The organism is Stenotrophomonas sp. Br8 (assembly GCF_014763005.1).
Lineage (GTDB): Bacteria > Pseudomonadota > Gammaproteobacteria > Xanthomonadales > Xanthomonadaceae > Stenotrophomonas > Stenotrophomonas lactitubi.
Map to the genome: position 1 here is coordinate 112,935 of NZ_JACGTN010000003.1, position 113,366 is coordinate 226,300.

103 protein-coding genes and 1 tRNA gene (2 of these 104 cut by a window edge) are annotated in these 113,366 nt (G+C 66.3%); 59 read left to right on the top strand and 45 right to left on the bottom strand.

The window, feature by feature from the left end; all coding sequences use genetic code 11:
- The 5 genes from H3005_RS01860 to H3005_RS01880 form a co-directional block, all read right to left on the bottom strand.
- On the bottom strand, window positions 1–895 hold the beginning of the coding sequence (locus H3005_RS01860; protein WP_191077493.1) for a TonB-dependent siderophore receptor. Its footprint begins 1,304 nt before the window's first position; only the first 895 of its 2,199 coding nucleotides appear in the window; the start codon lies at window positions 893–895; the stop codon falls past the left edge of the window.
- A 353-nt stretch (window positions 896–1,248) separates the two neighbouring features.
- Window positions 1,249–2,940 carry a malate dehydrogenase (quinone) gene (mqo, locus tag H3005_RS01865; protein ID WP_180163913.1) on the bottom strand — a complete coding sequence of 564 codons (1,692 nt, stop codon included), beginning with the start codon at window positions 2,938–2,940 and terminating at the stop codon, window positions 1,249–1,251.
- Window positions 2,941–3,146: 206 nt separating this feature from the next.
- Window positions 3,147–3,593, bottom strand: coding sequence for a GNAT family N-acetyltransferase (locus tag H3005_RS01870; protein WP_191077494.1), 447 nt, complete (start codon window positions 3,591–3,593; stop codon window positions 3,147–3,149).
- A gap of 78 nt (window positions 3,594–3,671) precedes the next feature.
- Window positions 3,672–4,256 (bottom strand): hypothetical protein, encoded by a 585-nt coding sequence (locus H3005_RS01875; protein WP_099819359.1) that lies wholly within the window; start codon window positions 4,254–4,256, stop codon window positions 3,672–3,674.
- 103 nt (window positions 4,257–4,359) lie between these two features.
- Window positions 4,360–5,265, bottom strand: a complete 906-nt coding sequence (locus H3005_RS01880; RefSeq protein WP_100551831.1) for a LysR family transcriptional regulator ArgP — start codon at window positions 5,263–5,265, stop codon at window positions 4,360–4,362.
- A 140-nt stretch (window positions 5,266–5,405) separates the two neighbouring features.
- Here H3005_RS01880 and H3005_RS01885 point away from each other — a divergent pair, with 140 nt between their 5' ends.
- From H3005_RS01885 to H3005_RS01895, 3 genes are all read left to right on the top strand, one after another.
- The gene (locus H3005_RS01885; RefSeq protein ID WP_025873889.1) at window positions 5,406–6,041 is read left to right on the top strand and encodes a LysE family transporter; all 636 of its coding nucleotides are present in this window, start codon (window positions 5,406–5,408) and stop codon (window positions 6,039–6,041) included.
- Between the two features lie 169 nt (window positions 6,042–6,210).
- Window positions 6,211–8,196: a S9 family peptidase gene (locus H3005_RS01890; RefSeq protein ID WP_191077495.1), complete on the top strand. Its 1,986-nt coding sequence runs from the start codon at window positions 6,211–6,213 to the stop codon at window positions 8,194–8,196.
- Window positions 8,197–8,262: 66 nt separating this feature from the next.
- Complete coding sequence (locus H3005_RS01895) at window positions 8,263–10,248, top strand: prolyl oligopeptidase family serine peptidase (protein WP_191077496.1); 1,986 nt, start codon at window positions 8,263–8,265, stop codon at window positions 10,246–10,248.
- Between the two features lie 55 nt (window positions 10,249–10,303).
- Here the strand turns inward: H3005_RS01895 and H3005_RS01900 are convergent, their stop codons facing one another.
- Both H3005_RS01900 and H3005_RS01905 read right to left on the bottom strand, forming a co-directional pair.
- Window positions 10,304–12,058: an oligopeptide:H+ symporter gene (locus H3005_RS01900; protein ID WP_100551834.1), complete on the bottom strand. Its 1,755-nt coding sequence runs from the start codon at window positions 12,056–12,058 to the stop codon at window positions 10,304–10,306.
- 72 nt (window positions 12,059–12,130) lie between these two features.
- The gene (locus tag H3005_RS01905) at window positions 12,131–13,279 is read right to left on the bottom strand and encodes a heparan-alpha-glucosaminide N-acetyltransferase domain-containing protein (protein WP_100551835.1); all 1,149 of its coding nucleotides are present in this window, start codon (window positions 13,277–13,279) and stop codon (window positions 12,131–12,133) included.
- A 200-nt stretch (window positions 13,280–13,479) separates the two neighbouring features.
- On the opposite strand from H3005_RS01905, the gene H3005_RS01910 reads away from it, so the two are divergent.
- The 3 genes from H3005_RS01910 (at window position 13,480) to H3005_RS01920 (ending at window position 19,143) form a co-directional block, all read left to right on the top strand.
- Window positions 13,480–15,444, top strand: coding sequence for an oligopeptide transporter, OPT family (locus H3005_RS01910; RefSeq protein WP_089239520.1), 1,965 nt, complete (start codon window positions 13,480–13,482; stop codon window positions 15,442–15,444).
- Window positions 15,445–15,678: 234 nt separating this feature from the next.
- A complete protein-coding gene (locus H3005_RS01915; RefSeq protein WP_100551836.1) occupies window positions 15,679–17,757 on the top strand; it encodes a S9 family peptidase in 2,079 nt (692 codons plus the stop codon).
- Between the two features lie 141 nt (window positions 17,758–17,898).
- Window positions 17,899–19,143 carry a DUF819 family protein gene (locus H3005_RS01920; protein WP_100551837.1) on the top strand — a complete coding sequence of 415 codons (1,245 nt, stop codon included), beginning with the start codon at window positions 17,899–17,901 and terminating at the stop codon, window positions 19,141–19,143.
- Window positions 19,144–19,255: 112 nt separating this feature from the next.
- On the opposite strand, the gene H3005_RS01925 is transcribed toward H3005_RS01920, so the two are convergent.
- The 5 genes from H3005_RS01925 to H3005_RS01945 are packed head-to-tail and all read right to left on the bottom strand — an operon-like array spanning window position 19,256 to window position 22,293.
- Window positions 19,256–19,735 carry a hypothetical protein gene (locus tag H3005_RS01925; RefSeq protein ID WP_100551838.1) on the bottom strand — a complete coding sequence of 160 codons (480 nt, stop codon included), beginning with the start codon at window positions 19,733–19,735 and terminating at the stop codon, window positions 19,256–19,258.
- A gap of 46 nt (window positions 19,736–19,781) precedes the next feature.
- A complete protein-coding gene (minE, locus tag H3005_RS01930) occupies window positions 19,782–20,042 on the bottom strand; it encodes a cell division topological specificity factor MinE (protein WP_005408532.1) in 261 nt (86 codons plus the stop codon).
- Window positions 20,043–20,044: 2 nt separating this feature from the next.
- Window positions 20,045–20,854, bottom strand: coding sequence for a septum site-determining protein MinD (minD, locus tag H3005_RS01935; RefSeq protein ID WP_089239526.1), 810 nt, complete (start codon window positions 20,852–20,854; stop codon window positions 20,045–20,047).
- A gap of 36 nt (window positions 20,855–20,890) precedes the next feature.
- Window positions 20,891–21,694 carry a septum site-determining protein MinC gene (gene minC, locus H3005_RS01940; protein WP_100551839.1) on the bottom strand — a complete coding sequence of 268 codons (804 nt, stop codon included), beginning with the start codon at window positions 21,692–21,694 and terminating at the stop codon, window positions 20,891–20,893.
- Window positions 21,695–21,696: 2 nt separating this feature from the next.
- On the bottom strand, window positions 21,697–22,293 hold the full coding sequence (locus tag H3005_RS01945) for a GNAT family N-acetyltransferase (protein WP_100551840.1): 597 nt from the start codon (window positions 22,291–22,293) through the stop codon (window positions 21,697–21,699).
- A 150-nt stretch (window positions 22,294–22,443) separates the two neighbouring features.
- On the opposite strand from H3005_RS01945, the gene H3005_RS01950 reads away from it, so the two are divergent.
- The 4 genes from H3005_RS01950 (at window position 22,444) to H3005_RS01965 (ending at window position 26,086) form a co-directional block, all read left to right on the top strand.
- Window positions 22,444–23,649 (top strand): sensor histidine kinase, encoded by a 1,206-nt coding sequence (locus tag H3005_RS01950; RefSeq protein ID WP_025873874.1) that lies wholly within the window; start codon window positions 22,444–22,446, stop codon window positions 23,647–23,649.
- Entirely contained in the window at window positions 23,649–24,290 is a 642-nt protein-coding gene (locus H3005_RS01955; RefSeq protein WP_025873873.1) for a response regulator transcription factor, read from the top strand. Before H3005_RS01950 ends, H3005_RS01955 begins: the two co-directional genes overlap by 1 nt.
- Window positions 24,291–24,535: 245 nt before the next feature.
- Window positions 24,536–25,609, top strand: a complete 1,074-nt coding sequence (locus H3005_RS01960; RefSeq protein ID WP_100551841.1) for an SRPBCC family protein — start codon at window positions 24,536–24,538, stop codon at window positions 25,607–25,609.
- A gap of 105 nt (window positions 25,610–25,714) precedes the next feature.
- On the top strand, window positions 25,715–26,086 hold the full coding sequence (locus H3005_RS01965) for a DUF423 domain-containing protein (protein WP_100551842.1): 372 nt from the start codon (window positions 25,715–25,717) through the stop codon (window positions 26,084–26,086).
- 257 nt (window positions 26,087–26,343) lie between these two features.
- Here H3005_RS01965 and H3005_RS01970 read toward each other — a convergent pair whose 3' ends face one another.
- From H3005_RS01970 to H3005_RS01995, 6 genes are read right to left on the bottom strand one after another with little or no spacing between them, the layout of a single operon-like run.
- Window positions 26,344–27,153 carry a M15 family metallopeptidase gene (locus tag H3005_RS01970; protein WP_191077497.1) on the bottom strand — a complete coding sequence of 270 codons (810 nt, stop codon included), beginning with the start codon at window positions 27,151–27,153 and terminating at the stop codon, window positions 26,344–26,346.
- A gap of 9 nt (window positions 27,154–27,162) precedes the next feature.
- Window positions 27,163–27,756 carry a PH domain-containing protein gene (locus H3005_RS01975; RefSeq protein ID WP_191077498.1) on the bottom strand — a complete coding sequence of 198 codons (594 nt, stop codon included), beginning with the start codon at window positions 27,754–27,756 and terminating at the stop codon, window positions 27,163–27,165.
- On the bottom strand, window positions 27,753–29,042 hold the full coding sequence (locus tag H3005_RS01980; protein ID WP_100551843.1) for an alpha/beta fold hydrolase: 1,290 nt from the start codon (window positions 29,040–29,042) through the stop codon (window positions 27,753–27,755). The genes H3005_RS01975 and H3005_RS01980 overlap by 4 nt, the downstream gene beginning before the upstream one ends.
- A gap of 2 nt (window positions 29,043–29,044) precedes the next feature.
- Entirely contained in the window at window positions 29,045–29,224 is a 180-nt protein-coding gene (locus tag H3005_RS01985; RefSeq protein WP_089239544.1) for a DUF4177 domain-containing protein, read from the bottom strand.
- Complete coding sequence (locus H3005_RS01990; RefSeq protein WP_005412615.1) at window positions 29,221–29,400, bottom strand: hypothetical protein; 180 nt, start codon at window positions 29,398–29,400, stop codon at window positions 29,221–29,223. Before H3005_RS01990 ends, H3005_RS01985 begins: the two co-directional genes overlap by 4 nt.
- Window positions 29,401–29,445: 45 nt before the next feature.
- On the bottom strand, window positions 29,446–30,327 hold the full coding sequence (locus H3005_RS01995) for an SPFH domain-containing protein (RefSeq protein WP_100551844.1): 882 nt from the start codon (window positions 30,325–30,327) through the stop codon (window positions 29,446–29,448).
- Between the two features lie 145 nt (window positions 30,328–30,472).
- On the opposite strand from H3005_RS01995, the gene purT reads away from it, so the two are divergent.
- Window positions 30,473–31,660 (top strand): formate-dependent phosphoribosylglycinamide formyltransferase, encoded by a 1,188-nt coding sequence (gene purT, locus H3005_RS02000; RefSeq protein WP_191077499.1) that lies wholly within the window; start codon window positions 30,473–30,475, stop codon window positions 31,658–31,660.
- 114 nt (window positions 31,661–31,774) lie between these two features.
- Here the strand turns inward: purT and H3005_RS02005 are convergent, their stop codons facing one another.
- Together H3005_RS02005 and H3005_RS02010 are read right to left on the bottom strand one after the other, a co-directional pair.
- The gene (locus H3005_RS02005; protein ID WP_100551846.1) at window positions 31,775–32,983 is read right to left on the bottom strand and encodes an endonuclease/exonuclease/phosphatase family protein; all 1,209 of its coding nucleotides are present in this window, start codon (window positions 32,981–32,983) and stop codon (window positions 31,775–31,777) included.
- Between the two features lie 38 nt (window positions 32,984–33,021).
- Window positions 33,022–33,777, bottom strand: a complete 756-nt coding sequence (locus H3005_RS02010) for an arginyltransferase (protein ID WP_049467687.1) — start codon at window positions 33,775–33,777, stop codon at window positions 33,022–33,024.
- Window positions 33,778–33,933: 156 nt separating this feature from the next.
- Here H3005_RS02010 and H3005_RS02015 point away from each other — a divergent pair, with 156 nt between their 5' ends.
- On the top strand, window positions 33,934–34,497 hold the full coding sequence (locus H3005_RS02015) for an EF-hand domain-containing protein (RefSeq protein ID WP_100551847.1): 564 nt from the start codon (window positions 33,934–33,936) through the stop codon (window positions 34,495–34,497).
- Between the two features lie 51 nt (window positions 34,498–34,548).
- Here H3005_RS02015 and H3005_RS02020 read toward each other — a convergent pair whose 3' ends face one another.
- The 4 genes from H3005_RS02020 to H3005_RS02035 form a co-directional block, all read right to left on the bottom strand.
- Window positions 34,549–35,766, bottom strand: coding sequence for an RNA polymerase sigma factor (locus tag H3005_RS02020; protein ID WP_100551848.1), 1,218 nt, complete (start codon window positions 35,764–35,766; stop codon window positions 34,549–34,551).
- Between the two features lie 153 nt (window positions 35,767–35,919).
- Complete coding sequence (locus H3005_RS02025; protein WP_100551849.1) at window positions 35,920–36,444, bottom strand: pathogenicity-like protein; 525 nt, start codon at window positions 36,442–36,444, stop codon at window positions 35,920–35,922.
- 4 nt (window positions 36,445–36,448) lie between these two features.
- Complete coding sequence (gene tesB / locus H3005_RS02030; protein ID WP_089239560.1) at window positions 36,449–37,357, bottom strand: acyl-CoA thioesterase II; 909 nt, start codon at window positions 37,355–37,357, stop codon at window positions 36,449–36,451.
- A gap of 144 nt (window positions 37,358–37,501) precedes the next feature.
- Complete coding sequence (locus H3005_RS02035; RefSeq protein ID WP_100551850.1) at window positions 37,502–38,278, bottom strand: enoyl-CoA hydratase/isomerase family protein; 777 nt, start codon at window positions 38,276–38,278, stop codon at window positions 37,502–37,504.
- 35 nt (window positions 38,279–38,313) lie between these two features.
- Here H3005_RS02035 and H3005_RS02040 point away from each other — a divergent pair, with 35 nt between their 5' ends.
- The gene (locus tag H3005_RS02040; protein ID WP_100551851.1) at window positions 38,314–38,760 is read left to right on the top strand and encodes a copper chaperone PCu(A)C; all 447 of its coding nucleotides are present in this window, start codon (window positions 38,314–38,316) and stop codon (window positions 38,758–38,760) included.
- 107 nt (window positions 38,761–38,867) lie between these two features.
- Here H3005_RS02040 and H3005_RS02045 read toward each other — a convergent pair whose 3' ends face one another.
- Together H3005_RS02045 and gstA are read right to left on the bottom strand one after the other, a co-directional pair.
- Window positions 38,868–39,593: an enolase gene (locus H3005_RS02045; RefSeq protein ID WP_100551852.1), complete on the bottom strand. Its 726-nt coding sequence runs from the start codon at window positions 39,591–39,593 to the stop codon at window positions 38,868–38,870.
- Between the two features lie 141 nt (window positions 39,594–39,734).
- A complete protein-coding gene (gstA, locus tag H3005_RS02050) occupies window positions 39,735–40,337 on the bottom strand; it encodes a glutathione transferase GstA (protein WP_100551853.1) in 603 nt (200 codons plus the stop codon).
- Between the two features lie 126 nt (window positions 40,338–40,463).
- Here gstA and H3005_RS02055 point away from each other — a divergent pair, with 126 nt between their 5' ends.
- Window positions 40,464–40,820 (top strand): helix-turn-helix domain-containing protein, encoded by a 357-nt coding sequence (locus H3005_RS02055; protein WP_100551854.1) that lies wholly within the window; start codon window positions 40,464–40,466, stop codon window positions 40,818–40,820.
- A 69-nt stretch (window positions 40,821–40,889) separates the two neighbouring features.
- Here the strand turns inward: H3005_RS02055 and H3005_RS02060 are convergent, their stop codons facing one another.
- On the bottom strand, window positions 40,890–41,297 hold the full coding sequence (locus tag H3005_RS02060; RefSeq protein WP_100551855.1) for a thioesterase family protein: 408 nt from the start codon (window positions 41,295–41,297) through the stop codon (window positions 40,890–40,892).
- The gene (uvrA, locus tag H3005_RS02065; protein ID WP_100551856.1) at window positions 41,297–44,293 is read right to left on the bottom strand and encodes an excinuclease ABC subunit UvrA; all 2,997 of its coding nucleotides are present in this window, start codon (window positions 44,291–44,293) and stop codon (window positions 41,297–41,299) included. The genes H3005_RS02060 and uvrA overlap by 1 nt, the downstream gene beginning before the upstream one ends.
- A gap of 342 nt (window positions 44,294–44,635) precedes the next feature.
- Here uvrA and rplU point away from each other — a divergent pair, with 342 nt between their 5' ends.
- Genes rplU through obgE form a run of 4 tightly spaced genes read left to right on the top strand, consistent with a single transcriptional unit; the run spans window position 44,636 to window position 46,461 of the window.
- Window positions 44,636–44,953 carry a 50S ribosomal protein L21 gene (rplU, locus tag H3005_RS02070; protein ID WP_004148331.1) on the top strand — a complete coding sequence of 106 codons (318 nt, stop codon included), beginning with the start codon at window positions 44,636–44,638 and terminating at the stop codon, window positions 44,951–44,953.
- Window positions 44,954–44,964: 11 nt separating this feature from the next.
- A complete protein-coding gene (gene rpmA / locus H3005_RS02075) occupies window positions 44,965–45,228 on the top strand; it encodes a 50S ribosomal protein L27 (RefSeq protein WP_089239574.1) in 264 nt (87 codons plus the stop codon).
- A gap of 43 nt (window positions 45,229–45,271) precedes the next feature.
- Entirely contained in the window at window positions 45,272–45,409 is a 138-nt protein-coding gene (locus tag H3005_RS02080; protein WP_157804331.1) for a hypothetical protein, read from the top strand.
- A complete protein-coding gene (gene obgE / locus H3005_RS02085) occupies window positions 45,406–46,461 on the top strand; it encodes a GTPase ObgE (protein ID WP_025873852.1) in 1,056 nt (351 codons plus the stop codon). Before H3005_RS02080 ends, obgE begins: the two co-directional genes overlap by 4 nt.
- A gap of 215 nt (window positions 46,462–46,676) precedes the next feature.
- Here obgE and rpsT read toward each other — a convergent pair whose 3' ends face one another.
- Entirely contained in the window at window positions 46,677–46,946 is a 270-nt protein-coding gene (gene rpsT, locus H3005_RS02090) for a 30S ribosomal protein S20 (RefSeq protein WP_025873851.1), read from the bottom strand.
- 116 nt (window positions 46,947–47,062) lie between these two features.
- On the opposite strand from rpsT, the gene murJ reads away from it, so the two are divergent.
- The 7 genes from murJ (at window position 47,063) to H3005_RS02125 (ending at window position 56,826) form a co-directional block, all read left to right on the top strand.
- Window positions 47,063–48,667 carry a murein biosynthesis integral membrane protein MurJ gene (gene murJ, locus H3005_RS02095; RefSeq protein ID WP_100551857.1) on the top strand — a complete coding sequence of 535 codons (1,605 nt, stop codon included), beginning with the start codon at window positions 47,063–47,065 and terminating at the stop codon, window positions 48,665–48,667.
- Between the two features lie 75 nt (window positions 48,668–48,742).
- Window positions 48,743–49,690, top strand: coding sequence for a bifunctional riboflavin kinase/FAD synthetase (locus H3005_RS02100; protein WP_089239580.1), 948 nt, complete (start codon window positions 48,743–48,745; stop codon window positions 49,688–49,690).
- Entirely contained in the window at window positions 49,687–52,518 is a 2,832-nt protein-coding gene (gene ileS / locus H3005_RS02105; protein ID WP_100551859.1) for an isoleucine--tRNA ligase, read from the top strand. Before H3005_RS02100 ends, ileS begins: the two co-directional genes overlap by 4 nt.
- Window positions 52,518–53,042, top strand: coding sequence for a signal peptidase II (gene lspA / locus H3005_RS02110; RefSeq protein ID WP_100551860.1), 525 nt, complete (start codon window positions 52,518–52,520; stop codon window positions 53,040–53,042). The genes ileS and lspA overlap by 1 nt, the downstream gene beginning before the upstream one ends.
- A gap of 27 nt (window positions 53,043–53,069) precedes the next feature.
- A complete protein-coding gene (gene ispH / locus H3005_RS02115) occupies window positions 53,070–54,020 on the top strand; it encodes a 4-hydroxy-3-methylbut-2-enyl diphosphate reductase (protein WP_089239586.1) in 951 nt (316 codons plus the stop codon).
- Window positions 54,021–54,280: 260 nt separating this feature from the next.
- On the top strand, window positions 54,281–56,164 hold the full coding sequence (locus tag H3005_RS02120; protein WP_100551861.1) for a M61 family metallopeptidase: 1,884 nt from the start codon (window positions 54,281–54,283) through the stop codon (window positions 56,162–56,164).
- A complete protein-coding gene (locus H3005_RS02125; protein WP_100551862.1) occupies window positions 56,161–56,826 on the top strand; it encodes a lysoplasmalogenase in 666 nt (221 codons plus the stop codon). Before H3005_RS02120 ends, H3005_RS02125 begins: the two co-directional genes overlap by 4 nt.
- A gap of 80 nt (window positions 56,827–56,906) precedes the next feature.
- On the opposite strand, the gene H3005_RS02130 is transcribed toward H3005_RS02125, so the two are convergent.
- From H3005_RS02130 to H3005_RS02150, 5 genes are read right to left on the bottom strand one after another with little or no spacing between them, the layout of a single operon-like run.
- Window positions 56,907–57,611 carry a hypothetical protein gene (locus tag H3005_RS02130; RefSeq protein ID WP_191077500.1) on the bottom strand — a complete coding sequence of 235 codons (705 nt, stop codon included), beginning with the start codon at window positions 57,609–57,611 and terminating at the stop codon, window positions 56,907–56,909.
- Window positions 57,608–58,576 carry a hypothetical protein gene (locus H3005_RS02135; RefSeq protein ID WP_100551864.1) on the bottom strand — a complete coding sequence of 323 codons (969 nt, stop codon included), beginning with the start codon at window positions 58,574–58,576 and terminating at the stop codon, window positions 57,608–57,610. Before H3005_RS02135 ends, H3005_RS02130 begins: the two co-directional genes overlap by 4 nt.
- A 45-nt stretch (window positions 58,577–58,621) precedes the next feature.
- Entirely contained in the window at window positions 58,622–61,390 is a 2,769-nt protein-coding gene (locus H3005_RS02140) for a TonB-dependent receptor (RefSeq protein ID WP_100554066.1), read from the bottom strand.
- A 41-nt stretch (window positions 61,391–61,431) separates the two neighbouring features.
- Window positions 61,432–62,400 carry a FecR domain-containing protein gene (locus H3005_RS02145; RefSeq protein WP_100551865.1) on the bottom strand — a complete coding sequence of 323 codons (969 nt, stop codon included), beginning with the start codon at window positions 62,398–62,400 and terminating at the stop codon, window positions 61,432–61,434.
- Window positions 62,397–62,921, bottom strand: coding sequence for a sigma-70 family RNA polymerase sigma factor (locus H3005_RS02150; RefSeq protein WP_099821119.1), 525 nt, complete (start codon window positions 62,919–62,921; stop codon window positions 62,397–62,399). Before H3005_RS02150 ends, H3005_RS02145 begins: the two co-directional genes overlap by 4 nt.
- Window positions 62,922–63,164: 243 nt before the next feature.
- On the opposite strand from H3005_RS02150, the gene H3005_RS02155 reads away from it, so the two are divergent.
- From H3005_RS02155 to H3005_RS02190, 8 genes are all read left to right on the top strand, one after another.
- Window positions 63,165–66,041, top strand: coding sequence for an autotransporter domain-containing protein (locus tag H3005_RS02155; protein ID WP_100551866.1), 2,877 nt, complete (start codon window positions 63,165–63,167; stop codon window positions 66,039–66,041).
- A 97-nt stretch (window positions 66,042–66,138) separates the two neighbouring features.
- On the top strand, window positions 66,139–67,143 hold the full coding sequence (locus tag H3005_RS02160) for a 2-hydroxyacid dehydrogenase (protein ID WP_100554067.1): 1,005 nt from the start codon (window positions 66,139–66,141) through the stop codon (window positions 67,141–67,143).
- Window positions 67,144–67,227: 84 nt separating this feature from the next.
- Window positions 67,228–67,303: transfer RNA gene (locus H3005_RS02165), tRNA-Thr, on the top strand.
- 444 nt (window positions 67,304–67,747) lie between these two features.
- Window positions 67,748–68,005, top strand: coding sequence for a hypothetical protein (locus H3005_RS02170; RefSeq protein ID WP_100551867.1), 258 nt, complete (start codon window positions 67,748–67,750; stop codon window positions 68,003–68,005).
- 210 nt (window positions 68,006–68,215) lie between these two features.
- The gene (locus H3005_RS02175) at window positions 68,216–68,896 is read left to right on the top strand and encodes a VWA domain-containing protein (RefSeq protein ID WP_100551868.1); all 681 of its coding nucleotides are present in this window, start codon (window positions 68,216–68,218) and stop codon (window positions 68,894–68,896) included.
- Between the two features lie 2 nt (window positions 68,897–68,898).
- Window positions 68,899–69,654, top strand: a complete 756-nt coding sequence (locus H3005_RS02180) for a PP2C family serine/threonine-protein phosphatase (protein WP_133120039.1) — start codon at window positions 68,899–68,901, stop codon at window positions 69,652–69,654.
- Window positions 69,655–69,658: 4 nt separating this feature from the next.
- Window positions 69,659–71,044 (top strand): DNA-binding protein, encoded by a 1,386-nt coding sequence (locus H3005_RS02185; protein WP_100551869.1) that lies wholly within the window; start codon window positions 69,659–69,661, stop codon window positions 71,042–71,044.
- Window positions 71,041–73,056 (top strand): energy transducer TonB, encoded by a 2,016-nt coding sequence (locus H3005_RS02190; protein ID WP_100551870.1) that lies wholly within the window; start codon window positions 71,041–71,043, stop codon window positions 73,054–73,056. Before H3005_RS02185 ends, H3005_RS02190 begins: the two co-directional genes overlap by 4 nt.
- A gap of 35 nt (window positions 73,057–73,091) precedes the next feature.
- On the opposite strand, the gene H3005_RS02195 is transcribed toward H3005_RS02190, so the two are convergent.
- On the bottom strand, window positions 73,092–73,520 hold the full coding sequence (locus H3005_RS02195; RefSeq protein WP_100551871.1) for a VOC family protein: 429 nt from the start codon (window positions 73,518–73,520) through the stop codon (window positions 73,092–73,094).
- A gap of 338 nt (window positions 73,521–73,858) precedes the next feature.
- On the opposite strand from H3005_RS02195, the gene cyoA reads away from it, so the two are divergent.
- The 4 genes from cyoA to cyoD are packed head-to-tail and all read left to right on the top strand — an operon-like array spanning window position 73,859 to window position 77,875.
- Window positions 73,859–74,899 (top strand): ubiquinol oxidase subunit II, encoded by a 1,041-nt coding sequence (gene cyoA / locus H3005_RS02200; protein ID WP_100551872.1) that lies wholly within the window; start codon window positions 73,859–73,861, stop codon window positions 74,897–74,899.
- A gap of 2 nt (window positions 74,900–74,901) precedes the next feature.
- Window positions 74,902–76,899, top strand: coding sequence for a cytochrome o ubiquinol oxidase subunit I (cyoB, locus tag H3005_RS02205; RefSeq protein ID WP_089239620.1), 1,998 nt, complete (start codon window positions 74,902–74,904; stop codon window positions 76,897–76,899).
- A complete protein-coding gene (cyoC, locus tag H3005_RS02210; RefSeq protein ID WP_099821051.1) occupies window positions 76,896–77,534 on the top strand; it encodes a cytochrome o ubiquinol oxidase subunit III in 639 nt (212 codons plus the stop codon). The genes cyoB and cyoC overlap by 4 nt, the downstream gene beginning before the upstream one ends.
- Window positions 77,534–77,875 carry a cytochrome o ubiquinol oxidase subunit IV gene (gene cyoD, locus H3005_RS02215; RefSeq protein WP_025873831.1) on the top strand — a complete coding sequence of 114 codons (342 nt, stop codon included), beginning with the start codon at window positions 77,534–77,536 and terminating at the stop codon, window positions 77,873–77,875. The genes cyoC and cyoD overlap by 1 nt, the downstream gene beginning before the upstream one ends.
- A 127-nt stretch (window positions 77,876–78,002) precedes the next feature.
- Here cyoD and H3005_RS02220 read toward each other — a convergent pair whose 3' ends face one another.
- The gene (locus tag H3005_RS02220) at window positions 78,003–80,060 is read right to left on the bottom strand and encodes a bifunctional diguanylate cyclase/phosphodiesterase (protein ID WP_180163997.1); all 2,058 of its coding nucleotides are present in this window, start codon (window positions 80,058–80,060) and stop codon (window positions 78,003–78,005) included.
- Window positions 80,061–80,208: 148 nt separating this feature from the next.
- Here H3005_RS02220 and radA point away from each other — a divergent pair, with 148 nt between their 5' ends.
- The 4 genes from radA to H3005_RS02240 all read left to right on the top strand — a co-directional run bounded on the left by radA (window position 80,209) and on the right by H3005_RS02240 (window position 86,576).
- Window positions 80,209–81,585: a DNA repair protein RadA gene (gene radA, locus H3005_RS02225; RefSeq protein ID WP_100551874.1), complete on the top strand. Its 1,377-nt coding sequence runs from the start codon at window positions 80,209–80,211 to the stop codon at window positions 81,583–81,585.
- A gap of 176 nt (window positions 81,586–81,761) precedes the next feature.
- Window positions 81,762–83,618 (top strand): ATP-binding protein, encoded by a 1,857-nt coding sequence (locus H3005_RS02230; protein WP_191077501.1) that lies wholly within the window; start codon window positions 81,762–81,764, stop codon window positions 83,616–83,618.
- A gap of 48 nt (window positions 83,619–83,666) precedes the next feature.
- Window positions 83,667–85,973, top strand: a complete 2,307-nt coding sequence (locus tag H3005_RS02235; RefSeq protein ID WP_100551876.1) for a tetratricopeptide repeat protein — start codon at window positions 83,667–83,669, stop codon at window positions 85,971–85,973.
- A gap of 138 nt (window positions 85,974–86,111) precedes the next feature.
- Window positions 86,112–86,576, top strand: coding sequence for a hypothetical protein (locus tag H3005_RS02240; RefSeq protein WP_100551877.1), 465 nt, complete (start codon window positions 86,112–86,114; stop codon window positions 86,574–86,576).
- Between the two features lie 69 nt (window positions 86,577–86,645).
- On the opposite strand, the gene ccsA is transcribed toward H3005_RS02240, so the two are convergent.
- Window positions 86,646–87,440, bottom strand: a complete 795-nt coding sequence (gene ccsA / locus H3005_RS02245; RefSeq protein WP_089239634.1) for a cytochrome c biogenesis protein CcsA — start codon at window positions 87,438–87,440, stop codon at window positions 86,646–86,648.
- A gap of 122 nt (window positions 87,441–87,562) precedes the next feature.
- On the opposite strand from ccsA, the gene ffh reads away from it, so the two are divergent.
- The 11 genes from ffh to H3005_RS02300 all read left to right on the top strand — a co-directional run bounded on the left by ffh (window position 87,563) and on the right by H3005_RS02300 (window position 95,067).
- The gene (ffh, locus tag H3005_RS02250) at window positions 87,563–88,939 is read left to right on the top strand and encodes a signal recognition particle protein (RefSeq protein WP_100551878.1); all 1,377 of its coding nucleotides are present in this window, start codon (window positions 87,563–87,565) and stop codon (window positions 88,937–88,939) included.
- A 55-nt stretch (window positions 88,940–88,994) separates the two neighbouring features.
- Window positions 88,995–89,429 (top strand): hypothetical protein, encoded by a 435-nt coding sequence (locus H3005_RS02255; protein ID WP_099821059.1) that lies wholly within the window; start codon window positions 88,995–88,997, stop codon window positions 89,427–89,429.
- 88 nt (window positions 89,430–89,517) lie between these two features.
- Window positions 89,518–90,594: a nitronate monooxygenase gene (locus H3005_RS02260; protein ID WP_100551879.1), complete on the top strand. Its 1,077-nt coding sequence runs from the start codon at window positions 89,518–89,520 to the stop codon at window positions 90,592–90,594.
- Window positions 90,591–91,373, top strand: a complete 783-nt coding sequence (locus H3005_RS02265) for an aminotransferase class IV family protein (RefSeq protein WP_100551880.1) — start codon at window positions 90,591–90,593, stop codon at window positions 91,371–91,373. The genes H3005_RS02260 and H3005_RS02265 overlap by 4 nt, the downstream gene beginning before the upstream one ends.
- A gap of 145 nt (window positions 91,374–91,518) precedes the next feature.
- Window positions 91,519–91,779: a 30S ribosomal protein S16 gene (rpsP, locus tag H3005_RS02270; RefSeq protein ID WP_025873821.1), complete on the top strand. Its 261-nt coding sequence runs from the start codon at window positions 91,519–91,521 to the stop codon at window positions 91,777–91,779.
- A gap of 45 nt (window positions 91,780–91,824) precedes the next feature.
- A complete protein-coding gene (gene rimM / locus H3005_RS02275) occupies window positions 91,825–92,337 on the top strand; it encodes a ribosome maturation factor RimM (RefSeq protein ID WP_025873820.1) in 513 nt (170 codons plus the stop codon).
- Window positions 92,338–92,345: 8 nt separating this feature from the next.
- A complete protein-coding gene (gene trmD / locus H3005_RS02280) occupies window positions 92,346–93,104 on the top strand; it encodes a tRNA (guanosine(37)-N1)-methyltransferase TrmD (RefSeq protein ID WP_100551881.1) in 759 nt (252 codons plus the stop codon).
- A gap of 152 nt (window positions 93,105–93,256) precedes the next feature.
- The gene (gene rplS, locus H3005_RS02285) at window positions 93,257–93,658 is read left to right on the top strand and encodes a 50S ribosomal protein L19 (RefSeq protein WP_099821063.1); all 402 of its coding nucleotides are present in this window, start codon (window positions 93,257–93,259) and stop codon (window positions 93,656–93,658) included.
- An 81-nt stretch (window positions 93,659–93,739) separates the two neighbouring features.
- Window positions 93,740–94,114: a DUF6404 family protein gene (locus tag H3005_RS02290; protein ID WP_100551882.1), complete on the top strand. Its 375-nt coding sequence runs from the start codon at window positions 93,740–93,742 to the stop codon at window positions 94,112–94,114.
- Window positions 94,115–94,190: 76 nt separating this feature from the next.
- Entirely contained in the window at window positions 94,191–94,625 is a 435-nt protein-coding gene (locus H3005_RS02295; protein ID WP_100551883.1) for a DUF1801 domain-containing protein, read from the top strand.
- A gap of 34 nt (window positions 94,626–94,659) precedes the next feature.
- Window positions 94,660–95,067 (top strand): DUF1801 domain-containing protein, encoded by a 408-nt coding sequence (locus tag H3005_RS02300; protein WP_100551884.1) that lies wholly within the window; start codon window positions 94,660–94,662, stop codon window positions 95,065–95,067.
- Window positions 95,068–95,127: 60 nt separating this feature from the next.
- Here the strand turns inward: H3005_RS02300 and H3005_RS02305 are convergent, their stop codons facing one another.
- Window positions 95,128–96,585, bottom strand: coding sequence for an MATE family efflux transporter (locus H3005_RS02305; protein ID WP_100551885.1), 1,458 nt, complete (start codon window positions 96,583–96,585; stop codon window positions 95,128–95,130).
- Between the two features lie 62 nt (window positions 96,586–96,647).
- Between H3005_RS02305 and H3005_RS02310 the strand changes: the two genes are divergently transcribed.
- The 3 genes from H3005_RS02310 (at window position 96,648) to H3005_RS02320 (ending at window position 98,622) form a co-directional block, all read left to right on the top strand.
- Window positions 96,648–96,887 carry a hypothetical protein gene (locus H3005_RS02310; protein ID WP_100464017.1) on the top strand — a complete coding sequence of 80 codons (240 nt, stop codon included), beginning with the start codon at window positions 96,648–96,650 and terminating at the stop codon, window positions 96,885–96,887.
- Window positions 96,888–96,896: 9 nt separating this feature from the next.
- Complete coding sequence (locus H3005_RS02315; protein ID WP_089239660.1) at window positions 96,897–97,304, top strand: RNA-binding S4 domain-containing protein; 408 nt, start codon at window positions 96,897–96,899, stop codon at window positions 97,302–97,304.
- Window positions 97,305–97,428: 124 nt separating this feature from the next.
- Entirely contained in the window at window positions 97,429–98,622 is a 1,194-nt protein-coding gene (locus H3005_RS02320) for a cellulase family glycosylhydrolase (protein WP_223880010.1), read from the top strand.
- Window positions 98,623–98,815: 193 nt separating this feature from the next.
- Here the strand turns inward: H3005_RS02320 and katG are convergent, their stop codons facing one another.
- The 3 genes from katG to mutS all read right to left on the bottom strand — a co-directional run bounded on the left by katG (window position 98,816) and on the right by mutS (window position 104,539).
- The gene (gene katG, locus H3005_RS02325; protein ID WP_191077502.1) at window positions 98,816–101,056 is read right to left on the bottom strand and encodes a catalase/peroxidase HPI; all 2,241 of its coding nucleotides are present in this window, start codon (window positions 101,054–101,056) and stop codon (window positions 98,816–98,818) included.
- A 144-nt stretch (window positions 101,057–101,200) separates the two neighbouring features.
- Window positions 101,201–101,818, bottom strand: coding sequence for a DUF937 domain-containing protein (locus H3005_RS02330; protein WP_089239664.1), 618 nt, complete (start codon window positions 101,816–101,818; stop codon window positions 101,201–101,203).
- Between the two features lie 129 nt (window positions 101,819–101,947).
- Window positions 101,948–104,539, bottom strand: coding sequence for a DNA mismatch repair protein MutS (mutS, locus tag H3005_RS02335; protein WP_191077503.1), 2,592 nt, complete (start codon window positions 104,537–104,539; stop codon window positions 101,948–101,950).
- Window positions 104,540–104,862: 323 nt separating this feature from the next.
- On the opposite strand from mutS, the gene H3005_RS02340 reads away from it, so the two are divergent.
- On the top strand, window positions 104,863–105,492 hold the full coding sequence (locus H3005_RS02340; protein ID WP_100551945.1) for a hypothetical protein: 630 nt from the start codon (window positions 104,863–104,865) through the stop codon (window positions 105,490–105,492).
- A 27-nt stretch (window positions 105,493–105,519) separates the two neighbouring features.
- On the opposite strand, the gene H3005_RS02345 is transcribed toward H3005_RS02340, so the two are convergent.
- Window positions 105,520–105,912 (bottom strand): barstar family protein, encoded by a 393-nt coding sequence (locus H3005_RS02345; RefSeq protein ID WP_100551946.1) that lies wholly within the window; start codon window positions 105,910–105,912, stop codon window positions 105,520–105,522.
- A gap of 213 nt (window positions 105,913–106,125) precedes the next feature.
- Here H3005_RS02345 and H3005_RS02350 point away from each other — a divergent pair, with 213 nt between their 5' ends.
- The 3 genes from H3005_RS02350 (at window position 106,126) to H3005_RS02360 (ending at window position 110,378) form a co-directional block, all read left to right on the top strand.
- Window positions 106,126–108,348 (top strand): methyl-accepting chemotaxis protein, encoded by a 2,223-nt coding sequence (locus tag H3005_RS02350; protein WP_100551947.1) that lies wholly within the window; start codon window positions 106,126–106,128, stop codon window positions 108,346–108,348.
- 154 nt (window positions 108,349–108,502) lie between these two features.
- The gene (locus H3005_RS02355; RefSeq protein ID WP_025873797.1) at window positions 108,503–108,871 is read left to right on the top strand and encodes a glycine zipper 2TM domain-containing protein; all 369 of its coding nucleotides are present in this window, start codon (window positions 108,503–108,505) and stop codon (window positions 108,869–108,871) included.
- A gap of 190 nt (window positions 108,872–109,061) precedes the next feature.
- A complete protein-coding gene (locus tag H3005_RS02360; RefSeq protein WP_191077504.1) occupies window positions 109,062–110,378 on the top strand; it encodes a hypothetical protein in 1,317 nt (438 codons plus the stop codon).
- A gap of 45 nt (window positions 110,379–110,423) precedes the next feature.
- Here the strand turns inward: H3005_RS02360 and H3005_RS02365 are convergent, their stop codons facing one another.
- The 3 genes in view from H3005_RS02365 to H3005_RS02375 are tightly spaced (each overlapping or abutting the next) and all read right to left on the bottom strand, a layout consistent with a single transcriptional unit that may run on beyond the window.
- Window positions 110,424–111,551 (bottom strand): ABC transporter permease, encoded by a 1,128-nt coding sequence (locus tag H3005_RS02365; RefSeq protein ID WP_191077505.1) that lies wholly within the window; start codon window positions 111,549–111,551, stop codon window positions 110,424–110,426.
- Window positions 111,548–112,735, bottom strand: a complete 1,188-nt coding sequence (locus H3005_RS02370) for an ABC transporter permease (protein WP_100551949.1) — start codon at window positions 112,733–112,735, stop codon at window positions 111,548–111,550. Before H3005_RS02370 ends, H3005_RS02365 begins: the two co-directional genes overlap by 4 nt.
- On the bottom strand, window positions 112,720–113,366 hold the 3' portion of the coding sequence (locus H3005_RS02375; protein ID WP_100551950.1) for an efflux RND transporter periplasmic adaptor subunit. It continues 367 nt past the right edge of the window; 647 of the gene's 1,014 nt are visible here — the last part of the coding sequence; its start codon lies beyond the right edge, outside the window; it ends in the stop codon at window positions 112,720–112,722. The genes H3005_RS02370 and H3005_RS02375 overlap by 16 nt, the downstream gene beginning before the upstream one ends.

A 113,366-nucleotide genomic window follows, 5' to 3' on the forward strand; every position in this document is an offset into this window, starting at 1 on the left:
CGAATACCGTGCTGGTCTCGCGCTGCCAGTAGCTCCACTTCGGTGCCAGGTTGGTCGAGCGCGGCAGATGCGCGAAGTTACCCTTGCTGTCGAAGAACGGCACAGTGCCCCAGGTCGAACCCACCGGGTTGTTGTCCTGGGTCTGGTAGCCGACGGTAACCGTGGTGCTGTCGGTCACATCGCCTTCCAGCACGGCCATGCCGGCCATCTTGTTCTCTTTGTAGCGGTCGTAATAGAAATCGCGGTCGGTGTAGGCGGCGACCACGCGGCTGCGGAAGCGGCCGTCGGCGGTCAGCGGCGCGGTCACGTCCGCCTCCATGCGGCGGTAGTCCCAGCTGCCGGCACTGACCGAGAACGAGGCGTCGAACTCCTTGCCCGGGCGCTTGCGCAGCAGGTTCACCGTGGCCGACGGCACGCCGGCGCCGCTGAGCAGACCATTGGCGCCGCGGATCACTTCCACCCGGTCGTAGAAGGCGGTGTCGTATTCCTGGTTGGTCGAGCCGCTGTAGGTGGGGATGCCGTCCACCTGGAAATCGGTGATGGCAAAGCCGCGCGCGTAGTACAGCGGGCGCTGGGTGTCATAGAAGGACACGCTGACGCCGGTGACATTGCGCAGCACGTCGTTGAGGCTGAACAACGATTCGTCCTGCAGGCGCTGCAGGCCGATCACCGTGGACGACTGCGGCGTTTCCTGCAGGGTGATCGGCAGGCGGGTGGTGCTGGACGGCGGCGCGGACTGCTCGGCGCGCACGCTTACCCGGTCCAGGGTCTTGGCGTCGGAGGCGTCGGCAGCGACCTCGGCGAACGCCGACGGTGCAACCACGGCGAGGGAGGACAGCAGGGCAGCCGGCAGCAGCGCACGGCGGGGCAGGCGGGTACGGAGAGTCAGGGACATGGCGGGCTCGAAGCGTGAAGGCGGGGAAGGGGCGGCAACAGTCGTCCAGCACCCGGGCGGCGGCTTCGGGCACATCAGGTCCATCTGGGAGCGGCGCGGTCACTGCGCAGGACGCAAATGTAAATAATTCTTAACAACATTACAATTCGCGTCATTGAGCAGGGGTTTGTCGGCGCCTGGCAGGGGCTGGAGCGGGGTCGGATCCCGTTGCCCAGGCAACGGGCCCTGACCCTGCCCTCGGCGCTCGAGCGCGGGTCAGAGCCATCCCGCACGGGAGGGATCCGACCCGCCGCCGCATAAACGCAGACGGCCACCCGAGGGTGGCCGTCCGTTTGCATCCGTAAACCGCAGGCTTACAGCGCCTGCAGTTCCTCGTTGGCGTTGCGCTTTTCCTTGGCCGGGGCCGGCGCGGCCGTCGGTGCCAGGGCTGGCGTCGCGCCTGCTTCCACCGGAACGTCCAGGTAGGGCAGGTGCAGGGTCTGGCTGGTCAGCGTGCGGATCTCGTTGGTCAGCGCGGCACTGTCGTTGAGCTTGCGGCCGTACGACGGCACGATCTCGCGCAGGCGGGCTTCCCAACCGGCCTTCATCTGTTCCGGGAAGGCCTTGGCCATCAGGTCGAGCATGATCGGCGGCGAGGTCGATGCACCCGGCGAAGCGCCCAGCAGCGCAGCGAGGGTGTGGTCCTTGTCGGTCACGATCTCGGTACCGAACTGCAGCACCGCGCCCTTCAGCGGATCACGCTTGATGATCTGCACGCGCTGGCCAGCGGTGACCAGCTTCCAGTCGCCCGGCTTGGCGTTGGGGAAGTACTTGACCAGTTCGGCCTGGCGATCGGCGTCGTTGAGGCGCGCCTGGCCCATCAGGTACTGCACCAGGTCCAGGTTGTCCTTGCCCACTTCCAGCATCGGGCCGACGTTGTTGTGGTTGACCGACGAATACAGGTCCCACCACGAGCCGTGCTTGAGGAACTTGGTGCTGTACAGCGCGAACGGCCCGAACAGGACCACCGGCTTGCCATCCAGCTTGCGCGCATCCAGGTGCGGCACCGACATCGGCGGCGAACCGGTTTCGGCCATGCCGTAGGCCTTCACGCCATGGCGCGAGGTCACGTCCTGGCCCTGGAAGGCGAGGAACTGGCCGCCCACCGGGAAGCCGGCGTAGTCCTTTGATTCCGGGATGCCCGACATCTGCAGCAGCTTCAGCGCGGCGCCACCGGCACCGATGAACACGAAGCGGGCGTGGGTGGTGGACTCGGTGCCGGCCTTGAGATCCTTCACCGTCACGTTCCAGCTCTTGTCCGCGTTCTGCCGCAGGGCGCTGACTTCATGGTTGAGGTGCAGGCCGAAGTTCGGGCTGTGCTGCAGGCCGGCGGTCAGCTGGCGGGTGATGACGCCGAAGTTGACGTCGGTGCCCAGCGGCATCCAGGTCGCGGCGACCTTCTGCTTCGGGTCGCGGCCTTCCATCAGCAGCGGTGCCCACTGCTTGATCTGCGCCGGGTCCTCGGAGTACTGCATGCCGTAGAACAGCGGGTTCTTCACCAGCGCCTGCTGGCGCTTGTGCAGGTAGGCGATGTTGTCATCACCCCAGACGAAGCTCATGTGCGGAGTGGGGTTGATGAAGTCGCTGGGCTGGCTCAGCCGGCCTTCCTTCACCTGGTGCGACCAGAACTGGCGCGAGACCTCGAACGATTCGGCGATGCCGACCGCACGCTTGGTCTCGATGCTGCCATCGGGCAGTTCCGGGGTGTAGTTCAGTTCGGCGAATGCCGAGTGGCCGGTGCCGGCGTTGTTCCAGCCGTCCGAGCTTTCACCGGCGACGCTGTCGAGGCGCTCGTAGACCTGGATGTTCCAGTCCGGCTGCAGTTCCTGCAGGTAGGTGGCCAGAGTGATGCTCATGATGCCGGCGCCGACCAGCACGACGTCGACGGGCTTGTCGTTGCTCGCGGCGGGCACCGAGCGCTGGGTCAGCGGCCAGTACAGGAACAGTGCGGCGACCAGCAACAGCAGCACGAGCAGGGCGAGCAGGGCCTTGCCAAATTTCTTCATGGGGGCGGAATCGTTGGCGGGGGGAAGGGGTCAGGATGCGCAAGAAGCAGGGAAAGAGCGTGAAGAAACAACGCCTTGCAGCATTCCAGGGGCAATTTTAACCGCTTCTGGTCCGATTTTGATGCAACGCAGCATCCGGCCTGCGCGTTCGACCCCATCCCCGGTAGCGCCGGGCCATGCCCGGCGGCTGTTCCCGGCACCGCGCGTCAAGACAGCTCAAGTATCTCGTCACCGGCCTCGTCGACCTCGCCGGTCGCCTTCCAGCCCAGATGCCGATAGAAGCCATACGAGCGCGAACGCGGGTCCGCCGAGCAGGCCAGGAACAGGCGGGTGTGGCCTGAATCGCGGGTCAGGCTGACCACCTCCTGCAGCAGCTGCCGGCCGACGCCGCGGTTCTCGAATTCCGGCAGCAGGGCCAGCACCAGCACCTCGCCGCTTTCGCGGTCGGCAAAGCAGTAGCCGGCCATCCGCTCGCCCTCCCAGGCGACGCGGCCGATGGAATCGCCATCGGCGATGCCTGCGGCCCAGCTCTCTTCGGTGATGCCCAGTTCGGCCAGCTGCGCGGCGCTGAAGGCGTTTTCGCGGGTGCGCCCACGAAGGTCGATGCAGGCAGCGGCATCATCGGGGAGGGCATCGCGGTAGTGGATCGTCATCTGGGAAACCTGTGGTCGAACGGACCCACATGATTGTGGACGACCCGCATGGAGATTGGATGGAGACGGCGGCGGTCTTCAATCACTGCCGATGGTGAAGTATTCCGCCGCGAAGTAGGCCAGTTGATAGGCCAGTGTCGCTGCGGCCAGCACCAGTTGCATGCGCGCGCTGCGCAGATGCCATCCCAGCGCCGCAACGATGAGCATCAGCGCCGTGTGCAACGGGTAGGCATCCCCCAGCAGCCGCCATCGGCTTCCCCCCTTGATCGCGGTGTCCACAAGGTCCAGTAGCGTCAATATCGCGATCACCCCGAAGATCCAGCGCCGCCGCTGCATCAGGTAGTGGCCGTAACTGCCGTAGTCGCGCAGATCGTCGGGAAACAGCAGCGCGCACAGCAGGAACCAGGTCGCGCTGTAGGTGATCACGAACAGATAGGTTTCAAATGTCCAGCGATGCACTTCAACGAGGCGGAATTCCCACCACCAGAAGGTGACCAGCGACACCAGCGTCCACATCACCCAGCACAGGTGCAGCGCCGAACAGCCACGCCGCTGCGGGTGTTCGATGATCTGCGCCAACCCCTTCAGCAGGGTGGTGATGGACAGGCCGAGGATGATCCCCATCACCACGCGGATATGCAGGAATACCGGTTCGGTTTCCATCAGCCAGCCCCCTCGTCGGTTGCGCCGATGCTTGCACAAAAAGGGGACGTAGGGATCAAGTCGTTTGTGGCAAGAAGGACTTGATCCCCTCGCTGCCCTCTTTTCAGCGCCTGCGCTGCACCAGCGCCGAGGCGGCGTCCAGCACCGCCCGGGTCAGCAGGGCCATGGTCTGCACGTCGCCCTTCCAGTGCTGCCAGTACAGCGGCACGTCTTCCCACGCGCGCTGCCGCACATACACCAGGCGCCCGGCATCCAGATGGCGCTTGACCAGCGGCAGGGGGTTCATCGTCCAGCCGAGCCCGCCCAGATTGGCCTGGACGAAGGCACGGGTGGAGGGAATCCACCAGGTCGGCGCAGTGCTGGGCAGGTCGGCGCCGGCCATGCGCCGGGCGAATCGCGACTGCATGTCGTCCTTGCGGTTGAACACCAGCACCGGTGCCTGCGCCAGTGCCTGCGCGGTGACGCCCTTGGCGAAATGGCGCTCGCGGAATTCCGGCGTACAGGTCGCGGCGTAGCGGATGCTGCCCAGCGCGTGGATCTGGCAGCCCTGCACCGGCTCGTCCAGGGTGGTCACCGCACCCAGCACGGTGCCCTGGCGCAGCAGCTCGACGGTGTGGTCCTGGTCTTCCACCCGCAGGTCCAGGGTAGTGCCGGTGCCCTGCGCGAACTGCTGCGCGGCCTGCGGGAACCAGGTCTCCAGACTGTCGTGGTTCACCGCCACCGGGATGCTCGCCTGCGGCAGGTCTTCGTCGGCCAGGCCCATTCGGTGCAGGGCATCGTGCTCCAGCAGGGCGGTCTGCTCGGCCAGCTGCACCAGCAGCTGGCCTTCGGCGGTGGCAGTCGCCGGCGTGCCACGTTTGACCAGCAGCCGGCCGATGCGGTCTTCCAGTGCCTTGACCCGCTGCGAGATGGCCGAGGGGGTGACGTTGAGCGACTGCGCGGCACGGTCGAAGCTGCCTTCGCGGATCACTGCAGCCAGGGCCCGCAGCTGGGCATGGTCGATGCGCATGGCGATTAAGCTCCGCTAATGTTGGTTTAGTAAGTTTAGCTCGTCTTTTCTATGTTGCGGCGCGACAATGGCGCCCGTTCCGGTGCTGTCCGCCTTCGCGAGGCACCGCTCCCCCCAAGCAAGACAAGGTAGTGAATCCCATGTTCTCGGTCATCTCCGCCAGCACCGGCCTTGGTGCCTGGTTCAGTGGTGCGGCTACCGGCATCGGCCTGTTTGCCGTGGTCGGCGCCCAGAGCGCCTTCATCCTGCGTCAGGGCATCCTGCGCAAGCACATCGTGCCGGTGGTGGCCACCTGTGCGGCCATCGATGCGATCTTCATCTTCGCCAGCGTGGCCGGCCTGCGCACGCTCACCACAGCGTTGCCGTGGCTGACCACCGCCGTCCTCTGGACCGGCGTGGCCTTCCTGGCCTGGTATGCGATGAAGTCGGCACGCCGTGCGATCGCCGGCGGCGGCGGCATGGGCGAAGCCGATAGCGATGACGGCAGCCGCCGTGCGGTGCTGATGGCGGCGGTCGGCTTCTCGCTGATCAACCCGCACTTCTGGCTGGACATGATGGTGATCGGCTCGATCGCCGAGAACTTCGGCAATGCACGCATGGCCTTCGCGGCCGGCGTGGTCACCGCCAGTTGCCTGTGGCTGACCGCGCAGGGCCTGGGCGCGCGCCTGCTGGCACCGCTGTTCACCAAGCCCAGCACCTGGCGCGTGCTGGACGGCACCATCGCGGTGATCCTCAGCATCCTGGCCCTCACTCTGGCGGTGCGCGGGGTCCATTGACCCGGCGCACGCCCCCCGAACCCACGTCCTGACTCTCTCTCCAAGGTAAAGGTAGTGGTAACGACGGCACCGGCAACGGTGCCGTCGTTTTTTCTGTCCACTGGCGGATGCGTCGACGGGTTGCCTAGAATCGGCCTGCGGACAAGGGGTCCGTCTCCAAGGGGGAAGGATGCGCAGGACTGTGCTTGCCGTGCTGCTGTGCACGGTCGTGGGAGGGGCGACGGCGGGGGCCGGCGAGGTCGATCTGGACCGCTATCTCCGGCAGGAAGCGTTTACCGACATCAGGATTTCGCCCGGGGGCGAGTACGTGGCTGCCACGGTCCCGATCGAGGCGGGCACTGCGCTGGCGATCTACAGGATCGCCGACATGAAGATGGTCGGCACCTTCCGGCCGCCCCGCAACAACCATGCCCACACCTTTGATTGGGTCAGCAATGACCGTCTGCTGGTGGGAATGGCGCAGAAGTTCGGCGTGCTTGATCGCCCCGCGCTCACCGGCGAACTGTTCGGTATCAACGCCGATGGCAAGGGCGGTGAACTGCTGGTCGGCTACCGCACGGCTGAAACCGGCCTGGGCACCAACATCAAGGTCAAGCCGGCCGGCATGGTGGCAGCGTTCCTCACCGACGAATTGAAGGATGACGACCGCAACGTACTGGTTGCGGTAACACCGTTCACGGCCAACGCCTTCACCCAGTTGGAGCGGATGGACGTGAACACCGGTCGCCGCAATGCCGTGGCGCGGGCGCCGATCGCACAGGCGGAATTCACTACCGATGCCCAGGGTGAGGTGCGCTTTGCCTACGGTTCCGGCACCGACGAGACGAACAAGAAGCTCTATTACCGCGCAGGTGCCAGCAGCGAGTGGGTGCTGCTGAACGATGAGGCGCTCAGCCGACGCATCGAGGCGGCTATCGGCTTCTCTGCTGATGGCCGCCTGGCCTATCTGCAGACCGAGCAGGCCGAGGGACCCGATGCAATCGTCAGTTGGGACCCGCAGAGCAACGAGCGTCGGGTGGTACTGCGCGATGAGGTGGTCGATCCGCATCGGATCATCTTCCGGCCGGGAACCCGCGTGCCGGTGGGAGCCGAGTTCCTTGGCGACGTGCCACGGACGCGCTTCTTCGACGAAGCCTCGGCCGAAGCGCGCCTGTACCGCAGTCTCGAGGCAGGGCTGGGCGGCCCCGTGTACATCACCTCCAGTACCCGCGATGGCCGCACGGTGCTGGTGGAATCGCACTCCGCGCGCAACCCGGGCGACTTCTATCTGTACGACACCATCGACAAGAAGGCGCGCCACCTCATCAGCCGCAGTGACTGGATCGATCCGGCGCAGAGCGCCGTCGTCCAACCGGTCAGCCTGAAGGCGCGTGACGGGTTGGCGCTGCATGGCTTCCTCACCCTGCCGGCAGGCCAGCCGGCCACCGGCCTGCCCATGGTGGTGATGCCACATGGTGGGCCGATCGGGATCTTCGACGACGGAACGTACGACGTGGATGCGCAGATGCTGGCTGCTGCCGGCTATGCCGTGCTCCAGGTCAACTACCGTGGTTCGGCCAACTATGGGCGTGCGCACGCCCAGGCCGCGAAGCTGCAGTGGGGACGGGCGATGCAGGACGATGTCACCGATGCCACGCGCTGGGCCATCGCTGAAGGCATCGCCGACAAGAGCCGCATCTGCATCTACGGCGGCAGCTATGGCGCCTATGCGGCGATGATGGGACCGGTGCGCGAGCCCGGCCTGTATCGCTGCGCTGCCGGCTATGTCGGTGTCTATGACCTGCCGTTGATGTACGCCCGCGGTGACATCCAGGATGATGCATCCGGATTGACCTATCTGCGCGAATGGGTCGGCCGCCCGAAGGAGCTGGTGGAGCAATCACCGGTCAACCTCGCCGCACAGATCCGCGTGCCGGTGCTGCTGGCGGCAGGAAGGGAAGATCAACGCGCACCGGTGGTGCATACCCAACGCATGGAGGCGGCGCTGAAGCAGGCCGGCACGCCGGTGGAAGCGCTGTACTACAAGGCCGAGGGGCACGGTTTCTACAGTCCGGCCAACCGGCGTGACTACTACACCCGGTTGCTTGCCTTCCTGTCGCGCAGCCTGGGCGGCGAAGCCGCCAGCGCGACCGCAGGTGCTGACAAGGCGCCGTGAGGCAGACCAGCCGCGTCCTGCGGACCCGATGCCGGGCAGGGGATGCCCGGCTTCAAGGAGAACGTCATGAAGCATGCAAGGGTGCTGGCCGCATTGATGGCCATCTGCGGCGCGGGTGGGGTGGATGCCGCGGAGGTTTCGCTGGACGGCTATGTACGTCGTGCGGAGTTCAATGACATCCAGCTCTCGCCCACCGGCGAGTACCTGGCCATGACCTTGCCGCTGGACGGCGCAACTGCCGTGGCGGTGCTGCGTACCGACACGATGGAGCTGGTCGGCAATTTCCGGCCGCCACGCAACAATCATGCAGCCGAGGTCGACTGGGTGAGTGATACCCGCCTGCTGATCGGTCTGGCCGAAAAATGGGGTCCGCTGGACCAACCGCGGCCGACGGGCGAACTGTATGCCATCGACGCCAATGGCAAACGCGGTGATCTTCTGGTCGGTTACCGTGCGCGCCCGGACGAGCCCGGCTTCGTGACCGGGCGGGTGGCCGAGCAGGTGGCTGCATTCCTGGCCGATCCGCTGCCTGCCGACGAACGCAATGTATTGATCTCGCTGTGGCCATTCGCCAACGACACCAATACGCGCCTGGAAAGGATGGACGTCATCACCGGGCGCCGCATCCCCGTTTCGCGTTCACCGGTGCAGCGCGCGACGTTCACCACCGACAATCAAGGTGAACTGCGCTTCGCCCACGGTGCCGCTGCCGACAATGTCAACAAGCTCTACTACCGCGAAGGGCGCGATCGTTGGGCGCTGGTCAACGACGAAGGCAACAGTCACCGCATCGAACGCCCGATCGGCTTTTCCGCCGACAACCGCCTGGCCTACCTGGTGGTGGAGCAGGCCCGCGGCCCGGACGCGGTGGTCAGCTGGGACCCGGTCAGCGGAGAGCGGCGCACGCTGCTGCAGGACGATACCGTTGACCCTACCCGCGTGGTCTACCAGCCCGGCACACGCGTGCCGGTGGGCATCCAGTTCGTCGGCGCTGTTACGCGTACGGCCTTCTTCGATGAGCAGTCGCCGACCGCCAGCATCCAGCGCAAGCTTGAAAAGGCGTTTCCAGGGCAGGCGGTGAGCCTGCTCTCCGGCACCCGCGACAACGCTCGCCTGCTGGTGAAGGTGAGCTCGGCGACCAATCCCGGCGATTATTTCCTGTACACCACCGCCACCCGCAACGCCGCTTTTCTCACCAGCCGCCATCGCTGGTTCGATCGCGAGAGCGGTGCCAGCGTGCGCCCGGTTACCCTGGCTGCGCGGGATAGCCTGCCGCTGCACGGCTTCCTAACCCTGCCCAAGGACAGTGATGGGCACAATTTGCCGATGGTGGTGGTCCCGCACGGTGGCCCGATCGGTGTGTTCGATGACGGTGGTTTCGAGCGCGAGAATCAGTTGCTGGCCGACGCCGGTTACGCGGTGCTGCAGGTCAACTTCCGTGGCTCGGGCAATTACGGCCGGGCGCATACACAGGCCGCTGCCCAGCAATGGGGCCGCGCGATGCAGGACGATGTGACCGACGCCACGCGTTGGGCGATCACCCAAGGCATCGCCGACGGCGGACGCATCTGCATCTACGGCGCCAGCTACGGTGCGTACTCGGCGATGATGGGTGTCGTGCGCGAGCCCGGGCTGTACCGGTGCGCGGCAGGCTATGTCGGCGTGTACGACCTGCCGTTGATGTTCAAGCGTGGCGATATCCAGGATCGTGCTTCGGGCGTGACCTACCTGCAGCAGTGGCTGGGCGACCCGGCGACACTGGATGCCGTGTCGCCGGTCAACCTGGCGGCACGCATCAAGGTGCCGGTGCTGCTGGCCGCTGGTCGTGAAGACCTTCGCGCGCCCGTGCAGCACACCGAGCGCATGGAGGCCGCGTTGAAGCAGGCCGGCGTACCGGTGGAAGCGGTGTACTACCCACGCGAGGGGCATGGGCTGTACAGCGAAGCCAACCAGCGCGATTACTACACCCGGTTGCTTGCCTTCCTGTCGCGCAGCCTGGGCGGTGGTACGGCAGCAGCCGCGACGGCTCCGAGCAAAGCCAAGGCACCCTGAAACAGATGCGGCGGCAACCGCGATGGTTGCCGTCGCAGCGACCCGCCAATGGGCGTTACTTCACCCCGTGCATCATCCGCTTCAACAGCGGCGCGGCGATGAAGGCCAGCAACGCGCAGCCCAGACCGATCCACATAAGCAGCCAGAACAGGTGCGCATAGGCGCCGGCGGCAGCGGCCATGTCCAGTGTTTCGCCTTCGGGCACGTCAATCGCCGCCAGTTTGCCGAACAGGGCAGCCAGTGTTTCCGAGAAGGCCGTGGCGAGGAACCAGGTGCCCATCATCAGGCTCATCACCCGCGGTACGGCCAGCTGGGTCACCGCCGACAGGCCGACCGGCGACAGGCACATCTCGCCGCTGGCCAGCAGGAAGTAGGCCAGTACCAGCCACCACACGCTGGCCATCTCGCCGGTGGCGCCGACGTGCTGCGCGGCCAGCGCCAGCGGCACGAACGACAGCGCGCCGATCACCAGGCCCCAGGCTGATTTCACCGGCTTGCCCGGTTCCCAGCCGCGGCGGTCCATCCACGTCCACAGCGCAGCGAAGGCTGGCGCCAGCAACACCAGGAACAGGCCGCCCAGATAGGTCAGCGAACCGGCGGTCTGCGGAATCACCAGGCAGTCACGCACCAGCAGCACCAGCATCAGCGCAACGATGCCGATGAAGAACGTACGCGGCGCGGCCGAACCAGGACGGCGTTCGGACAAGCGCGCGCTGACCACGAAGCCCAGCGGCGCCAGCAGCAGCGACACGATCGACCACGGCAGCGGCGAGCCTTCGCGGATCACCAGCGCCGGCACGATGTCCTTGGTCAGCAGGCGATCAGTAAAGGTCACCCACGAGCCGTACGACTGCTCGTACATCGTGAAGAACACCAGCGCCATGAAGATCAGCACCATCAGCGCGATCATCTGCTGGCGCTGCACCGGCGTGCACTTCGTGCCGGTGAACCACGCGAACCAGACCAGCACGCCGCCCAGCACCACCAGCATCAGCATCAGCGCCAGGCTGATTTCACCGCCAAGCGCGAAGGCACCGTTGCCGGCCGCCCACATCAGCCAGGCCACCGGCAGCACGCCGATCACCGCGCACAGGTAGATCAGCCATTCGCGCGGCAGGCCCAGCACCTTCTGCTTCAACGTGGCCGGCTGCGGCGGTTCGGCGTGGCCCTGCAGGTACTTCTGGCCCCACAGGAACATCGCCAGGCCGGCGATCATGCCGATGCCGGCCGCACCGAAACCATACTTCCAGCCGTAGACCTCGCCGAGGAAACCGCACACCAGCGAGGAGAACAGGGCGCCCAGGTTGATGCCGGCGTAGAACAGCGAGAAGCCCGAATCGCGGCGCGGATCGTCCTGTGGGTAGAGCTTGCCGACGATGGTGGAGATGTTCGGCTTGAGGAAGCCGACGCCCATGATGATCAGCGCCAGCGACAGGTAGGTCACGGCCAGTGCCGAGGTGTCGCGCACCACTTCACCATTGACCCGGTACGCCGCGTGGCCCTCGAAGGCCATGCCGAGGTGGCCGAGCACCAGCAGGATGCCGCCGAACAGCACCGCCCGGCGCATGCCCAGCCAGCGGTCGGCCAGCATGCCGCCGAACACCGGGATGCAGTACACCAGGCCGCCGTAGGCACCGAGCAGGTCCAACCCGGCCTTGTCGCCGAACAGGTGGTATTTGGTGAGATACAGCAGCAGCAGCGCCTTCATGCCGTAGAAGGAGAAGCGCTCCCACATTTCGGTGAAGAAGCAGACGTAGACGCCCTTGGGGTGACCCAGGAAGTCGTCGGAAGCGATAGCAGTGGAATTCATCGCGGAATTATAGGCCCGCGCCCGCTTTCAGTAGATCCACGCCATGCGTGGATGGCCGCCCCGGTACATGGCCTACAGATACCGCAACCAGGCCAGGTCGCGTCGCCGTGCCTTGAACCGCGCGAACGCCCGCGTTGGTGGATACAGCACCACCGCCAGCGCGCAGGCCACCAGCAGCAGGCCGGCCACCGAGTCCAGTGCATACAGGCAACCGTGGGTCGGGCCCCAGGCCTTCAGCGCGGCCAGGTACAGCAGCTTCAGCACGTACAGGTGCAGCAGGTAGAAGAACATCGGCGCTGCACCGATATCGGCCAGCGGCCGCAGCGCACGCGCCAGCGGCGGCCACTCATACAGCCGCAACAGCAGCAGGCCCGCGCCAAGGGTCAGCAGCAGGAACTGCAGCGAGGGCGGGTACTTGGTGATGTTGAACACGCTCATCCACGTGCGCAGCGTGGTCTGCTGGTACTGCCAGGGCGCGTCGCCATAGTCGTTGGCGAAGCGCAGCAGGGCGAAGGCGGCCAGCGCGCCCAGCCCGGCCCACAGCAATCGCTGTCGGCGCTGTTCCGGGTCGCTGCTGGCAGCGAACCACGGCGCCATCAGGTAGCCCAGCGCGATCACCCCGATCCACGGCAGCACCGGGTAGGAGGTACGCAGGCTCAACGGCCCCGCCTCGATCCAGTCACGCTGGTGCAGCACCTTCCACAGCACCGCCAGGGCGCCGTCGCCCTGCACGCGTACGCCATCCAGCAGGTTGTGGCCAACCACCAGCGCCACCGCCAGCATCGCCAGCACCGGCCGCGGCAGCCACAGCAGGCCAGCCAGCGCGATCATGCTCAGGCCGATCGCCCAGATCACCTGCAGGTACACCGTGTCCGGCGGGAACTGGAAGGTCCAGGCGAAGTTGACCAGGGTCAGTTCCAGCACCACGAGGAACAGGCCGCGCTTGAGCAGGAAGGCGGCGATGGCGCGGCGCGGGTCGGCCTGGCGTTGACCATACAGCCACGCCGACAGGCCGGTCAGCAGCACGAACACCGGTGCGCACAGGTGCGCCAGCAGGCGGCAGGCGAACAGGGCAGGGGACACGGTCGCCGCGTCCATCGGGTCGCTCACCTGGTACTGCAGGAAGAACGTCTCGCGGACGTGGTCGAGCAGCATCAGCAGCATCACGGTGCCGCGCAGCTGGTCGATGGAGGCCAGCCGGGGGGAGGCAGAGGAGGGCATGCGGTGGGGGCGTATGGGGCGGCGGAAAGTTATAACATAGCGTTTGCGGCATGCCCACTCGGGCTTTGCCGCATCGGTTCGCTGGCCGTGCCGCTGCGGGTCTGTGTCTGTTCCGTGCTCGGCCCCCATCCTTTGGCACGCTGGACTTGCTGGCCCCTGAACGCTAGCGTGCAAGGGATTTTTTGCCAGCAGGGGCTTTCATGAACCATGACGCTGCGCCCAAGCAGCTCACTTTCCGCGCGGTGGTCCTTGCCATCGTGCTGGCGGTGGTGCTGTCGGCCGCAAACGCCTATCTCGGTCTGTTCGCAGGCCTGACCATCGCCACCGCGATTCCCGCCGCGGTCATTTCCATGGGCGTGCTGCGCCTGCTGGGTGGCGGTTCCATCCTTGAGAACAACATCGTGCAGACCGGCGCTTCGGCCGGTTCGTCGATCGCCGCCGGTGTGATCTTCACCATCCCCGCGCTGGTGATCATGGGCTACTGGCCGGACTTCAAGTACTGGTGGGTGCTGGGCATCGCCGGTCTCGGTGGCCTGCTGGGCGTGCTGTTCTCGGTGCCGCTGCGGCGTTCGATGATCGTCGAAGACCCGCTTCCGTTCCCGGAAGGCAAGGCGGCGGCCGAAGTGCTCAAGGCCGGTGAAAACCCCGGCCCGGGCCTGAAGATCCTCGGCCTGTCGGCAGTGATCGGTGCCTTCGTGAAGCTGGCCGCGGAAAGCGGCATGCGCCTGATCCCCGATGCCTGGGCCACCTCGGCCTATGTCGGCAGTTCCAAGATCACCGCGTTCATCGGTACCAACCTGTCGCCGGCGCTGCTGGGCGTGGGCTACATCGTCGGCCTCAACGTCGGCATCGTGGTGGTGTCCGGCTCGATCCTGACCTGGCACATCGCCATTCCGATCTACCAGGCGTTCTTCATGAACACCGATCCGGCGCTGGCCGCCTCGATCGCCACCGCCTCGTCCACCGAAGCGGCGTTCGCCATCTGGGGCGCGAAGATGCGTTACCTGGGCGTCGGCGCGATGCTGATCGGTGGCATCTGGACCCTGATCTCGCTGCGCAAGTCGCTGCTCAACGGCGTCAAGAGCGGCTTTGCGGCCGCGCGCAAGAGCGGTGGCCCGGTACTGGCGCACACCGAGCGCGACCTGCCGATGAAGTGGATGCTGGTGGCCCTGGTGGTGTTCACCCTGCCGCTGCTGGCGCTGTACCAGGCCATCGTCGGCCAGTGGCACGTATCGATCCCGATGACCCTCATCATGATCGTCGCCGGCTTCCTGTTCGTTTCGGTATCGGCCTACCTGGCCGGTCTGATCGGCTCGTCCAACAATCCGGTCTCGGGCATCACCATCTCCACCATCCTGTTCGCTTCGGCGGTGCTGGTGCTGCTGCTGGGCAAGGATGGCCTGCAGCCGGTCGGTGCCTTCGGTGCGCCGCTGGGCGCGGTGGCCGCGATCATGATCGGCGCGGTGGTGTGCTGTGCCGCCGCCGTGGGTGGCGACAACCTGCAGGACCTCAAGGCCGGCTACATCGTCGGTGCCACCCCGTGGAAGCAGCAGCTGATGCTGGGCATCGGCGCGTTCTCGTGCGCGCTGATCATGGCCCCGGTGCTGAACCTGCTGGCCACCGCCTACGGCATCGGCGTCAAGTCGGAGCTGCATCCGAATGCGCTGGCCGCACCGCAGGCGAACCTGATGGCGTCGGTGGCCAAGGGCCTGTTCGGCGGCGAGCTGCCGTGGACCTTCATCGGCATCGGTGCCGTGGTCGGTGCCGCCATCATCGCGTTCGACAGCTGGCTGAAGTCGCGCAACTCGCGTTTCCGCGTGCCGGTGCTGGCCGCGGCGATCGGCATCTACCTGCCGCTGGAACTGATGGTGCCGATCTTCCTCGGTGGCCTGATCTCCTACCTGGTCGAGCGCTTCCACAAGGTGCGCGCCGATGACGAAGAGGGCCGCGACCGCGTGCACAAGCCGGGCGTGCTGTTCGCTGCCGGCCTGATCACCGGTGAGGCGCTGATGGGTATCGCCATCGCCGTGCCGATCGTGGTCAGCAGCCGCGCCGACGTGCTCGCCGTGCCGTTCCACCTGCCGGCCGCGCAGTGGATCGGCCTTGCCGTGCTGTTCCTGGTCGGCTGGCTGATCTACCGCACCGGCAAGCGCGCCGTGGCATGACGCCCACGGGGTCGGATCCCTTCCCGCAGGGAAGGGCTCTGACCCCATGCTGGCAGCGTTTGGGGTCAGAGCCGATTCCTGCGGAATCGGATCCGACCCCGACCTCCGACAAACCGCGCTTCGGCGCGGTTTGCTTTTTCTGGCGGCAGCTCAGCCCGGGCCATGACCGATGGCCTTGGCAGGCCCGGCCGCGCAGGCCTACCATCGGTTTTTTGCCGTCCTGCGGAGACCCCGATGAAACTGCGTCATGCCCTGCTGCCACTGAGCCTGCTGGCTGCCCTGCCCAGCGTCGCCGCTGCCCGTGGCCTGGAAATCCGCGACATGGTGGCCATGGACCGCGTCTCCGCGCCGGTACTGACCGCTGACGGCGGCACCGTGGTGTTCGCCAAGCGCAGCACCGATGCCAACCTCAAGGCCAGCACCGCCCTGTTCGCGCGTAACCTGCGCACCCGCGATGCGGCACCGCCGAAGCAGATCACCCCGGCCGGCTGGAACGTCAACTCGGCCTCGTTGTCGGCCAATGGCCAGACCGTGTACTTCCTGAGCGCCAAGAACGGCAGCCAGCAGCTGTACTCGCTGCCGATCACTGGCGGTGCTCCGCACCAGCTGACCGATTTCCCGGTGGACGTGGACAGCTACCACGTGTCGCCGCAGGACGACCGCGTGCTGTTCAGCGCCGGCGTGTTCCAGGCCTGTGCCTCGGACCTGGCCTGCACCGAAAAGAAGCTGAAGGACGTGGCCGGCGCCAAGGCCAGCGGCAAGGTCTTCGATTCGCTGTTCGTGCGCCACTGGGATACCTGGAACGACGGCCGTCGCAACACCTTGTTCGTCGCCCCGCTGCCGGCGGCCAAGGCCGGTGCGGTCAAGGGCGCTTCGGCGCTGAGCGCGACCATCGATGGTGACGCTCCGTCCAAGCCGTTCGGTGGCAATGATGATTTCGCGTGGTCGCCGGATGGCAGCAGCGTGGTCGCCAGCATCCGCGTGGCCGGCAAGCAGGAGTCGTGGTCGACCAACTTCGACCTGTACCGCTTCGATGCCGCCGGCAAGCAGGCGCCGGTCAACCTGACCGCCTCCAACCCGGCCTGGGATGCCGGCCCGGTGTTCAGCGCCGACGGCAAGACCCTGTTCTACCGCGCGATGAAGCGCCCGGGCTTCGAGGCCGATCGCTTCGGCCTGATGGCGATGGACCTGGCCAGCGGCAAGACCCGCGAGATCGCTCCGCAGTGGGACCGTTCGGCTGGTGGCATCGCCCTGTCCGCCGACGGCACCAGCATCTACACCACTGCCGATGACCTCGGCGAACACCCGCTGTTCCAGATCGATGTGGCCAGCGGCAAGGCCACCAAGCTGATCGGCGACGGCAGCGTCACCGCTGTCGACGTGGCCGGCAACAGCGTGGCGATCACCCGCAACAGCCTGAAGAGCAACGACCAGGTGCTGGTCGGCCTGCTGCCGGCCGCTGGCGAGCCGATCGGTGCGCTGCGCGCGCTGACCCCCGCCGCTGGCGAGGTGCTGAAGGACGTGTCGTTCGGCGACTACGAGCAGTTCGAGTTCAAGGGCTGGAACAACGACACCGTCCATGGCTATGTGGTCAAGCCGCACAACTACCAGGAAGGCAAGTCCTACCCGGTCGCGTTCCTGATCCATGGCGGCCCGCAGGGCAGCTTCGGCAATGGCTGGAGCTACCGCTGGAACCCGCAGACCTATGCGGGCCAGGGCTACGCGGTGGTGATGATCGACTTCCATGGCTCCACCGGTTACGGCCAGGCCTTCACCGATGCGATCAGCCAGCACTGGGGTGACCGTCCGCTGGAAGACCTGCAGAAGGGCTGGAGCGCGGCGCTGAAGAAGTACGATTTCCTCAACGGTGACAAGGCCTGTGCACTGGGCGCCAGCTACGGCGGCTTCATGGTCAACTGGATCGCCGGCAACTGGAACAGCCCGTTCAAGTGCCTGGTCAACCATGACGGCGTGTTCGACCAGCGCATGATGGGTTACGCCACCGAAGAACTGTGGTTCACCGAATGGGAGCAGGGCGGTACCCCGTACCAGAAGGCGGCGAACTACGAGAAGTTCAATCCGGTCAACCACGTGGCTGACTGGAAGAAGCCGATCCTGGTGATCCACGGCCAGCAGGACTTCCGCATTCCGGTCGAGCAGGGCCTGGCCGCGTTCACCGCTGCCCAGCGCCAGGGCATCGAGTCGAAGTTCCTGTACTTCCCGGATGAAAACCACTGGGTGCTGAAGCCGAACAACAGCATCCTGTGGCATGACACCGTCAACGCCTGGCTGAAGCAGCACATCGGCGAATAAGCGATACCGGTGCCGCCCTTCGGGGCGGCGCTTTTGTTTCGCCATCTGCTTCACCGGTGGGTGCCGACCGTTGGTCGGCACACCTTCCTGAGCTTCCGCCAACAGCAGCCGAGCGCGGCTCGGCTCTACAAGAGCGCCTGCATGCCTTCGACTGCCCTGATCCAGAACGACATCGTCGTCTTCGGTTTGATCGCCGCCACTCTTGGCGCCGTGTTCTGGACCGCTTCGCGCGAGCAGGGCCTGTGGAAGCGCTTCTATACCTTCGTGCCGGCGCTGCTGCTGTGTTACCTGCTGCCGGGCATCTACAACACATTCGGCCTGATCGACGGGCAGAACACCAAACTGTACAACCCGGTCGCGCGTGACATCCTGCTGCCGGCGGCGCTGATCCTGTTGACCCTGGCGGTGGACATCAAGGGCATCCTGCGGCTGGGGCCGAAACTGGTGCTGATGTACCTGGGTGCCTCGGCCAGCATCATGCTGGGTGCGGTGGTGGCGTTCCTGGTGATGCGTGCGATCCATCCCGATACCGTCGCCGGCGATACCTGGGCCGGCATGGCCGCACTGGCCGGCAGCTGGATCGGCGGTGGTGCCAACATGCTGGCCATGCGCGAAGTGTTCGACGTCAACGCGACCACCTTCGGCCAGTTCGCGGTGGTCGATGTGGGGGTTGGCTACGTGTGGATGGCGGCGCTGATCTTCCTCGCCGGGCGCGCGGCGAAGATCGATGCACGCAGTGGAGCCGACACGTCGGCAATTGATGAGCTGAAAGAGCGCATCACCCGCTTCCAGGCCGAACACGAGCGCATCCCCAGCCTGACCGACCTGATGCTGATCGTGGCCGTGGCCTTCGGTGGCGTCGGTCTTGCCCACGCCATCGGCGCGCCGCTGGCGGCGTGGTTCAAGGTCAATGTCAGCTGGGCATCGCAGTTCAGCCTGGATGCGCCGTTCGTGTGGGTGGTGGTGCTGTCGACCACGCTCGGCCTGGGGCTGAGCTTTACCCGGGCTCGCAACCTGGAGGGTGCGGGCGCCTCACGACTGGGCTCGCTGCTGCTGTATTTCCTGATCGCCTGCATCGGCATGCAGATGGATCTGCTGGCGCTGCTGGATCGCCCGTGGCTGTTCCTGCTCGGCATCATCTGGATCAGCGTGCACATCGCGCTGCTGTGGTGCCTGGGCAGGCTGCTGAAGGTGCCGTTCTTCTACTTCGCCATCGGCTCGCAGTCGAACATCGGCGGCCCGGCCTCAGCGCCGGTGGTGGCCGCTGCGTTCCATCCGGCGCTGGCACCGGTGGGCGTGCTGCTGGGCACGATGGGGTATGCCACCGGCACCTATCTGGCGTATGTGGTCGGCATCACCCTGCGCGCGCTGGCAGGGCAGGGTTGATCCTGTAGAGCCGAGCCCATGCTCGGCTGCTTGTGCATTTGTGCAGGCAACGGCGAAGAGCAGCCGAGCATGGGCTCGGCTCTACAGTAGATCCACGCCATGCGTGGATGCTTTACGCCTGCAGCAACCCGCGTTCGATCAGCCACGCTCTGGCGTCTTCGGCATCCTGCTCGAACCACGCCTTCGTCGACCCCAAGCGATACGTGTAGCCCCACGCATCCATGTCGGCCATCAGCCGCTCGCTGCCGACGCCAGGCAGGTGCCCGGCCAGCACGATCTGCAGGTAGCAGGTGGCGTCTTCTTCGGGTACCGAATCGGTGGCGTCGGTATGCACCTGCGCGCGCCGCTCCGGCGGCAGCACGATCAGGTGGCAGGCCTCGTGCAGCATCGAGTGCACCGGCGTGTCATCGCGCACGTACACGTCGCTGGCGATGATGCCGGCCTCGGGCTCGCCCCAGTAACTGCCCGGGATCGGTTCGCCGGCCGCAACGTGGTGCAGCCGCAGCTCATGTGCAGCGAGCAGGCGCTGGGCATCGGCGAAGGCGATGTCGCCGACGCGGGTAACGTTCGGTTCGGGCGTGGTATCAGTCATGCGGGTCAGGCAGCCCCGCCCATGCAGGCACGGGCGGGGCAGGGGGTCAGGGTTTGTCCGGGCCTTCAGGCAGCGCCACGGAAATGTCCAGCACGTCGTGCTGGCCATCCTTGACCAGATCCACCTTCACTGCATCGACGTCGATGTTGACGTACTTCTTGATCACTTCCAGCAGCTCGCGCTGCAGCAGCGGCAGGTAGTCGGGACCGCCACGGTGGCTGCGCTCCTGCGCGATGATGATCTGCAGGCGGTTCTTGGCGGTTTCGGCGGTGGTCTTCTTCGCTTTGAGGAAATCAAACAGGCCCATGCTTACCCTCCGAACAGCTTGCTGAAGAAGCCCTTCTTCTCGACGTTGGTGAAGCGCATCGGGCGTTCTTCGCCGAGGATGCGTGCGACGGCGTCGTCATAGGCCTGGCCGGCAGCGGATTCGCCATCCAGGATGACCGGTTCGCCCTTGTTGGAGGCATTGAGGACGTCACCCGATTCGGGGATCACGCCGATCGCCTTCAGGCCGAGGACCTCCTCGACGTCGGTGATGCTGAGCATCTCGCCGCTTTCCACGCGCACCGGGGTGTAGCGGGTCAGCAGCAGGAAGGCCGGCACGTCCTGGCCGGATTCGGCCTTGTGGGTCTTCGAATCGAGCAGGCCGATGATGCGGTCCGAGTCGCGTACCGAGGACACTTCCGGGTTCACCACCACCACTGCGCGGTCGGCGAAGTACATCGCCAGGAAGGCGCCTTTCTCGATGCCTGCCGGGGAGTCGCAGATGATGTACTCGAAGCCGTCGGCGGCCAGGTCCTTCAGGACCTTGCCCACGCCTTCCTGGGTCAGCGCATCCTTGTCGCGGGTCTGCGAGGCAGCCAGCACGAACAGGTTGTCGAAGCGCTTGTCCTTGATCAGGGCCTGCTTGAGGGTGGCTTCGCCGTGCACGACATTCACGAAGTCGTACACCACGCGGCGTTCGCAGCCCATGATCAGGTCGAGGTTGCGCAGGCCGACGTCGAAGTCGATCACCGCCACCTTCTTGCCACGCTTTGCCAGGCCGCATGCAAGGCTGGCGCTGGAAGTGGTCTTGCCGACGCCGCCTTTGCCGGAGGTGACTACGATGATTTCAGCCAAAGGACTTCTCCTGATGATTCTGTTTGAGGTGCTGCGTCAGTCCAGCGCAGCGATCTTGATCTGGTCCTGTTCCAGCCACACCTGCACGGCCTTGCCGCGCAGGGTTTCCGGGACATCGTCCAGCACCTTGTAATGGCCTGCAATGGCGACCAGTTCCGCATGGAAATCACGGCAGAAAATGCGTGCCGCGGTGTTGCCCTGGGCCCCTGCCAGCGCACGGCCGCGCAGGGTTCCGTAGATATGGATGCTGCCATCGGCGATGACCTCGGCGCCGGCGCCGACGGTGGCCATCACGGTCAGGTCGCAGTTTTCCGCATACAGCTGCTGGCCAGAACGCACGTTGCCCAGCTGCATGCGACCCGGCTGTGGCGCGGCGGCATCGGCCGCCTTGCCCATCGGCGTGGCCGGAGCCGCTGCCGGTGCGGCCTTCGCCTCGGCCCGCGCGGCACGCCGCGGTTCCGGTGCGGGTGCCGGCGGCGGGGCAGGCTCTGCTTCGGCGCGCTCGTACTGGGCGCGGAACTTGGCCAGCAGCGGCAGGCCGAGCTGCTGCGAGAGCAGGTCGACCGCGCTGGTGCCATAGGCCAGTGCCACCGGCAGTACGCCGGCACCGCGCAGGCCATCCACCAGCGCCTGTGCCGTCGCCACGTCGGGCACCTGGCTGAGGCCGCCGAAGTCCAGGATCACCGCTGCACGGCCGAACAGCTTCGGCGCACGGCTCACCCGCTCCTGCATTTCCTGCACGAGGCGTTCAACATCAAGGGTGCGGATGCGCAGGTTGGCGATGCCCACCTGGCCGATCTTCAGTTCACCGGCCTGTTCGTAATCGAAATTCACCGCCACGCTCAAGTCCCCGTCGACCGCTGTGCCTGCGCCGGCAGCTGCCGGTCGCGTGCCCACGCCACATCGGGCAGCTTGCCGCCGTAGGTTTCGTTCACCCACGGGAAACTGCACAGTTCCTTGGCCAGCATGCTGGCCCGCACGTCCACCTGCGGCATGGTGTTCTGGCCCAGCTCGCGGAAGCCGAAGCTGCCGTGGAAGAGCAGGGCGGCATCGGCGCCGTGGTCCAGGAACACTTCGCAGGTCATCTGCGGGTAGCGCAGTTCGGCAAAGCTCTGCGCATCGGCGTAGAACGCACGGCCGACGCCACCACCGCGACGGCGGCTGGCGACCACGATGCGGTCGATATAGAAGAAGGGGGTGTTCAGCTGCTGCTTGAACCAGGCGAAATTGCTGCTGTCGTGCTGGCTGTCGCTGCCGAAGCCGATCAAAAAACCGGCCAGGTTGCCGTCGCGCTCGGCGACGCGGAAATACTCAGCGGTTGCATAGAACAGGCGCAGGCGCTCGGCATCCAGGGGAAGGATGGCCAGGCCAGCATTGTTGTTCAAAGCCAGGACGGAATCGAGCTCGTGCTCGCGCACGTCGCGGATGACAATCGACATTGTGACTCCGTGGGGTAACGCGGTTGGTCCATTACAAGACCCTGCGCACGATTATTGCATGCCCGGGGTGGGCTGCGGCATGAACAGGGGGATATGCCCAAGCATGACTTTCGGCGCTTGGGAGCAGCCACACACAGGCTACGATGGGTGATGCTGGCCCGACTCAACCACAATGCGATGCTGCGCTACTCCGGGTTGTTCACCTGGGGCACCGTCGGCCTTTGGCTTGCGATCTACCTGATCGACCCGGTGTCGCTGACGCTGGAGAGCCTGGACGGCGAGGCCGGCTTCCGGATCATTCCCTGGGCGTCGGCCTACCTGGCCTTCGGCTTCGTGTACTGGGTGCTGACCCGCTCGCTGGGCGAAAGCCGGCCCGGCTTCTTCGACCATGCCGCGCTGATCCTGCTGACCGCCTGCGCGATCGGCGTGAGCTATTTCTCCGGCACCGCGCTGGGCAGCATCCTGCTGATGGTGGTGGCCGGCCTGCTGCCCTGGTTGCTGGGCCCGCGCATCGGTGTGGTGTGGCTGGTGGCCAGCAACCTGGCCGTGCTGCCGGTCTACATCCAGCCACTGGGCTTCCCGCCGGTCATCGCCGTGCTGCAGGCCGTCGGCTACATGGGCTTCTCCAGCTTCGTGTTCGTGATCGCGCTGGTGGCCCGCCGCCAGGCCGAGGCGCGCGAGGAGCAGCGCCGCCTGAATGCCGAGCTGCGCGCCACCCGTGCGCTGCTGGCCGAAAGCGCGCGGGTGAACGAGCGCACCCGCATTTCGCGCGAACTGCACGACCTGCTGGGTCATCAGCTGACTGCGCTGACCCTGAACCTGGAAGTGGCCGGCCATCTGGCCGAGGGCCAGGCGCTGGAGCACGTGAAGCGCTCCCATGCCCTGGCCAAGCTGCTGCTGGGCAACGTGCGCGAGGTAGTCAGCCAGCTGCGCGAGACCGGCGCCATCGACCTGGCCGCTGCCCTGCGTCCGCTGACCGAGCACGTGCCTTCGCTGGACATCCAGCTGGAGATCGAAGAGCCGCTGAACGTGGAAGACCCGCAGCGGGCCCATGTGCTGCTGCGCTGCACCCAGGAGATCATCACCAACACGGTGCGCCATGCCGGCGCCCGCCACCTGTGGCTGCGTGTGTACCGTGAGGTCCCGGACCAGGTCGTAGTGGAAGCCCGCGACGACGGTGTCGGGGCGGAAACGGTCAATGTGGGCAATGGTTTGCGCGGCATGCGCGAACGCCTGCAACAATGTGGAGGCCAGCTGCAGGTGGAGACCCGCCCCGGCGAAGGCTTCCGGCTGCGGGCGACGGTACCGGCAACGGTGCTGGCGGCCCTTACCCAGGTTCCTGAAGGAGTGCGTTGATGATTCGCGTCTGCCTGGTCGACGACCAAACCCTGGTGCGGCAGGGGATCCGCTCGCTGCTGGCGCTCGACGACGGCATCGAAGTGGTGGCCGAGGCCGCCGATGGCCGCCAGGCCGTCGAGCTGATCCCGCAGATCCGTCCGGACGTGGTCCTGATGGACATGCGCATGCCGGTGATGTCCGGGCTGGAGGCGCTGCAGGTGCTGTCACGGCAGGAACAGCTGCCGCCGACCATCATCCTGACCACCTTCGACGATGACCAGCTGGTGCTGGCCGGGCTCAAGGCCGGTGCCAAGGGCTACCTGCTCAAGGATGTGACTCTGGCGCAGCTGGTCGGGGCGATCCGCACGGTGGCCGATGGCGGTTCGCTGGTGCAGCCGGCGGTGACCCAGCGCCTGCTGTCCGGGCTGGAGCACATGCGCAACGACTTCGTCAGTCTGGACCGCCCCGACCCGCTGACCGACCGTGAGACCGAGATCCTGCGGCTGATGGCCAGCGGTTTCTCCAACAAGGAGATCGCCAATTCGCTGGGGGTCGCCGAGGGCACGATCAAGAACCATGTGTCCAACATCCTCTCCAAACTGGGCGTACGTGACCGTACGCGTGCGGTCCTGAAAGCGTTTGAACTCCAGTTGGTGTGAGGAAAATCCTTTAACGACAAAGACTTGGCATGCAGTCCGGGCCCGGATTCAGGGTTGCCCCCTGTTTGCCCCCTACTTGCCGGGTACGCGGATGCGTTACCCTTCGAATTCTTTGTCCATACAAATGCGCAGCCGGCACGGAAACCGGTGCGCCAATCCCGATAACCAATGCCCGCGAAGCCTGCTAGGATTGGCGCTTCGCTTCAATCAACCCGGCCGTGGGATCGGCCCCGGAGACTCTCTGAATGACCCGTATTATCGAGTTCCTGATCGCCTTGGGGATCGTGGCTGGCCTGTTCGTCATCATTGGCGTCTGTCTGCCGGGCGAGCGTCACATCACCGAAAGCATCGAGACCAACCGCAAGATGACGATCGTGTACGACACGGTCAGCAGTCTGCGCCGCTTCAAGGACTGGAACCCGCTGGTACTGCGCGATCCCGCCGTTGAACTGAAGCTGTCCGGCCCGGTCTCCGGCGTCGGTGCCACTCTCGACTTCACTTCCAAGGACCTGGGCACCGGTTCCTGGAAGGTGACCGAAGCCGAAGAGAACAAGCGTGTTGTTATCGCCATCGACGACGCCACCAAGGGTCACGACAAGGTCAGCACCTTCACCCTGGAGCCGACCGGCAAGGGCGGTCGCAACGTCAAGATCACCCAGGACTACTCGGTGAAGTATGGCTTCGACCTGTTCGGCCGCTACGCAGGCCTGTATGTCAGCCGCCAGATCGGCGATGACATCAAGATGGGTCTGTCGCGCATGGCGAACATGCTGGCCACCGTGCCGAATGTCGACTACCGCACTTCCGAAGCTCCGCTGACCGATCTGGGTATCGTCGATGTCCCGGCCGAGGACCTGCTGGTCGTCACCGCCGGCAACGTCGATCGTGGCCAGGACTCCATCAGCAAGTCCATCAAGGACAACCAGGAGTGGATCAAGCGCGTGATCGAGGCCAATGGCCTGGAAGCCGCAGGTCCGCTGCGTATCATCACCACCGATTTCGGTGCTGAGAAGTACGCCTTCGACATCGCCCAGCCGGTGAAGAAGAAGGGTGCCGAAGGCGTGCCGGCCGAACAGCTGACCGTCAAGATCGACGGTGGCGCTCCGGTCAAGTACGTCCGCGTTGCTCCGCACCGTTCGGCGCATGCGGCCTACACCGGCCACATGGCAGGTCTGGACGTTGCCCGCAGCGCCCTGCGCGCCTGGGCCGTGACCTCGGGTAACGAAGTCATCGACCGTCCGTACGAAACCTGGAAGGACGGCGTGGACAAGTCGTTCACCCCGGAAGCGACGTACGACATCTACTGGGCCGTCAAGTAAGCCTCGGCTGACCCATGTAGTGTTGGACACGAAAACGCGCCGCTTCCTGCGGCGCGTTTTTTTTTCATCCCGAGCCCGGTGTCGGGCATTGCGCAAGGAGCTGTCATGTTCAATACCGAACGACGCGCGCGTAAACCGTCGTTGCTGGCCTGCCTGGGGGCGCTGCTGGCGGCCGCCTCGATCGGTCTGTCCGCCTATGCCGCGCATGGCGTGTCCGATCCGCTGGCGCAGCAGCACCTGAACATGGCGGCGTTGTACGCGTTTGCCCACGGTGCGGTACTGGCGGCCCTCGGCCCCCGCGCGCAGGGCGCGATCGCGCATCTGGCGTTGTACGTGTTGCTGCTGGGTGTGCTGCTGTTCTCCGGCAGCCTGCTGGGCGGTGCGCTGTGGCAGTTGCCGACGCGGCTGGCGCCGGTAGGCGGCACCACGCTGATGGCAGGATGGGTACTGCTGGCGATCAATGCACTGAGGCGGTGACCGCAGCGTCCAAGCATCGGTAGTGCCGGGCCATGCCCGGCTTCGAGCGCAGCGACCCGCGTCTGCCTTTGCTCTCTTGTTCCATTCCGTGGCGAACGCACGCGGAAACTGTCCGCGGCCGGGAGGGTGGGCGGCGCAGGGGCGTAAGCGCCATGGATGGCGCGCCCGAGCTTACATGGACGTACTTGCAGCGGCCCCTACGCCGCCCACCCTCCCGGCCAACCCTGGATCGCAGTCAAGCAGCCGCCACGAGGGGCTCAGCCGTTGGCCGGTTTCCAGCACCAGTGCCACGGTTCGTAGACGATCCCATGCGGGTTGTCGCGCGGATAGCTCAGATGGAACCCGTGCGTTCCCGCATTGGCCTGCAGCCACGCAAACGCGGCCGTCGCCTCGAAGGTCTCTTCTGCCGGCGCATCCCCCGGCGTGCCGATGTCCAGTGCGTGACCACTGTGGTGTTCGCTGAAGCCGGGCGCTGCATTGACCTGCAGAATCTGCGGCACACTCTGCCCGCGCGCCAGCTTCCGTTCGAAAATGCCGAGCTGATACGCATGGCTGCGGAAGCCGGAGATCGCGTCCAGTGCAATGCCATCCCGCGCGGCATGCAGGCGCATCCGTCGCCAACCCTGCGCGGCACCGCGACGCAGCCACAACGGGCGCGCGAAGCGGTCACGTCCGGCGAAGTGCAGCAGGCAGGGCTCGGCCTCCAGCGCCAGCCCACTGTCCTGCGCATAGCGCTGCACATCCAGGCCCAATTGCTGCAAGCGCTGTTGCAGGCCGGCCAGCGGCAGCCACTGCTCTTCCAGTGCAGCGCCAAACGGCCGTGACCACGCGCCATCCAGCAACGCCAGCGCTTCCTCCACACCCGGTTCGCGTGGCAGGCGCGGCACAAGCGAGTGCACGCCGTGTGCCAGTACCGCCGCCAGGTAGCGGCCATCCTGTTTGCGCCGCAATACCCATTGCGCACGCGCCAGCAGGCGGGCGTCGAGATTGCTGCGCGCGCGCAGCAGCGGCGCTGGCCACAGTTCGACGGTCTCGGTGTTGATCAACAGTGGAGTGGTGCGGTGCATCGATCCAGCTTACTGCCGTGGCGCCGTGGCGGCCACCTTGCGCAGCGCTTCCAGCAGCGCCTGCGGGCGCTCCAGGCTGAGCAGCAGGGTGCTGCCGCCGCGCACCGGAATCACCAGCGTGCGCGCGCGGTCGGTGACCAGGGCAAAGCCCTTGCCGCCGCCCTGCAGGCGGAAGTGCCCGGAGTAGAAGCCGGGCATGCTGTAGCCGTTGGTCTTGAAGCGGGTGCCGTAGCGGCGATCACGGCCGAGGTCGACCACCTCGGCCTGGTCCAGCAGCAGGTCGGCCACCGGGGTGCGGCGGCGGTACAGCGTCGAACGCACGTCCAGTACGTTATCTGCCAGCTCCACCCGGCGGCGGAAAAACGCCCAGCCCAGGCCGACGCCCATCAGCACGATCACCGCCAGGCTCCATGCCGCGCTGCCACCCATCAGGAAAAACGGGGGCGACAGCGTGACCTCCATCCAGGGAGCGTCGGTGCGGCTGTCGTGCAGCTGCGACCAGATGCCGACGCCCAGTACCGCCAGCAGTGGCAGCAGCACCCACAGCACCCGCAGCGAGGAGCTTTCGGCGACGTCGAACGGACGTGCATCACTGCCGCTCATCGTTGCGACTCCACCCAGCGCGCGACGTCATCGATCAGCTGCCCATCGACGTGGCCCGGCTGCGCGTATTCCTTCAATGAACTGGAGCCGCTGCCGGCGATGCCGATGTGGTTGAGGGCAGGGTAGGCCTTCCATTGCACGTCCGTGCGATCGGCCAGGGCTTTTTTCCACAGTGCCCAATCCGTTTCCGGTACCTGGAAGTCGCGGCCGCCGTGCAGCATCAGCAGTGGTTTTTTCAGTGCCGCCGCATCGCCACGAGCGTTCACCGATTCGATGCTTTTCCAGAACGCCTGCGGCACACCCAGCGGCAGTTCGCTGGCGGGTATGGGCTTGTCGCTGCGGGCCGCGGCGATCTGTGCGGCCAGCTTGTCCAGGAACGCTTGTTCCGGCGCACTGATCGAGCCGTCCAGCGACAACAGGTAGCGGTTCTGCTCCGGCAGCAGCTCAAGCAATGTGCGCGCCGGCGCGGCCCACAGGATCGCGCCGCGCGCCTGTGGCCAGCGGCTGGCGATGCGCGGGGCGAGCATGCCGCCCTGGCTGTGGCCGAGCACGAAGATCCGCTTGCCGTCGATGCGTGGGTCCGCAGCCAACGCGCTCAGCGCGGCGACGGCGTCGTCGGTGGTCTCGTCATCAACGTTGAAGCTGCCGCTCTGGAAATCCTGCGGGCGGGCATGGGTGCGCTTGTCGTAGCGCAGTACTGCGATGCCGTGCGCGGCCAGGCCGCGGGCGATGTCCAGGAACGGGCGGTTGCCACCGATGGTTTCGTCGCGATCCTGCGGGCCGGAGCCGTGCACCAGCACTACGGCCGGGAACGGTCCTTTGCCCTTGGGCAGGGACAGCGTGCCGGGCAGTGCACCGCGCGCCTGCGGCACGCTGAAATCGGCTTCGCTGTAGTCCGCGTCGGCCGGCGGCGGCGCTGCCTTGGCGGCCGGGGCAGGCCGCAGCAGCAGACCCGCTACTTTGTCCTGTGCGTTCACCGCCACCTGCGCAATCACCGCGCCACTGGCGAACTGCAGCGGTACGTCCACCAGGTGCAGGCCTTGCTGCTCGCTGCTGTGCGCTGGTCCGCGCTGCTTCAGTTCACCCAGCGATTGCCAAAGGCCCCGCAGCTTGTCGGCAGGCACGGCCGCGGCCATCTGCGGGGTCAGCATGGCTTCGGCATCGGCGATCCGCCCCGCCTGCAGGTGATCGAGCAGGCGTGCTGCGACCTGCTGCGGTTCACCAGCGGCTGCACTGGCGGACAACAGGGCGAGCGAAACGGCAAGCAACGAACGGCGTGCGCTCATGGTCACAGCTCCTTCTTGAAGACCAGCAGGGCCGGGCGCATCGGCGCCGGGATGATGATGTTGACCAGTTCCCAGCCGAGCTGGCCCTGGCGGCTGAGTTCGGCCTGGATGTCGTCGGCTTTCTGCAGTCCCATCATGGTGGTCTTGACCTCGACGGTCAGGTAGCTCCAGCGCTTGCTCATTCCTTGTCCTCCGGCGATGGCTTGGGTTTCGGCAGGCGTCCTGCCTTGCGCAGTGCGTCGCGCAGCACGTATTCGATCTGCGCGTTGAGGCTGCGCAGTTCATCGTCCGCCCAGCGCTGTGCGGCCGCCAGGACCTCGGCGTTGATGCGCAGCGGATAGGCTTTTTTCTCGCTCATGCAGACTCCTGGCGGGGCGGTGGGGCGCCCCGTTGCGAGGGTGGCTCAGTACAGCGAGCCGGTGTTGACGACCGGCTGCGTGCCGCGGTCCGAGCACAGCACGGTCAACAGGTTGCTGACCATGTGCGCCTTGCGCTCCTCATCCAGCTGCACCACGCCGTTCTTCTGCAGTTCGGCCAGCGCCATCTCGACCATGCCGACCGCACCGGCAACGATACGCGAGCGTGCGGCGATCACCGCGTTTGCCTGTTGACGCTGCAGCATCGCCTGGGCGATCTCGGCGGCGTAGGCGAGGTGGCTGATGCGCGCATCGATCACCTGCACGCCGGCATCGGCCAGGCGCTCGGCCAGTTCGTTCTTCAGGTGCTGGGAGATCTCGCTGGCGTGGCTGCGCAGCGCTAGCTGGCCGTCCTCGTGCTGGTCGTAGGGATAGCTGGTGGCCATCGCGCGCAGCGCCGATTCGGACTGGATGTGCACGAAGCTCTCGTAGTCGTCCACGTTGTAGACCGCTTCGGAGGCATCGACCACCTGCCAGACGATCACTGCGGCGATCTCGATCGGGCTGCCGTCCAGCTCGTTGACCTTCAGCTTGCCGCTCTCGAAATTACGCACGCGCTGGCTCACGCGGCGCTTGCTGAAGAAGGGATTGTTCCAGCGCAGGCCGTTGTCCTTGACGGTGCCTACGTACTTGCCGAACAGGCTGACCACCGCCGCCTGGTTGGGCTGCACGGTATACAGGCCGGCCAGCGCGACCAGGGCCAGCGCGGCGATCAGCAGGCCGGCCAGGATCAGCAGCACGTTGGGCGAGCCGGTGCTGGCCTTCGCCGCAACCCCGGCCACGAACAGGGCGCCGCCGGCGAGGGCCACGACCAGGGACCCGGCGAGCGCGCCGAGGCCGTTGAGGGAGGACAGCGACTTCTCTTTCATGGCGGTACGTCCTTGAGGGTTCGAAATGAAGATATCAAATTGATATCACATTCGGGCTGCCGTTCGTCGGGTGGGCTTGCTCAGGCACTTCGGCCGGACCGGATAGAATGCCCACCCGCCTTCACATTGCTGCTGGAACCCCGTCATGGCCAAGCTTGGAACCCCGCTGTCCCCCTCCGCCACCCGCGTGCTGCTGCTGGGCTCGGGCGAACTTGGCAAGGAGGTGGCCATCGAGCTGCAGCGGTTGGGCGTGGAAGTGATTGCCGCCGACCGTTACGCCGATGCCCCGGCCATGCAGGTGGCACACCGCTCGCACGTGATCGACATGCTGGATGCGATGGCCCTGCGCCAGTTGATCGCGCAGGAGCAGCCGCACCTGGTGGTGCCGGAGATCGAGGCGATCCATACCGAGACCCTGGTGCAGCTGGAACAGGAGCAGGACCTGCAGGTGATTCCGACTGCGCGTGCCGCGCGCCTGACCATGGACCGTGAGGGCATCCGCCGCCTTGCCGCCGAGACGCTGGGCCTGCCGACCTCGCCGTACCGCTTTGTCGATACCGAGGCCGAGTACCGCGACGCCGTGGCGGCGATCGGCCTGCCGTGCGTGGTCAAGCCGGTGATGTCGTCCTCGGGCAAGGGCCAGAGCACGCTGCGCAGCGAGGCGGACATCGCCCCGGCCTGGGAGTACGCGCAGACCGGCGGCCGTGCCGGTGCCGGGCGCTGCATCGTCGAGGGATTCATCGACTTCGACTACGAGATCACCCTGCTGACAGTGCGCCACGCCGGTGGCACCTCGTTCTGCGCGCCGATCGGCCACCTGCAGAAGGATGGCGACTATCGCGAAAGCTGGCAGCCGCAGCCGATGTCGGACAAGGCACTGGCGCGTGCCGAGGAGATTTCGCGCGCGATCACCGATGACCTGGGTGGCTGGGGCCTGTTCGGTGTCGAGCTGTTCGTGAAGGGCGACGAGGTCTGGTTCAGCGAAGTATCGCCGCGTCCGCATGACACCGGTCTGGTGACGCTGGTATCGCAGGAACTCAGCGAGTTCGCGCTGCATGCGCGGGCCATCCTCGGCCTGCCGATCCCGCTGATCCGCCAGAGCGGTGCATCGGCCTCGTGCGCGCTGCTGGCGCATGGCGAGGGCGTGCCGTACTTCAACAACGTGGCCGCCGCACTGCAGGTGCCGGACACCGCCGTGCGCCTGTTCGGCAAGCCCAGCGTGCACGGCCATCGCCGTGTCGGCGTGACCCTGGCGCGTGCGGAAACCATCGACGAGGCGCGTGCCATCGCGCTTGATGCCGCCGAAGCCATCGGCGTCGAACTGCGCTCTTGAAAAAGAAGCGACGACCAACGGTCGTCGCCTACCGAATTTCGGTGGGTACCGACCGTTGGTCGGTATAGATTTCCGGTGGGTACCGACCGTTGGTCGGTACTCCATCAACACCTGTTACGGCTTCACGTCCACCCACACCAGGTGGTGGTCGCTGCCGTCGGCGATCTTCGCTTCGGCACTTTCATTGGCAGGCCAGAACACGCCGCTGCCGATGTACTCGAAACCGGTCGAGGGCAGTACGTAGTCCAGGCGCATGGTGCCTGACTTCGGCCCGAAATCGCCGGTGGCATGGAACGGTGCGCCCTTGCGTTCGATGCCCTTGGCCGCATAGGCCAGGCTGGTCTGCTCGGCGCCGACGCTGCGCGGGGTGGGGTAGCGCAGAACGCGGGCGTTCTCGATCAGTTCGACGATCGCCTCGTGGCGGCCATCGCCATCGACCGGATCGTTGTTGAGGTCGCCAAGGATGACGAAGCGTGCATCCTGGGCCAGGCCGCCGCACTGGCCCTTGTCGTCGCACAACCACGGCTTGTCACCCTTGGACAGGTACTCCTGCCACAGGCGCAGTTCGTCGTGGTTGCGCGCGGCGTTGCGCTTTTCCGGGCCGTCGAACACCGGCGGCGTCGGATGCGAGACCAGCGCATGCACCACGCCGGCCGGAGTCTTCACCGGCACGTCCCAATGCGACTTCGACGACAGCCGCAGCTGCGACCAGACGGTGTCGTTGTAGAAGTTTTTGCCGGTACGCGGATCGATCGGGCGGATCGCGCCCGGCATCGCACTCCACTTCAGCAGCTGGAAGCTGCGCACCTTGGCTTCGTCGATCGGGTAGCGCGACAGCACCAGCATGCCGTACTGGCCCGGGTGCAGGCCGTAGCCCCAGGCGTCGTTGCCACGGCCTCGGCCTTCACCACCGACCACGCCGTTGTTGTCCAGGTCCAGGCCGCTGGGCACGCCGGTGTTCACCGGTGCCAGGTAGCGGTAGGCGAAGTGCAGCGGCTTGCCGCCACCGGGCTGGGCCACTTCCAGGTAACGCTTCTGGAACAGGTCGGCAGCGCGATGGGCGTCGTCGAAATCGAATTCGTTCAGCAGCACCAGGTCAGGGCGCGCCTGCTGCAGTACCGCAGCGATCTTGCGCGCGTGTTCGCTGTCGCCTTCCAGCTCGGCGATCAGGCCGCCGGCTTCGTCCGAATACAGCGAGGTGTTGTAGGTGGCCAGGCGCAGCGCTGCAGACGGTTTTTCGGTCATCGCGGGGGGCGTGGCGAAGGCGGGAGCGGTGGCGCCACAGAGCAGGGCCAGGCCGAGGATCAGGGGTTTGGCGTTCATGGGCCGTATTGTGCACCCGGCCCGGTGTCAGTGGTTTGTCAGCGTCCGTCCAGATCGTCATCGAAATCATGCCAGCGGCGGCCGTCGTAGGCCTCCAGCGGTCGATAGCGCCGCTTGTAGTCCATCTTCTGGTGCTCACGTATCCAGTAGCCCAGGTACAGATGTGGCAGGCCCTCGCGGCGCGCCCACTCCAGCTGCTGCAGGATCGCGAACGTGCCCAGCCCGCGCGCGGCATGGGCGGGGTCGAAGAAGGTATAGACCGCCGACAGCCCGTGCTCGGTCACATCGGTCACCGCCACACCCAGCAGCTGGCTGGGCTGGCCGTCGTGGCCGGGCAGGCGCATTTCCATGAAGCGTGTGTGTGACCAGCTGCCGATCAGGAACTGCTCGAACTCGTGCGGGCCGTGGTCGTCCATGCCGCCCTTGGCATGACGATGCACCAGGTAGCGGTGGTACAGCTCGAACAGATCCTCTCGCGGCATGGCTGCAGTGATGCGCACTTCCAGGTCGGCATTGCGGGCGGCGCAGCGGCGCTGGCTGCGGTCGGGGGCGAAGCGCGCCACCGGGATGCGCACGGCGACGCAGGCGTGGCAGTTCGCACAGTGGGGGCGATAGACCAGATCACCGCTGCGGCGGAAGCCCCAGCTCAGGGCCAGCGGGTACAGCCCGCCGAGGCGACGGTCCTGCGGGTCCAGCACCAGATCGCGCGCGACCCGGTCCGGCCAGTACCCGCAGGGGTGCTCGCCGGTCTGGAACAGTCGCAGTTCGTCGTCTCTGTCGCCGTGTCTCGCCATGGGCACAGCATAGCTCCAGCCTGTCGCAATGGCGGCGACTGTCCGCCGGATGAATGGAACGGGCGGCTGCGTCAACCGAGGTCGTGGTCAGGCGTTGTTGTCCTCCGAGGGTGAGGTGTTCACCCCGATGCCAATCCCATTCCCAGGAGTGACCCCATGATCCGTACCCCCCTGCTGCTGGCCCTGCTGCTCGGCACTTCCGCGACCGGTATCGCCTTGGCCGCCGACACCCCGGCTGCACCGGCACCGCGACCGGCCAAGCTGGATACCAATGGCGATGGCTTCATCGACCGCAGCGAAGCGGCGGCCAACCCACGCCTGGCCGCGAAGTTCGATGAGCTGGACAAGAACAAGGACGGCAAGCTCTCGCGTGATGAGCTGCCGCGCTGGAAGCATGGCCGCCACGGTGGTCGCGGCGGCGAGCGCTGGGCCAAGCTGGACGCGAACAAGGATGGCCGCATCAGCCGTGAGGAAGCCAAGGCCGATCCGCGCCTGGCCGAGCGTTTCGACCAGCTCGACCTCAACAAGGATGGCTACCTGGACAAGGCCGACCGCGAGCTGCGCATGAAGCAGCATCGTGACGCCTGGTTCGCCGCCGCCGATACCAACAAGGACGGCCAGCTGAGCAAGGCCGAGTTCGACGCCGCCAAGGGCCCGATGCACGGTGGCCCGCGCCACGGTGGCCCGCGTGACGGCGCCGCGCCGAAGCCGCAGCGCTGATTTTCACTGCAGTGATCGACGACAACGCCGGCGTGATGCCGGCGTTGTCCGTTACAGGCGGCCGCTGTGCATCAGCGAGTACGCCACCAGGCCGATCACGAACACGTTCGCGCCGATGATGCCGGTGCGGCCATACATGGATTCGAATTTCCAGTTGGTTCCGCTGCGCCCGCGCCGCGCCGAATCGCGCGCAATCATCGGTGCCATCACCCGCTGCAGCGGCACCAGACACTGGTAGTTGACCACGCCCAGGCCCAGTGCCAACGCCAGCAACTGCCCCCATACCGGTGCCTGCAGCAGCACCGCCAGCAGGATCAGCAGGCACCAGACCAGGCCGGTGCCGGTGTTGAGGCGTACAAAACGGCGTACCTGCGTGCGTTCGCTTTCGGTCTCGGTGTACGACATCAGGAAGCGGGCACCGAGATAGCTGCCGATCGCGCCGCCGATGACACCGCCGGCAATCGCACCCCAGCTTTCGGCTGGGAGCACGTGCAGCTGGCCCAGCGTAGCGGTCAACGTGCCCATCGCGGTGCCGCCCGCAGCGCTGACGCCACCCAGGCCGAGCTTGCTGCCACCGATACCGACACCGGTACCCAGCAGGATCGCTGCGCTTGCCGTGCCGGGCGCAGCGATCATCACCATCGACACCACCGTCGTTGCAAACGCGGCACTGGGCGCGCTGCTGCGGGCGAATTCACCGAAGCGCTGCAGCAGGCCCTCGCGCACCTGCGCACGGGCGCGTGACAGGCGCTTGCGTACCGCCGCGTCGCTCAGCCCGAGCAGGTCAGCGACCTGCTGCGAATGCTGGCCCTCGCGGTAGTACAGCAGCAGTACTTCGCGGCTGTCGGCGGGCAGGGTAGAGATGATGTCTTCGGCAGCGATTTCCTCTTCCAGCCGCTGCAGGCGATCCGCCGCACCGGGGGCCGGATCCGCTGCCATGGTCAACGCCACTTCGGCAGCTTCGCCACTCAGCGGTCGGCCACGTTGCGCGCGCAGCCAGTCACGGGCGAGGTTGCGGGTGATCTGCCGCAGCCAGGGCAGGAAGCTGCTCGCGCTGCGCAGCTGGTGCAGCTGCTGCCAGCCTTTCACGAACGCTTCCTGGGCGATGTCCTCGCTGGCCTGGCGGTCGCCGGTGATGGCCAGGGCGATGGCGGTGACCGTGTTCTGGCAGGCCAGCACGATGCGCCCATATGCATGCTGGCAGCCGCCGCTGGCGGCCGGCAGTTCGCGGTGCAGTGTGTCGTCGATGCTTGCGGCGAAGGTCGTCATGGCGGCGGGCTCCTGCAGGGATTGTGTCCCATGACGGAGGCGCGTGCGGAATGTGACCACGAAAAAAGGGGACGGAGGGGATTAAGTCGTTTGTGCCACAAACGACTTAATCCCCTCCGTCCCCTTTTTGCGGTTGCCGGCCAGCGGCCGGCACTACTTCGCCGGCTGGATGCGGACCCGCACTTCCTCTTCTTCCGGCGGTGCCGGCGCGGCCGGCTGGGCTTGCTGCGGCTGGGCCTGCGGTGCGGGCACCGGGGTTGCGGGGGCAGGGGTTGCGGGGGCAGGGGCACCGCGATGGCGCAGGCCGATCACCAGCGCCACGCCGGCGATCACCACCAGCAGGGCGATGCGGATGCGCCAGGCCCAGCCACGACCACCAGCACTTTCCTGCACATCATCGCGGAAGGCGAACTCGGCGGTCGGGTGGTCACGGCGGGTGGTGTCGAGCAGGCGGGCGTCGCGCAGGATTTCGCGCGCGCGCGGCTGGTCGTCGGCACGCACGACCCAGACCGCCGGGTAGGCACCGGCATTGCCCAGGTCGGTATAGCTGAACTGGCCCCGGCGGCGCGTCTTGTACGAGCGCCCGTTGGTGACCTTCACCTGGATGTCGTGACTGCGCAGGAGCTCGGCCACGCCTTCCACGGTTTCCACGCGCTGGCTGCTGAAAATCTGACGCATCGGATCAATCCTTGGCCGGCACGGCGGCCGCTGCTGCCTGGTCCGGAACCACGCGGATCAAGCCTTCCTGGGCGGTGCTGGCAACCAGCACGCCATCACGGGTGAAGAACTGGCCGCGGGCCAGGCCGCGCGAATCCTGCGCGCTGGGGCTGTCCAGCGAGTACAGCAGCCAATCGTCGGCGCGGAACGGGCGATGGAACCAGATCGCGTGGTCCAGCGAGGCCATCTGCACGTGCGGATGGTAGTAGCTGATCCCGTGCGGGAAGGTCGCCGTGCCCAGCAGGTGGAAGTCCGACGCGTAGGCCAGCAGCGCCTGGTGCAGCTCGGGAGCATCGCCTACACGCTCGCTCAGGCGCAGCCAGACCTGGTGGTAGGGCGGGCGCTTGGGCGGGTTCAGTTCATCGCGCGGATACACATGGCGGAACTCGAACGGACCACCGCGCGACAGCCAGCGCTGCACCTTGATCGGCAGGCGCTCAAGCACCTCCGCCGGCAGCGGCCTGTTCGGTTCGATGTCTTCCGGCTGCGGCACTTCGGGCATCTTGTGCTGGTGCTCGGCACCGGATTCGGCCTGCTGGAACGAGGCAGCACAGAAGAAGATCACCTTGCCATGCTGGATCGCGGTCACCCGGCGCACCGAGAAACTGCCACCGTCGCGGGTGCGGTCGACGTCGTAGACGATCGGATGGTCGATGTTGCCGGCGCGCAGGAAATAGGCATGCAGCGAATGCACATGGCGACCGTTGTCGACCGTGGCCTGGGCGGCCGCCAAGGCCTGGCCCAGCACCTGCCCGCCGAACACGTACTTGGTGCCGATGTCGCGGCTCTGGCCGCGGAACAGGTTGTCCTCCAGCCGCTCCAGGGTGAGCAGATCGATCAGCTCGGAGACGACGGGTTCGGGCGTGTCGTTCAAGGGGGCGGCCACAACAGGGAAAGAGGGCCTGATTATACCGGTGCAGGCCGGATGCCCGATCTTCGGTAGTGCCGGCCGCTGGCCGGCATCCGCAGGCGTCCCGGAAGGATCGCCAGGCTGCCGGCCAGCGGCCGGCACTACCGTTTACTTGCCGAGGCGGGCGGCAAGCGCCTGCAGCGCGTTCTGCGCATCCGGGGCGAACCAGGCCTCGACGAAGCGGTCGAGCTGGATCAGGTCCGGGTGCAGGGCGTCGTGCAGCTCCGCGCGGGCGATGGCCCGGGTCAGCAGCATCGGCTGCCGCGGCTGCTTCAGCAGGTCCTGCAGCCAGGCCACCGCGCGGGCCACCACCAGCTCGCCATCAACCAGTTCATCCACCAGGCCGATCTGCAGGGCCTGTTCGGCGGGTACCAGTGCGCCGGTGCCCAGCAGGACGCTGGAGCGGTGTGCACCCACCGCACGGCGCAACAGGCGCTGGATTCCTTCCGGTGCGATCAGGCCGACCTGCACTTCGTTCAGGCCGATGGCGTACGGGCGCGCCGGATCGGCACTGCGTGCCATCACCCGGTAGTCGCAGCACAGGGCCAGCACGCAGCCGCCGGCCGGTGCATGGCCGGTGATCGCCGCAACCACCGGGATGCGGCTCTCGGCAAGCGTGCGTACCGCGCCGAAGAACGCGTTCCAGGTGTCCAGCAGCTTGTGCTTGTCATCGCCATGCGAGAGCAGGTGCGGCACGTCCATGCCGCCGGTGAAGATGCGCTCGCTGCCGGACAGCACGATCCCGTGCGCGTCCTCGGCCATCGCCAGTTCGATGGCATGGATCAACTGCCGGCACAGCTCGGTGTCCAGTGCATTGACCGGCGGCCGCGCCAGCCGCAGTTCGCGGATGGGGCCATGGTTGATCACCTCGATGAGCGTCGTCATGCTGCGGGTCTCGTTGCGAAGAAGGAACCTGGGCGATGATAACCAAACCATGCGTTGGCGTACTGTTCGCGTTGTGTGCGCTTGCAGCATCAGCGTCGGCGGCCGAACAGCGCTGCGTGACGGTGGAGCAAGGCTGGGCGCGGATGCCGCCGAATCCAGCGATGCCGATGACCGCTGGCTACGGGACAATCCGCAACGGCTGCAGCAAGGCCGTGACCATCACCGGTGCCAGCAGCGTTGCGTTCGGTGATGTGTCATTGCACGAAACCACGGTGGTGGACGGCATCAGCCGGATGCGCGCGATCGAACGCCTGCCGCTGGCGCCGGGCGCGCGTGCCGAGCTTAAACCCGGCGGCCTGCACCTGATGCTGATGGATGGCAAGGGTGCGCTGAAGGAGGGGCAGGCGGTGCCGCTGCGCCTGCAGCTGGAAGGCGGTGGTGAAGCGGGTACGACGCTGACCGTGCGCAAGGTCGCGCCGTAACGCGGCGCTCGTTCCGCCGGGCATGGCCCGGCGCTACCCAGGCATCACGGCCGAATCGACACCGGTAGCGCCGGGCCATGCCCGGCGAGCGCGCAGCGCGGTGGGGCTTACGACCAGTCGTACGAGAACAGCACCGTGCGGCTTTCCGGCTCGTACAGCATCACGATCGCATCGGCACCGGTGGCGCACCAGTTGTAGCCGGCCACTTCGGCAACGGCGAAGAATTTCCTGCCATCGCGGGTGATGATCGCGCACTCGGCATCGTCCGGCGCATGGCGGTCGTCGGCCGCCTCGGTGAACGCCAGCGCGAAGGCGGCGGGAATCTCCGCAGTTTCAATCCAGTTGCCGGTCGAGATCTGCCCGCCCAGCACATCAAGGTAGGCCTGCTCGCCGGGCTCGCCATCGCCATAGCGCGAATAGCTGGCCAGGCGTCCATGCTGCTGGAAGTAAGCGTGTGCCTTGCTGTAGCTCTCATGCATCTCCGTGATGTGCTCCAGCGCGTCGTTGTCCTGCACCTGGTCGCCGATGAAATAGCCCTCCTCACCGAGGAAACGCATGCGGTTGTCGGCGGTCAATTCAAAGGCGATCCAGTTGGTGCCAGTGAACGCGTTGTGGTGATCTTCGGTGGATTCGCCGATGCAGCCGTCATAGGGTTCGATCGGGCACAGCATGGTGACCACGCTACCGGCCAGTTCCGGGCGCAGCACGCCGAGGTCGATCTTCAGCAGCGGCAGCAGGTGCTGGCCAAGCCAGGCCTGGTCATCGGGGAATACGTCGGCGGGGAAGGGGACCATGCCGGGCAGCAGGTCGCGCAGTTCAGTCTGGTGGATCATGTCAGTCCTTTGAAAAGTGTCGGTAGTGCCGGCCGCTGGCCGGCAACCTCCGCAGCAGAGGCGGAGAGCAAAGGATACGGGACGCGCGCCACGCATGCGTGCACTACCGTCCTGGCTGAGGCGCAGTGCCTGGGGCGCGATTCAGATGAGTCCTTCGAACGCCATCGCCTCTTTCGCGGCGGGTCGCTCGCCAATCCGCAGCAGCAGTGCCTGCAGGTGTGGCCATGGCGTGGTATCGATGCCCAGGTGCGCCGTCCAGCCGACAACCACGAACAGATAGAGATCGGCGATGGAAATGGACCCGCCCAGCAGGTAGCGGCGGTTGTCGGACAGCATCGCTTCGATGTAGTCGAGCTTGGTATGCAGCCGGTCCTGGGCCTTCTCCCGCGCCTCGGGCGACTCCGGGTGGAACAAGGGGCCGAACGTCGGATGCAGTTCCGCAGCAACGTAGATCAGCCATTCGTGAAGTCGCGCCGCACCGATCGCACTTGTCGGTACCGAGAATTCCACGCCGGCGACATCGGCGAGGTAAAGCAGGATCGCGGCGCCTTCGGTGAGGACCTCACCGTTGTCCAGCCGAAGTGCGGCGACATACCCCTTGGGATTGATATGCAGGAAGTCTTCGCCCTGCGCTGTGCGCTTGGTCGAGTGATCGACGCGATCGAGCTCGAAGCGGATTCCCAGTTCGCGCAGCAGGATGTGGGCGGCAAGCGAGCAGGTGCCCGGCGTGTAGTAAAGCTTCATCGTCGTTTCATCGTGGGGGGAGTGCCCGGAAGTATGCTGCGGGGAAACGGTGGTCGGAGCGCTTTGCTGCGACATGACGCGAGAATCGGGTTTCCATATGGATACCCGTCGAAGGAGCGGAAGAACATGGGGCTCAAGGTGCGGAAGAACCGGGCAGTAGATCCGGACAGTGTGTGTCCGTTGAGCAAGTGCATGGCGTTGCTTGCCGGCACATGGACGGCGGAGATCATCTGGTCATTGAGTGCTGGGCCGCGACGATTCGGCGAGCTGCGTGTGGACCTGGCGCCGGTGACGGCCAAGACGCTGACCGCGCGCCTTCGGGACATGCAGCAGAAAGGTCTGGTCACACGTCATGAAAGGGACACCTCGCCCCCTTCCATTGAGTACGAACTCACCCGCCTGGGCGCACGGTTGTTGCCCGCGATCCATGCAATCGCACAGGTTGGCAATGAACTGAAATTCGGCGCCGAGCCAGCGGGCTGAGCGATCTTCTTCCAGCAACGAAAAGGCCGCCCATGGGGGCGGCCTTCGCGGGTGCAGTGATTGGGCTGCTCAGCTGGAAGCGTTGCGGATCGCCTCCGGCAGCGGCGCGCTCTTGCCGGTCTGCGTGTCCATCCACACCACCACCACGTTGCCGTCCGAATACAGCTTCGACTCATCCTGCTGGTCGACGATGCGATGACCGATGGTCACGCTGCTGTTGCCCAGGCGCTCGACGAACAGCTCGACCAGGATGTCGTTGGGCCACACGATCGGCAAGCGGTAGTTGACGTTGGTGGCAGCCACCACCGGTGCGATGCGGTCGGTCATCGACACGCCATCCACGCCCAGCATCCAGCGCACGCGCGCCTCTTCCAGGTAGGAGATGTACTTGGCGTTGTTGACGTGGCCCATGCTGTCCATGTCACGCCAGCGCACGCTGATCGGAATGCGGGCCAGGATCTTGTGTTCGCTGCTCATCAGGCGTCCTTCTTCTTCTTGGTGCCGGCCGTGGCGGTCTTGCTGGCCTTGCCGGTGCTCTTGGCGGCGGCTGCCTTCTTTGCCGGCTTCTCGGGCTTCACCTTGCGCGGCGGGCGCGCATCGGGCTTGTTGGCCACGGCGGCGGGCTGGTCCGGTCGCGCAGTAGTGGAGGGCAGCATCCGGGCGAGGAACTGGCCGGTGTACGAATCCGGGCAAGCGGCCACGTCTTCCGGCGTGCCGGTCACCAGGATGGTGCCACCGCGATGACCGCCTTCCGGACCCAGATCGACGATCCAGTCCGCGGTCTTGATCACGTCCAGGTTGTGCTCGATCACCACCACCGTGTTGCCCTCGTCGCGCAGCTTGTGCAGCACGCCGAGCAGTGCCTCGATGTCGTGGAAGTGCAGGCCGGTGGTCGGCTCGTCGAGGATGTACAGAGTGCGGCCGGTATCGCGGCGCGACAGTTCCTTGGACAGCTTCACGCGCTGCGCTTCACCACCGGACAGCGTGGTCGCGCTCTGGCCCAGCTTGATGTAGCTCAGGCCGACATCGACCAGGGTTTCCAGCTTGCGGGCGATGGACGGTACCGGCTCGAACAGCTTCAACGCATCTTCGACGGTCATTTCCAGCACGTCGTTGATGTTGAAGCCCTTGTACAGGATCTCCAGCGTTTCGCGGTTGTAGCGCTTGCCATGGCAGACGTCGCAGGGCACGTACACGTCCGGCAGGAAGTGCATCTCGACCTTGATCAGGCCATCGCCCTGGCAGGCCTCGCAGCGGCCACCACGCACGTTGAAACTGAAGCGGCCCGGCGAATAACCGCGCGCACGCGATTCGGGCACCTGTGCGAACAGCTCGCGCAGGGGAGTGAACAGACCGGTATAGGTGGCCGGGTTCGAACGCGGGGTGCGGCCGATCGGCGACTGGTCGATGTCCACCACCTTGTCGAACAGGTCCAGGCCATCGATCTCCTTGTAAGGCGCGATCGGGTGCGAGGCGCCGTTGATCTCGTTGGCAGCCAGCGAGAACAGGGTGTCGTTGATCAGGGTCGACTTGCCCGAGCCGGACACGCCGGTCACGCAGGTCAGCAGCCCCGCCGGAATGGCCAGGTCCACGCCTTTCAGGTTGTTGCCGGTGGCACCACGCAGATGCAGGGTCATCTTCGGGTTCGGCTTGTGCCGGCGCGCCGGGATCTTGATCGCGCGCCTGCCCGACAGGTACTGGCCGGTCAGCGAACGCGGTGCATCGAGGAGGTCCTGCAGGCTGCCCTGGCCGACGATCTCGCCGCCATGCACACCCGCGCCCGGCCCGATGTCCAGCACGTAGTCGGCCAGGCGGATCGCATCTTCGTCATGCTCGACCACGATCACCGTGTTGCCGAGGTCGCGCAGGCGGGTGAGGGTGCCCAGCAGGCGCTCGTTGTCGCGCTGGTGCAGGCCGATGGACGGCTCATCGAGCACGTACATCACGCCCACCAGGCCGGCACCGATCTGGCTGGCCAGGCGGATGCGCTGTGCCTCGCCACCGGACAGGGTGTCGGCCTTGCGCTCCAGGGTCAGGTAATCCAGACCCACATCGACCAGGAAGCCGAGACGCTCACCGATCTCCTTGACGATCTTCGCAGCGATCTCGCCGCGCCAGCCCGGCAGGCTCAGTTCGCTGAAGAACTTCAGCGCTTCATCGATCGGCAGCACCACCAGTTCCGGCAGCGGGCGATCGGCCACGAACACGTTGCGCGCGGCCTTGTTCAGGCGTGCGCCGTTGCACTCGGGGCAGGCATGCTCGCTGATGTACTTGCCCAGCTCTTCCTGCACCGCCGCCGACTCGGTTTCCTTGTAGCGGCGTTCGAGGTTGGGAATGATGCCTTCGAAGCGATGCTTGCGCTGGGTGCGGCCACCGGCCTCGGTGAAGTAGGTGAAGGTGATCGCTTCCTCGCCGCTGCCGTACAGCACGGCCTGCTGCACCTTGGCCGGCAGCGAGTTCCACGCCGCGTCGGTGTCGAACTTGTAGTGCTTGGCCAGCGAGGCGATCAACTGGAAGTAATAGGCATTGCGGCGATCCCAGCCGCGCACGGCACCGGCAGCCAGCGACAGCTCGGGATGCACCACCACGCGCGAGGGATCGAAGAATTCGGCCATGCCCAGTCCATCGCAACCGGGGCAGGCGCCCATCGGTGCGTTGAACGAGAACAGGCGCGGCTCCAGTTCGGGCAGCGAGTAGTCGCAGACCGGGCAGGAATACTTGGACGAGAACAGGGTAGGGGTCGCACCGGCGTCGTCCAGCGACTGCACCGACGCCATGCCATCACCCAGCTTCAAGGCCGTTTCGAAGCTCTCGGCCAGGCGCTGCTTGATGTCTTCGCGCGGGCGGAAGCGATCGATCACCGCTTCGATGGTGTGCTTCTGGCGCAGTGCCAGCGGCGGCACCGCATCGATTTCGTACAGTTCGCCATCGACGCGCACACGCACGAAACCCTGCGCGCGCAGCTGGTCGAACACCTGCGCGTGCTCGCCCTTGCGGTCGCGGATCACCGGCGCCAGCAGCATGTAGCGCTGTTCCGGGTCCAGCGTCAGCATGTGGTCGACCATCTGGCTGACCGTCTGCGCTTCCAGCGGATAGCCGTGGTCGGGGCAACGCGGGGTGCCGACACGTGCGTACAGCAGGCGCAGGTAGTCGTAGATCTCGGTGATCGTGCCGACCGTCGAGCGCGGGTTGTGCGAGGTCGACTTCTGCTCGATCGAGATCGCCGGGGACAGGCCTTCGATATGGTCCAGATCCGGCTTTTCCATCACGCTCAGGAACTGCCGCGCATACGCCGACAGGGACTCGACGTAACGCCGCTGGCCCTCGGCATAGATGGTGTCGAACGCCAGCGATGACTTGCCCGAACCGGACAGGCCGGTGATCACGATCAGTTTGTCGCGAGGCAGGTCGAGGTCGATGTTCTTGAGGTTGTGCGTCCGCGCGCCGCGGATGCGGATGAAATCCATCGCCATGGGGAATCCGGTTGTGGGGGCGTGGCTGGGCCGCCGGGCCAGCGAGAGGGCGGCAATCGGTCAGCCTACCGAGGTGACCAGATGGGGGCAATGGGCGACAATGCCAGCCCGGTGTCTCACCTCGTGAGACGGCCAGTAGAGCCGAGCCATGCTCGGCTGGCCGGACCCCGAACCGTTCAGCCGAGCATGGCTCGGCTCTACTGAGGGCGGGGGACAGGTCCCCGCAGGCCCCGCCCAGGGGTTGACTTGACCCGTCCCCGGTGGTCCACGTACAATTCCGCTCCTGTCCGCCCTCGACGGCGGCAGTCCATAGACCACAATAACTACAGAGGAAGTCTGGTCATGTACGCAGTACTGGTCACCGGCGGTAAGCAATACCGCGTGGCGCAGGGCGAAAAGCTCCGCATTGAAAAGCTCGAAGTCGAAGTCGGCAGCGAGATCAAGTTCGACAACATCCTGCTGCTCGGCGACAGCGATGGCATCAAGATCGGCGACGCCCTGAGCGGCGCTGCGGTCACTGCCACCGTCCTGTCCCAGGGTCGTGCCGACAAGGTCCGGATCATCAAGTTCCGTCGCCGTAAGCACCACATGAAGCGCCAGGGTCACCGTCAGTACTACACCGAAATCGAGATCACCGGCATTGCCGGTGGCAGCAAGTAAGGAGATAGGTCATGGCACATAAAAAAGGCGTAGGCTCTTCGCGCAACGGTCGCGACTCCAACCCGAAGTACCTCGGCGTCAAGATCTTCGGCGGCCAGGCCATCGAAGCCGGCAACATCATCGTGCGTCAGCGCGGCACCCAGTTCCACCCGGGTTCCGGCGTCGGCCTCGGTCGTGACCACACCCTGTTCGCCCTGACGGACGGCAAGGTGGAGTTCACCGTGAAGGGCCCGAAGAAGCGTCGCACTGTCAGCGTCGTCTCGGTCGAAGCCTGATAAGGCAACGGCCGGCGCCCATGCCCCGGCATGGAGACGCTGCATGAAGAGCCCCGCTTCGGCGGGGCTTTTCGTTGGAATCAATGGTAAAACGGGCATCGCCCGGTTGTCGGCCAGCGGCCGGCACTACATCAAGGTGGCGGCGTGCATGCCGCGCCCATCGCAGGCATCGAAACAATGAAACTGGTAGACGAAGCAGAAATCGAAGTGTTCGCCGGCAACGGCGGCAACGGCTGCATTGGCTTCCGTCGCGAGAAGTTCATTCCGCTCGGCGGCCCGGACGGCGGCGACGGCGGTGCGGGCGGCAGCGTGTGGATCCGCGCCGACGAAAACCTCAACACCCTGGTCGACTTCCGCCATGACCGCATCTTCAAGGCGCAGCGCGGCGAGAACGGCATGGGCCGCCAGGCCTATGGCAAGGGCGGCGAAGACATGGTCATTACCGTGCCGGTCGGCACCGTGATCATCAACGTGGCCACCGATGAAATCATCGGCGACCTGACCCAGCATGGCGACCGCCTGCTGGTGGCCAAGGGCGGCCGCGGCGGCCTCGGCAACATGCATTTCAAGAGCTCCACCAACCGCTCGCCGCGCCAGGCGCTGCCGGGTGAGCCGGGTGAAGAGCGCACGCTGAAGCTGGAGTTGAAGCTGCTGGCCGACGTCGGCCTGCTGGGCTTCCCCAATGCCGGCAAGAGCACCCTGATCCGCGCCGTCTCGGCGGCGACGCCGAAGGTGGCCGATTACCCGTTCACCACGCTGTACCCGAACCTGGGTGTGGTGAAGGTGGAAAACTACCGCAGCTTCGTGATCGCCGATATTCCGGGCCTGATCGAGGGTGCTGCCGACGGTGCCGGCCTGGGCGCGCAGTTCCTGCGCCACCTGCAGCGCACCCGCCTGTTGCTGCACCTCGTCGACATCTCGCCGATGGAAGGTGGTGTGGAAGGTGTTTCCCCGGTCGAGCAGGTGCGTGCCATCGAGCGCGAACTGGAAAAGCACGATCCGGAGCTGCTGGCCAAGCCGCGCTGGCTGGTGCTGAACAAGGCCGACCTGATGTTCGAGGACGAGGCCAAGGCCGCCGCCGAGAAGATCGTGGCCGAGCTGGGCTGGAAGGAGCCGTGGTTCCTGGTGTCCGCACTGGGTCGCGAGGGCACCTTCCCGATCATGAGCCGGATCATGGCGTTCTTCGATCGCCAGAAGGAAGACGAGCTCGAGGCGGCACGCAACGCGCAGTAATGCCTGTTGCGGTTCCCGCGAAAAAACCCGGCTTCGGCCGGGTTTTTTGTGGGTGCCGCTCTTCTGTAGAGCCGAGCCCATGCTCGGCTGCTGTTCGCGCGGCCAGCCGAGCATGGGCTCGGCTCTACAGAGGCGGAAACTGCAGGCAACAAAAAACCCGGCCGAAGCCGGGCTTTTGCGTGCTGCCGGAGCCGGGGCTCCAGCAACCAACCGGATCAGGCGGCCTGGAGGGCCTTGATGCGGTCGTTCAGGCGGCTCTTGTGGCGAGCAGCCTTGTTCTTGTGGATCAGGCCACGCGCGCTGAAACGATCCAGGATCGGCTGGGCAACGGCGAAGGCGGCTTGAGCGCCGGCGGCATCGTTGGCGTCCAGCGCCTTGATCACTTTCTTGACAGCGGTGCGCAGCATCGAGCGCTGAGCCACGTTGCGCGCGTTGCGCACGACGGTCTGCTTGGCGCGCTTCTTGGCGGACTTGATATTGGCCACGGTGGTGGTTTCCTGAAAAATCGGTGTTATGGGAACAGCAAGCTAGCTAGTATGATGGCGTAAGAAATGTACGTCAAGTCGATTGTCAAGAGGGACGTTGAGTGAGTTCACCCAAGATGTTGCGGGGCCTGCTGTCGTTCAGCAGCATGACCATGGTCTCGCGGGTTCTCGGCCTGGTCCGGGACCAGGTGGTGACCTCGACCTTCGGCACCAACGCCATCACCGATGCTTTCTGGGTCGCCTTCAGGATACCCAATTTCCTGCGCCGGCTGTTCGCCGAGGGCTCCTTTGCCACCGCATTCGTGCCGGTGTTCACCGAGGTGAAGGAAACCCGCAGCCACGCCGAGCTGCGTGAACTGATGGCCCGCACTGCCGGCACCCTGGGCGGCGTGCTGATGCTGGTCACCGCGCTGGCGCTGATCTTCGCGCCGCAGCTGGCGTCGGTCTTCGCAAGTGGCGTCGACACCGACCCTGCCAAGCAGGGCCTGCTGATTGACCTGTTCCGCCTGACTTTCCCGTTCCTGCTGTTCGTTTCGCTGACCGCCCTGGCCGGTGGTGCGCTGAACAGTTTCCAGCGCTTCGCGATGCCGGCGCTGACCCCGGTCATCCTCAACCTGTGCATGATCGCCGGCGCGCTGTGGCTGGCGCCGCGGCTGGGTGGCACGCCGGAAAAGCAGATCCTCGCCCTGGGCTGGGCCGTGCTGGCCGCCGGCCTGCTGCAGCTGCTGTTCCAGCTGCCTTCGTTGAAGGGCATCGACCTGCTGACCCTGCCGCGCTGGGGCTGGAACCATCCGGGCGTGCGCAAGGTGATGACGCTGATGGTGCCGACCCTGTTCGGCTCGTCAGTGGCGCAGATCAACCTGCTGCTGGATACCGTCATCGCCGCCAAGCTGACCGATGGTTCGCAATCCTGGCTGTCGCTGGCCGATCGCTTCCTGGAACTGCCGTTGGGCGTGTTCGGCGTGGCCCTGGGCACGGTGATCCTGCCGGCGCTGGCCCGGCATCATGTCAGCACCGACCGCGAAGGCTTCTCGCGCTCGCTGGACTGGGGCTTGCGCATGACCCTGCTGATCTCGGTGCCGGCCATGCTCGGCCTGCTGCTGCTGGCCGAGCCGCTGATCTCCACGATCTTCCAGCACGGCCAGTTCACCGCCTTCGACACCCGCATGACGGCGCTGTCGGTGTACGGCCTGAGCTTCGGCCTGCCGGCCTTCGCGCTGCTGAAAGTGGTGCTGCCGGCCTTTTACGCGCGCCAGGACACCAGGACGCCGGTGCGTGCTGGTGTCGCCGCGTTGGTGGCCAACATGGTGTTCAACTTCGCCCTGCTGGCGGTGCTGTACCAGGTGATGGTGCCCGATGAGCTGAAGGCGCAGGGGGTGATGGCCGCCCTCGGCAAGCAGCCTGGCCTGCACCTGGCGCTGGGCATTGCCAGCGCGCTGTCCAGTTACCTGAACCTGGGGCTGCTCTGGTACTGGCTGGGCAAGACCGATGTCTACCAGCGGCGCCCGGGCTGGGGCGGCTACCTGCTGCGCCTGCTGCTGGCGTGTACGGCGATGGTCGGCGTGCTGCTGGCCCTGCTGTACTGGCTGCCTGGCTTCTCGTCGATGGGCGTGTGGGAACGGATCGGTGCCCTCGGCCTGCTGGTCGGCGGTGGCGGGCTGACCTATCTGCTGGCGATGGTGGCGATGGGCTTCCGCCCGCGCGACCTGCGTGGGCATTGATCGTGGCTCCCGGCGGCTATACTTCAGGGTTACACCATTGAAACGGCGGGCTTGGGCCGGCCGGAACGAGAGTTGATGAGCAGGCTGTTCAGAAGCGTCGAGGGCGGGGAGCTGTTCCCCAACGGAAGCGTGGTCTGCATCGGTGCATTCGACGGCCTCCACCTGGGGCATCGTGCGCTGGTGCGGCACGCGGTCGCGCGCGCGCGCGCCTTGGGTGTGGCTGCGGTGGCGGTCGCCTTCGAGCCGTTGCCGCGCGAGTTCTTCGCCCAGGGCACGCCGCCGCCGCGGTTGACCCTGGCCCGCAGCAAGGTCGAGATCCTGCGCGAACTGGGCGTCGATGCGATCGGCCTGCTGCGCTTTGACGCGGCGATGGCGGCAATGCCGGCCGAGGCATTCGTACGCCAGCTGCTGGCCCAGCGCTTGAACGCCCGCGAGGTCTGGATCGGGCCGGAGTTCTGTTTCGGCAACCGTCGCCGTGGCGATCTGGCCCTGCTGCAGGCGCTGGGCGCTGAGCTCGGTTTCAGCGCCGGTGAAATCGAAGCGGTCGACCTGCATGGTGATCGCATCTCCAGCACCCGTATCCGCCAGCTGCTGCAGGAAGGCGACTTCGCCCGTGTCGGCGATCTGCTGGGGCGTCCCTACTCGATCAGCGGGCGGGTGGTGCGCGGGCGCCAGCTCGGCCGTACGCTGGGCTTCCCCACCGCCAACCTGCGGTTCCCGAAGACCCCGGCGCTGTCGGGCATCTACGCGACCTGGGTGCACGGGGTGTTCGACCAGCCGTGGCCGTCGGTGTCCAGCTTCGGTACCCGGCCGACCGTGGACGGCGTGGAGCCGCTGCTGGAAGCGCACCTGTTCGATTTCCAGGGCGACCTGTACGGGCGCCACATCGAAGTGGAATTCGTCGCCAAGCTGCGTGACGAAGAGAAATTCAACGATCTGGCGGCGCTGACCGACCAGATGCACCGCGACGCCGAACAGGCGCGTGCCATCCTTTCCGAACATAGATTGCGAGCCACTGCGTGAGCCAGGACTACAAGACCACCCTCAACCTGCCGGCCACCGAATTCCCGATGCGCGGCGACCTGCCCAAGCGCGAGCCGGGCATTCTGGCGCGCTGGGAAGAGCAGGGGCTCTACCAGCAGCTGCGCGACAACGCCGCCGGCCGCCCGCTGTTCGTGCTGCATGACGGCCCGCCGTACGCCAATGCGCGCATCCACCTGGGCCATGCGGTCAACAAGATCCTCAAGGACATCATCGTCAAGTCGCGCTACCTGGCCGGCTTCGATGCGCCCTACGTGCCGGGCTGGGACTGCCATGGCCTGCCGATCGAAATCGCGGTGGAAAAGAAGTGGGGCAAGGTCGGGGTGAAGCTCGATGCGGTCGAGTTCCGGCAGAAGTGCCGCGAGTTCGCCGAGGAGCAGATCGACATCCAGCGCGCTGACTTCAAGCGCCTGGGCGTCACCGGCGACTGGGACAACCCGTACAAGACCCTGAGCTTCGATTTCGAGGCCAACGAGATCCGCGCGTTGTCCAAGATCGTGGCCAACGGCCATCTGCTGCGCGGCGCCAAGCCGGTGTACTGGTGCTTCGACTGCGGCTCGGCTCTGGCCGAAGCCGAGATCGAGTACCACGAGAAGACCTCGCCGGCGATCGACGTGGCCTACGCCGCACGTGATGCACAGGCGGTGGCGCAGGCGTTCGGCGTCAGCCTGCCGGCCGATGTCGAAGTGGCCGTGCCGATCTGGACCACCACCCCGTGGACGCTGCCGGCCTCGCTGGCGGTGTCGCTGGGCGCGGACATCCGCTATGTGCTGGCCGAAGGCCCGGCGCACAACGGCAAGCGCCGTTGGCTGGTGCTGGCCGCGGCCCTGGCCGAACGGTCGCTGCAGCGCTACGGCGTGGACGCGGTGGTGCTGCATGGTGAAGCCGAAGGTTCGGCACTGGAAAACCAGCTGCTGGCGCACCCGTTCTACCCGGAGCGCGAGATCCTCGTGCTCAACGGCGAACACGTGTCCGACGAGGACGGTACCGGTGCGGTGCACACTGCGCCCGGCCACGGCCAGGAAGACTACGTGGTCAGCCAGAAATACGGCCTGCTGGACAAGTACAACGCCGGTCAGATCACTCCGATCGACGGCCGTGGCGTCTACCTGGAATCGACCCCGCCGGCCGGGGACGTGGTGCTGGCTGGCCAGCACCTGTGGAAGGCGCAGGAGGCGATCGTGCAGGTGCTGCGTGACAGCGGCGCACTGCTGGCCTTCGTCGAGATCCGCCACAGCTACCCGCACTGCTGGCGGCACAAGACGCCGGTTGTGTTCCGCGCCACCCCGCAGTGGTTCATTTCGATGGACAAGGCCAACCTGCGCAACGATGCGCTGGCCGCCATCGACACCGTCGGCTGGTTCCCGAGCTGGGGCAAGGCGCGCATCCAGAGCATGGTCGACGGCCGCCCGGACTGGACGATCTCGCGCCAGCGCACCTGGGGCGTGCCGATCGCACTGTTCACCCACCGCCAGACCGGCGAGATCCACCCGCGTTCGGTGGAGCTGATGCAGCAGGTCGCCGACCGCGTTGAAGCCGAAGGCATCGACGTGTGGTACTCGCTGGATGCGGCTGAACTGCTGGGCGCTGAAGCGGCCGACTACGAGAAGGTCACCGACATCCTCGACGTCTGGTTCGATTCCGGCGTGACCCATGAAGCAGTGCTGGCCGCGCGTGGCTTCGGCAAGCCGGCCGACCTGTACCTGGAAGGCTCCGACCAGCATCGCGGCTGGTTCCAGTCCTCGCTGCTGACCGGCGTGGCCATCGACAAGCACGCGCCGTACAAGCAGTGCCTCACCCACGGTTTCACCGTGGACGAGCACGGCCGCAAGATGTCCAAGTCGCTGGGCAACGGCATCGAGCCGCAGGAAATCATGAACAAGCTGGGCGCGGACATCCTGCGCCTGTGGATCGCCTCGGCCGACTACAGCAACGAGATGTCGCTGTCGCAGGAAATCCTCAAGCGCACCGCCGACGCCTACCGTCGCCTGCGCAACACCGCCCGCTTCCTGCTGGGCAACCTGGACGGTTTCGATCCGGCCCAGCACCTGCGCCCGCTCAACGAGATGGTCGCGCTGGACCGCTGGATCGTGCACCGCGCCTGGGAGCTGCAGGAGAAGATCAAGGCGGCGTATGACAATTACGACATGGCCGAGATCGTGCAGCTGCTGCTGAACTTCTGCAGCGTGGACCTGGGCTCGCTGTACCTGGACGTGACCAAGGACCGCCTGTACACGATGCCGACCGATTCGGATGGTCGTCGTTCGGCGCAGAGCGCGATGTACCACATCGCCGAAGCGTTCACCCGCTGGGTGGCGCCGATCCTGACCTTCACCGCCGACGAGCTTTGGGGTTACCTGCCGGGTGACCGTGCCGGCCACGTGCTGTTCACCACCTGGTACGAGGGCCTGGCACCGCTGCCGGCCGAGGCACAGCTCAGCGCTGCCGACTTCGACCAGCTGCTGGCCGTGCGCGAACAGGTGGCCAAGGTGCTGGAGCCGATGCGCGCCAATGGTGCGATCGGCGCCGCGCTGGAAGCGGAGATCACCATCGCCGCCAGCGAAGACCAGGCCGCACGCTGGCAGCCGCTGGCCGATGAACTGCGTTTCCTGTTCATCAGCGGTGACGTGCAGGTGCGCCCGGCGACCACCGACGAGGTGTTCGTCAGCGCCCAGCCGACGCAGAAGTCCAAGTGCGTGCGCTGCTGGCACCACCGTGCCGACGTTGGCAGCAATGCCGACCACCCGGAACTGTGCGGTCGCTGCGTGACCAACATCGCCGGTGCCGGCGAAGTGCGGAGCTGGTTCTGATGGCCGCCCCGCGCCCGCATCCCAACGCACTGATCTGGCTGCTGCTGTCGGCAGTCATCATCGGCCTGGACCAGTGGTCGAAGGCCTGGGTGCTGTCGAGCCTGCCGGAGTTCCAGCCGGTGGTGGTCATCGACGGCTTCTGGAACTGGTACCGCACCTACAACACGGGTGCAGCGTTCAGCTTCCTGAGCGACGCCGGTGGCTGGCAGAAGCATTTCTTCACCGTTCTGGCGATCGCCATCAGCGGCCTGATGGCCTGGTGGCTGCGTGCTACCGCCCGTGGCAACTGGAAGGCCGCCGTGCCTTATGCACTGATCATCGGCGGTGCGATCGGCAACGTGATCGACCGCCAGGTGCATGGTCATGTGGTGGATTTCATCCAGTGGTACGTCGGCGAGCATGTCTGGCCGTCGTTCAACATCGCCGATTCGGCCATCGTGGTGGGTGCCGTAGGCATCGCCCTGTTCGGCCTGTTCGACGGCAAGTCCGCCAAAAAGGCGGATAATGCCAACCCGAAACCGTAAGCCGGCCGCTGCCGGGAGACTGAACTGATGGATGTGCTGCTCGCCAACCCGCGTGGTTTCTGTGCCGGTGTCGATCGTGCGATCGAGATCGTCAAGCGCGCGATCGAAACGCTCGGCGCGCCCATCTATGTCCGCCATGAAGTGGTGCACAACCGCTTCGTGGTTGATGACCTGAAGCAGCGCGGCGCGATCTTCGTCGAAGAACTCGACGAAGTGCCGGACAACAACACCGTCATCTTCAGCGCCCACGGTGTTTCCCAGGCCGTACGCCTGGAAGCAGAGCGTCGTGGCCTGAAAGTGTTCGACGCCACCTGTCCGCTGGTGACCAAGGTTCATTTCGAAGTCGCCCGTCACTGCCGTGCCGGCCGTGACGTGGTGCTGATCGGCCATGCCGGCCATCCGGAAGTGGAAGGCACGATGGGGCAGTGGAACCGCGAGGCGGGCACCGGCCAGATCTATCTTGTCGAGGACGTGGAGCAGGTGGCCACGCTGCAGATCAACCAGCCGGAAAACTTCGCCTACACCACCCAGACCACGCTGTCGGTGGACGACACGCGCGGCATCATCGAAGCCATGCGCGCGCGCTTCCCGGCGATGCAGGGGCCGAAGAACGACGACATCTGCTACGCCACGCAGAACCGCCAGGACGCCGTGCGCGACCTGGCCAAGCGCTGCGACCTGGTGCTGGTGGTCGGTTCGCCGAACAGCTCCAATTCCAACCGTCTGAGCGAGCTGGCCCGCCGTGAAGGCGTGGAGAGCTACCTGATCGACGGTGCCCACGAGATCGACCCGGCCTGGGTGCTCGGCAAGCAGCATATCGGCGTGACCGCCGGTGCGTCGGCGCCGCAGGTGCTGGTCGATGGCGTGCTGGCGCGTCTGGCCGAGCTGGGGGCTTCCGGCATCGGTGAGCTGGACGGCGAGCCGGAATCGATGGTGTTCGCGCTGCCGAAGGAACTGCGCCTGCGGTTGGTTGACTGACCGATAGCGCTACGGGTGGGTGCGAACCTTGGTTCGCACGGCTTCGGGATGCATGTCATCCACGCATGGCGTGGATCTACCCGGTACTCCTCCGCTTTCCAGTAGATCCACGCCATGCGTGGATGCGGTCCGCCCTCGATGTCGCTGCGATGAGGCTTTGCTGCATCAGGTCGATGCACTGGCAACCATGACCTTCGGCCATGGGGCTCGGCATCGCACAGGCCTAGCATCGGGAAATCCTTCGCTGCTGGAAGTTGCCGATGAAAACCCGTGCCCTGGTGATGTCCGTGCTGATCGCGCTGGCGGCCACGCCCGCGCTGGCGCAGACCCCGCCACCGGGTGATGCCGCCGCCCCCGGCCTGCTGCGCATCGATGTCGACGCGCGCGACCTGGCCCGGCGCATCTTCAAGGTGACCGCCACCGTGCCGGCCAAGCCCGGCCCGCTGACCCTGCTGTACCCGCAGTGGATTCCCGGCAACCATTCGCCCACCGGCCCCATCGACAAGCTGGCGGGGCTGCGGGTGACCGCCAACGGCAAGCCGTTGGCCTGGCAGCGCGACCAGTTCAACGTGTACGCGTTCAAAGTGGACGTGCCGGCGGGTGTGAGTGAGATCGTCGCCCACTTCGATTTCCTGTCTTCGCAGGGTGGAAGCCAGGGCCGGGTGGTGATGACCCCGGAAATGCTCAACCTGCAGTGGAACGCCAACTCGCTGTATCCGGCCGGCGTGGACGCGCGCAATCTGCAGGCGCAGGCGAGCGTGACCCTGCCCAAGGGCTGGGCCTATGCCACCGCGCTGGAAACCGCACGCCGCGATGGCGACACCGTGGTGTTCAAGCCGATTTCGTACGACCACCTGGTCGACTCGCCGTTGTTTGCCGGTGAGCATCACCAGCGCATCGACCTCGACCCGGGCGCGAAGGCGCCGGTGCATCTGAACGTGTTCGCCGACGATGCCAAATCGCTGAAGCCAACCGATGCGCAGTTGAAGGTGCATCGTGCGCTGGTGCAGCAGGCCGACAAGCTGTACGGCGCGCGTCACTACGATCACTACGAATTCCTGCTTGCGCTGACCGATCGTCTCGGCGGCATCGGGCTGGAGCACCATCGCTCCAGCGAGAACAGTGCCGACCCGGGCTACTTCACCGAGTGGGACAGCAATGCCTGGATGCGCGACCTGCTGCCGCATGAGTACACCCACTCGTGGAACGGCAAGTACCGTCGCGGTGCCGACCTGGCCACGGCCAATTTCAATACGCCGATGGGCGACAGCCTGTTGTGGGTGTATGAAGGCCAGACCCAGTTCTGGGGCCAGGTGCTGGCCGCGCGTTCGGGCCTTTGGACCACTGAGCAGGCGCGCGACATGCTGGCGAACGTGGCGGCAACCTATGACCGCGGCCGCCCGGGACTTGCGTGGCGCCCGCTGCAGGACACCACCAACGACCCGACCATCGCCCAGCGCCGCACGTTGCCGTACCGCAATTACCAGATGAGCGAAGACTACTACTCCGGTGGGCAGATGCTGTGGCTGGAGGTGGAGGGCAAGCTGCGTGGGCTGACCGGCAACCGCCGCAGCCTGGATGACTTCGCGCGTGCGTTCTTCGGCGTCGGCAACGGCGATTGGGACGTCAATCCGTACACCTTCGATGACGTGGTGGCGACCTTGAACGGCATCGCGCCGTACGACTGGGCGGGCTTCCTTCGGCAGCGCCTGGACGGGCACGGATCGCTGACCGGCGGCCTGGAACTGGCGGGCTGGAAGCTGGTCTACCGCGATGCGCCGAACGAGGCCTACAAGGCACAGGAAAAGCGCGCGAAGGCAGCGCTGCTGGCCTACTCGCTGGGCGCGACGGTGCTCGACAGCGGCGTTGTCGGCGATGTGGTCTGGGACAGCCCGGCGTTCAATGCCGGCCTGGCGCCGGGCATGAAGGTGATCGCCGTTGGCGGTCGCGAATACAGCAGCCAGCGCTTGAAGGATGCGGTGGCTGCAGCGGCCACTGACAAGGCGCCGATCACGCTGCTGGTCAAACAGTTCGACCGCATCGATACGATGAAGATCGACTATCACGGTGGCCTGCAGTATCCGGTGCTGGAACGCATCACCGGCCGCCCGGACCGCCTTGCAGAGCTGTGGAAGGCACGATGAAGCTGCGCACGCGTGATGGGGTGATCCTGGTGGTGGCCGTGCTGGCCATCGTCGGCGCCTACCTGGACGACGATGGGCGCTGGCTGCACTGGTTGGCCAAGCCAGCGACCACGTTGCTGATCGCCGCCATCGCCTGGCAGGCGCGGCCGGTGGTGGATGCGTTCTACCGGCGCGCGGTGCTGGCCGGCATGCTGCTGTCCTGCGTGGGCGATATCGCGCTGATGCTGCCGGTCGACGCGTTCGTGCCGGGGCTGGTTGCCTTCCTGCTTGCGCATCTCTGCTACATCGCCGCATTCCGCGCCGGCCTGCGTGCGGGCCGCGGATTGCTCGCTGCCTTCGTGCTGCTTGCCGCATTCGCTTCGATCAACGTGGCCGGCCTGTGGCCACATCTGCCGCTGCCGATGCGCATTCCGGTGTTGGCCTACGTCGTGGTGCTTGCCGCCATGGCGGTGCTGGCATTGGCCCGTTACTGGAAGCGGCCGCACGCCGATGCGTTGGAAGCGGGCAGCGCGCGTTGGGCCGCCGGTGGCGCATTGCTGTTCGTGGCCAGCGATTCATTGCTGGCGTGGGATCGCTTCGGCGGTGGCCTGCCGCTGGCCAGCCTCCTGGTGCTGTCCACCTATTACGCCGCGCAGTACGCCATCGCCCGCTCGGTGAGATAGCAGAAAAGGGGACGGAGGGGATTAAGTCGCTTTGGCCATCGTCGCGCCACTTGCGACCTAATCCCCCCCGTCCCCTTTTTCTACTGCAGGTTGCCCTTGGTGTCGTAGCGCAGGCGCACGGTCTGGCGGTCGCCGGCTACTTCATCCGGCAGCCACACCAGCTTGCCGCCCTTGCGGATGACCACATACACATGGCCGACCTGGGCCGGCGTACGCATCAGTGCATTGCGCTGTTGCTGCAGGGCCTGCGTCACCCGTGGCACGGCATCGAAATCGATGTTGGCCAGTGCGGTGCTGCTGCGGCGCAGGCTGATGGTCGGCGCGAACTGTTGCGGGTTCACCGCATCGCCCTTGCGCCACTGCCCGCGTTGGTAGTGGTAACCATCCACGTGGCCCGGCTGCTGTGGATCGACCAGGTCGATGTCGATGCGGCCGTCGTCATGGAAGTGGATGCTGTGGAAGACGACCAGGCGTTCGCCGGCCAGTCCGGGCATCGCTTCCAGCGCCTGCCGTGCAGCCTGCAGGCGCTCGGCGTCGAGCAGCAGGTTCGGCCGCGTGCGCCCGGGTACCTGCATCGGTTCGGGTGCCGCCCGTGGCGTGGCGATGGCCGTGGTGCGCAACGGTTGTTCCCAAGGATGTTGCTGCGTTGCATCCGCAGGCGCGATCGATGCGGCGCCACGCAGGGTCGTGTTGACGGTCTGCAGTGCCCCGCCCGCCGTGGCGACACCGGCCAGGGCCAGCACCACGCCAGCGAACACCAGCGGTGTGGACACGGGCCGCTTCACGCGCGCTCCATGCGCACGCTGCGGCGATCATCCGGGTCGTACAGGATGTCGACCTGCCCGCGTGGAATGTTGGCCAGGTCGAGCAGCGCAACGAAGCGGCGCACGCTGGCCTGCTGTACGTTGCCCTCGCGGTCGAGATATTCCAGCTGGAATTCCACCTGCGGTTGTTCGTTGACGTAGGTGCCGGTCTGGCGCACGTCGAGCACCCGCGCTTCGGCAGCGACGCCGCGGTACTTGAGGGCTTCAGCGCGCGCGTCGATCTGCAGTGTGCCGGCAAGCAGTCGCGCCAGCAGGCGCAGGGCGATCAGGTAGCTGCACAGCACCAGCGGGCAGATCAGCAGTGGATGACCGAAACCCAGGAACGTCCAGCCCATGCCATCGCTTTGCAGCCGGTAGGCCATGACGTACGCAGCAGCGACCCCGACGATGCCGATCAGGCCGCCGATCGCGCGGCGCCACAGGCTGGCGCTGTCCAGTTCCGGTTGCGCTCCTTCCAGCATTACGTTGGGCGAAGGCCCTGGCGTGCGGCTGAGCAGCACGCCCAACTGCTTGCCCACGGCAAAACGCTGCAGCTGTGGCTTGCTGTCGACCACGACCAGCGTTTCGGTGATCGGCGTGCCGGACAGATTGTCGAAGGCCAGTTGCAGCCGCCACTGCGCGAAGCCACGCACCTGCACACCGGTCTGTTCGGCCTGCTCGATGCGCGCGCTGCGTGGCTCGCCGTCGGCGAGGATGCTGCGCACGCGTTGCAATGCGCGCGGTGGCGCCAGCAGCAGGTAATGCAGGAAGGCGTACAGCAGCACCAGCCACAGTGCCAGCGACGCCGCCAGCAGGCCCAGTGCCAGCCCTGGCGCGCTGCGGTCGCCCACGTCCAGCGGCCAACCGGTGCCGAAGTAGATCAGGCAGGGGAAGGGCAGCGCGAAGAACAACATGAGCGCGCCCAGGAACCAGAGGTAGGCTTTCATGACTCGCCTTCGACGCCGTGGAACAGGCGGCGTAGGGTACTACGCTCAGCGGAATTGCAGGGTCAGCAGGAAGTAGCGCCCCAGGGGATCGTCCAGCCCGGGCATCTGCCCGCCGCTGCCGACAAGGTAGTTCACCGGCCGCGTATCGAGCAGGTTGTGCACGTCCAGAGCGGCAATCACGCGCGGGCTCAGCCGGCGCGCCAGATGCAGGTTCCAGCGCAGCTGCGCAGGGTTCATGCAGCGGCGCTGGTCATGCTGCTCCTGCGTGCAGGCTTCACCGGCCAGCCATGCGCGGGTGCGGCCGACGCGGTTGCCACGCAGGGCGATGTCCCAGGATGGGTTCTGCCACTGCACGTTGAGGATGCCTGCGTTCGCCGGTGTGGCATGCCCGCGCAGGTCCACCGATTCGCCATGGCTGCGATCACGTCGCAGTTCCTGCTGTTTCAATGCATCCAGCGAGAACAGCCATTGCCCGTTGCGGCCGGCATCCACCCGGTACTCGCCACGCAGTACCCAGTTGCGCGAGGTGGTGCGGCCGATGTTGTCGAATGACAGTCGAAGATCCCGCAGGCGGCCCTGCTCATCCAGCTCCCAGGTACCGGGATTCCACAGTGCGTCGCTGGGTTGCAGGGCGAGGATCTCGTTGCGCAGTTCGACGATGTTGTGGGTCAGCGACAGCGAGAACGCATCATTCGGAGTCCAGCTGGCAGCCAGCGAGTGGCTGCGCGAGGTCTCGGCTTTCAGCGCATCGTTCTCGACCACCTCTACTTCCACCGCGCAGCCGCCACCGCGCAGCGGGCGCGCGCACGGCGGCAGGGAAGCCGATGCGGGCAGGGGATACAGGCCGAAGTAGCCCGGCGGTCGCCGCCGCTCGAAGATGCTGGGCGCGCGGTAGCCGCGGCCACTGGCCAGCAGGAACGACCAGTGCGGGCTCGGGCTCCAGCGCAGGCCGGCACGCGGCGAGAACGCGGTGTCACCGCCATCGCGGTCCAGCCGCGCGGCCACGTCCAGGCGCAGCGTCGGCGCCAACGGCAGGCCCAGTTCGGCGTAGGCGGCGTTGCTCTGCCGCGACAGACGGCGTTGCTCCAGCGGCAGGCTCAGCGCCAGCTCGCCCTTGCCCAGCAGCGGATCAGGAAGCGATGTCCAGCGCTCGCGGCGCAGGTCGATACCGGTGGCCAGTTGTGCGGCACCGCCGGGCAGTGTCATCAGGGTTCGCTGCATGCCCCACCAGCCCTGCCACTGTTCGGTGTGTCCGCGGTTGTGGATGGCCGGAAACAGCTCCTCTGCCAGCCCCGGTGGCAGAGTGGAAAAGCCGGGCAGGAAATCCAGCGTTCGCGCGGCCTCCAGCAGGCGTTCGCTGCGCACGGTACCTTCGGTGCGCAGGTCCACCTGGCTGCGCTGCGCGCTGAGGCCGGCATCCCAGCTGCGGCCCGCGCGCTCACGGCCCATGCCAAAACTGATGTCGCCCTCGGTGGCATGCACGCGCGGGCGCACTTCGCCGCCTTCCTGCAGGACCACATTGAGGATCGCGCCACGGTTGAATTCGAGTGCGACGGCGGTCGGGCCCAGTTCAAAACGCTGGCGGTTGTGACTGGCGCGTGCTTCCACATAGGCGTAGCGTCCGTCACCGCGTTCGTGGCGATAGCGCAGGTAGCCGGACAGCGTCTCCGATGCCGGTTGCAGCGAACGCGGACGTGCGCTGTCGAGCCAGCAGCCGTCGTCTTCGCGCTGCAACGGCGGATGGCACTGCGTGGCAGGGAGGTAAACACCGTTGGGTATGATCAGCCCGATCGGGTACAGCGAGGTTTCTGCATGCCAGTCGCGCTGGTCACCGGCTACATGCTGGAGGCGATGCAGGTCGATGCCGGCAAACCAGCGGTCGCCACCTTCGCGCACGCCACCGGTGGCTGCCTGCACACGGTACTGATCGCCATCACCACGGCTGCTGACCCCCGATTGCAGGGTGGCCTCCGGCCCCTCGGCCTGGTCGCGCAGGATGATGTTGACCACGCCGGACATTGCATCGGCGCCGTAGATGGCCGAAGCACCGCCGCGCACCAGTTCGATGCGCTCGACGAAGCTGAGCGGAATGCCACCCAGATCGGTCAGCCCGCCTTCTTCCAGTGAGACCATCGGATAGCGCGGCAGGCGCCGGCCATTGACCAGGAACAGGGTCGCGCGCGGGCCCATGCCGTCCAGGCTGGTGGTGGCTGCTGCGCCGACCGGCAGGTACAGCGAATCACCACTGCGCGAGGTGCTCAGCGGCGGGTGGCCGTTCATGCCGGGCAGGTGGCGCAACAGGTCGAACAGCGTGCCGTAGCCGCTGCGCAGGATGTCTTCGCGGTCGATCACCGTTACCGGCAGCGTGGTCTGCACGGAGGTGCGCGGCAACCGGCTGCCGGTGACATGGATCGGAGCCATTTCCACCTGCACCGGCTTCGGTGGCGCTGGCGGCGGTGGCCGCCGTACCGGCTGCGCGACCACATCGGGTGGCGCAGCATGCCGGCGCACTACGAATCCGCCGCTGGGTGTCTGCAGGATGTTCACCGGCATGCCAGCGACGAGTCGCTTCAGTGCGGCGGCCGGCGCCAGCGAGCCGGCGACGCCGCTGGTGCGCAGGTCTGCCAATTCACGTGCGTCGAACACCAGGGCGATGCCGCTCTGGCGCGCCCATTGCTGCAGTGCCGGCGACAGGGCGCCGGGAGCGATCCGGTAATCGACCTGGGTGACTGCCTCGGCAGCGCCTGTCGTGGCCGCCACACCGGGCACCAGCACAACGCACAGCAGGGCCTGCAGCAGGCCCCAGCGCAGCATGTCCCAACGAAGCACACCCGGCGCCGGCATCGGCCGCCGCCTCAGTAGGTGCGGCGCAGTTCCAGCGCGCCATCCGAGCGCGGCTGGCCAGCAATGGACCACCCCAGTTCCAGGGCGGAAAGCAGTTCGTGCGCGTCGCCTGCACGGAAGGTGCCGCTGACCGCGAGGTCGGCGATATCCGGGTCGGCGACCACCAGTGGCGTGCTGCCATAGCGGTTCATGCGTTCGACCACGGTGGCCAGGGGCGTGCCGTCGAACACCAGCTTGCCCTGCGGCCAGGCCTCGGCGGCGGCAGTTGAGGACAGCTGCGGGCCCGGTTGGATCTTCCCGGAGGCCAGGACCTGCAGCTGCTGGCCCGGCGAGAGGGTGTGCTGCGCGCTGCCACTGGTGACTTCCACTACGCCTTCCAGCAGCGCGACCTCGACCCGGCCGTCAGCCAGGCGCTCAACCTGGAAGGTAGTGCCGATATCGCGGATCGAACTGCCACCGGCCTGCACCCGCAGCGAGCGCGATGACGGTTCGACCTGCAGCTGGATGCGGCCCTGTTCCAGCGCCAGTTCGCGTTTGCGCCAGCCGAAGCGTGCGGTGAGCGTAGTGCCGGCGTCGAGCATGGCGATGCTGCCATCGGCCAGCGTGCGCTGCTGCGGCAGCAGGCTCGCGTTGGCATAGGTCAGGGGTGTGGGATTGCCATCGGTGTACAGCATCCAGCCCAGGCCAACGGCCAGGCATACGCCGGCAGCGGCGGCCACACTTGGCAGCCAACGACGCTGCGGCCTGCGTGCCGCGCGCGCGGCGGCGGTGCGCAGCCACGGGTCGCCGGCCAGGCCGGCACTGCGCTGGTGCAGCTTCTCGGCCTGCACCCATGCGCTGACGTGCGCGGGATCCTCGGCCAGCCAGTCCTCGAAGGATTGACGCTCTTCGGGGCTGCAGTCGGGGGCTTCCAGCCGGGCTACCCAGGCGCTTGCGTGTTCAAAAAGCAACGTGTCATCCCTGTTGTCGTTGCGGATCATTCGGTGTCTCCATCATTGTGGAGAGGATCGGGGCCCAGCTCCTTGCGCAGGCCCTGCAATGCACGGGCAATGTGTTTTTCCACGGTCTTGGCGGTGATGCCGCAATGCCGGGCGATCTGTGTATAGCTCATCCCGGTGATGCGGTTGAGCAGGTACACCTCGCGGGCACGTTCGGGAAGCTTGAACAGTGCCTGGCGCAGCAGGGCGAGCATCTGCCCGGATTCTGCCTGACGCAGCGGATCAGGAGAAGCACTGGCGGCTTCTTCGTTGCCGTCGCGTTCGGTCAGCGACAGGTGGTTGCGCGATTGCGGCGAGCGCCCGCGGTCTGCCAGGCGGTTGCGGGCGATGCGGTACAGCAGCAGCCGCAGTTCCTCGGTGTCGTGTGCGCGGTAGCGGATCAGGCGCTCCATGCAGTCCTGGGCGATGTCCTCGGCATCCTCGGGACCGACACCGCGGGCGCGCAGGAAAGCGCACAGCGGCGCGCGTTCCTCACGTACGAATGCAATGAAGACGTCCGGAATCCCAGGCAGTTCCGGCGCAGCACGGAGCAAAGGGGAGGGCACGGACAGGGGAGGACCTCGGACGACAATGACGGACGCGTCATCGAGTTTTACGCGACGGTGACCGGATGGGGAAGCCCGCATTTCTTCTGTATTTCCATTGTGAATGCATTCATCTTTTTTCTCGTCGCCGACTGGGGGCGTCTGCCCCGCTGCTGCGTTCTGCTTTCGACCCGCGTGGTGCGGGCGGAGAGAGAGAACGCAATGAAGCATTCGAAGTTGAGCATCGCCCTGGCGGGCCTGGTGGGTATCGCGACCCTGGGCCAGATGGATGACGTCATGGCAATGAATTATCACGTACAGGGCGATCGCGTCGTGCTCAGTGGCGGTGTCACCGTCGCCGACGTGGTCGCACTGCCGGCGTTGCTGGCCAAGGCACAGGCCGAAGGCCGTCCGATCCGCGAAGTCGTGCTGCGCACCTCCAATGGTGGCGCGCTGATCGCGGGTGAGTGGCTGCAGGCAGTGATCCGTACCAACGGCCTGAACACCATCGTGTCCGGCCACTGCATCTCGTCCTGCTCGATCATGCAGTCCGGTGGCGTCGAGCGTTACCTGGCCGGCGACCTGCCGCTGGTCGACTCGGTGCAGATCCACGCCGCCAGCAGCGGTGGCAAGGTGATCTATACGCCTTCGCCGCGGATGACCGAGATCTACACCGGCAACTACGGCGGCGGCATGGATGCCGGCCTGCTGCACAAGGCCATGTACGAGGTGGTGCAGCCCAACGGTCTGCTGGTGTTCCGCGATCCGGCCCGGACCACCGGCGCGTCGATCAGCTTCGATCCCGATGGCAGTGGCCGCAAGCTGGAGACCTTCCCGGGCCAGGACATCTACAGCAACAACATCATCACCGCCGCCGGTTACCGCGACCCGGGCGACACCCTGACGGTCACCGGCAATGTCAGCGGCGACATCAATCCGGGCTACCTGCGCACCGCACGCCAGCTGCAGGCGTTCGTCGACGACGACTTCTCGCGCTGGAACGATACCGACTTCGCCACCACGTACATCAACCAGGCCGTTTCCATCTACAACGAGGCTGCACGTGGTCCCAACGGCATCGGTCGCTTCTCGGTGCAGGACTTCCTCAGCGATCCGGGCTTCCAGGCCGACCTGCTGGCGAGCCTGCGCCTGTCGGAGCTGGATGCCTCCACGCTGGGCAATTCGGCCGGTGTGATCCGCGTGGCCAAGGGCGGCACCTGGCGTACCGCCGAGACCACCGGCGCCGATTTCATGCTGGTGGAGAACGGCACCATCGCCCTGGAAGGCGGCGCCCTGCGGACCCCGGAGCTGCGCGTGCTGGCGGCCGGCATGGTGGTCGGCCACGGTGACATCGCCTCGGTCGCCAACGACTCGGATGCGCTGTTCGCCGGCACCGGTCCGTCGTACCGCGAGGACGGCTTCAACCGCCTGCGCGTGTTCGGCACCCTGATGCCGCGTGGTGGTGACCTGGTCACCCACGGTTACGTCAACATCATGCCGGGCGGCAAGGTGCTGTTCGACGTCACCGAGGCGGGCGGCGCCAACAGTGGCCGCCTGCGCGTGGGCGACTTCTACGACAGCGGCGCCAACGAGGGCGCGTTGGTCATCTCGCCGGGCGCGCACCTTGAACTGAACGTGGCGCAGGGTTTCTACGCCGGCAACTACCAGCGCGAGCTGGTGAGCGGCCCGATCTTCCAGGGCTTCACCGATGCGGTGCGCCTGGGCGACACCGGCTATACCGCCAGCATCACCGGCGGCGAAGTATTCCGGCCGCGTCACAACTCGTTGCTGAGTTTCAACATCAACCAGACCGCCGAGGGCCTGTCGCTGACGGCGAACCCCGGCTTCGACCAGCTTGCGCAGCTCACCGGCAACAACGGTCTCGGCCGTGCGCTGGCAACCGCCGGCCAGCGCCAGGATGCCGGCCTGAAGCCGCTGCTGGGTGCATTGCAGTTTGCCGATCGCGATGTGATCGCACAGCAGGCCGGTGCACTGCGCGGTGATGGCCACGCCAGCCTGCGCCTGGCCGACAACGCGCTGGTTGGCAGCATCGGCAGCGTGGTGCAGCAGCACCAGGCCGCACGACGCAGCGGCAGCGGTGACGCCGGCGGCCTGGCGGCACAGGCCGCGCAGGCGGCTTCGGCGCAGCCCGGCATGGCCAATGGCAGCCTGTTCAACCAGTTGGCGATGCACCTGGTGGAGCCGGCGGGGGCGGGCGGTGGCAACACCAACTTCGGCGGCGAAGCACCACGCAACCACGGCCTCTGGGGCCGCGGCTTCGGCAGCCATGGCCGCATCGACGGTGAGGGCGGCGTGGCTGGCCTGAGCCATACCGTCGGCGGCATCGTGCTCGGTGCCGATACGCAGCTGGCCGATGACCGGGTGACCCTGGGCGTCAGCGTTGCCGCTGCGGACATGTCGACCAAGGGCCGCGATGGTTCCGGCTTCACCGGTGATGTGCGCGCGCTGGATGTGGGCGGCTACCTGGATGCCACCTACTCGCGTGGCTACCTCTCGGCCTCGGTGCGCTACACCGACCTGCGCCACGACACCCGCCGCAGTATCGAGGGCATCGATGGCCTGCAGGGCCCGCTGCGTGCCAAGTACAACAACGATGCGATCTCGGCCCGCCTGGAGCACGGCTTCTCGTTCACCACCGCCAAGGGTGTGGTGATCCAGCCGCTGCTGCCGGTGGTCGACTACGCGCGCACCTCGGCCACCCGTTTCAATGAAGGGCAGGGTGCCGGCGCGCTGGTCGGGCGTGGTGACAGCCTGGAAAGCATCCGCGTCGGCGCGGGCCTGCAGTTGTTCAAGACCTTCGAAGGCAACAACGGCGAGCGCATCACCCCGCGCGCGCGCGTGGTCTGGCAGAAGGAACTGGGCGACACCCAGGCCCGTTACAGCACCGGCTTCGCCGCTGCGCCGGACCTGGTGTTCGGTGCCAGCAGCCAGACCGTGGGCGAGCAGGTGCTGGCCTGGAATCTGGGCGTGACCAGCCGCGCCAGCGATCGCCTGTCGGTGATGGTCGACTACGTGGGCGAGCGCCGCGACGGCCAGCTGCAGAACGGCGTGATGCTGGGCCTGGGCTACACGTTCTAAGGCAGTACCGGCACCGGCGGCAGTCACGCCGCCGGTGCCATCCCCATCGATGTGCGGGTGCGCTATGGTCGTGGCGGATTTCCGCGCAGACCTTGCCATGCAGATCGCCGTTTTCAGTGCCCGTCCCTACGATCGCCGCTTTCTGGAGGAAGCCAATCTGCGCGAAGGGGCAGGGCAGCCGTTCCAGTTCGTGTACTTCGATGCCGCGCTGGACGTGCACACCGCCGCACTGGCACAGGACTGCGCCGCCGTCTGCGTGTTCGTCAATGACAGGCTTGATGCGCCGGTGCTGCAGGCCCTGCATGCGCTGGGCGTACGCGCAGTGCTGCTGCGCTGCGCCGGTTTCAACAATGTGGACCTGGCCGAGGCCGCGCATCTGGGCCTGTTCGTCGCCCGCGTGCCGGCCTACTCGCCCGAAGCCGTCGCCGAGCATGCACTGGCGCTGGTGATGACCCTCAACCGGCAGACCCATCGCGCCTACAACCGCGTGCGTGAGGGCAACTTCATGCTTGATGGCCTGCTCGGCCGCACCCTGCATGGCAAAACCGTGGGCATCATCGGTACCGGCAAAATCGGGCTGGCCACCGCGCGCATCTTTCGCGGCATGGGTTGCACCGTGCTGGGGCACGATCCGTATCCATCGCCCGCCTTCGCAGAGATCGGCGCGATGGTTGAACTGGACGAGCTGCTGTCGCGCTCGGACATCGTCTCGCTGCATTGCCCGCTGACACCCGATACCCAGCACCTGATCGACGATGCCTCGCTGGCGCGGATGAAGCCCGGCGCGATGCTGGTCAACACCTCGCGTGGCGGCCTGGTCGATACCCATGCGGTGATCCGCGCGCTGAAGTCGCGCCGGCTGGGCCACCTGGCCATCGACGTCTACGAGCAGGAAAGCGCCTTGTTCTTCCAGGACCTGTCCGGCGAGATCATCGACGATGAGGCCTTCCAGCGGTTGATGACCTTCCCCAACGTGCTGGTGACCGGCCACCAGGGCTTCTTCACCGTGGAGGCGCTGCAGGAGATCTCGGCGATCACGCTGGGCAACCTGGCCGATTTCGCGGCGGGGCGGGACTGCGGCAACCGGGTGATGGCGGGCTGAGGGGCTGGGTGGGCGGGCGTTTGGCGGCAATCGTCACGACCGGATTGACCGCAGGGGTAGGCCGACCGTAAAATTGCCAGCTTCGCCGGAATAGCTCAGTTGGTAGAGCGGCGCATTCGTAATGCGTAGGTCGTAGGTTCGATTCCTATTTCCGGCACCAGTTTCAGCAAAAGCCCCGGCCTTGGTCGGGGTTTTTTGTTTGGGCGGCACGGCCATTGGTAGTGCCGGCCGCTGGCCGGCTGGTTCAGTAGTGCCAGCCCATGGCTGGCAGTCATGAGCTTCCGGTAGCTGTTCAATCCCTCGCGAGGCATCGCCCTCGGCTTCGCTGGTGCTTATAGTCAAGCGTCTTGTCCAACTCAGAATGGCCCTTTTGGCTTCAGCCCTGGAGTTGGATTCCGAAGACCTCCTTGTTGTCATGAATGCCGAACCTTGCTTCGAGGCTCTTTCAAGGAGCGTAAAAGACCCTGCAAAGGTCGCCGAGCAGGTCGGTGGCAGGACTGCTTACAGCGGAAAGATGCGAAGGTAGTCCTGAATGGTGAGGGGAAGGTCATAACTGCCATTCCAAGAAGCAGCGATGGGTTGAGAGACCCGAAGGTGAAGTGAAATGAAGCGGTCTATCTCGTCCCGTCTGCATTCTCTGCTGGCTGAAATCGCAGCGAAGCACAGCTTTCACTTGCCTGAAGAAGGCATCAAGCACCTTGTCAAACAGGACCGCGAGTCGCTGATCGGTGCATTAGCGCAGGAGTTTTCGGAGACCGGTTTGGGATCTGACGATGAGCCTAATCAACGAGGCGTCGAGATCGAAGAGATCATCGATTTCGTTGGCGCTATCGCTGATCAGACTGATGCGTCCAGCGACTAGGCAATGGTTTATTTGGAGCCGTAGGCGGCTGGTCGTAGGTTCGATTCCTGTTTCCGGCACCAGTTTCAGCAAATGCCCCGGTCTCGGTCGGGGCTTTTTGTTTGGCCGGCACGCCTCCCCGTCAGACCTCGCCCCCTGGACCTCCAGCTCCCCCTATAATCGGCCGCGCAGATCACCTGCACCGGTTCACCCGCACGGAGGCTTCCCATCATGTCCATTGCCGCAATCCCCGATGTTTCGCTGGTCGACAACAGTGAGCAGCGCACGCCGCTGATCCTGGTGTTGGACTGCTCCGGCAGCATGGGCGGTGGCCCCATCGAGCAGTTGAACGCGGGCCTGAAGCTGTTGGAGCAGGAGCTGAAGGCCGATGTGATCGCGGCCAAGCGCGTGCGCGTGCTGCTGGTCGAGTACGGTGGCATGGACAACGCCGCCATCAGCGGTGACTGGTGCGACGCGATGGATTTCGCCGCGCCCACGCTGTCGGCCAACGGCACCACGCCGACTGGCGCGGCGGTGGAACTGGCGCTGCAGGAAATCGAAGACGAGAAGGCGCGCTTCCGCCAGGCTGGCGTCGCCTACACCCGGCCGTGGCTGTTCCTTATGTCCGACGGCCAGCCCACCGATGCCTGGGAAGCGGTGGCCGAGCAGTGTCGCGATGCCGAGCAGCAGAACAAGGTGGCGGTGTTCCCGATCGCCGTCGGCAATGCCGACATGAGCGTGCTGGGCCAGTTCAGCCGTAATGGCGAGCGCGGCGTGAAGCGCCTGCAGGGCCTGCAGTTCAAGGAGCTGTTCCTGTGGCTGAGCGCGAGCATGCGGGTGGTCTCCAATTCGACGCCCGGCGGGCAGGTGCAACTGCCAGCCACCGACAGCTGGTCACAAGTGCCGGTCTGACCATGGCCTGGCGCGTGATGGCCGCATCGGCCACGGGACGGTCCCATCTGGACCGCGGGCAGCCCTGCCAGGACGCCTATGCGTCGGTGCAGGTGGGGCAGACATTGGTCGCGGTGGTCTGCGACGGTGCAGGCTCCGCATCGCACAGCGATGTGGGCGCCCGGCATGTATCCAGCAGCGTGGCGGCGTCGGTTACCGGATCTGCCCAGCTCGGTGCCGATCCACTGGCACTGCCGGTGGATGCGTTGCGCGCCATCATCGAAACCGCCGTCGACGATGCGCGCGGTCAGCTGGCGATGCTTGCGCTGAGCCAGGGCCTGAAGCTCTCCGACCATGCCTGCACGCTGGTAGGGGCTGTCGCCACGCGCGATGGCGGCTGGTTCTTCCATGTCGGCGACGGCGTCGCCGCCTGTGCCTTCAGCAATGAGTCGCCCGATGCGGTATCGCTGCCCGCCAACGGCGAGTACGCCAACGAAACGTGGTTCGTGACCGGTGGCAACTGGCGCGAGCAGCTGCGGCTGACCCGCTTCGAAGGGGCGATCGACGCGCTGGTGCTGATGTCCGATGGCGTGCAGCCGTTTGCGATGTCGCGCGCGGGCGACAGCCTGTTCCAACCGTTCATCGCACCGGTGATCCGTTATCTGGCCGGCGTCGATGAGACCCACGGCAGCCAGGCGTTGCACGCGACGCTGGCCGACCCGCGCACCGATCAGATCACCGGCGACGACAAGACGTTGCTGGTCGCGCTGCCGGCCTGAGCACATGCCCGGGCGCAGCGGCGAACAGGTCTACGACACACAGCGCAGGCCGCTGACCCTGGAGCGGCTGCTCAAGAGTGGCGGCGCGGGCAGTGTGTTCACCCTCAAGGAGCGGCCGCGCGAAGTAGCCAAGCTGTATCACTCGGACAAGGACGCGCGCGTCTACGAGCGCAAGCTGCAGGCGATGCTGGAGCTGCAGCCGGACCTGCCGTCGATGGAGGGGCAGGGGGCCGACCAGGTGCAGATTGCCTGGCCGTTGACCCTGCTGCGGGACCGCAGTGGGCGCTTCATCGGCTTCACCATGCCGATCCTGGATCTGTCGGCCACCAGCGATCTGGAACATGTGCTGCAGGAGCGGCAAGCGCGTGCCGAGGGCCTGCCTACCGGCTTGGGGTCGAAGATGACGCTGGCGGCCAACCTGGCGGTGATGCTGGCTGCGCTGCACCGGCGGCAGCACTATGTGGTCGACCTCAAGCCGCTGAACGTGCGGTTCTATCGCAGCACCTTGTTCATCGCGATGCTCGATTGCGATGGTTTCAGCATCCAGGGCAAGGGCGAGCGTTTCCCGGCCGGGCAGGTCACCACCGACTATCTGGCGCCTGAGTTCCAGCAGCCGGGGGTGAAGCCGGGCCAGGAGGAGGCGCAGGATCGCTTCGCGCTGGCGGTGATGGTGTTCCAGCTGCTTAATTCCGGCCTGCATCCGTATGCGGGCAGGCCGCAGGGGGCGACGGTGCCCAGCGACCTGCCGGCGCGCATCGCCGCCAACCTGTACCCGTATGCGCGCGGCAAACCGCATCCGCGGATGTTGCCCTCGCCGGTCAGTGGGCATGAGATGTTCCCGCCGGCACTGCGCGACATGTTTGATCGTGCGTTTTCGACGCAGGCGCGGCGGCGGCCTTCGGCGCAGGAATGGGCCACGCTGCTGCTGGACTACGCGCGGCGCAACGCCGGGCAATTGGTGACGTGTGGCAAGGATGCGGCCCACCAGCATTTTGTCGGCATGCCGTGTGCTGCCTGCGCCCGCGTCGAACTGCTGGCCGGCAGCGCACGCGCGGCGCAGACCCGCTCGCGGCAGAAACCGGCCAAGGCCCGCAAGCAGCGCGGACGTACTGCCGCGCGCGGTAACCAGGCGCAGCCGGTGGCCGCACAGGCGTCGGCTGCAAGCGGCGTTCCCGGGGTGATGTCGCGGGTGACGATGGCGGTGATCGGCACGTTGTTGCTGGGTTGGGTGATGGGCTGGGGCATGCCGGCCTACCGCCGCTACAGCGCGCTGGTGGATCCGAGCATCTGGGATGGCGTGGGGCTGGCCGTGCAGATGGCCATGCTGGCAATCGCGATCCTGCTGTTCATCCTGTTCGTGCCGATGCTGATCATGAGCAAGCGTCCATGAAGCTGCTGGGTGTACTGGCCGTGCTGCTGCTGGCCCTGCTCGGGATGGCGCCGTTCTGGGGCGACCTCGGCGTGCTGGTCTACGGCTCGATCGGCTGGCTCGGACGGCTGCTGTCGAGCGGCGCGTTGAGCGACGGCAGGGCGGCACTGCGTGCTGCGTTGCTGATCGGCGGTGCGGTGTCGGTGCTGTCGTTCCTGCGCGTAGCGGTGCAGGACCGGGCCGTGGACTATCTGATCGCGTCGGTGATGTTCGGCTTCCTCTCGTTCGTCATCTTTGTTGTCACCGGCATTTCCGGGGATGGGGCTGCGGGCGCAGGGAGCATGCAGGGAGCGCGCTCGGTCGTGGTCGGGGAGGATCGCACGACGGTTCCGCGCTGGTATTCGCGCGGTCATTTCGAGCGGGAAATGCTCAACAAGGTGCACGAAACCGCACGTGCCGCTGCCCGTGGCGATCTGCCGCGCACGCAGGCGCTGATGCAGGAGCTGGATCTGTGGGCGCGCAATGGTCCAGCGCTGCGCGAAGACCGCACGGAGTACGAGCGCTTGCGTGCGGCGTACAACGAGACGATCGAGACCCTTGCCGCCCGGTCCGGCCGCCGTACGCAAAGAACGGGAGGCCTGGCCAGCGACGCGGGCGCGATGGTGGATCGGCTTACCGCCGAGGAAGCGCGCGAGCTGGAACTGAAGCAGATCGAGTTGCTGCAGCAGATGTGGAAACTCTCGCCGTCGAGCACGACGGTAGCGATGCGCCTGCTGGCGACGGATCTGCAGGAGCTGGCGATCCGCTCACGTTGGTCGCCACGCAAGCCATTCGACCGAGAGGGCGACGCGGCACTGGAAGAGCGCCTGTGGCGCGTCCACGGCACGCAGGAGGTGTTGTTCGCCTATGCACCGCTGGAGGAGCGCCTGTGGAATGCCTACGCGTCGACGATGGTCGACACGGACGAAGAGCTCGCGCTGGGTGCGCTGGTGATCGCCGGGCTGATCGACCGCAGCGACAAGACCGCCTCGGCTGATCCTGCCCGGTTCGACGTGAATACACTGCTGCTTGGCAGCGACGTGTTCATGCTCTCGACGCTGCTGGCCAGTGCGTCCGAAGACCGCATGGAGATCCTGAAGGCGCGCGCGACGCTGCTGTTGGGCGATGACGACCGGCAGGCGGCGGCAAGCAAAGGCGAGACGCCGGACGCCTCCGGCACTGCTGCAGACCCGCCGGGCCCGGTGGTCTCGGAGCCCTCACCACCGGCAACCTCGAAAGTTGACACCGCCAGGCAGGCGCAACGCGCGATGCCGCCAGCGGGGATGCTGGTCGATCGCAAGGGCCTGGCGCTGCGTACGTCGCCACTGCTGCCACCGCCGTCGCCACCGGCCGAGTATGGACAGGTGCTGGTCGACCTGCCCGCCGCCGGGTTCAAGGACCTGCGCCACGGCATCCCGCTGCGCGCGCCTGTGCAGGCCGACAGCACGGTCATCCTGCAGGTGGATGTCTGGCAGAGCGGCGTGGTTACTTCGGTGCTGATTGAAAGCAGCAGTGGCAACGCCGTGCTGGATGAGGCCGCGCGGCAGGGCGCGCGCACCTGGCACAGTGCGTCGAAGGTGCTCACGGGCGGCGAGCGCAGGCAGGTGACGGTCATGTTCAAAGCGCCTGTGGCTGCCGCACCACCGCCGGTGACCGTGGACGCACCATCGCCGATCGCCATGAGCCCGCCGCCGCCCCAGCTGAACCCCGAACAGGCGCTGGGCGCGCAGCTGGCGGCGATGGCGCGCCGGCAGCCGCCGCGTTATCCGCGTGGTGACGGGGAGACGGCGCCGGAGGGCAGCGTCGAGCTGCTGATCACTCTGTCAGCCGAGGGCCGCGTTCTCGATGTGAGCGTGGACCGCAGCAGCGGGCACCCTGCGCTGGATCGCGCCGCCCGTGACGCTGCGCTGAAATGGCACGTCACTCCCACACGGCCGGTGACCACGGTCAAGCAGATCATCCTGCGTGTGCCGGTGCGGTTCCAGGGCGGATAGCGGGGGCATGGCACGGGTCGGAGGCAGTGGCCGCTTCATCGACTGGCTTCGTTCGCAGGTCCCTTCAGTTCCACCGTGTTGCCGTCCGGATCCTTGAAGTACAACGACAAGCCATCGCCCTCTGCGCCGAAGTTGACCTCGGCCGGCCCCAGTACCGGCACGCCGTGGGCAGCAAGGTGGGCGACCAGCGCGGTTTCGTCGAAGGGCTCGACGCGCAGGCAGAGGTGGTCGACGTTGCGACCTTCGCTGCCCGGCCCGCTACCGCCGTGGCGACCGAGCGTGCCGTCCAGACTGATCAGATCGATCATCGACGCACCCGCACGCAGGTGCACCAGGCCCAGGTGCTCGCGCTGCCGCACCGCCACGCACCCCAACACCTGGGCATAGAAGGCTTCGCTGCGGGCCAGCTCGCGCACCCGCAGCACCACATGGTCGATGCGTTCAACGCTGAAGGGTCTGTCCATGCCGGGTTCCTCGAAGAAAGGGAGCTCAAAACTTGCTGAACCTGTTCAGTGGACTTTGCCGAACGAGGGGCCTCGTCGTCGCCGAGACCGATGCTACGCTGCCGTCCCCGCGCGTTCTGCCCGCCACAATGGCGCGGTGCGACAACGTGTCGCAGCCAGATCCGGGCCTTTCCTGCGCCTGATCATTGTCAATGCCTTTCTTAAATGGTGGGTGACGGCCTAAAATTGAAAGGCTGACTCGACCCCACCTTACCTGCCTGTCTTCTGGACGGGTGGGCCCGGCTTTGGCCGGTGCGGGCAGGACGGGGAACGGCATTCCCTCGCAATTGGATCGACCGATGATTCCGTTGAAAACCCTTGGGCGCTGGTTGCGCCCGGGCTTGCTGCTCGCATTGCTGGTGATGCTCACCGGCTGCGATGCCGTGGCCATCCTCAGTCCGAAGGGCCAGATCGGCCAGGATGAAAAGACACTGCTGATCACGGCCACCGTGCTCATGCTGCTGGTCGTCATCCCGGTCATCATCATGACCCTGACCTTCGCGTGGAAGTATCGCGCCTCCAACACCAAGGCCCGTTACGAGCCGAAGTGGTCCCACTCGACGGCGATCGAGGTGGTGGTGTGGTCGATCCCCTGCATGATCGTGCTGGTCCTGGCGGTGCTGACCTGGCGGTCCTCGCACGCGCTGGATCCGTACAAGCCCCTGGAATCGGACGTCAAGCCGGTCACCATCCAGGCGATCTCGCTGGACTGGAAGTGGCTGTTCATCTATCCGGAAGAGAAGATCGCGGTCGTCAACGAGATCAAGTTCCCGGTCAACACCCCGCTGAACTTCGAGATCACCTCCGATACGGTGATGAATGCGTTCTTCATCCCGCACCTGGGCAGCATGATCTATTCGATGGCGGCGATGGAGACCAAGCTTCACCTGATCGCCAACGAACTGGGTGAATTCCCGGGCATGTCCTCGCACTACAGCGGTGCAGGCTTCGCCAAGATGCATTTCACTGCCTACTCGGTCACCGATGCGCAGTACCGCCAGTGGCTGGACCAGGTCCGTGCCGGCGAGCAGACCCTGGACAAGACCACGTTCAAGGCGCTGGGCGAAGCGAAGAATTCCGAGTGGTACCCGGTCACCTACTTCGGCAAGGTTGAAGAAAGCCTGTTCGATTGGGTCATCGCCAAGCACATGGGCGACAACAAGCACTACGGCATGAAGCATTCCCACGCCGGTGCCGCTGCTGCCGACGCTGCCAGCCATGAAGCGCACGAGGGCCATGCCCCGAGCGAGGCCCACGATTCCAAGGAATCCGGTGAGAACCTGGATGCCACCGAACACGAACACGCAGGCCATGCCGGCCACGCGGGTTCGGGAGAATGAACATGTTGGGAAAACTCTCTCTTGAGTCGATCCCCCACGATCCGATCGTGCTGACCACCCTGGTCGGCGCGATCCTTGGTGGCCTGGGCGTCGTCGCCCTGATCACCAAGTTCAAGCTGTGGGGCTATCTGTGGAAGGAGTGGTTCACCTCGGTGGATCACAAGAAGATCGGCGTGATGTACATCATCGTCGCCTTCGTCATGCTGCTGCGCGGTTTCTCCGACGCGATCATGATGCGTACCCAGCAGGCCATCGCCGTCGGCGGGTCCGAGGGCTACCTGCCGCCGCACCACTACGACCAGATCTTCACCGCCCACGGCGTGATCATGATCTTCTTCGTGGCGATGCCGCTGATCACCGGCCTGATGAACCTGGCCGTGCCGCTGCAGATCGGTGCGCGCGACGTCGCGTTCCCGTTCGTCAACTCGCTCAGCTTCTGGCTGTTCGTGTCCGGTGCGGTGCTGATCATGCTGTCGCTGTGGATCGGTGAATTCGCCGCCACCGGCTGGTTGGCCTTCCCGCCATTGTCGGGCATCGAGTACAGCAACAATGTAGGTATGGACTACTACATATGGGGACTACAGGTGGCGGGTCTGGGTACCACGTTGAGTGGTATCAACTTCTTCATCACCATCCTCAAGATGCGCACCCCGAGCATGAAGCTCATGCAGATGCCGGTCTTCACCTGGACCGCGCTGGTGACCAACGTGCTGATCGTCGCCGCCTTCCCGGTGTTGACCATCACCCTGGTGCTGCTGACCCTGGACCGTTACCTGGGTACGCACTTCTTCACCAATGACGGTGGCGGCAACGCCATGCTGTACATCAACCTGATCTGGATCTGGGGTCACCCGGAAGTCTATATCCTGGTGCTGCCGGCCTTCGGCGTGTTCTCCGAGGTCATCGCGACCTTCTCGCGCAAGGCCCTGTTCGGCTACAAGGGCATGGTCTACGCCACCGCCTGCATCGGCGTGCTGTCGTTCATCGTGTGGCTGCACCACTTCTTCACCATGGGTTCGGGTGCCAACGTCAATGCCTTCTTCGGCATCACGACGATGATCATCTCCATCCCCACCGGCGTGAAGATCTTCAACTGGCTGTTCACCATGTTCCGCGGTCGCGTGCAGTTCACCACGCCCGTGCTGTGGACCATCGGCTTCATGGTCACCTTCACCATCGGCGGCATGACCGGCGTGATGCTGGCGATCCCGGCCATCGACTTCGTGCTGCACAACAGCCTGTTCCTGATCGCCCACTTCCACAACGTCATCATCGGCGGCGTGGTGTTCGGCATGTTCGCCGGCATCACCTACTGGTGGCCGAAGATGTTCGGCTTCCGCCTCAACGAGTTCTGGGGCAAGTGCGCGTTCTGGTGCTGGTTCATCGGCTTCTATGTGACCTTCATGCCGATGTACGTGCTGGGCTTCATGGGCATGACCCGTCGTCTGCAGAGCACCGTCAACCCGGCCTACGAGCCGTTCCTGCTGGTTGCCGCTGTTGGCGCCTTCATCGTGGGTGCCGGCATCCTGTGCCAGATCATCCAGGTGGCCGTGTCGATCCGCGACCGCAAGAAGACTGCCGACCTGACCGGCGACCCGTGGGATGCCCGTACGCTGGAGTGGGAAACCTCTTCGCCGCCGGCCTTCTACAACTTCGGCACCTTGCCGGAAGTCACCGAGCTGGACGATTTCTGGGAGCGCAAGCAGCGTGGTGAGGCCTGGCCGAAGCCGGCCAAGTACACCGACATCCACATGCCGCGCAACACCGGCACCGGCGTTGTCATCGGCGCCTTCAGCATGGTGTTCGGCTTTGCGATGATCTGGCACATCTGGTGGCTGGCCATCATCGGCTTCGTCGGCATGATCGCCACGTTCATCTACCGCACCTTCGACCAGGACGTGGACTACTGGGTCCCGGCTGCCGAGGTGGAACGCATCGAGAACGAACACCGCAAGCACCTGGAAGCCCAGGGCCTGGTGAAGTCGGAGCTGAAGGCATGAGCACCAATACCTCCACCGTGAACCACGGGCACGCCGCACACGCGGCGGCCCATGGCCATGACGACCACGAGCACCACGACACCGGCGGCAACACCGTCTTCGGTTTCTGGGTGTACCTGATGAGCGACTGCCTCATCTTCGCCTCGCTGTTTGCCACCTACGTGGTGTTGGCCGGCGGCACCGATGGTGGCCCCGGCGCGAAGGACCTGTTCGAGCTGCCGTTCGTGGCGTGGGAAACCGCGCTGCTGCTGACCTCGTCGCTGACCTTCGGCCTGGGCATGATCGCCATGCACCGCAAGCAGGTCGGTCAGATGTTCCTGTGGCTGGGCATCACCTGGCTGCTGGGCTTCGGCTTCATGTGCATGGAAGTCTATGAGTTCCAGCACCTGATCCATCAGGGTTACGGTCCGGACCGCAGTGCCTTCCTGTCGGCGTTCTTCGCCCTGGTCGGTACCCACGGCCTGCACGTCAGCGCCGGCCTGCTGTGGCTGCTGGTGATGTTCGTGCAGCTGAAGAAGTACGGCCTGACCCCGACCAACAAGACCCGCATGGCGTGCCTGAGCCTGTTCTGGCACTTCCTGGACCTGATCTGGATCGGCGTGTTCTCCGTCGTCTACCTCAATGGAGCGCTGTAATGGCACATGACAACCATGCACACGACCACGCCGCCGGCGGCGAAAGCCATGGCACCGTGAAGTCGTACCTGATCGGCTTCGTGCTGGCGGTGGTGCTGACCGTCATCCCGTTCTACATGGTGATGTCGGGTGATTTCTCGCGCACCGTCAACGGTGTGGTGATCGCCATCACCGCGGTGCTGCAGATGCTGGTCCACCTGGTGTTCTTCCTGCACCTGGACCGCTCGTCGGAGAGCCGCTGGAACGTCAACGCTGCGGCCTTCACCGTGGTGGTGATCGGCATCATCGTGGTCGGTACCCTGTGGGTCATGCACAACATGAACGTGCACATGATGCACTGACGTCTTTGCGACGTTGCCACGCAGAAAGGCCGCCTCCGGGCGGCCTTTCTGTTTTTCCGTTGTCCGGTAGTGCCGGCCGCTGGCCGGCAGCCAGTAGATCCACGCCATGCGTGGATGCAGTTGCCTCTCAACCCACCTTGCGCAGGAACTCCTCGGCGTCCATCGGCCGTCCAAGGTGATAGCCCTGCAGCTGGTCGCAGCCCAGCTCACTCAGGTAATCGCGCTGCGCCTGGGTCTCCACGCCCTCGGCCACCACCTGCAGCTGCAGGGTGCGGCCCAGCGCGATGATCGAGGACACGATGGCCGCATCCTCGTCGTTGCGTTCGAGGTCATGCACGAACGCCCGGTCGATCTTCAGCTCGGTGGCCGGCATGCGCTTGAGGTACAGCAGGCTGGAATAGCCGGTGCCGAAGTCGTCGATGGCGATGTGTACGCCCATCGCGGTCAGATCGTTGAGGATCGCCAGGCTGGCTTCGACATCCTTCATGGCGGTGGTTTCGGTGATCTCCAGGGTCAGCCGCGCCGGGTCGATGCGATGCCGTTCCAGCACCGACCGCACGCTGTCCAACAGGGCCGGCGAGGCGAACTGCAGCGGCGACAGGTTTACCGCCATCGTCCAGTCGCTGTGCCCGCCGTCATGCCAGGCGCGCAGCTGCGCGCACGCCTGGTCGAGCACCCAGTCGCCGATCGGCAGGATCAGGCCGCTGCGCTCGGCGATGGGAATGAACACGTCCGGTGCCAGCAGGCCCAGTTCCGGGTGCTGCCAGCGCAGCAGCGCCTCGGCGCCGGTGGCCGGTGCATCGGCCGCCGGGAATTTCGGCTGGTAGTGCAGCAGCAGTTCGTTGCGCGCGATCGCCTTGCGCAGGTCCTGCAGCAGGCGCAGCTGGCGGTTGGCACTGAGCTGCATTGAAGGGATGAAGAAGGTGTAGCCGTTCCGTCCGGTTTCCTTGGTGTGGTACATCGCCGCATCGGCATGTGCCATCAACTCGCGTTCGTCGCCGGCATCGTCCGGATACAGGGCAATGCCCAGGCTGGCGGTGACCTGCAGTTCCGCCGCATCCAGCACGAAAGGTTCGCTGGCCGCCGCGATCACCCGCTCGGCGACCACCGCCGCATCGTCAGGCGCATCGATGGCCAGCACGATCACGAACTCGTCGCCACCGAGGCGGGCGAGGGTGTCCTGCGGCCGCAGCTGCGCCCCCACGCGTTGGGCCACCGCGACCAGCAGGCGATCACCCAGCTGGTGGCCATAGGCATCGTTGACGGCCTTGAAGCCATCCAGGTCGCAGAACATCACCGCCACCGACTGCTGGCGGCGTTGCGCCTTCTCGATGGCCTGCTCGATCCGATCCTGCAGCAGCATGCGGTTCGGCAGCTGGGTCAGTGGATCGTGCAGTGCCGCCTGGATCAGCTTGTCATTGGCGTGGGCCAGGGAGTCGGCCAGCAGACCGGTGCGCACGCGCATCTGGCGGTCGAACAACGAGGCAACCAACGCGATGCCCAGCGTGGCCAGCGTGGTCACGATCACCAGCACGGCCAGCCAGCGGGGATCGATGCCGCCGCTGCCGACCGCGCCGCAGACGCTGCCTGCCGGGAAGCGTGCGGCGGCCATGCCGGTGTAATGCATGCCGACGATGGCCAGGCCCATCACCAGTGATGCCAGTATCCGCAGGCGCACCGTGTTGCGTTGCTCGACGCGCAGCCGGAAGGCGATCCACAGCGCTGCACCGGCGGCGCCGATGGCCACCGCGATCGATGCGGCAAACCAGCCCGGGTGGTAGTCGATGCCCGGCTGCATCCGCATCGCGGCCATGCCCAGGTAGTGCATGGCCGCGATACCCAGTCCCATCAGCACCGCACCGGCGGCCAGGCGCTGCAGCGGCAGGCTGGGCCGCGACACCAGCCACAGCGCATAGGCCGATGCGCCGATCGACACGGCCAGCGAATACAGGGTGATCGCCAGGTCGTAACCGACTGGAATCGGCAGCTTGAACGCCAGCATCGCGATGAAGTGCATCGACCAGATGCCCAGGCCCATCGCGGCGGCACCGCCGGCCAGCCACCAGCGTGCGACCCGGCCCTCGGCCGTGGCCAGGCGGCCGGCCATGTCGAGCGCGGTATACGATGCCAGCATGGCCACCAGCAGCGAGATGGCGACCAGGCTCTGACTGTAACTACCAGTCATGTTGAATCCAGAGGAGAAGGGAGGGGCGCCCGCAAGGCGCACGCCCGCCACCGCTATCGGCACCGGCGGGTGGGACTTGAGTGGTCGCAGCACGTGCGACCCGGCTCGGCTATCCTGCCACGCTCGTTGCCCCTGCAGGAAATCTCCGATGGCCAAAGCCCGCACCGCGTATGTCTGCAATGAATGCGGCGCCGAATACAGCAAGTGGCAAGGCCAGTGCACCGAGTGCAACGCCTGGAACGCGCTGTCGGAAATCGTCCTTGAGAGCGCGACGGCGGCCAAGGCGCCCGCCTCACGGCGTGCCGGCTGGGCGGGCAAGATCGACCCGCCAAAGATCACCGCACTGAAGGACGTGGCGCAGACCGAGCACAACCGGGTCAGCACCGGCATCGGTGAATTCGACCGCGTGCTCGGCGGCGGCCTGGTCGAGGGCGCGGTGGTGCTGGTCGGGGGCGACCCGGGCATCGGCAAGTCCACCCTGCTGCTGCAGGCCGTGGCCAAGATGGCCGCGGTGCTGCCGGTGCTCTACGTCACCGGTGAAGAATCACTGGCCCAGGTGGCCGGTCGGGCGCACCGGCTGGAGCTGCCGCTGGAGGGCGTCAACGCGCTGGCCGAGACCGGTGTCGAATCCATCCTGCAGCACGCCACCAAGAGTGGGCCGCGGCTGATCGTGGCCGATTCGGTACAGACGCTCTGGACCGAGACGCTGACTGCCGCGCCCGGTTCGGTCAGCCAGGTACGTGAGAGCGCTGCGCGGCTGGTGCGCTTCGCCAAGGAAACCGGAACCGCGGTGTTCCTGGTCGGCCATGTGACCAAGGAAGGCGGCATCGCCGGCCCGCGGGTGCTGGAACACATGGTCGATGCCGTGCTGTATTTCGAAGGCGAGAGCGGCAGCCGCTTCCGCCTGCTGCGCGCCTTCAAGAACCGCTTCGGTGCGGTCAACGAACTGGGCGTGTTCGCGATGGGCGACAAGGGCCTGAAGGAAGTCTCCAACCCGTCGGCGATCTTCCTGTCCGGTGCCAGCACGCACCAGCCGGGCAGCTGCGTGATGGTCACCCGCGAGGGCACCCGGCCGTTGCTGGTGGAAGTGCAGGCGCTGGTCGACGCATCGCCGCTGTCCAATCCGCGCCGCGTGGCGGTGGGCCTGGAGCAGAACCGCCTGGCCATGCTGCTGGCGGTGCTGCATCGGCATGGCGGCGTGCTGGTCGGCGACCAGGACGTGTTCGTGAACGTTGTTGGTGGCATCCGCGTGCAGGAGACCGCCGCCGACCTGCCGGTGCTGCTGGCGGTGCTGTCCTCGCTGCAGGACCGTCCGCTGGCCGAGAAGACCATCGCGTTCGGTGAAGTCGGCCTGTCCGGTGAGATCCGGCCGGTACCCAACGGCGAGGACCGCCTGCGCGAGGCGGCGACCCACGGCTTCAAGCGCGCCATCGTGCCCAAGGCCAATGCGCCCAAGGGCGGCTCGGTGAAGGGGATGGAAGTGATCGCGGTCGAACGCCTGTCCGAGGCCATCGACGCGGCGTGATGCCGGTACTGTAGAGCCGAGCCGATGCTCGGCTGCTTTTCCGGCAAAGGGCAGCCGAGCGTGGGCTCGGCTCTACAAACGTCACATGCGGCAACGGTCAGCCTGCCTGTGCTAGTTTTCCCGGCTCGACGAAGGCGCCCCCTGGCGCCTTTCCGTGGCAAGGAGTAATCGATTACATGCAGGACCCGATGTTCAGCACCCCCACCGCCGAAATCCGCCGCGCCGGGGTCGATCTCAATGGACTGATGACGGTGCTGGGCAAGCACCTGTACTCCACCCCGATGGTGGCGCTGCGCGAGCTGGTGCAGAACGCGCACGATTCGATCATCCGTCGCCGTATCGAGCAGCCCGGCATCCAGAATGTGTCGCGCATCGACGTGCAGGTCGATGTCGCCGCCGGCGTGCTGCGCATCACCGACACCGGTGCCGGCCTGACCCGGCAGGAAATCCACGATTACCTGGCCACGGTCGGGGTCGGTTACACCCGCGGCCTGCGCCAGGACGGCGAGGACAATGAAGGCCTGATCGGCATGTTCGGCCTGGGGTTCCTGTCGGCCTTCGTGCTGGCGCGCCGTGTCAGCGTGCGTACCACCTCCTACCAGTCACCCGAGCTGGGCCACCTGTACGTGTCCAGCAATGCCGAGCAGTACACCGTCAGCGAAGTGCCGGCACGCGCGATCGGCACCGAGGTCGAGCTGGAGCTGCATCCGGACTTCCTGCCGCTGGCCAACGAAGCGCGCCTGCACGAGGTGCTGGGCCGCTACTGCGCGCTGCTGTCCGAGCCGATCTTCATCGGTGCGGCGACCGCCGCGATCAATCCCGAACCGCCGCCGTGGCGCGGGCAGGGGGACGTCGCGCTGCATCCGGTGCAGGCACGCCGCCAGGCGCAGCAGTTCGCGGCCCGCTTCGAACACGATTTCGAGCCCATCGTGACGATGCCGCTGCAGTCCGATGGCAGCAGTGACGCCATCGGCATGCTCTGGGTGCAGGACGGTGCCACCTACGGCACCAGCGACAACCGCAATCTGTCGGTGTTCGTGCGCGGCATGCTGCTGGACGACGACGCGCGCGACCTGCTGCCGCCGTGGGCCGGCTTCATCGGCGGGGTGATCGAATCGTCGAAGCTGACCCCGACCGCCAGCCGCGAGGACCTGCAGCGCGATGACCACTATCGCGCCGTGCAGCACGCCCTGCTGGAAGCGCTGATCGATGGCCTGGCCGACGTTGCGCGGCAGCAGCCCGAAGCCTGGCGACGCGTGCTCAGCCGCCACAACGAAGCCCTGCTGGGCGCGGCGCTGTGCGATGAGCGCCTGTTCGACCTGCTGCTGGAACACGTGCGCGTGCCGACCTCGCAGGGTGACCTGCCGGCCAGCGCGTTGCCGGCGCGCGGCGCCGTGCATGTGATCCTCGACAACGGTGGCGGCTTCGAGGAAATGCTGTTCCGTGCGATGGGCGTGCCGGTCGCGCATGGCCATCGCTATGCCGTGGTGCCTTTCCTGCGCCGCTGGGCCCAGGCCAAGGGCCTGCGCCTGGTCGAACTCGGTACCGAGCAGGGCAATCGAGCGCTGTTCCGCACCGACGACAGCCTTGACGATACGCAGTTGGCCTGGCTGCGCGAACACCTGGGCGACGGCGAACAATTGCTGCCGGCGCATTTCAGCCCCGAGGCGCTGCCGGTGGTGGTGGTGCCCGACCGCGAAGCCGAACTGAAGCAACGCCTGGAAGACGACGAGAACGACAAGCGCGTATCGATGGCCGCATTGCGGCTGGCGCGCCAGTTCACCGCGCGCATCGAGGCACGTGCACCGTCGCGGCTCTACCTCAACCTGGACAATCCGGCGGTGCAGGCCTTGCTGCAGGCCCAGCGCGATGGCCACCCGCAGGCCGCGTCTGCCGCGCGCCTGCTGCGCTCGCTGAAGATCATCGTGTCCGCGCAGGGCCGGCCGTTGCAGCGCACTGCGGCGACGCCGGGCCCCGATCTCAATAGTGCATTTACCGATATTGCCGGTGCCCTGCAGCAGATGCTGCGCTGAGCACCGCCCCCTCTCATCCAGCCTTCGCTAGACAGGAGCATTACCCCCATGGATATCTGGAACTGGGTCGAAAAACTGCAGGAAGACCTGCGCCAGGCCGGGCAGGCACAGAACGCCCACCTGCTGACCCGCCTTGCCGATGAAGTCAGTGAACTGCAGGTCGACCGCGTCGATGCGTTGCTTCCCGAAGCGCGCGCGCTGGGCAAGGCGCTGGACAACCCCTGGGTCGACGTCTACGTCGGCCATTGGGCGCTGCGCAACCGCGTCGGCAACCGCGTGGAAGGTGAAAGCGCGCTGGGCGAGTCAGTAGCGCTGTTCGAACGCGCACACCGTGCCGATACCCTGGACTGCCCGCAGTCGATCTGCGTCACCCAGGATCTTGCCGCCTGCTACGGCAACATCGATGGTCCGGGCTGGGTGCCCGAGCGCATCGAGGTCTGCGACGAGACGCTGGGACGCATCGACCCGAGCTGGGCCTGCTTCCAGTGCCTGAGCTGCGAGAAGGCCGACGCGCTGCTGGACGACGGCCGCGGCCAGGACGCGCTGGATTACCTGCAGGTGCAGGCGGCGGCGATCCAGGCGCGTGGCAAGGAAGTGTTCGACAGCTTCCCGGAAATGCAGATCAAGATCCTGCTGGCCAGCGGCCGCGCGGCGGAGGCGCTGGCGTTGATCGAGCAGCGTGAGGCCGAGGTGGCCGCTGCAGGCGAGTACGAGCCTGCCAACTGCACCGTGCCGCGCCGGCTGTCCAAGGCCTGGGCGCTGGCCCAGCTGGGGCGTGATGAAGAGGCGCTGCAGCAGCTGGTGCCCTGGAGCGAGCTCACACCGAACCACTGGCGGCTGTGGGCCAATACCGCGTCAACGCTGTGCAGTCGTGATGGCGAACGCAACACCTGGGATCTGGGCACGCGCTTCAACACCATCATCGAGCACTTCGCCACTGTTGGCGCGCATCGCCTGGTGATCGAGATCGCTGCATTGAGCCTGGAACTGGCCCTGCAGCGCGGAGCGCGCTGGGTGGCGCAGCGCCAGCTGGGCCTGGCCCGCACCCATCTGGCGCAACTGCGGCAGGACCGTGGCGCTGCCGCGCTGGTGGCGGGCTTGGCGGCACGGATCGAGGCGCTGCCGGAGACGGCACCGCTACCGGTGCCTGCTGATGAACTGCTGGCGTGGCTGCAAGTGCAGGGCGAACAGAACCAGTCGCGCGATCCCGAGCGTGAAGCGCAGTGGCTGCTGCAGGCGCACGCCGAGCGGCCGGATGACGGCGCATTGGCCGAGGTCGCCGCGTCGGCGCTGCATGCCTGTGGCGCGAAGAGCGAAGCGCAGGCACTGCTGTGGGACTTCGTGCGCGGCCACGCGCAGGAAGATGGTGCAGCGGCCTACACGCTGATGCGTTGGCTGGCCGAGCAGGGCGATGATGACGGCCTGCGCAGGCTGGCCGCGACCTACCGCGACAGCGTGCCTGTGTTCGCGCACTGGTGCGAGGTACAGCGTGCACGGCGCGCGTCCGACTGGCCGACGCTGGAGCAGGCCGCGCAGGCGTTGCTGGCGTTGTCGCCGGGCTCGAACGGTGCACGCGGGACGCTTGCCCGGATGTACATGGAGACCGGCCGCTTCAGCGAGGCGCAGGCCTGCTATGCGCAGCTGGTGGAACTGCTGGAAGAGCCAAACGCCGCGCACTGGGACCACATGAGTGCGGCCAGCGCGGCGCGCGACTGGGATGCGGTGCGCCGCTCGGCAGCAGCGATCGGCATGGAACTGTCCAGCCAGCAGGGTGTGGTCGAAGAGCCGTGGGGCTGGGTGATCATCCGCAGTGAAGAAGGCGGCGAGCCGATGGAGTACTACGCCCGCCGCAGCGGCCCGGTGACCGCGCGCATCGTCGAGAACGCACCGGCCAACCGTGCGCAGCAGGTGGGTGACTGGGTGGTGTTCGACGCCGGCCTGGTGCACCCGGCACCAGAAGACGAAGCGGAGCGCGAGCACTTCATTCCGACCTATGCGCAGGTGCATGTGCTGGAGCGGGGTGGTTTCGCACGCAGCTGGCTGGTCGACGGCGCGCACCCCGGTGAAGATGCATGGAACGCCTTCGTGGAAGCCGCCGAGGCACAGGGCTGGCAGGTGTGGTCGCACAGCCGTGCGGACTACACCGTGACCGATCCGGACGCGGAAGACGGCACGCTGCCGGGTCTGCTGTTCACTGTCGCCCAGCCGCAGGATCACGCGCCGCTGGCACTGCATCGTTTCCTGCAGCAGGCTACGGCGGATTGGGCGCACCCGCACTGCTGGCTGCGCCTGGCCGAGGCCTGCGACCAGGACCGCCAGCCGCACCTGGATGCGATCGAGCGGTACGGGCTGTAATCTCTGCTGCGCTGCGGGCTCGCCGGGCACGGCCCGGCGCTACGCCTACGTGTTGCCGGTAGTGCCGGCCGCTGGCCGGCAACCCCATGAGATCCTGTGTTGCCGGCCAGCGGCCGGCACTACCTCAAGGAGAAATACATGCGAAAGACAGGGATGTTGGTGATCGTCAGCCTGCTGTTGGCCCCCGCCGTGCAGGCTGCGCCTGCCTGCCAGCAACCGGCCGACGTAGCACGGGCCTTCTTCGAAGCGACCACCGGCAAGGGCGATCTGCTGCAGCCGCCGCAGGCACTGGTCAGCGCGGCATTTGCCAAGTCGCTGCACGCCGAGCGTGCCTGCCAGATGCGCGAAGAGGGCATCTGCACGATCGATTCCGATCCGTGGCTGGACGCGCAGGACGGGGATATCGACGGCCCCGTGCGCTACAGCTGGAAGCAGGCGTCAGCCACGGCGGGCCAGGTCGAGATGCGCTACTCGGTTTGGAACAAGGCCTACGTGACGAGGTTGCCGATGGTGCGCAAGGGCGAGGGCTGCTGGCAGGTCGATGACATCCTCACCAACAGTGGCCGCTCGGTGCGCAGGATCCTGGCCCAGCCGGTGCCCTGAGCATCTGGGGCATCCACGCATGGCGTGGATCTACTGTGCTCCGATTGCCGGCCGGCGGCCGGCACGCCTCTATCGCGAATGCCCGAACACCAGTTCGATCACGAACTGGCTGCCGAAGAACGCCAGCAGCAGCAACAGCATCGCCGTCAGCGTCCAGTGCACCGCCTTCGTGCCGCGCCAGCCGTAGCGACGGCGGCCGATCAGCAGCACGCCGAACACGATCCACGACAGCACGCTCAGCACCGTCTTGTGCACCAGCTTCTGCGCCAGCAGGTCGTCGACGAACAGCACGCCGGTGACGAGGGTCAGGGTCAGCAGGGCGAAGCCGACGGTGATCACCCGGAACAGCAGCGATTCAAGGTCGGCCATCGGCGGCAGCGCACGCAGCCACGGACGGAATTCACGGCGACGCAGCGCCCGTTCCTGCAGCCACAGCATGATCGCCAGCAGCGCTGCGATGCTCAACGTGGCGTAGGCCAGCAGCGCCAACCAGGCGTGGCTGGCCAGACGCCAGCCCAGCAGCTTGCTCGGTTCGTGGCCGTAGCTGTGATAGACCACCAGCAGCAGCGCGGCCAGCGGGAACACCACCACGCCCAACGTGGACATGCGCCCGCGCGCGCCCACCAGCGAGGTCAGCCAGGCCATGCCCAGACCCACCAGCGACAGCGCGGCGAAGAAGTGCATGTCCGGTCCGCCGGTCGTGCGCATCGCCACCAGCACGTGGTAGCCGCCATGCAGCAGCATCGCCGGCAGCGCAGGCCACAGCCACACAGGCGAGGTCACCCCGTCGTTGCGACCAAGGGCGCGCACCAGCAGGGCGCTGGCGGCCAGGTAGAGCAGGACGGCGATGAGAACGATTGTCATCGTTGAAGTTTCGCATACCCCCGGGGTGCTGGCGACGGGCCTGGCGTCGCAGTCCGGGGAGCGCGGTGGACCCGTTATACTGTGGGCCTTATTGTCCCCCGCTTTCAGACAGGTTGCGCCGCATGTTCGAGTCCCTGACCCAGCGCCTTTCCGGCACCATCGAGCGCCTGCGCGGCCGTGGCCGCCTGACCGAAGAGAACATCCGCGAGGCGACCCGCGAGGTCCGCATCGCGCTGCTCGAAGCCGACGTCGCGCTGCCGGTGGTGCAGGCCCTGATCGAGCGCATCAAGGTGCGTGCGGTCGGCCAGGAAGTGCTGAAGTCGCTGACCCCGGGCCAGGCCCTGATCAAGGTCGTGCGCGACGAGCTGACCGCGGTGATGGGCGCCGAAGCCAGCGACCTGAACCTCAACGTTCCCGCTCCGGCCATCATCCTGATGGCGGGCCTGCAGGGCGCCGGCAAGACCACCACGGTCGGCAAGCTGGCCAAGCACCTGAAGGAAAAGCGCAAGAAGAAGGTGATGGTGGTCTCGGCCGACGTCTACCGTCCGGCGGCGATCGAGCAGCTGAAGACGCTGGCCGAGCAGGTGGGCGTGCTGTTCTTCCCGTCCAGCGCCGACCAGAAGCCGGAAGCCATCGTCCGCGCCGCCATCGACGATGCACGCAAGTCGTTCGTCGACGTGCTGCTGGTCGATACCGCCGGTCGCCTCGCCATCGACGAAGCGATGATGGCCGAGATCAAGGCCCTGCACGCTGCGGTCAACCCGGCTGAAACGTTGTTCGTGGTCGACGCCATGACCGGCCAGGACGCGGCCAATACCGCCAAGGCCTTCGGCGATGCACTGCCGCTGACCGGCGTGGTGCTGACCAAGACCGATGGTGACGCCCGTGGCGGCGCCGCGCTGAGCGTGCGCTACATCACCGGCAAGCCGATCAAGTTCGTCGGTGTCAGCGAAAAGCCGGAAGGCCTGGACGTGTTCCACCCGGACCGTATCGCCAGCCGCATCCTCGACATGGGCGACGTGCTGTCGCTGGTCGAGCAGGTCGAGCAGCAGGTCGACAAGGACAAGGCGCAGAAGCTGGCCGAGAAGGTCGCCAAGGGCAAGAAGTTCGATCTGAACGACATGCGCGACCAGCTCGAGCAGATGCAGAACATGGGCGGCATCGGCGGCCTGATGGACAAGCTGCCGGGCCTGGGCCAGATTCCCGAGCACCTCAAGCAGCAGGTCAGCCAGGGCAAGGAAGTGCCGCGCATGATCGCCATCATCGGCTCGATGACCAAGAAGGAACGGCGCAACCCGAACCTGCTCAACGGCTCGCGTCGCGCCCGCATCGCCAAGGGCTCGGGCGTGACCCCGGCCGACGTCAACAAGCTCATGAAGCAGTACATGCAGATGGAAAAGATGATGAGCAAGATGGCCGGCGGCGGCATGAAGGGCATGATGCGCAGCATGAAGGGCATGATGGGCGCCATGGGCGGCCGTGGCATGCCGTTCCGCTGAGCGCTTGCTGTATCGAACGCTTGAACAACCCGCGGAATCAATCAAAGGAATGTGCATGAACAAGTCGATCGTGGTGATGGCGCTGGCCCTGGGCCTGGTTGCCTGCAAGGACGACACCTCCGTGTCGCAGAAGGCCGGCAGTGCCATCAGCGGCACCGCTGCCGATTTCGTCGCCGGGCTGGGCGAGGGCGTGGACAAGAAGATGAACGTGACGCTGCAGGCCGATCCGGGCCTGGCTGCGCGCGGGCTCACCGTCACCTTGGGCAAGAGCCGCGGCATGGGCTCCAAGGACGCAGCGGTCTACGTGGTGGCCGACAAGGCCTTCAAGGGCAAGCTGGTGGCGCGCGCACTGGATGCCGAGGGCACCGAGATCGGCCGCGCCAGCGCCGAGGAAGAGTTCGCCGCTGATGACGCGCGCTATGTGACGTTCAAGTTCAACGAAGAAATGGACAGCCAGCTGGTCCGCACCTACGCGGTGTCTGCACGCTGAGCAACGCGGGAGCGGATCGCCCGATGCGACGCTCCCGGCAACAATGTCTGGCGTATGCTGGCAGCGACTCCTCCCACAGGTGCGTCGCGTGAGCCTTTCGCCGATTCTCGAACGCGCCGACGATTTCTGTCGGCGTTTTTCATTGCAGCTGCCGATCCTGCTGGCACCGATGGCCGGCGCCTGTCCGGTTCCACTTTCCGCCACGCTGGCCAACGCTGGCAGCATGGGCGCGATGGGCGCCGTGTTGTCGCCCGCGGCGGATATCGGCCGATGGATGCAGGACTTCCGGGCCGCGTCCAGCGGGCCGGCGCAGGTGAACCTGTGGTTGCCCGATCCCGCGCCGGTGCGCGATGTGGCCGCCGAGGCCGCCACGCGTGCATTCCTGGGGCAGTGGGGGCCGGAGGTTGCGGCGAGCGCAGCGGATGCCACGCCTGCCGATTTCGAGGAGCAGTTCAGTGCGCTGCTGGCGGCACGCCCGGCGGTGGCCTCGACCATCATGGGTGTGCTGTCGCCGCGTCATGTGCAGCAGTTGAAGGGTGCGGGCATCGCCTGGATCGCCTGCGCTACGACGCTGGCCGAAGCGCGCGCTGCACAGGATGCGGGTGCTGACGCCGTGGTCGCGCAAGGTGCTGAAGCCGGTGGCCATCGCGGTGCCTTCGATCCGATGCGTGCCGAGCAGCAGCTGGTCGGCCTGTTTGCGCTGCTGCCGCGGCTGGCGGACAACCTGAAGATTCCGGTGATCGCTGCGGGGGGAATCGGCGATGGTCGCGGCATTGCTGCTGCCTTGATGCTCGGAGCCAGCGCGGTGCAGATCGGCACGGCCTTCCTGCGCACACCCGAAGCAGCGGTGGCACCGGCATGGGCCGATGCGTTGGCCCGCAGCGAACCCGAAGACACCTGGCCGACCCGCGCTTTCAGCGGGCGTCTGGGGCGTGGGCTGGCGACCGCCTACGTGCGTGCCGCTGCCACCGAGGGCGCACCCGCGCCGCGCCCGTATCCGGTGCAGCGTGGCCTGACCGGACCGATGCGCAAGCAGGCCACGCAGGAAAACCGGCTTGCTGCGATGCAGGCCTGGGCCGGGCAGTCGGCGTGGATGGCACCGGCAGCGCCGGCCGCCGACGTGCTGCGTGGCATGTGGGATCAGGCGCAGGCACTGCTGCGATGACGGTGACCTGCAACGGCGCCACGGCGCGGGTCGAAGACCTGTTGCCGGCGCTGACCAACTATGGCCACTTCACCTCGCTGCAGGTGCGCGGCCACGCGGTGCAGGGTCTCGATCTGCATCTGCAACGGCTGGCGCGGGCAACGCAGGCGTTGTTCGGCAGCGCGCTTGATGTCGCACAGGTGCAAGCGTGGATGGCGCAGGCGCTGCAGCAGGCCGGCCAGATCGATGCATCGATGCGGGTCACGGTGTTCTCGCGCCGTTTCGATTTCCGCGATCCGCTGGCCAGCGTACCGGTGGATGTACTGGTTGCCGTCTCCGCGCCGGTCGCGCTGACGGCGCCCAAGCGCGTGCGCAGCGTGACATGGCAGCGCGAGCTGCCGCAGATCAAGCATGTCGGCACGTTCGGCCTGTTCGCCCAGCGCCGTGCTGCGCTGGCTGCCGGCTTCGACGATGCGCTGTTGGTGACTGCCGATGGGCAGATCACCGAGGGCACGACCTGGAACCTGGCCGTGCATGACGGCGAACACCTGGTCTGGCCGCAGGCGCCTGCGCTGCGGGGAACCGCTGAAGCGCTGCTGCAGGCGGGCTGGGAGGGTCCACAGCAGGCCCGCCCGTTGCGGCTGGATGCGCTGGCCGGCATGCAGGCCGCCTTCGCCTGCAACGCCAGCGGGCTGTGGGCGCTGGACGCCATCGACGGTCAAGCGCTGCCGGGTTCGCAGGCGCTGGCCGAGCAGGGCAGGGCGGTGCTGGCGCGGGTGCCCTGGCAGCCGCTTTCCTGAACGGGAAGTCCTGAAAGCCGCCGGGCATGGCCCGGCGCTACCGGGCAGGTCCGTTTTTCCGCGGGGTTGGCTCGGCCGGAATCTGCCGCTATAATCGCCCGCTTACCGCGCCATCCTGGCGACTGGGCAATAGGAAAAAACCACCATGGTCAAGATTCGACTGACCCGCGGCGGCGCCAAGAAGCGTCCGTTCTACCACATCATCGTCACCGACGTCCGCAGCGCCCGCGACGGCCGCAACATCGAGCGCGTTGGTTTCTACAACCCGGTTGCACAGGGTGGCGAGAAGCGCATCGAGCTGGACCTGGCCCGCGTTGACCATTGGGTCAAGAACGGCGCCCAGCCGACCGAGAAAGTTCGCAACCTGATCAAGGAAGCGAGCAAGTCCCAGGCCGCTGCGGCCTGATCCTGACGGGCCGCGCCCTGGTGCGGCCCATCTGATTGAACGCAGATGAAAGATAACGAGCGCCGCATCCTGCTTGGCAGGATTGTCGGCGCTTTTGGTGTGCGCGGCGAAATAAAGCTCGAGTCCTGGACCGAGCCGCGTTCCGCTATTTTCCGTTACCAACCGTGGATCCTGCGCAGCCCCAACGGGCAGGAATCGACGCTTGAAGGCGCCCGTGGCCGGGATACCGGCAAGCACCTGGTGGCCCGTTTCCCGGGCATCGAGGATCGCGACACGGTCGAGGCGATGCATGGCACCGAGGTCTTCGTGGCCCGCAGTGCGCTGCCGCCGCCGAATGCCGACGAGTATTACTGGGTCGATCTGGAAGGCCTGGATGTGAAGACCGTCGAAGGCGTTGCCCTCGGCCAGGTCTCGCACCTGTTCAGTACCGGCGCCAACGATGTGGTGGTCGTACGCGGCGATCGCGAGCGGATGATTCCGTTCGTCGTGCCGGAGTTCGTCAAATCCGTCGACTTCGAGGCCAATCTGGTCGTGGTCGACTGGGACCCCGAGTTCTGAGTGTAAGCATGCGTTTCGACGTCATCACCCTGTTCCCCGATTTCCTCGCCCAGTCCGCTGGGCTGGGCGTGGTCGGCCGTGCGCAGGAAAAGGGGTTGTTCAGCCTGCATGGCTGGAATCCCCGTGACTACGCCGAGGGCAACTACCGCCGGGTGGACGATCGTCCGTTCGGCGGTGGCCCGGGCATGGTGATGCTGATCGAACCGCTGCAGGCCTGCCTGCAGGCGATCCGCGACGCCGATCCGACGCCTGCGCGGGTGATCCATCTCAGCCCGCAGGGCGCACCACTGACCCAGGCCAAGGTGCGGGAACTGGCGGCATTGCCGCGCATGGTCCTGCTCTGCGGCCGCTATGAAGGCATCGATGAGCGTTTCCTGGCCGCCGATGTCGATGAGGAGATCTCCCTCGGCGACTATGTGCTGTCCGGTGGCGAGCTGGGGGCTGCGGTCATCATCGACGCGGTGGCCCGGCTGCAGGAAGGCGCCTTGAATGACGCCGAATCGGCCGCGCAGGACAGTTTCGAGGGCGACCTCGGCCTGCTCGACTGCCCACATTACAGCCAGCCGGCCCAGCATCCGCTGGGTGACGTGCCGGACGTGCTGCGCTCGGGCAACCATGCCGCCATCGCCGCCTGGCGCCGGCAGCAGTCGTTGATCCGTACCGCGCAGCGGCGCCCGGACCTGCTGGATGAACAGGCGCTGGGCAAGGCCGACCGCAAGTTGCTGGCCCTGGCCCGCCAGGCCCCGGCAGAAAAGGGCAGGCCCTAGCGCCAGCCCCGCTTTATCGGCTATCATGGCCAATTACCGCCGGCCCAGGCTGGCGTGCAATACCCAAAACAAACGTGCAGCACAGTCCGGTGACTGCATGAGCCCACGCTGTCGAATGACACGCCCACCCGAACAATGAATCGGTGTAACCCATGAGCAAGCTGAACAAGTCCATCGTCGCGGAATTCGAATCCGCCCAGATCACCCGTGAACTGCCGCAGTTCAGCCAGGGCGACACCGTTGTCGTCAACGTGAAGGTGAAGGAAGGTGCCCGCGAGCGCGTGCAGGCCTATGAAGGCGTTGTCATCGCGACCAAGAACGGCGGCCTGAACTCCTCGTTCACCGTGCGCAAGATCTCGCACGGCTACGGCGTCGAGCGCGTGTTCCAGACCCACAGCGCCATCATCGACTCGGTCGAAGTGAAGCGTCGTGGTAAGGTCCGCGCCGGCAAGCTGTACTACCTGCGTGGCCTGGAAGGCAAGGCTGCCCGCATCAAGGAAGATCTGGCTGCTGCTGCTGCCGCCAAGGTTGCCCGTCTGGCAACCAAGGGCTGATAAACAACTTCGGTTGTTGCCGCGACGGCCGCCTTCGGGCGGCCGTTTGCGTTTGTGGTGTCGCCTCGTTAGTTTCAAGGGATGGATGAGACCGACCATCGATACCCGGCCGACATCCAGGTGGCATTGCGCTTCCTGGACGGTTCCGGCGTTCCGCGGCGGGAAGCGGCCCCTCTGCTGCACCGCATGCTGTGGCGGCTGGGTATCGCGCTGCCACCGCCGATACTGGCCGGGTTCCTGACCAATACGCTGCTGCAGGGCCTGCTGTTCGGCGTGTTCTGGACGGTGCTGATGTGGCTGCTGCTGTGGCAGGGCAGGGCCCCGGCAATGGCGTTGCTGGTGCTTGCTGGCGTGCTGGCAGGCGTAATGTTCGGCCTGGTGATGGCCACCCTGATGTGGTTCCTGCGCGGGACCCGCAAACTGCCCACCTGGCAGCAGTTCCGCCGCAGCCTCTGAGGCCATGGCGCAGTGCGCCGTGACCGCTGCCGGGCGGCGGCGTACGCTCGGGCCTTCAACCCCCATGGCCCCTGCGATGTCCGCCAAGCGAACCGCCAACAGTGCTGCGCCGAAGCTGCTGTCCGGCGGTAATCCGCAGATCGCCAAGGGTGAGGGCGATGCGCCCGTGCAGGCCTACATCGCCGCCATGCCGGACTGGAAACAGGCCGTCGGTGCACGTCTGGATGCACTGATCGAGCAGGCCGTGCCCGGCGTGCACAAGGCGGTGAAATGGAACTCGCCGATGTACGGCGTCGCTGCCGGCGAGGGCTGGTTCCTCAGCTTTCATTGCTTCGCCCGCTACATCAAGGTCGCCTTCTTCCGCGGTGCGCGGTTGCAGCCTGTTCCGCCGGAACCGTCCAGGAGCGCCGACACGCGCTACCTGCACATCCTTGAGGATGGCGTGCTGGACGAGGCGCGGTTCCTCAACTGGGTGCGGCAGGCCAGCGAGCTGCCCGGCGAACGCATGTAGTTCTCAAGGATCTTTCCCCGTACGAGACCACACGATGGCCACGCAGAAGACCGATCCCGCAGATGCTGCTCTCCCCGCCGCCGCACTGATCGATGCTCGTATTGCCGAGCTCGGTGATTGGCGCGGCGACATCCTCGCCCGCGTGCGCGCGCTGATCCACGAGGCGCTGCCGGACGTGGAGGAAACCTGGAAGTGGCGCGGCACTCCGGTGTGGGAACACAACGGCATCCTGTGCACCGGCGAATGCTACAAGCAGGCGGTGAAGCTGACCTTCGCCCACGGCGCTGCGTTGCCGGATCCGAAGGGCCTGTTCAATGCCAGCCTGGAAGGCGGCACGCGCCGCGCGATCGACATCCACGAAGGCGAAATGCCGAATGCCGCGGCGTTCAAAGCCCTGATGCGTGCGGCCGCAAAGCACAACGCCACGAAGAAAAAGCGGTAGTGCCGGGCCATGCCCGGCGGATTTCTGGCAACCGCTGCGCTCGCCGGGCGTGGCCCGGCGCTACCGGGTCACAGCATCCGGGTCGGCCACCGGCGACGGCGGGCAGGCCGGAATCTCCGATGGCGTGGCCAGTTCCTCCGCGTGCACCGGCTTGCTGATCATCCTCGCCTTGCGCCAGCCACCCCAGCGGTAATACGCCAGCGACAGCAGCATCGACACCAGTGAACCGGCCGGGAAGCTCCACCAGATCGCGTCGGCGCCCCAGTACGGCTGCAGGAATTCGGCGAATGGCACGCGCACGCCCCACAGCGACGCTGCCAGGATCAGCAGCGGCGGCAGCACCGCGCCGGTGGACCGCACCACGCCGGAGATCACGAAGCTGACGCCGAAGAACAGGAACGAACCGATCACGATGTGGTTCAGGTGCCGCGCGATCTGCAGCGACTCGCTGCCCTGCGGCAGGAACAAGGCCAGCGAATACTGGTCCAGCAGCACCAGCGGCAGGATCAACGCGCCGGTCAGCAGGAAGTTGAACAGGATGCCCTGGCGTGCGGTACCGCGCACGCGGTCCCAGCGCTGCGCACCGACATTCTGCGCGGCCATCGACGAACACGCCGCACCGATCGCCATCGCCGGCATCTGCACGTAGTTCCACAGCTGCAGCGACGCACCGTAGGCCGCGCCGGTGTCGGTGCCGTACTGGTTGACCATCGTCATCAGCATGATCACCGACAGCGAGATCAGCACCATCTGCAGGCCCATCGGCACGCCCTTGATCACCAGCGCACGCAGGATGGTCATGTCCAGCTTGAACAGGTGCATGTCGGCGCGGCCCAGCCACAGCGTGTGCCGCTTGTGCCGCATGTACAGCAGCAGGCCGGCCAGCGACAGCGTCTGCGACACCAGCGTGGCCCAGGCCGAGCCGGCGATGCCCAGTTCCGGGAACGGCCCCATGCCGAAGATCAGCACCGGGTTCAGGGCGATGTCCAGCACCACCGAGACCAGCAGGAAGCGGAAGGGCGTGCGCGAATCGCCGGCGCCACGCAGCGCCGCACTGAGGAAGGCGAAGGCGTACAGCGTCGGCATCGCCAGGAAGATGATGCGCAGGTAGGCCTCGGCCAACGGCAGCGAGGCGGCAGGCGTGCCCATCGCCGCCAGCAGCGGGTGGGCCAGGAACCAGCCGGCGATGGCGATGATCACCGACAGGCCGATGAAGAACGTGGCGCTGGTACCGACCACGCGCCGCGCCTGGGCGATGTCGCGCGCGCCGATGGCCTGGCCGATAAGGATGGTCGAGGCCATGCCGAAGCCGAACACCGAACCGATCAGGAAGAACATGATGTTGTTGGCGTTCGCGGTCGCGGTCAGTGCCGCTTCGCCGAGGAAGCGCCCCACCCATACCGCATTCACCGAGCCGTTCAGCGACTGCGCGATGTTGCCTGCCAGGATCGGCAGCGCGAACAGCAGCAGGTTGCGGCCGATCGGGCCGGAGGTCAGGTCAAGCGGCGCTTTGGCCATGGAGTGGTGATCGATTACCGGGAGGCGCACACTAGCATCAAGCCGGTTTGCAGGATGTGGCAATGCATCAACGACAGCAGGCGATGCGGATGATCGCGGTGGCCTTGATCGCAGCGGCACTGGCCGCATGTTCGTCAGGTGACCGGCTGGGCGATACCCAGGTGCGGCCGACCGACCGCCCCGAGTGCCTGGTCGGCAGCCAGCGCCAGGATCTGGCGGCCGGAACGCCGGCATTGATCGGGGGCACTGGTTGCCGTACCGACCCCGACAATCCGCGCCCCCTGAACAAGCGAACGGAGTAGTCCCTACCGATGTCCGAGCTTTCCCCGTTGGCGCCCAGCGTCCGTCTGGACATCTGGCTGTGGGCGGCCCGCTTCTTCAAGACCCGCAGCCTGGCAAAACAGGCGATCGAGACCGGCAAGGTATCCGTGGCCGGGCAGCGCCCGAAATCCTCGCGCGCGGTGCGTGTGGGGGAGCAGCTGCTGGTCGATCGCGGTGAAGAACACTTCGAGATCCAGGTGCTGGGCCTGAGCGACCAGCGCGGACCGGCGCCGGTGGCGCAGCAGCTGTATGCCGAGAGCGAGGCCTCCAAAGCGCGTCGTGCCGAACTGCGAGCGCTGCGCATTGCCGCGCGTGATGGCTACCAGGCGCCGGAGCACAAACCGGACAAGCGCGCACGCCGGTTGATCCGCGCCCTGGGTGATCTCGATGCGTTGTGACGCAGTGGCCGGACTGAAAGCGCTCTGGTAGCCGCCCACCTTGGTGGGCGCTGTGCCGCCTGCGCTCAGCCACCGTTCGGCTTGCGCCCCGCACGTTGGAACGTCCTCTTCATGGAAGCCCACCATGTTCCTGCGCCGCAGCCTGCTGTGCCTGGCCCTGTCCGCCGCCGTCCCGGTGTTCGCCGCCGACATCACCTTCTGGGATACCCCGCAGCGCGGTGGCAACAGCTTCAACGAAGCGCCGCCGGACAAGGCCTATTTCCAGGCGTTGCGTGCGACCGGCGCCACCTGGGTGCGACTGACCCCGGACAAATGGCGCAGTGCCGGCGGCCGCGATTTCCTGATGGGCGATGCCGACCACTATCAAGGACTGGTGCCGGCCGATGTGGAGACCCTGCGTCGCGCGCTGGATGACGCCAATGCCGTGGGCCTGAAGGTGGTGCTGGTGCCGCTGTCGCTGCCCTTGCTGCGCTGGAAACAGAAGAACGGCGACGTGGTCGACCAGCGCCTGTGGCAGTCCTTCGACAACCACGCACCTGCGCAGCGCTTCTGGCGTGACCTGGCCACCGCACTGAAAGGGCATCCGGCGCTGGCCGGCTACAACCTGATCAATGAGCCGGCGCCGGAATACGCCACCACGCTGGCCGAACATGCCTCCCGCGAGGACATGCTGAAGTGGTATGCGGGCGTGCAGGGCGGGCCGCGCGATCTGCGCCAGCTGTACATGGAATTGGTGGCCAGCGTGCGCGAAGTCGATGCAGAGATACCGTTGATGCTTGATGCCGGCTGGTATGCCGCGGCCGATGCGTTCGACTACTGGCCTGCGCCGCTGGACGACGCGAAGCTGCTGTACAGCGTGCACATGTACGAGCCGTATGCGGCCACCAGTGCGCCGAACCAGAAGCGCAGCACGCCGTACCGCTATCCCGCGGAAGTGCCGTTCGGCGACCGCAGCGAGCGCTGGGACGCCGTGCGCGTGCGCAGCTACCTGCAGCAGCCAATGGACTGGGCGAAGACCCATGGCATCGGCGCCAACCGCATGGTGATCGGTGAGTTCGGCTGCATGCGACGTTGGCCGGACTGCGGCCGCTACCTGCGCGATGTACTGGACGTGGCCGAGCAGCAGAAGGTGCACTGGGCGTTCTACGCATTCCGCGAAGACGGCTGGGACGGCATGGACTACGAACTGGGCGACAAGCCGCTGCCGGGATCGTACTGGCAGGCCGTCGAGAAGGGCGAAGCCGTGCAGCCGCCGCGTTCGATGCAGGCGCCGCTGTTCGCACCGATTCTGGAGCGGCTGAAGGCCGGAGCGCGCTGACGCCTACGCGGTAGCGCCGGGCCACGCCCGGCGGTTGCATCGGTAGACGCCCACCTTGGTGGGCGTTGTGCCGTGTGCCGCGTGCCGACCAAGGTCGGCATCTACCAGGGCAGGGTGCGAACGCTCTGGTAGTCGCCCACCTTGGTGGGCGTTGTGTTGTGTACCAATCAAGGTTGGCACCTACCAGAGCATGTCAGCCGTGCAGGTCGTAGCGGTCCAGCTCCATCACCCGCGTCCAGGCGGCGATGAAATCCTGCACGAACTTCTTCTCGCCATCGGCACTGGCATACACCTCGGCCAATGCACGCAGCACGGCGTTGGAGCCGAACACCAGATCCGCACGGGTGCCGGTCCAGCGTGCAGCGCCATCGTTGCGGCCGCGGCCTTCATAGCTTTCGCGGCCGGTCGCCTTCCAGGTCGTGCCCATGTCCAGCAGGTTGACGAAGAAGTCGTTGCTTAACGTGCCGGGGCGGTTGGTGAACACGCCGTGCTTACCGCCATCGACGTTGGCGCCGAGCACGCGCAGGCCACCGACCAGCGCGGTCATTTCCGGTGCGGTGAGGGTCAGCAGCTGAGCCTTGTCGATCAGCAGCGCCTCGCCAGGCACGCTGTAAGCGCCCTTGAGATAGTTGCGGAAACCATCGGCAGCCGGCTCCAGTACCGCGAACGATTCGACGTCGGTCTGCTCCTGGCTGGCATCGGTGCGGCCCGGGGTGAACGGCACGCTCAGGTCGTGGCCGCCGGCCTTTGCCGCTTGCTCGATGCCGACGCCACCGGCCAGCACGATCAGGTCGGCCAGCGACACCTGCTTGCTGCCCGAGTCGTTGAACTCGGCCTGGACCTTTTCCAGCGCGGCCAACACCTTGGCCAACTGCTGTGGCTGGTTCACCGCCCAATCCTTCTGCGGCGCCAGGCGCACGCGCGCACCGTTGGCACCACCGCGCTTGTCCGAGCCGCGGAAGGTCGACGCCGAGGCCCATGCCGTGGACACCAGCTCAGCCAAGCTCAGGCCGGTCGCCGCAATCTTCTGCTTCAGCGCGGCGATGTCCTTGGCGTCGATCAGCGGGTGCTTCGCTTCCGGCACCGGGTCCTGCCAGATGAATTCCTCGGCGGGGATTTCCGGGCCGAGATAGCGCGCACGCGGACCCATGTCGCGATGGGTCAGCTTGAACCAGGCGCGGGCAAACGCATCGGCGAAGGCCTGCGGATCCGCAAGGAATTTCCGCGAGATCTTTTCGTAGGCCGGATCCATGCGCAGCGACAGATCGGTGGTCAGCATCGTCGGGCGGTGCTTCTTCGACGGATCGTGCGCATCGGGGATCACCGCATCCGCGTTCTTGGCGACCCACTGGTGAGCGCCAGCCGGGCTCTTGCTCAGCTCCCACTCGTGGCCGAACAGGATCTCGAAGAAGTCATGGCTCCACTGTGCGGGGGTGCGGGTCCAGGTGACTTCCAGGCCGCTGGTGATGGTGTCGCCACCCTTGCCGCTGCCGAAGCTGTTGGCCCAGCCCAGGCCCTGGCTTTCCAGGCCCGCTGCTTCTGGTTCCTTGCCGACGTTGTCGGCCGGGCCGGCACCGTGGGTCTTGCCGAAGCTGTGACCACCGGCGATCAGGGCGACGGTTTCTTCATCGTCCATCGCCATGCGGCCGAAGGTGTCACGGATGTCATGCGCGGCCAGCACCGGATCGGGATTGCCGTCCGGGCCTTCCGGGTTCACGTAGATCAGGCCCATCTGCACGGCGGCCAGCGGGTTTTCCAGTTTGCGCGAATGCACGTCGCCATCAGCGTCGTCATCGGACACCAGCACGCCGTGGTTCTCTTCCACACCCTCCGAGCCGTGCTTGTAACGCACGTCGCCGCCGAGCCAGGTGGTCTCGCGGCCCCAGTACACATCCTGGTCCGGCTCCCAGGTATCGGGACGGCCGCCGGCAAAGCCGAGCGTCTTGAAGCCCATCGATTCCAGTGCGACGTTACCGGTCAGGATCAGCAGGTCGGCCCAGGAAATGGCCTGGCCATACTTCTGCTTGATCGGCCACAGCAGGCGTCGCGCCTTGTCCAGGCTGACGTTGTCCGGCCAGCTGTTGAGCGGAGCGAAGCGCTGCTGGCCGCGGCCACCGCCGCCACGGCCATCGTCGATGCGGTAGGTACCGGCGCTGTGCCACGCCATGCGGATGAACAGGCCGCCGTAGTGACCGAAGTCGGCCGGCCACCAGTCCTGCGAGTCGGTCATCAACGCCTTCAGGTCGGCCTTCAGCGCGCTGTAGTCCAGCCCGTTGAAGGCCGTGGCGTAGTCGAAGCCCGCATCAAGGGGATTGGAGCGCGTGGAGTGCTGGTTGAGCAGGTCCACGCGCAGCTGGTTCGGCCACCAGTCGCGGTTGGTCGTCGCATCACCGACGACGGCATGGTTGAACGGGCACTTCGCTTCGCTTTTCATGGGTCTCTACCTGTGGACTGGCGAATGAGGGAATCAGATCGCTTACCCACCATAGGCATCGCCTAACGATGGGTAAATTCGATTGATTCAACCGCTGCGATAGTGGCTGCCTATGGTTGGCAGCGCTTGGATCGTTGTGCGCGATCAGCGCTTGAGCAGGCCCGCGCCGAGCTTGAGCAGATCGCTGGCGCCGAACTGGCCATCGCCGTCCTGGTCGAGCGCACCGCCGAGCAGGCTGCCGATGCCGCCGCCGGATTGCTGTGCTTCCTGGCCCAGGGCCTGGCTGAGCTGGCCGGCGTTGCCGCTCTGGGCAAACCGCTGGGCCAGGAACGACATGACGATGGGGGCGAGGATCGCCAGCAGCTGACTGGACTTGCCGCTGTCCAGGCCGGTCTTCTGGCCCAGCGCTTCGGCCGCCTGTGAGGTCTGCCCACCGAATACATGGCCGAGGATGCCGGCGCCGTTTGTGGCGTTGCCGCCGCCGCCGCCCATCACCGCGCCGAGGATGCTGCCGAGATCGAAACCTCCACCGCCGCCGCCGGCCGAACCGAGGTGGTCGCGCTGCAGGGCATTGAGCAGGGACTGCGCACCCTGCGGCTCACTGGCGTTCTGGCCCATCGCGCCGAGCAGCAGGGGCAGGGCGCTGCCGACGGCCTGGGTGGCTTGGCTGCTGTCCAGGCCGAGCTGCTGCGACACCTGCTGCAGGCCTTGGCCCTGCTGCAGCTGCTGGAAGAGGGATGCAGCGAGGGATTCGGTGTTCATGGCGGTCTCCGGTCTGTGAAGGACGAACCGCCCGAGCATAACGCCGTGTACACGACGGAAGTGCGAAAGGCAGCCGAGCGTGGGCTCGGCTCTACAACGGTAGCGCCGGGCCATGCCCGGCGGCCGGGATTACAGCAGCGCCTTCAACCGGTACAGCGCTTCCAGTGCCTGCTTCGGCGTCAGCTCGTCCGGGTCGAGCGCGGCCAGCGCCTCCTGCGCCTTGTTCGGCGGGGCGGCGAACAGTCCGAACTGCTGCGGTGCATCCAGCGCCTGCGGGGCGAGCTCGGCAGCATGGCTTTCGCCGCCGCGCTGCTCCAGCTCGGCCAGGCGTCGACGCGCCTGTGCCACGGTGGCACGCGGCAGGCCGGCAAGGGCAGCCACCTGCAGGCCGAAGCTGCGGTTGGCCGGGCCGTCCTTCACCGCGTGCATGAACACCAGCGCTTCGCCGTGCTCCACGGCATCCAGATGCACGTTGGCGATGCCGCTGCGGCCGCCCTCGTGCTGTTCGTCGGCCAGCGCGGTCAGTTCGAAGTAATGGGTGGCGAACAGCGTGTAGCAGCGGTTTTCGTAGGCGAGGTGGCGCGCCACCGCGTCGGCCAGGGCGAGGCCATCGTAGGTGGAGGTGCCGCGGCCGATCTCGTCCATCAGCACCAGCGAATGTGCGGTGGCGTGATGCAGGATGTAGCTGGTTTCAGCCATCTCGACCATGAAGGTCGACTGCCCGCGGGCAAGATCGTCGCCTGCGCCGATGCGGGTCAGGATGCGGTCGATCGGGCCGATCAACGCGCGGCTGGCCGGCACGAAGCTGCCGATGTGGGCCAGCAGCACGATCAGCGCGTTCTGCCGCATGTAGGTCGATTTACCGCCCATGTTCGGGCCGGTGATGACCAGCATGCGACGGTCCGGGTGCAGGTCCAGATCGTTGGGCTCGAACGGCTGGTCACGCACCGCTTCCACCACCGGATGGCGGCCGCGTTCGATCTTCAGGCACGGCCCGGCCTGCAGTTCCGGACGCGCCCAGTCCAGCGCCTGCGCACGCTCGGCGAAGGCGGCCAGCACATCCAGTTCGCTGAGTGCGGCGGCGCACTGCTTGAGCGGTTCCAGCTGCGTGCCCAGCGTGTCCAGCAGCTGCTCGTACAGATACTTCTCGCGCGACAGCGAACGGTCGCGGGCAGACAGCACCTTGTCCTCGAACGCCTTCAGTTCTTCGGTGATGTAGCGCTCGGCGTTGGTCAGTGTCTGGCGGCGGGTGTAATGCACCGGCGCGCGCTCGGACTGGCCCTTGCTGATTTCGATGTAGTAGCCGTGCACACGGTTGTAGCCGACCTTCAGGGTGGCGATGCCGCTGCTCTCGCGCTCGCGCTGTTCCAGGTCGACCAGGAACTGGTCGGCGTGGGTCGACAGGCGGCGCAGTTCATCCAGCTCGGCGTCGAAGCCATCGGCCAGCACGCCACCATCGCTGAGCTTGAGCGGTGGCATTTCGGCAATGGCGCTGGCCAGCAGGTGCGCGCACTCGTCGTGCTCGCCGAGCGCGGCGTGCAGGGTCTGCAGTCGCGGTGAATCCAGCGGTGCCAGCACCTCGCGTACGGCCGGCAGCAGGCCGAGGCCATCGCGCAGGGTCGAGAAGTCGCGCGGCCGTGCCGAGCGCAGGGCGACGCGGGTGAGGATGCGTTCCAGGTCGCCGAGGCGGCGGAACTGCTCGCGGATGTCGGCGTCGCTGCCGCGGTCGATCAGTGTCTCCACCGCGTGGTGGCGCTGCACCAGCACCTCGCGCAGGCGCAGCGGCCGATGCAGCCAGCGGCGAAGCAGACGGCCACCCATCGGCGTCACCGTGCTGTCGAGCACGCCGAGCAGGGTGTTGCGGGTATCGCCGTCGACGCGGGTGTCCAGCTCCAGATGGCGTCGCGTTGCCGCATTCATCGCAATCGCTTCGCTGGCGGTCTCCATCGAGATGGAGGTCAGGTGCGGCAGGCGCTGCTTCTGGGTTTCCTCGACATAGCCGAGCAGGGCGCCGGCAGCGGCCGTGGCGCGCGGCTTGTCGTCGATGCCGAAGCCGCTGAGGTCGTGCAGCTTGAAGAAGTTCAGCAGCTGGCGGCGACCACTGTCGGCGTCGAACAGCCACGGCGCGCGGCGACGCACGCCGCTGCGCTGGCGCAGGAAGTCGGGCCAGTTCTCTTCATCCGGCACCAGCAGTTCGGCCGGTTCCAGACGGGCCAGCTCCGCCTCCAGCGCGTCATCGGTGTCGACTTCGTTGACCAGGAATCGGCCGCCGGCCAGGTCGGCCCAGGCCAGCCCATAGCCGCTCTTGTTGCGCGACAGGGCCATCAGCAGGGTGTCGCGGCGCTCGTCCAGCAGCGCCTCGTCGGTGACGGTGCCGGGGGTGACGATGCGCACCACCTTGCGTTCGACCAGACCCTTGGCCAGTGCCGGGTCGCCGATCTGTTCGCAGATCGCCACCGATTCGCCCAGCGCCACCAGCCGTGCCAGGTAGCCCTCATAGGCGTGCACCGGCACACCGGCCATCGGAATCGGTGCGCCACCGGAGCTGCCGCGCTGGGTCAGGGTGATGTCGAGCAGGCGCGCGGCCTTGCGCGCGTCGTCGTAGAACAGCTCGTAGAAGTCGCCCATGCGGAAGAACAGCAGCAGGTCCGGATAGTCGGACTTGGCTGCGAAGAACTGCTTCATCAGCGGGGTGTGTTCGGCGGACTTGTCTTTGGACATGGGGCTCGTGGATCAGGGGCGTCCGCTCGCGCCGGAGGGCAGCGGGTGCGGAACGGGTACAGGGCTGTCCATGGTAACTGGTCGGGGGGAAAAGGCGCTTTCGTTGGTGGCGTGTGAGATGTCGCAGACAAGCAGCGGCGGTGGCGGCCGTGGTGGTCAGTGGCTGCGTGGATGCCGCAGGATAGCGGCGATCACGTATGAAATGGTCGCTGTGGGCGCGCCGTCGGGGGAGCTTGATGAATGTGTTGTGTGGGTCACAACTTGCGTTTGGATCGCCGGTGGAGAGTTGACGGCCGCAATCGGGCGGTCAACGGAGTTCCTGCATGTTCCTTCGTACGTTGTTTGGTATGTTGCTTGCGATGTTCCTGGTCAGTATTGCGGCTCCGTCCCTGGCTGCAGAAGTATCCGGATCAAAGGACCTGCACCACCTCACTCTGCGGGTGCTGCACGACGCGAACCCCGTATTCTCGCCCCGTGTAAGCGTGCAGGAAGGACGCACGGCGATCCTCACGCTGGGGGAGAAGCACGGGCGCCGCTACACGTTGGTGCTCGATGTTGCCCAGGCATCGGCCTTTGTCGGTGAAGCGGCCGCAGACCTGCAGTGGAGTCTGTGGCAGGGAGAACAGTTCAGCGGTACGTTGTTGCAGGAGGGTGCACTGACGATTTCTCCGATAACGGTGCAGGCCGCAGCGCGAAGCGGGCGACCGCTGGGGCTTTACAAGCAGGGACTGGATGCGGGTCCGGCCGACGTTCAGGTACTTGACTATTCAAGAGAGACGCCGCTTCTGGAGGCGGATGACGCGTTGAAGGCGTGTGGGATCGCCACGACGGTGGCATCTGTGCGCAACAGCGGATGCTGTGGCGCGAAGTGTCAGGATGGCAGCGGACAGTCGCTCAAATGCTGTGGGGCAAGTTCCTGCTGTGCTTGTGGCACCTGTTGCCATGTTCCCTGATGTGGAGTGGCAACAGGCCTGACTGCCTCAGGCACGTTGCAGATTGATATTCGGGTGGCTGGCGAAGATATCCATCACGATGTCAAAGTAGGTCTGCCCATCGCCGCGCTGCAGGGCGTCCAGCTGGCGGCCGATGGCTTCGGCATTGAACGTACCCGGTTGCCGCAGCTTGTCTTGCAGCCACGCACGCGTGGCCTCCACTCCCAGTGCATCGCGGCTGCAGTCGATATCGCGCCAGACCACCGTGGCCGTTTTGTGCCCGGCCAGTGCGCCATAACCGCCGTACAGCAGATCGTCCAATGCATCGAGGCTGGGCCCGAGCTGCCAGTCTTCGCCAGCCATGAATACACGGTTGATTTCTGCGTAGAAACTTGGGATATCAACGATGACGGTGCCGTTGATCTGCAGGAATACGTTCATCTGCCGACTATAGCGTTGCGCGGCCAAAGAGCGCGCGGCTTATTCATCTGCGTTATGCATTCCCGCCCTGCCTTCAGTGGAAAATGGGGAGGAATAAGGAAAGGGCTCTACTTGAATGCATTTATGTTAATGAGGCGTTGTTTCAGTAAATGTATTTAAAGTTTCCCCGGATCGTGCCGTCACCGATATAGGGCCACGATCAAGGGAATTGAGATGCTCGCCTTACGCAACCTCCGTGTGGGATCCCGGCTTTCTGCCGGCTTCGGTCTGCTGTTGCTGTTCATCATGGCCATCGTCGGCCTGGTGTTGTACGGAAACCATCTGAAGTCCGCCCAGTTCGAGAAAGTGGTGGGCGTGAACATGGTCAAGATGCGGTTGTTGAACGACATGCTTGATACCAACAACGCGGTGCTGATGCATCGTCGCCTGATGGTGATCAAGCGCGGCGAGGAGTTCGACAGGGATTACCAGCGGGCGCAGGAACTGAGCCGCACCTACGACGGCATCTGGGACAAGTACATCACGATTCCCCGCGATGCCACCGGCGATACGCTGGTGGCGCAGATCGCGGCGGCACGCAAGGCCACCGACGCCTCCACCCGGCAGCTGCACGAACGGATGAAGGCGGGCGACTACGACGGTGCGGCCACCGAACTGCTGGCCGAACACGGTCTGGCCACCGCCTGGAATGGAGCGATCTCCAGCCTGCTGCGGCACCAGGAAGCCCTGACCGAACGCAGCCGTGAGGAGTACCGCGCCACGGAAGCGTGGACGGGAACACTGTCCATCGCCTTCGGTGTGCTCAGCCTGATCCTCGGTGCACTGGCTGCGTGGGCGATCACCCGCAGTCTGACCCGGCCCTTGGCGGGCGCGGTGAAGCTGGCCGATGGCATTGCCAACGGTCGCTTGGACAACGTCATCGATGCCTCGGGCAACGACGAGGTGACCCAGTTGCTGAAATCCATGCAGCGCATGCAGGGGCAGCTGCAGGCGGTGATGACGGCGCAGGGCGAGATGGCGCGGCAGCATGATGACGGCAGCCTGAGCTACCGCATGGACGAGAGTACCTTCCCCGGCGATTACGGGCGGATGGTGCATGACACCAACGCGCTGGTGGGTTCGCACGTGCAGGTGCAGAACCGCCTGATCGAAGTGATGAAGCACTACGCACGTGGCGACCTGTCGGTGGACATGGATCGCCTGCCGGGCGAGAAGGCGGCGATCACCCAGGCCATGGATGAGACCAAGTCCAGCCTGTCGGCCATCAACGGCGAGATCCGCCGGCTGGCCACAGCCGCGGCCGCCGGCGACTTCAGCCTGCGTGGCGACGAAACTCGCTTCGAGCACGATTTCGGCGAGATGGTGACCGGGTTGAACCGGTTGATGCAGACCACCGATGAGAATCTGGTGCAGGTGTCGAGCCTGCTGCAGGCGATCTCGCGCGGCGATTTGACCGTACGCATGCAGGGCGATTTCCACGGTGTCTTCGCGCGCATGCGCGACGACTGCAATGCCACCGTCGAACAGCTGATCCAGATCGTCGGCCGCATCCAGACCAGTGCATCCAGCATCAATCTGGCAGCGGGGGAAATCGCCTCGGGCAATACCGATCTGTCGCGGCGTACCGAGCAGCAGGCGGCCAACCTGGAAGAGACGGCAGCGTCGATGGAGGAACTGACCTCCACGGTGAAGCAGAACGCCGAACACGCGCGCCAGGCCAATCAGCTGGCGATCGGTGCACATGGGGTGGCCTCGCAGGGCGGCGAGGTGGTCGGTCAGGTGGTGACCACCATGAGCGCCATCGAAGCGTCGTCGAAGAAGATCGCCGAGATCATCAGTGTGATTGATGGCATCGCCTTCCAGACCAACATCCTGGCGCTCAACGCCGCGGTGGAAGCGGCGCGCGCGGGCGAGCAGGGCAGGGGCTTCGCCGTGGTGGCCAGTGAGGTGCGCACGCTGGCGCAGCGCTCGGCTGGCGCCGCCAAGGAGATCAAGGGCCTGATCGAAGAGTCGGTGGGCAAGGTATCCGACGGCTCGGCGCTGGTGCGTCAGGCCGGCACCACGATGGGCGAGATCGTCGCCTCGGTGCAGCGGGTGACCGACATCATGGCCGAGATCTCGGCGGCTTCGCAGGAGCAGAGCTCGGGTATCGAGCAGGTCAACCAGACCGTGATGCAGATGGACGAAACCACCCAGCAGAATGCTGCGCTGGTGGAAGAGGCCAGCGCTGCAGCACGTTCGATGGAGGAACAGGCCAACCTGCTGGCCGAAGCGGTATCGGTGTTCCGCACCGGGGCTTCGGTGGCGGCGGCGGCAGTCCGTCCGATGTTGGCAGCGGTCGCTGCAAGTGTGCCGCCGGTGCGTCGCGTGACCGGCGTGCCGCCGCGCATCGCGCCCTCGCTCGCCGCCAACACGGGTGGGTGGGAAGAGTTCTAAGCCGGGTGGGAGACGGCGCCCATCGCGATGCTGGTCGCGATGGGCGCATTTTTGTTTCCTGAACCGATGATGGCCGCTCAGCCTACGGACACCTGGATTTCACCTGCAGTTGCCACCCGCAGGCAGACACTTGCGCCATACCGGAGCACAGGAGATGGCCATGAAGACCTCGACCCGATTGATGGTGCTGGGCACCCTGCTGGCAGCCTCGTCCGTTGCTGGCGCACAGAATTACGGCCCGCGTGATGAAGGCCGCAAGTTCAACGATGGCAGCCGCGTGGTCTGCAAGAACGTGGAAGTGCAGCGCAATACCCGCGATCCCAACCGCATCACCGGTACCGCCACCGGCGCCGTGGTTGGTGGTTTGCTGGGCAACCAGGTAGGCGGCGGCAACGGCAAGAAGCTGGCAACGGTTGCCGGCGCTGTAGCGGGCGGCGCAGCCGGCCGGCAGATTCAGGGCAACCATCAGCAGAAGACTGGTGATCGCGTGGTCGAGCGTCGTTGTGAGCGCGTCTACCGCTGATCCATCCCTGCGATAACCCCTTCCACACTGCTGTACCCCGAACGCCGGCCCTGTGCCGGCGTTCTTCGTTTCCGGTCCCGTTCCGCGGAGCAGGGCGCATGCCTATACTGCGCCGACCTCCAGGGATGAATCGCCAGTGAACGAGTCGAGTGCTGTAGACGGTCGGGAACCGTCGGTTGTTGCTGATGCAATGCCTCGCACGACAGCCAGCTACTCCCGCGTGCGCGACCGCACCGACGAGCTGGAGCTGTTCATTTCCGGCCTGCTCGCCTTCGCACTGCTGGCCGTGCCGGGCTACCTGTTCGACGCGTGGGCGCGCAGCAGCCTGCATACCGAAGGGGTCTATTTCCAGGCGTTGTGGTTCGCCTTCAGCATCGGCGTCGGCATGTGCTACGTGCTGGCGGTGGCCTTGATCATCCACTTGGCGGTGCGTGGCTACTGGATCGGCCTGATCGGCCTGAAATCGCACTTCCCCAACGGCATCGACTGGGATCGGCTGACGATGCTGGGGCCGTTCTCACGAGCATTCCTGCAGCAACGCGACGGTGGGCTCGACGGCACCATCGAACGTGCAGACCGGCTTGCCACGATGCTGTTCTCGACCACGCTGCTGTGCGTGCAGACCCTGGCCGGCACCCTGGTGGTGGCGATTGTCTCGCTCGGTGTGGCGATGGCCATCGGTGCCGCCTTCGGCGATGTTGATCGCATCACGCTGGGAATCGTCGCGGTGCTGATGGTCGGCCTGCTCGGTCTGGCGATGGTGCCGATGCTGCTGGAGAAGTCGATCGCGCGGCGTCGCACGCGGGGGCTGGACACCGCACGGCAGGAGAAGCGGCTGCAGTCGGTGCTGGCTGGCCTGCAGCGGGTGCCGATGCTGCGCCTGCTGCAGACCATGCAGTGGACCCTGCAGAGCAACCTGCGCGGTCGCTCGTTCACCGTGATCTACCTGTCGGCGGTGATGCTGGCGATGGTGCTCGCCGCCCTGCAGGTGTACGGCTCGATGAAGTTCTCGCCGTTCAACCGCTACAGCGTGCTGACTGAGGAAGCCGTGGACCACGGCATGCTGGGCGCGCACTACGAATCGCTGCGCTCGGCGCATGACCAGCTGCTGCCCTATCCGATGATTCCGGCCGATACCATCAGTGCATCGCGGTTGCGGCTGTTCATTCCGCACCGTCCGCAGCGTGACAATCCGGTGGCACGGCAGCGCTGTGCGGGCGGTGCCCGCAACGAAGCGCAGGGTGCACAGGCGGCGACGGCAGCGGTGAACTGCATGGCGCTGCTGTGGACGGTGCAGCTCGATGGCGGCAAGGTCGACCTGCATGATTTCGTGCCGATGGAGCGCCGCGACCTCGACATGCGCGGGCTGGTGGGCTACCTGCCGATGGCGGATCTGAAGCCGGGCCGGCATGACCTGCGACTGGTCTGGAACGCCGACGGCGGCGAACGTGGCCCCAGCCGCCGTCGCGAGTACAGCATCCCGTTCTGGTACGCACCAGAGCCGTAAAAGGGGACGCAGGGGATCAAGTCGCTTTCTTCCCCTTCGTGCCGATTACGACTTAATCCCCTCCGTCCCCTTTTTGCTGTGGAGGCGCCAGAGGGCGAGGGCGCTGTACAGCACCAGCAGGGCGGTCAGGGTGATCAGCTCGTGGCTGACCTCGGCCAGGCTGGCGTCCATCTGGTTCAGGCGCACCATCAGGTTGATGCCGGAGGTGGTCGGCAGCAGCTGCGCCAGCCACACCAGCGGGCGCGGGGTCATCACCGCCGGCCAGGAAAGGCTGGCCAGGAAGAACAGCGGGATGGAGGTGGCGATGATGTACTGGAAGGCGCGTTCGCGGGTGCGGAAGAAGCTGCCGACGAACAGGCCGAACGCTACCGTGGCAGCGATGAACAGCGTACCGCCCAGCAGTTGCCCGAGCGGGTTGCCACCACGCGGATAGTCCTGCACCCAGGCGGTGAAGCCGGCGTACCAGAACAGCCCGAACAGCCCGATCAGGCCGAAGCCGAGCGCCATGCCGGTCAGGGTGGGCAGGTCGAACTGCAGGCGCCGGCCCAGCACCAGACGGCGACCGCCTAGCAGCACGCCGATGCCCATCAGCAGCGTCTGGTGCACGATCAGTTCGGCCACGCCGGGCACGATCGCGCTGCCGTAGCCTTCCTGCGTGTTGTACAGCGGCCGTTGCACGAGGGTGACCGGTGGTGCCTGTGGCGCGCCCATGAACGCGGCCTGGGTGACTGCCGCTTCGCGGCCGAACGCGCCCAGTGCATCAGCCAAGCTGCCCAGCACCCAGCTGGCGCGACCGAGATAGGCGCCGTTGCCGAGCAGCACTATCTTGGCCGGATGACCACGCAGGATGTCGCGCTCCAGGTTGGCCGGAATCAGCACGATGCCTTCGGCATGACCTGCCTCCAGCTGTGCACGCGCGTCCTGCAGGTCGGCCGGTTGTCCGACCACATGGGCCACGCGCAGCGAATCGAGCTTGCGCAGCAGTTCGCGGCTGGTCGCGCTGTGGTCTTCATCGACCACCAGCACGGGCAGGTTGCCGGCTACCTGGTGGCGATAGGCGGCGGGGTAGAAGAACGAGTACAGGATCACCGCGCCGACCATCACCACGATCGCATAGCGGTCGCAGAGCACGGCCAGGAGGGTTTGCCGCAGGCTGTGCCAGATCCTGCTCATGCGCCAGCCCCGGCGGGCTGCGCTGCCTGCGGGGTGCGCGCGAACGCCAGCAGGCGCCAGCCGCCGATGCCGCCGGCAACCGCGATCATCAGCAGCAGCGTGGCCAGCGGCCACAGCGACACCACCAGTGGCGAGCCGATGAACTGCTGCTGGGTCTGCAGCTTGATGTAGGCGCTGAGCGGCAGCAGCAGATGCCAGACGCGGGTGAACAACGGCGCGTCGATCACCGGGAACGTAGCGCTGGAAAAGGCCAGCGCGGTGCCGATGCTCAGGCCCACGGCGGACAGGGCCGTGCCCATGTCGCGGGTAACGCCGACGAAGAACAGTGCATAGGCCGCGGTGGCCAGGTAGAACAGCGGCTGTGCGAGCAGTAGCAGAACCACACTGCCGGCGATGCCGTCGCCGCGCAGCCAGGCCAGGTAGGCCGCGCCCAGCGCGCCGTACAACGAGAACAGCAGGACGTAGGGCAGCACCTTGCCGGCAATGGTCGACCACGGCGCGTGGCCCAGCCAGGCGGGCAGGGTGCCGTCGCGGATTTCGCGGCCGAGGCTGCCGGCCACCGCCAGCGCCAGTACCAGCGACAGTACCGCCGGGAAGATCAGCGGCAGCAGGAACAGCTCGTAGCTGCGCGCCGGATTGAACAGGATGTCCGACTGCACCGCGATGGGCGCGGCACGCAGCTTGCCCGGCCCGACCTGCAGGCCGATGCGTTCGCGCAGCAGGCGCGCGTTCCACGCCGATACCGCGTCGCCGATATCCCGCGCGGCGGACTGGCCGGTGGTCATGTAGGTGGCGTTGTAATAGGAAAACACCGTGCCTTGCTGGCCGCGCAACGCCTGGCGGGTCACATCGCGCGGCACCAGCACCACCGCGAACACTTCCAGCCGGCGCAGCTGCCCACGTGCCTCCTCCATGCCTGCCGGTTGGCTGGCGACGCGCACACCGGGGCTGGCATCCAGCATGCGCAGCAGCAGGCGGCTGTCGCTGCTGTGGTCCAGGTCGACCACGGCAATCGGCACATCGCGCATCACCGATGCGGAGAACATCCAGGCCATCACCACCAGCATCAACAGTGGCAGCACGGTGACCAGCGCCAGGTCTGCACGGCTGCTGCGCAACCGGCGCAGTTCGCGCTGCCATGAGCCGCCGAAGCCACCGCGGTCGGTATTCAGTGCTGCGGCCATGCGAACAGCACGCTCATGCCGGGGCGGAAGCCCTCGATGCGGCGTACCGGGCGCACCCGCACTTCGAAGCTGCGCACGTCATAGCCCGATGACTGACGGGTCGTACGCCAGGTAGCGTAGTCGCCCGCGGGATTGATGAAATAGACCTCGAACTCGTCGTCCTTGCCGAGCGCCGGCACGCTGCCACGCAGCTTGCTGCCGACCTTCAGGCCCTGCATCTGCGATTCGCGCAGGTTCATCGACACCCACATGCGGTCGATATCGACCAGGGTGAACACCGGGTAGCCGGCCGGTACCAGTTCGCCCGGGTCGGCCATGCGCTTGTTGATTTCACCGGCCAGCGGTGCGCGACCTTCCACTTCAACGCGCGCGGCGTTGACTTCCGCCACCGCGCCCTGCGCCTGCTGCACCTGGCCCTGTGCGGCACGCTTGTCCTGCTCGCGCGCACCGGCCAACGCCATGTCGTACTGGGCGCGGGCGGCACGGGCCAGTTCGCGTGAGCTGGTGGCCTGGGCAGCGGCTTCGTCGCGCTTCTGCCGGGTCATCACCCCTTCGTTGAACAGGTTCTGCACGCGCCGGTAGGTGGCTTCGGCGAGGGTGGCACCGGCTTCGGCGCGCTTCCAGTTGGCTT

Coding starts and splice junctions, on each gene's coding strand:
- mqo (WP_180163913.1), bottom strand. CDS start 2,940: ATGAAGAAATTTGGCAAGGCCCTGCTCGCCCTGCTCGTGCTGCTGTTG.
- H3005_RS01870 (WP_191077494.1), bottom strand. CDS start 3,593: ATGACGATCCACTACCGCGATGCCCTCCCCGATGATGCCGCTGCCTGC.
- H3005_RS01875 (WP_099819359.1), bottom strand. CDS start 4,256: ATGGAAACCGAACCGGTATTCCTGCATATCCGCGTGGTGATGGGGATC.
- H3005_RS01880 (WP_100551831.1), bottom strand. CDS start 5,265: ATGCGCATCGACCATGCCCAGCTGCGGGCCCTGGCTGCAGTGATCCGC.
- H3005_RS01885 (WP_025873889.1), top strand. CDS start 5,406: ATGTTCTCGGTCATCTCCGCCAGCACCGGCCTTGGTGCCTGGTTCAGT.
- H3005_RS01890 (WP_191077495.1), top strand. CDS start 6,211: ATGCGCAGGACTGTGCTTGCCGTGCTGCTGTGCACGGTCGTGGGAGGG.
- H3005_RS01895 (WP_191077496.1), top strand. CDS start 8,263: ATGAAGCATGCAAGGGTGCTGGCCGCATTGATGGCCATCTGCGGCGCG.
- H3005_RS01900 (WP_100551834.1), bottom strand. CDS start 12,058: ATGAATTCCACTGCTATCGCTTCCGACGACTTCCTGGGTCACCCCAAG.
- H3005_RS01905 (WP_100551835.1), bottom strand. CDS start 13,279: ATGCCCTCCTCTGCCTCCCCCCGGCTGGCCTCCATCGACCAGCTGCGC.
- H3005_RS01910 (WP_089239520.1), top strand. CDS start 13,480: ATGAACCATGACGCTGCGCCCAAGCAGCTCACTTTCCGCGCGGTGGTC.
- H3005_RS01915 (WP_100551836.1), top strand. CDS start 15,679: ATGAAACTGCGTCATGCCCTGCTGCCACTGAGCCTGCTGGCTGCCCTG.
- H3005_RS01920 (WP_100551837.1), top strand. CDS start 17,899: ATGCCTTCGACTGCCCTGATCCAGAACGACATCGTCGTCTTCGGTTTG.
- H3005_RS01925 (WP_100551838.1), bottom strand. CDS start 19,735: ATGACTGATACCACGCCCGAACCGAACGTTACCCGCGTCGGCGACATC.
- minE (WP_005408532.1), bottom strand. CDS start 20,042: ATGGGCCTGTTTGATTTCCTCAAAGCGAAGAAGACCACCGCCGAAACC.
- H3005_RS01945 (WP_100551840.1), bottom strand. CDS start 22,293: ATGTCGATTGTCATCCGCGACGTGCGCGAGCACGAGCTCGATTCCGTC.
- H3005_RS01950 (WP_025873874.1), top strand. CDS start 22,444: ATGCTGGCCCGACTCAACCACAATGCGATGCTGCGCTACTCCGGGTTG.
- H3005_RS01955 (WP_025873873.1), top strand. CDS start 23,649: ATGATTCGCGTCTGCCTGGTCGACGACCAAACCCTGGTGCGGCAGGGG.
- H3005_RS01960 (WP_100551841.1), top strand. CDS start 24,536: ATGACCCGTATTATCGAGTTCCTGATCGCCTTGGGGATCGTGGCTGGC.
- H3005_RS01965 (WP_100551842.1), top strand. CDS start 25,715: ATGTTCAATACCGAACGACGCGCGCGTAAACCGTCGTTGCTGGCCTGC.
- H3005_RS01970 (WP_191077497.1), bottom strand. CDS start 27,153: ATGCACCGCACCACTCCACTGTTGATCAACACCGAGACCGTCGAACTG.
- H3005_RS01975 (WP_191077498.1), bottom strand. CDS start 27,756: ATGAGCGGCAGTGATGCACGTCCGTTCGACGTCGCCGAAAGCTCCTCG.
- H3005_RS01980 (WP_100551843.1), bottom strand. CDS start 29,042: ATGAGCGCACGCCGTTCGTTGCTTGCCGTTTCGCTCGCCCTGTTGTCC.
- H3005_RS01985 (WP_089239544.1), bottom strand. CDS start 29,224: ATGAGCAAGCGCTGGAGCTACCTGACCGTCGAGGTCAAGACCACCATG.
- H3005_RS01990 (WP_005412615.1), bottom strand. CDS start 29,400: ATGAGCGAGAAAAAAGCCTATCCGCTGCGCATCAACGCCGAGGTCCTG.
- H3005_RS01995 (WP_100551844.1), bottom strand. CDS start 30,327: ATGAAAGAGAAGTCGCTGTCCTCCCTCAACGGCCTCGGCGCGCTCGCC.
- purT (WP_191077499.1), top strand. CDS start 30,473: ATGGCCAAGCTTGGAACCCCGCTGTCCCCCTCCGCCACCCGCGTGCTG.
- H3005_RS02005 (WP_100551846.1), bottom strand. CDS start 32,983: ATGAACGCCAAACCCCTGATCCTCGGCCTGGCCCTGCTCTGTGGCGCC.
- H3005_RS02010 (WP_049467687.1), bottom strand. CDS start 33,777: ATGGCGAGACACGGCGACAGAGACGACGAACTGCGACTGTTCCAGACC.
- H3005_RS02015 (WP_100551847.1), top strand. CDS start 33,934: ATGATCCGTACCCCCCTGCTGCTGGCCCTGCTGCTCGGCACTTCCGCG.
- H3005_RS02020 (WP_100551848.1), bottom strand. CDS start 35,766: ATGACGACCTTCGCCGCAAGCATCGACGACACACTGCACCGCGAACTG.
- H3005_RS02025 (WP_100551849.1), bottom strand. CDS start 36,444: ATGCGTCAGATTTTCAGCAGCCAGCGCGTGGAAACCGTGGAAGGCGTG.
- H3005_RS02035 (WP_100551850.1), bottom strand. CDS start 38,278: ATGACGACGCTCATCGAGGTGATCAACCATGGCCCCATCCGCGAACTG.
- H3005_RS02040 (WP_100551851.1), top strand. CDS start 38,314: ATGATAACCAAACCATGCGTTGGCGTACTGTTCGCGTTGTGTGCGCTT.
- H3005_RS02045 (WP_100551852.1), bottom strand. CDS start 39,593: ATGATCCACCAGACTGAACTGCGCGACCTGCTGCCCGGCATGGTCCCC.
- gstA (WP_100551853.1), bottom strand. CDS start 40,337: ATGAAGCTTTACTACACGCCGGGCACCTGCTCGCTTGCCGCCCACATC.
- H3005_RS02055 (WP_100551854.1), top strand. CDS start 40,464: ATGGGGCTCAAGGTGCGGAAGAACCGGGCAGTAGATCCGGACAGTGTG.
- H3005_RS02060 (WP_100551855.1), bottom strand. CDS start 41,297: ATGAGCAGCGAACACAAGATCCTGGCCCGCATTCCGATCAGCGTGCGC.
- uvrA (WP_100551856.1), bottom strand. CDS start 44,293: ATGGCGATGGATTTCATCCGCATCCGCGGCGCGCGGACGCACAACCTC.
- rplU (WP_004148331.1), top strand. CDS start 44,636: ATGTACGCAGTACTGGTCACCGGCGGTAAGCAATACCGCGTGGCGCAG.
- rpmA (WP_089239574.1), top strand. CDS start 44,965: ATGGCACATAAAAAAGGCGTAGGCTCTTCGCGCAACGGTCGCGACTCC.
- H3005_RS02080 (WP_157804331.1), top strand. CDS start 45,272: ATGAAGAGCCCCGCTTCGGCGGGGCTTTTCGTTGGAATCAATGGTAAA.
- obgE (WP_025873852.1), top strand. CDS start 45,406: ATGAAACTGGTAGACGAAGCAGAAATCGAAGTGTTCGCCGGCAACGGC.
- murJ (WP_100551857.1), top strand. CDS start 47,063: ATGTTGCGGGGCCTGCTGTCGTTCAGCAGCATGACCATGGTCTCGCGG.
- H3005_RS02100 (WP_089239580.1), top strand. CDS start 48,743: ATGAGCAGGCTGTTCAGAAGCGTCGAGGGCGGGGAGCTGTTCCCCAAC.
- lspA (WP_100551860.1), top strand. CDS start 52,518: ATGGCCGCCCCGCGCCCGCATCCCAACGCACTGATCTGGCTGCTGCTG.
- ispH (WP_089239586.1), top strand. CDS start 53,070: ATGGATGTGCTGCTCGCCAACCCGCGTGGTTTCTGTGCCGGTGTCGAT.
- H3005_RS02120 (WP_100551861.1), top strand. CDS start 54,281: ATGAAAACCCGTGCCCTGGTGATGTCCGTGCTGATCGCGCTGGCGGCC.
- H3005_RS02125 (WP_100551862.1), top strand. CDS start 56,161: ATGAAGCTGCGCACGCGTGATGGGGTGATCCTGGTGGTGGCCGTGCTG.
- H3005_RS02135 (WP_100551864.1), bottom strand. CDS start 58,576: ATGAAAGCCTACCTCTGGTTCCTGGGCGCGCTCATGTTGTTCTTCGCG.
- H3005_RS02140 (WP_100554066.1), bottom strand. CDS start 61,390: ATGCTGCGCTGGGGCCTGCTGCAGGCCCTGCTGTGCGTTGTGCTGGTG.
- H3005_RS02145 (WP_100551865.1), bottom strand. CDS start 62,400: ATGATCCGCAACGACAACAGGGATGACACGTTGCTTTTTGAACACGCA.
- H3005_RS02155 (WP_100551866.1), top strand. CDS start 63,165: ATGAAGCATTCGAAGTTGAGCATCGCCCTGGCGGGCCTGGTGGGTATC.
- H3005_RS02160 (WP_100554067.1), top strand. CDS start 66,139: ATGCAGATCGCCGTTTTCAGTGCCCGTCCCTACGATCGCCGCTTTCTG.
- H3005_RS02170 (WP_100551867.1), top strand. CDS start 67,748: ATGAAGCGGTCTATCTCGTCCCGTCTGCATTCTCTGCTGGCTGAAATC.
- H3005_RS02175 (WP_100551868.1), top strand. CDS start 68,216: ATGTCCATTGCCGCAATCCCCGATGTTTCGCTGGTCGACAACAGTGAG.
- H3005_RS02180 (WP_133120039.1), top strand. CDS start 68,899: ATGGCCTGGCGCGTGATGGCCGCATCGGCCACGGGACGGTCCCATCTG.
- H3005_RS02185 (WP_100551869.1), top strand. CDS start 69,659: ATGCCCGGGCGCAGCGGCGAACAGGTCTACGACACACAGCGCAGGCCG.
- H3005_RS02190 (WP_100551870.1), top strand. CDS start 71,041: ATGAAGCTGCTGGGTGTACTGGCCGTGCTGCTGCTGGCCCTGCTCGGG.
- H3005_RS02195 (WP_100551871.1), bottom strand. CDS start 73,520: ATGGACAGACCCTTCAGCGTTGAACGCATCGACCATGTGGTGCTGCGG.
- cyoA (WP_100551872.1), top strand. CDS start 73,859: ATGATTCCGTTGAAAACCCTTGGGCGCTGGTTGCGCCCGGGCTTGCTG.
- cyoB (WP_089239620.1), top strand. CDS start 74,902: ATGTTGGGAAAACTCTCTCTTGAGTCGATCCCCCACGATCCGATCGTG.
- cyoC (WP_099821051.1), top strand. CDS start 76,896: ATGAGCACCAATACCTCCACCGTGAACCACGGGCACGCCGCACACGCG.
- cyoD (WP_025873831.1), top strand. CDS start 77,534: ATGGCACATGACAACCATGCACACGACCACGCCGCCGGCGGCGAAAGC.
- H3005_RS02220 (WP_180163997.1), bottom strand. CDS start 80,060: ATGACTGGTAGTTACAGTCAGAGCCTGGTCGCCATCTCGCTGCTGGTG.
- radA (WP_100551874.1), top strand. CDS start 80,209: ATGGCCAAAGCCCGCACCGCGTATGTCTGCAATGAATGCGGCGCCGAA.
- H3005_RS02230 (WP_191077501.1), top strand. CDS start 81,762: ATGCAGGACCCGATGTTCAGCACCCCCACCGCCGAAATCCGCCGCGCC.
- H3005_RS02235 (WP_100551876.1), top strand. CDS start 83,667: ATGGATATCTGGAACTGGGTCGAAAAACTGCAGGAAGACCTGCGCCAG.
- H3005_RS02240 (WP_100551877.1), top strand. CDS start 86,112: ATGCGAAAGACAGGGATGTTGGTGATCGTCAGCCTGCTGTTGGCCCCC.
- ccsA (WP_089239634.1), bottom strand. CDS start 87,440: ATGACAATCGTTCTCATCGCCGTCCTGCTCTACCTGGCCGCCAGCGCC.
- ffh (WP_100551878.1), top strand. CDS start 87,563: ATGTTCGAGTCCCTGACCCAGCGCCTTTCCGGCACCATCGAGCGCCTG.
- H3005_RS02255 (WP_099821059.1), top strand. CDS start 88,995: ATGAACAAGTCGATCGTGGTGATGGCGCTGGCCCTGGGCCTGGTTGCC.
- H3005_RS02265 (WP_100551880.1), top strand. CDS start 90,591: ATGACGGTGACCTGCAACGGCGCCACGGCGCGGGTCGAAGACCTGTTG.
- rpsP (WP_025873821.1), top strand. CDS start 91,519: ATGGTCAAGATTCGACTGACCCGCGGCGGCGCCAAGAAGCGTCCGTTC.
- rimM (WP_025873820.1), top strand. CDS start 91,825: ATGAAAGATAACGAGCGCCGCATCCTGCTTGGCAGGATTGTCGGCGCT.
- trmD (WP_100551881.1), top strand. CDS start 92,346: ATGCGTTTCGACGTCATCACCCTGTTCCCCGATTTCCTCGCCCAGTCC.
- rplS (WP_099821063.1), top strand. CDS start 93,257: ATGAGCAAGCTGAACAAGTCCATCGTCGCGGAATTCGAATCCGCCCAG.
- H3005_RS02290 (WP_100551882.1), top strand. CDS start 93,740: ATGGATGAGACCGACCATCGATACCCGGCCGACATCCAGGTGGCATTG.
- H3005_RS02295 (WP_100551883.1), top strand. CDS start 94,191: ATGTCCGCCAAGCGAACCGCCAACAGTGCTGCGCCGAAGCTGCTGTCC.
- H3005_RS02300 (WP_100551884.1), top strand. CDS start 94,660: ATGGCCACGCAGAAGACCGATCCCGCAGATGCTGCTCTCCCCGCCGCC.
- H3005_RS02305 (WP_100551885.1), bottom strand. CDS start 96,585: ATGGCCAAAGCGCCGCTTGACCTGACCTCCGGCCCGATCGGCCGCAAC.
- H3005_RS02310 (WP_100464017.1), top strand. CDS start 96,648: ATGCATCAACGACAGCAGGCGATGCGGATGATCGCGGTGGCCTTGATC.
- H3005_RS02315 (WP_089239660.1), top strand. CDS start 96,897: ATGTCCGAGCTTTCCCCGTTGGCGCCCAGCGTCCGTCTGGACATCTGG.
- H3005_RS02320 (WP_223880010.1), top strand. CDS start 97,429: ATGTTCCTGCGCCGCAGCCTGCTGTGCCTGGCCCTGTCCGCCGCCGTC.
- katG (WP_191077502.1), bottom strand. CDS start 101,056: ATGAAAAGCGAAGCGAAGTGCCCGTTCAACCATGCCGTCGTCGGTGAT.
- H3005_RS02330 (WP_089239664.1), bottom strand. CDS start 101,818: ATGAACACCGAATCCCTCGCTGCATCCCTCTTCCAGCAGCTGCAGCAG.
- mutS (WP_191077503.1), bottom strand. CDS start 104,539: ATGTCCAAAGACAAGTCCGCCGAACACACCCCGCTGATGAAGCAGTTC.
- H3005_RS02340 (WP_100551945.1), top strand. CDS start 104,863: ATGTTCCTTCGTACGTTGTTTGGTATGTTGCTTGCGATGTTCCTGGTC.
- H3005_RS02345 (WP_100551946.1), bottom strand. CDS start 105,912: ATGAACGTATTCCTGCAGATCAACGGCACCGTCATCGTTGATATCCCA.
- H3005_RS02350 (WP_100551947.1), top strand. CDS start 106,126: ATGCTCGCCTTACGCAACCTCCGTGTGGGATCCCGGCTTTCTGCCGGC.
- H3005_RS02355 (WP_025873797.1), top strand. CDS start 108,503: ATGGCCATGAAGACCTCGACCCGATTGATGGTGCTGGGCACCCTGCTG.
- H3005_RS02360 (WP_191077504.1), top strand. CDS start 109,062: ATGCCTCGCACGACAGCCAGCTACTCCCGCGTGCGCGACCGCACCGAC.
- H3005_RS02365 (WP_191077505.1), bottom strand. CDS start 111,551: ATGAGCAGGATCTGGCACAGCCTGCGGCAAACCCTCCTGGCCGTGCTC.
- H3005_RS02370 (WP_100551949.1), bottom strand. CDS start 112,735: ATGGCCGCAGCACTGAATACCGACCGCGGTGGCTTCGGCGGCTCATGG.